This is a genomic window from Streptococcus sp. F0441, assembly GCF_000314775.2.
In the GTDB taxonomy this organism is placed as follows: Bacteria; Bacillota; Bacilli; order Lactobacillales; family Streptococcaceae; genus Streptococcus.
Window position 1 is genome coordinate 1,060,533 of sequence record NZ_KB373321.1, and the last position, 115,343, is coordinate 1,175,875.

Here is a 115,343-nt window from a genome sequence, read left to right on the forward strand (position 1 = left end):
GGGAAACCGCCAAAGGAGAAAACATGAAAAATTTAACTGTTCGTGACATGGCAGATATTGCTATTGTTGCTGCTATCTATGTGGTTTTGACCATTACTCCACCACTAAATGCTATTAGCTACGGTGCTTACCAGTTCCGTATTTCTGAGATGATGAATTTTCTAGCCTTTTACAACCCTAAATACATCATTGGTGTGACGATTGGCTGTATGATTGCAAATTTCTTTAGCTTTGGTCTGATAGATGTCTTTGTTGGAGGGGGATCTACCCTAGTCTTTTTAAGTTTAGGTGTCTGGCTCCTTAGCAAGTACAAAAAGGACTTTTTGTTTAATGGCTTGATTCGAAAAGATCATTTCTTCTTTTCAATCCTATTCTCTATTTCAATGATTACCATTGCAGCAGAACTTCATATCGTTGCTGAAGCTCCATTCTTCTTTACTTGGTTTACTACAGGGATTGGAGAGTTTGCTTCGCTTATCGTTGGTGCAATCCTAATCGGAAAACTGGGACAGCGAATCGACCTTACAAAATAAGAAGTTTATAAGCTAGATTCTTGCTAGATCTAGCTTTTTTCATTCTAGAAAATTAAAAGAGAGCGCTTGACAAGAGCATAGAACTATAGTATACTTTTTAGGTAAGCTGATTTAGCTCAGTTGGCAGAGCGCATCCATGGTAAGGATGAGGTCGCCGGTTCAATCCCGGCAATTAGCATTAGATAGACAGGAAAACTCTTGATATTCGAGAGTTTTTTATATTTACCTCGCGTAAGCCTTGACAAAGTCAGCAAAGCATCGTAGAATAAAACCTGCGATGAGTCGATAGGTAGTCTTCGGACTACTATTGAGCATAAGGAGGTCATAACGCAGGAGCGGACCTTGGTGAGTTGTGTGAACCAGCTCATCACATGAAGATGCCTCTTAGTCCCTAGTCAATGGCTAGGGATTTTTAATTTTCAGAAAATAGAACCCAAAAATACTTTTCAATTTTTAGAAAAAGTAGTATAATACTTCTATTATAGAAATTTTTAGAAAATTCCGAAAGAGGTTATTTATGGGATATACAGTTGCTGTAGTCGGCGCGACAGGTGCTGTCGGAGCTCAGATGATAAAAATGTTGGAAGAATCAACACTTCCAATCGATAAAATTCGTTATCTTGCTTCTGCACGTTCAGCAGGCAAAACTTTGAAATTTAAAAACCAAGATATTACGATTGAAGAAACAACTGAGACAGCTTTTGAGGGTGTTGATATTGCACTCTTCTCAGCAGGTGGTTCGACATCTGCCAAGTATGCACCATACGCAGTGAAAGCTGGAGCAGTAGTAGTTGATAATACATCTTACTTCCGTCAAAATCCAGATGTACCCTTGGTTGTGCCAGAAGTAAACGCTCATGCACTTGATGCTCACAACGGAATTATTGCCTGCCCTAACTGTTCAACGATCCAAATGATGGTGGCTCTTGAGCCTGTTCGTCAAAAATGGGGCTTGGATCGTATCATTGTTTCAACTTACCAAGCCGTTTCAGGTGCTGGTATGGGAGCGATTCTTGAGACACAACGTGAACTTCGTGAAGTCTTGAATGATGGTGTGAACCCACGTGATTTACATGCCGAAATCTTGCCTTCAGGTGGTGACAAGAAACATTATCCTATCGCCTTCAATGCTCTTCCACAAATCGATGTCTTCACTGACAATGATTACACTTACGAAGAGATGAAGATGACCAAGGAAACCAAGAAAATCATGGAAGATGATAGCATCGCAGTGTCTGCAACCTGTGTGCGTATTCCAGTCTTGTCAGCTCACTCTGAGTCTGTTTACATCGAAACAAAAGAAGTGGCTCCAATCGAAGAAGTGAAAGCAGCTATTGCAGCCTTCCCAGGTGCCGTTCTTGAAGATGATGTAGCGCACCAAATCTATCCTCAAGCCGTCAACGCAGTTGGTTCACGAGATACCTTTGTTGGTCGTATCCGTAAAGACTTGGATGCTGAAAAAGGAATTCACATGTGGGTTGTTTCAGACAACCTTCTTAAAGGTGCTGCTTGGAACTCTGTACAGATCGCAGAAACGCTTCACGAACGTGGATTGGTTCGTCCAACAGCTGAATTGAAATTTGAATTAAAATAGTCATATCGTTTAGGAGTTCAGATGAACTCCTTCTTTGAAATAGAGAGGTATTCTCATGTCTTATCAAGATTTAAAAGAGTGTAAAATCATTACAGCCTTTATTACCCCTTTCCATGAGGATGGTTCCATCAACTTTGATGCCATTCCAGCCTTGATTGAGCATCTGTTGGCGCATCATACAGACGGCATTCTTCTTGCAGGGACGACGGCCGAGAGTCCAACTTTGACTCATGATGAAGAGTTGGAACTCTTTGCAGCTGTACAAAAGATTGTCAATGGACGTGTTCCTTTGATTGCGGGTGTAGGTACCAATGATACACGTGACTCGATCGAATTTGTCAAAGAAGTCGCAGAATTTGGTGGCTTTGCAGCTGGGCTTGCGATTGTACCATACTACAATAAACCTTCTCAAGAAGGAATGTATCAGCACTTTAAGGCAATTGCAGATGCCTCGGATTTGCCGATTATCATTTATAACATTCCAGGGCGTGTAGTTGTCGAATTGACTCCAGAAACCATGCTTCGTTTGGCTGACCATCCAAATATCATTGGGGTCAAAGAATGTACTAGTCTGGCTAATATGGCTTACTTGATTGAACACAAGCCAGAAGAGTTCTTGGTCTATACTGGTGAGGATGGAGATGCTTTCCATGCCATGAACCTTGGTGCGGATGGGGTTATTTCTGTTGCATCTCATACAAATGGGGATGAAATGCACGAGATGTTGACTGCCATTGCGGAGAGTGATATGAAAAAAGCCGCAGCTATTCAGCGTAAATTCATTCCTAAGGTCAACGCCCTCTTCTCTTATCCAAGCCCTGCACCTGTTAAGGCAGTTTTGAACTACATGGGATTTGAAGCGGGTCCAACTCGTCTACCTCTAGTTCCAGCACCAGAAGAAGATGCCAAACGCATTATCAAGGTTGTTGTAGATGGCGACTACGAAGCAACTAAGGCAACCGTAACAGGAGTCTTAAGACCAGATTACTAATAAAGACAATAAAATCCATGACCGAACGATCATGGATTTTTCTTATTTTCCTAAACAGAATTGGCTAAAGAGTTGGGTAATGAGTTCATCTGGAGCAGCATCTCCAGTGATTTCTCCGAGAATTTCCCAAGTACGGGTCAAGTCAACTTGAAGCAAATCAACTGGCATCCCTAGTTCAAGACCTTCATTAACTGCTTGTAGGCTTTCAACTGCCTTCTCAATCAGAGAAATATGACGGGCGTTGGACAAGTAAGTAGCATCTTGCTCGACCAAACCAGCATTTTCAAAGAAGAGGTTGTTGATTCTCTCTTCAATCTTATCGATATTTTGGTTTTTAAGAACTGAAATACGGATAACATCTTCAGGGAGTTCCGAAGTTTCAATTGTTTCTGGTAGGTCAGTTTTATTGAGTAGAATAATGCGGTTGGTATCCTGACTGATTTCTAAGAGTTGTCTGTCTTGTGCTGTTAGTGGCTCACTAGCATTTAGCACTAGTAGTACCAAGTCAGCTTCCTTGAGGGCTTTTCTCGAACGCTCGACACCGATTTGTTCCACGATATCATCTGTATCCCGGATACCGGCTGTATCAATCAATTTGAGAGGAACACCATTGATATTGACGTATTCTTCGATGACATCTCGAGTAGTACCAGCAATGTCTGTAACGATAGCCTTGTCTTCACGTAGGAGATTGTTTAGGAGGCTCGATTTCCCAACGTTGGGGCGTCCGATGATGGCAGTTGAAATTCCCTCACGAAGGATTTTGCCACGTTGTGCTGTTCTAAGGAGATTGGTCAGCAGTTGCTCAAACTCCATAGTCTTCTCGCGGACGACTGCAGTAGTGGCTTCTTCAACATCATCATACTCAGGATAGTCAATATTGACCTCTACTTGGGCAAGCGTATTGAGGATTTCTTGGCGAGTATTATTGATAAGATCAGAAAGGGAACCGTCTAATTGCTTAACAGCAATGTTCATGGCCTTATCTGTCTTGGCACGGATGATGTCCATCACCGCCTCAGCCTGAGTCAAGTCCACACGACCGTTTAGAAAGGCGCGCTTGGTAAATTCGCCAGGTTCTGCCAACCGAGCTCCTTCACGGATAGCTAGCTGGAGAATTTCATTGGTCACCGCAATCCCACCGTGGGTGTTAATCTCGATAATGTCCTCACGAGTGAAGGTCTTTGGAGATTTCATGGCCCCAACCATAACCTCGTCCATAACCTTACCAGTTTGAGGGTCAACAATGTGACCGTAGTTAAGAGTGTGGCTGGCAACCTTGCTCAAGTCTTTTCCTTTGAATATTTTTTGCGCAATATCAAAACTGTCTGTTCCGCTCAGGCGGACAATACCAATGGCCCCTTCTCCAAGAGGAGTAGAAATAGCAGCGATGGTATCAAATTCACGTGTAATCATAATTTTTCCTTCAATTAATAGCCCTTTTCTTGGAAAATTTTCCAAGTCTCTTTTCAAATTGTAACAAATTTAAACTATTTCTTCAATGGATGCTACTTGGAGATTGAAAAAGCCTAAGCAATTCTGCTTAAGCTGGTTTATTTGATGCGCATTTCCCCTTGTGGGAAGTAAGTTCCTTCTGGCATGTCGTTGATGATGACATGGACAGCAGATTGAGGTGCTCCAGTGTTGCGAACAACAGCTTCCGTTACTTCCTTAGCCAGAGCTTTCTTTTGCTCGAGCGTGCGTCCTTCAAATAAATCGATGCGTACAAATGGCATAATAGCTTCCTCCACTAGTTTTTGATTTCTTCTATTTTACCACATTTTGCCGTTTAAAGCTTTAGAAAATTATGATATACTAGAATGTAGCAAAAATTTAGAAATGGACGTGAAGCAAGAAACATGGCACAGTTGTATTATCGTTATGGGACCATGAACTCTGGTAAGACGATTGAGATTCTCAAGGTGGCCTATAACTATGAGGAGCAAGGAAAGGGAGTTGTGATTATGACCTCTGCTCTGGATACGCGTGACGGTGTTGGCTATGTGTCGAGTCGAATCGGTATGAAGCGCCCAGCCATTGCGATTGAGGAAACGACGGATATCTTTGGTTATATCCGAGACTTACCTGAGAAACCATACTGTGTGCTAGTCGATGAGGCTCAGTTTCTCAAGCATCACCATGTTTACGACCTAGCTCGTGTTGTTGATGAGTTAGACATACCTGTCATGGCTTTTGGTTTGAAAAATGATTTTCGAAATGAGTTGTTCGAAGGTTCAAAATACCTCTTGCTCTTAGCAGACAAGATTGAAGAAATCAAGACCATCTGTCAGTACTGTAAGAAAAAGGCGACTATGGTGTTGCGTACGCACGATGGACTGCCCATTTATGATGGCGAACAAATTCAGATCGGTGGCAATGAAACCTATATCTCAGTCTGCCGTAAACATTATTTTGCCCCTGAAATCAATAAGGAGAATAAAGAAAAATGAACATCTATGATCAACTACAAGCTGTAGAGGACCGTTATGAAGAATTAGGAGAATTGCTCAGTGACCCAGATGTGGTCTCCGATACCAAACGTTTTATGGAGCTTTCAAAAGAAGAAGCTTCAACTCGTGATACCGTAACGGCCTATCGTGAGTACAAACAAGTCCTTCAAAACATCGTTGACGCCGAAGAGATGATTAAGGATTCAGGCGGAGATGCGGACTTGGAAGAAATGGCTAAGCAAGAACTCAAAGATGCCAAGGTTGAAAAAGAAGAGTATGAAGAAAAACTAAAAATCTTGCTCCTTCCAAAGGATCCAAACGATGACAAGAACATCATCCTTGAAATCCGTGGAGCTGCAGGTGGAGATGAGGCGGCACTTTTCGCTGGAGACCTTCTAACCATGTACCAAAAGTATGCGGAAGCCCAAGGCTGGCGCTTTGAAGTCATGGAAGCCTCTATCAATGGTGTCGGTGGATTCAAAGAAGTGGTTGCTATGGTTTCAGGTCAGTCTGTTTACTCTAAGCTTAAGTATGAGTCTGGTGCCCATCGTGTACAACGTGTCCCAGTGACAGAAAGTCAAGGTCGTGTTCATACTTCAACAGCGACAGTTCTTGTCATGCCGGAAGTGGAAGAAGTTGAATACGATATTGATCCAAAAGACCTTCGTGTTGACATTTACCACGCATCCGGTGCTGGTGGACAGAACGTCAATAAGGTTGCGACTGCCGTGCGTATCGTTCACTTGCCAACCAATATCAAGGTTGAGATGCAGGAAGAACGTACCCAGCAGAAGAACCGTGAGAAAGCCATGAAAATCATCCGTGCGCGTGTTGCTGACCATTTTGCTCAGATTGCTCAAGATGAACAAGACGCTGAACGTAAGTCTACTATCGGTACTGGTGACCGTTCAGAACGGATTCGTACTTATAATTTCCCGCAAAACCGTGTTACGGACCACCGTATTGGCTTGACCCTCCAAAAACTAGATACGATTTTATCTGGTAAATTGGATGAAGTTGTGGATGCCTTGGTGCTCTATGACCAAACACAAAAATTAGAAGAATTAAATAAATAATGAAATTAGCTCAATTATTTTCAGATTTTGAAGAAGAGTTGATAAGACAAGGAGAGGAAGCAGAAAGCCTCTCTTTTGTCTATCGTAGCTTAAAAAATCTCTCTTTTACAGACTTTGTCTTTGCCCTCCAGCAAGAGGTAACAGAGGAAGGAACACAATTTGTAGAAGAAATTTACCAGCAGTTAGCGTCCCATAAACCAGCTCAGTATATCATCGGACAGGCAGATTTCTTTGGAATGCAGTTAAAAGTGGATGAGCGAGTTTTGATTCCTCGGCCAGAGACAGAAGAGTTGGTGGATCTCATCCTCACAGAAAATCCTGAGGAAAGTCTTAAGATTCTAGATATCGGGACTGGAAGTGGTGCCATAGCCCTTGCATTAGCTAAAAACAGACCAGATTGGTCAGTGACAGCAGCAGATATTTCCCAAGCCGCCTTAGAGCTTGCATCAGAGAATGCTAAAAATCAAAATCTTAATATATTTTTTAAAAAATCTGATTGTTTTGCAGAAATTTCTGAAAAATATGATATAATTGTATCCAATCCACCCTATATCTCTCGTGAAGATGAGTCAGAGGTCGGTTTGAATGTTCTGCATTCAGAACCTCATCTAGCTCTCTTTGCAGATGAGGATGGCCTAGCTATTTACCGCAGAATTGCGGAAGATGCAAAAGACTATCTCACAGATGGTGGTAAGATTTACCTTGAAATTGGATACAAGCAAGGTCAAAGTGTTCCTGATCTTTTTAGGAAATATCTTCCTGAAAAACGAATTCGGACACTCAAGGACCAGTTTGGTCAAGATAGGATGGTTGCCGTAGATGATGGACAGGATTAGAAAAGAGTTGAAAAAGGGTGGGGCAGTTGTCTTACCTACCGAGACGGTTTATGGTCTCTTTGCTAAAGCTCTAGACGAAAAAGCAGTGGACGACGTTTACCAACTCAAACGTCGTCCCAGAGACAAGGCGCTTAACCTCAATGTTGCCTCTCTGGAAGATATCTTGCACTTTTCAAAGAATCAACCAACTTATCTACAAAAACTTGTAGAGACTTTTTTACCAGGTCCCTTGACCATTATCCTCGAAGCCAATGACCGAGTTCCCTATTGGGTCAATTCTGGTCTTTCAACGGTGGGATTTCGGATGCCGAGTCACCCCATTACGCTTGATTTGATTCGAGAGACAGGACCCTTGATTGGACCGTCTGCCAACATCTCAGGTCGGGCAAGTGGAGTAACCTTTCAGGAAATTCTGAAAGATTTTGACCAAGAGGTTTTGGGGCTGGAGGACGATGCTTTTCTAACAGGACAGGATTCAACTATTTTGGATTTGTCTGGAGAAAAGGTGAAAATCTTACGCCAAGGAGCCATTAAGCGAGAGGATATTCTTGCACAGTTGCCAGAGATTTCTTTTGAGGAGGAATGAGATGCTAAGAGATTTGCAAGAAACAGATGTGAAAACGATATGCGACATTAACCAAGAGGCTTTGGGTTATACTTTTAGTCCAGAGGACACGGCTAGTCAACTAGCTAGACTAACTCAGGATTCCCATCATTTCCTACTTGGCTATGAGGACGCAGCCAGCCATGTGTTGCTGGGATATGTTCACGCTGAGGTTTATGAATCCCTTTATTCTAAAGCAGGATTTAATATCTTAGCCTTAGCAGTATCACCTCAAGCTCAAGGGCATGGTATCGGTAAAAGCTTACTGCAAGGGTTGGATCAAGAAGCAAAAAGACGTGGATATGAGTTTATCCGCTTAAACTCTGCCGATCATCGTCTGGGTGCTCATGCATTTTATGAAAAAGTTGGTTATACTTGTGATAAAATGCAGAAACGGTTTATTCGCATCTTTTAGTTTATTTTCTTATTGTAAAACAAACTAAAGGACCTGTCACACTATAAAAGGAGAAGACCTATGATTTTTGACAAAGATGATTTTAAAGCCTACGATGCTGATCTATGGAATGCTATTGCCAAAGAAGAAGAACGCCAACAAAACAATATCGAATTGATTGCTTCCGAAAACGTAGTTTCTAAGGCTGTTATGGCAGCTCAAGGGTCTATCTTGACGAATAAATACGCTGAAGGTTACCCAGGACGCCGTTATTATGGTGGAACTGATGTGGTAGATGTGGTAGAGACTCTGGCTATTGAACGCGCGAAAGAAATTTTCGGTGCAAAATTTGCCAATGTCCAACCTCACTCAGGAAGCCAAGCCAACTGTGCTGCTTACATGGCCTTGATTGAGCCTGGTGATACGGTTATGGGGATGGACTTGGCAGCAGGTGGACACTTGACTCATGGAGCTCCTGTCAGCTTCTCTGGTCAAACCTACAACTTCGTTTCTTATAGTGTAGATCCTGAAACAGAACTCTTGGACTTTGATGCTATCTTGAAACAAGCCCAAGAAGTAAAACCAAAACTAATCGTAGCAGGTGCTTCAGCTTATTCTCAGATCATCGATTTCTCAAAATTCCGTGAAATCGCAGATGCTGTTGGGGCTAAACTCATGGTCGATATGGCCCATATCGCTGGTTTGGTTGCAGCTGGTCTACATCCAAGTCCAGTTCCATACGCTCATATCACAACAACAACGACCCACAAAACCCTTCGTGGCCCACGTGGTGGCTTGATCTTGACAAATGATGAAGATCTAGCTAAGAAAATCAACTCAGCTATTTTCCCTGGTATTCAGGGTGGTCCTTTGGAGCATGTTGTGGCGGCTAAGGCGGTTTCATTCAAAGAAGTTTTGGACCCAGCCTTCAAGGAATACGCTGCTAATGTCATCAAAAACAGTAAAGCTATGGTTGAAGTCTTCTTGCAAGATCCTGATTTCCGTATCATTTCTGGAGGGACTGAAAATCACCTTTTCCTAGTTGATGTAACCAAGGTTGTAGAAAACGGAAAAGTAGCTCAAAACTTGCTGGATGAAGTCAATATTACCTTAAATAAAAATTCAATTCCATACGAAACCTTGTCACCATTCAAGACAAGTGGGATTCGTATCGGATCTGCAGCCATTACTGCACGTGGATTTGGTGAAGAAGAAAGCCGCAAAGTGGCTGAACTCATCATTAAAACCCTTAATAATGCAGAAAATGAAGCTGTCTTAGAAGAAGTGAGAAGTGAAGTTAAAGCGTTGACAGATGCCTTCCCATTATACGAGGACTAATACTTTTATGGACATTTATATTAAGAAAGCTATTATCCATCAGTTCAGCCCGGATGATACCGAGCTGTTTCTAGCGGATAAATTTCTCAATATTACTCCAAAAATCGAAGAATACTTGCGCAAAAAAATCGAACGTGTGTATTCAGATGAAGCCAAGACTGGGATTTTCGAAGAAGAAAATCCCTTCTTCAATCACATTACTGACGATTTGTTGGAGACATCAGTAACACTGGCTAATCTCTGGAAAGAGGAGTTTAGCATTTCTGAAAATCTCAAGACCAATGACTTGATTTTTGTTCAATTTTCTAAAGAAGGCGTTGAACATTTTGCTTTCTTGCGAATTGCTCTACGTGAGACCTTGACCCACCTCGGTGGAGAAGTTGATAATCCAATCAAGCTGACTCAGAATAACCTGCCTGGATTTGGAACGGGAGCTGATGAGGCTTTGGTGGTCAATCTTCAGAGTCGCAAGTACCATCTGATTGAAAAACGAATCAAGTACAATGGGACTTTTTTGAACTATTTTTCAGAAAATCTTCTTGCTGTCGCTCCTAAGATTTCTCCCAAGAAATCCATCAAGGAATTGGAAAAAACAGCCCAGAGAATTGCAGAGTCCTTTAACACGGATGATTTTCAGTTTCAATCCAAGGTCAAATCAGCTATTTTCAACAATCTGGAAGAAAGCAATGAGTTGTCGCCTGAAAAATTGGCTAACGACCTTTTTGATAACAACCTGACAGCTCGTCTAAGTTTTATCGACCAAGTCAAGGAAGTTGTTCCAGAACCAGTCCAGTTTGATGAAATTGATGCCAGTCGTCAGCTCAAGAAATTTGAAAATCAAAAACTTTCCTTGTCAAACGGAATCGAACTCATCGTTCCCAATAACGTCTATCAAGATGCGGAGTCTGTTGAGTTTATTCAAAATGACAATGGAACCTATTCTATCTTAATCAAAAATATTGAGGATATTCAAAGTAAATAATGTTTAAATTTATACGAAGAATGCTAGTGCTAGCAGTCTTCCTTTTTGCTGGTTATAAAGTTTACCGAGTTCACCAAGACGTCAAGCAAGTCATGACTTATCAACCTATGGTTCGAGAAATCTTGAGTGAAAAAGATACTCCAGCCAATGAAGAGCTTGTGCTCGCCATGATTTATACCGAAACGAAGGGAAAAGAGCGGGACGTCATGCAGTCTAGTGAGTCTGCTAGTGGTACAACCAATACCATTGATGATAATGCCTCTAGTATTCGACAAGGAATTCAAACTCTTACAGATAACCTTTATCTTGCTCAAAACAAAGGAGTGGATGTCTGGACAGCCGTTCAAGCCTATAATTTTGGACCTGCCTATATCGATTTTATCGCTCAGAATGGTAAGGAAAATTCACTGGCATTAGCCAAGCGTTATTCCCGAGAAACGGTCGCTCCTATCCTTGGAAATACCACTGGGAAGACCTACACCTACATTAACCCAATTTCTATTTTTCATGGTGCAGAACTCTATGAAAATGGTGGAAACTATTACTATTCTAGACAGGTACAACTAAACCTTTATATCATCAAATGTTTCACTTTCTTTTCAACATCTGGCTAGACCAGGTGTTTTTTGCTATAAGTTTTCTTTAAGATTGTTTTATTACCCTAGAAAGGTAAAGGAGGGAATATCCCATGAGAAAGAAATTCTTTCTAACAAGTGCTGCAGTTTTGTGGGCCGCAACAGCTATGACGAGTGTCCACGCAGCAACAGATGTTCAAAAAGTAATCGATGAAACCTATGTGCAACCAGAATATGTCCTAGGTTCTTCTCTATCTGAAGACCAAAAAAACAAAACCCTTAGTAAACTTGGCTATGATGCATCAAAAGACACCAAAGATATCAAAACTATGACCCCTGATATCTATTCGAAAATTATGAATGTGGCTAATGATGCTAGTCTACAACTCTATTCTTCGGCCAAGATTCAAAAGCTGGGGGATAAATCACCTCTAGAGGTCAAGATTGAAACGCCTGAAAATATCACCAAGGTGACGCAGGATATGTACCGTAACGCAGCGGTGACGCTGGGAGTGGAGCATGCAAAAATCACAGTTGCAGCTCCCATTCCAGTTACAGGAGAGAGCGCCCTAGCAGGGATTTACTACTCGTTAGAGGCCAATGGTGCCAAAGTACCGCAAGCCAATAAAGACTTGGCTCAAGAGGAGCTAAAGGCCTTGTCCGATATCAACGCAGAGAACAAGGACAAGTCAGGATACGATGCCAATAAACTCAATGTCGCTTTGGCAGATATCAAGGCAGGAATCGCAAAGGCAAAAGAAGCCAAAGGAAATCTGACAGAAGAGGATGTCCGCAAAATTGTTGAAGACACCCTAAAAAACTACAAACTCGATCAGGTTATAACAGGAAATCAGGTCAACATCATCATCAATTTTGCCCTCAACCTCTCAAAGAGTGACATTTTGAACAATGCTGATTTCACTAAAACCCTAAATGATCTCAAGCAAAGCATTGTCTCCCAAGCTGGAGATAGCTTCAAAAATATCAACCTCAACTTTGATGCCAATAAAGCGCTAGAAGACGGGGGCAATTTTTTGAGCTCCCTTTGGCAAGCTATTGTCAACTTCTTCAAGAGTTTTGGTGCTTAGGTCATTTCATGATATAATAGATGGTAACAGAAATGTTGCCGTCTTTTTTTTGTTGGCTGATAGAAAGTGAATAATATGTTAAAGAAAAATGATATTGTAGAAGTTGAAATTGTTGATTTGACCCATGAAGGGGCTGGGGTTGCTAAGGTAGATGGTTTGGTTTTCTTTGTAGAAAATGCTCTACCAACTGAGAAAATCCTTATGCGTGTCCTTAAAGTCAATAAAAAGATCGGCTATGGAAAAGTTGAAGAATACCTTGTTCAGTCACCTCATCGTAATCAAGACCTTGACCTAGCTTACCTACGTTCAGGAATTGCTGACTTGGGGCATCTTGCCTATTCAGAGCAGCTTAAGTTCAAAACCAAGCAAGTCAAAGACAGTCTCTACAAGATTGCTGGCATTAGAGATGTAGAGGTTGCTGAAACACTTGGTATGGAGAATCCTGTTAAGTATCGAAATAAGGCCCAGGTGCCCGTTCGTCGAGTGAATGGTATCTTGGAAACTGGCTTTTTCCGTAAGAATTCGCACGACCTTATGCCCCTTGAAGATTTCTTCATCCAGGATCCTGTCATTGACCAAGTTGTGGTAGTTCTTCGAGATTTGCTTCGTCGTTTTGATTTAAAACCTTATGACGAAAAGGAGCAGTCTGGCCTGATTCGAAATCTTGTGGTGCGTCGTGGTCACTATTCAGGACAAATCATGGTTATCTTAGTGACTACACGTCCTAAAGTTTTCCGAGTGGAGCAGTTGATTGAACAACTTATCAAGCAGTTCCCAGAGATTGTGTCTGTCATGCAAAATATCAACGACCAGAATACCAATGCGATTTTCGGCAAGGAGTGGAAGACTCTTTATGGTCAAGATTATATTACGGATCAGATGTTGGGCAATAACTTCCAAATCGCTGGACCAGCTTTTTATCAAGTAAATACTGAAATGGCAGAGAAACTTTATCAAACAGCTATTGACTTTGCGGAGTTAAAAGCAGATGATGTGGTGATTGACGCCTACTCAGGAATTGGAACGATAGGTTTATCAGTCGCCAAGCATGTCAAAGAAGTCTACGGTGTTGAAGTGATTCCAGAAGCAGTAGAGAATAGCCAAAAGAATGCTGCATTGAATAATATCACCAATGCTCACTATGTTTGTGACACAGCTGAAAACGCCATGAAGAACTGGCTCAAGGAAGGTATCCAACCAACCGTTATCTTGGTTGATCCTCCACGCAAGGGATTGACCGAAAGTTTTATCAAAGCAAGTAGCCAAACTGGAGCTGACCGCATCGCTTATATTTCATGTAATGTGGCAACCATGGCGCGTGATATCAAACTCTACAAAGAGTTTGGATATGACTTGAAGAAAGTCCAGCCGGTGGATCTGTTTCCTCAAACGCACCACGTAGAGTGTGTAGCTTTGCTGGTAAAAGCCTAGAACATTTTGATAAATCGCAATAATGAAAAGCCTTGGTTTCAAGGCTTTTTGTATTGGCGTGGGGAAGTATCATAGTGAGAAAATTTTTGGAATGAATAGAAGTGATAGCTAGAAATTATCAGTTTCTATTTCCATTTACCCTGTAGGTACGTGTTTGTTTCCATTGACAAGGAGTTTATGGGAATAGAAACGTCCCCACCTTACATATCTCCAGAATGGGCGATTGAAATTGAGACAATTTAATAGAGATAAGCTCTTGTTATGTTTCTTTTAAGTCAATAAACTAACAATACTCAAAGTATGCTCAAAAATATGATATAATCTAGGACATAAGGCAATACTGTTTTAAAGTATTTTCTCTTAACCATGTCTCGTTAGACAAATCTGATTCGTCTGGTTTTCTAATAGATTTTAATGCTGACTTGGTTTTATAGCCATTATGCTCTCCATTATTTTAGTGTAGAACACTTTGGTTATTAGTTTTTTGTTACATTGTAAGCAAATCAATAGAGATAGAAAAAGGAATTATATGTTTAGTTATGAGGTTGTAGCAAGTTTTAACGACTTAGAAAACGCTATTTATACAACTATTTTAGAAAATGAAAATATATCCTCTATGACAATCAAGGAATTGGCCCAACTTGCACATGTATCAGTTGGAACCGTACAACGATTTTGCAAGCATCTAGGATTTGATGGATATAGCCATTTTAAGATTGCTTATAAAGAATATTTAAAAAATGAGCAAATTATTTTAAACAATCAAGACAATCATTCTTTGAAGCTATTCATTGATTATACTGAGCAAGATACTTTTTTGCAGCTGATTATGGAGGCTGTGGCAATCTTAAAGAACGTTGAACAGATTGTTTTTGTCGGAATTGGTTCCTCTGGAACTTTAGGTCGATATGGAGCGCGCTATTTTTCAAATATTGGCAAATTTAGTATGTGTATTGAAGATCCTTGGCAACCAGTGCTACAAAACAGTATGGAAAAAACTTGTGTCATTGCCTTATCCGAATCTGGTGAGACTTCTCAAACATTGAAAATTGTACAAAAATTAAAGGAAAAAGGTTGTCCAGTTATTGCCATCACAAATACATTGGAATCAACATTGTCAAGGCTATCTGATTGCTCCATAACCTATCATGTTCCTCAATTATTTTTAAATGGGTTTAATATTACGACGCAGGTACCTGTTATTCTCATTATTGAAATGTTAATGAAACAACTATATACTACAAAAGCATAAGGGTGTCTATGAATTTATTTGATTATCATAAAGTAAAAGGGCTAAATAATAGTGAATTAAGCGTGTATAATTTTATATTGCAACATAGAGATAAAGTTGCTACGATGACTATCAGAGAGCTATCGACATCTATAAATCTATCGACAACAACCATCATTCGTTTTGCGAAAAAGATGGGATTTGATAGCTACAATGATTTAAAATATGCCTTGTCAAGGTCGGAAGATAAGGAAAATAAACATCGTCACTACTTTCCTATTGATATTCCAGCAATACAATTTTTACAGACTAGTGTTCAAGATGAAGCTTTAAAAAAACAACTATCAGAGATAGCAGACTTGATCGTTCAAGCCAAACAAGTTATCTTTTTAGGGGTGGGTACTAGTCTAAGTTTGGCAGAATATGGCTCATATCTTTTTTCTGGAATCGGTATTTTTAGCTTTGCTATTACTAACCCATTTTATTCTCTGAAATTGCATCATTCTAATTTGGAGGATGTTTTGGTTATTGCTCTAAGTGTCAGCGGTGAGACAGAAGAAGTTCTAACTCTAGTACAGGGATTCAAAGAAAGAAATGCTAAGATTGTTAGTCTGACAAATACAGATATTTCCACTTTATCACAGCTATCGGATATAAATTTATCCTACTTTATGCCAGTTGCCTACGCAGATTCCTCGCTACGTTCCACTAATTTGACCACTCAGATTCCAGTTGTCTATTTTTTAGAATCCTTACGTTACCAAGTTTATTTAAAAAAATAGGAGTGAAAACTCTTGTTTTTTTTATGTAACAAATATTGTTCGACTGTACATTTATTTTCTATCTCAATATCTATTGTCAGCAGGTACAGTATGTTATAAAATAGACTTGTTCATAGCGCTAGTACAAAATACAGAAAGGATTGGTAAAATGGCAAAAATACCAGAAGGCTTTTTATGGGGTGGGGCAGTTGCTGCTCACCAAATTGAAGGAGGATATGATAAAGGTGGAAAAGGAATTTCGATAGCCGATGTGATGACGGTTGGAAGTGCTAGCCACTCTCGACAGATTACTGATGGCGTCTTACCTGACGAATATTATCCGAATCATGATGCAATAGATTTTTACAGAACCTATAAGGACGATATACAATTATTCGCTGAGATGGGATTTAAGTGTTTTCGAACTTCGATTGCCTGGACTCGTATCTTCCCAAATGGAGATGAAGAAGAACCTAACGAAGAAGGGTTGAAATTTTATGATGATTTATTTGATCAGCTTCTAGCTCATCAAATTGAACCGGTCATCACACTCAGTCACTTTGAAATGCCCTATCATCTAGTTACTAAGTATGGTGCTTGGCGTAATCGCAAGTTGATTGATTTCTTTGTTCGTTTTGCGAAAGTCGTCATGGAACGATATAAGGACAAAGTTAAGTATTGGATGACCTTTAACGAGATCAATAATCAAGGTGCAATTAATGTTCCTTGGTGCTCATGGACTAATTCTGGTGTCATTTATCATGAAGATGAAAATCCAGTTGAGGTACTACAGCAGGTTATCCATTATCAGTCAGTGGCTTCTGCAAAAGTTGTACAATTGGGTCGGAAAATCAATAAAAATTTCAAAATTGGTTGTATGCTGGCAATGGTACCATTTTACCCGAATACATGTGATACAAAAGATATACTTGCTAGCCAGAAGGCAATGGAGCATCGTTTATTTCACTATGGAGATCTTCATGTTTTTGGAGAGCGTCCTTACTATATCGAGGCCTTTTGTCGAAAAAATAATATCAAACTGGATATTTTACCAGAAGATCTAGAAACTCTAAAAGAAGGTTGTGTAGATTATATTGGCTTGAGTTACTATATGAGTGATACAGTGACTGCTACAGCATCTGAGGAAACAGAAGAACTTTTCAAAGATGTTTATACTAAGAAAAATCCCTATATTGAATCAAGCGATTGGGGTTGGCAGATTGACCCTGAGGGATTACGCTATAGCTTAAATCTTTTATACGATCGCTATCACTGTCCGCTTTTTATAGTTGAAAATGGATTCGGTGCTTATGATAAGGTAGAGCCTGATGGAATCCATGATTCTTACCGCATTGATTACCTCAAACAACACATTGAACAAATGATGTTAGCGATTGAAGAAGATGGCGTAAATGTCATTGGTTATACCCCTTGGGGCTGTATCGATATTGTTAGTGCTGGTACAGGTGAAATGGAGAAGCGTTATGGCTTTATCTATGTCGATAAGAATAATAATGGCGAAGGAACTTTGCAACGAATGAAGAAAGATTCCTTTACATGGTATCAAAATGTGATTACATCAAATGGAAACGAATTATAAGGAGTAATTAAAATGAATATTGGATTGTTTTGTGCAGCAGGTATGTCAACAAGTATTTTGGTTGAGCGTATGAAAGAAGCGGCTCAGAAAAAAGGGAAAGATGCAACAATTGCAGCTTATTCCATCAGTGAATTGGAACAAAGAGTTGGAGATATTGATGTGGCTCTATTAGGCCCACAGGTTGGTTTCCAACTTGAAAAAGCAAAAGAAATTTGTGCTTCTCACAATGTTCCTGTAGAAGTGATTGCAATGGCTGATTATGGTACTGCAAACGGTATGGCAGTTCTTAAACAAGCTTACATGATGAAAAAATAAGGAGAAGATGATGAAGGATAAACTGATTAAAAAGTTTGTTGATAGGATGATGGCCTTTGTCAATACCAAAGGTGTAACAGCGATAAAAGATGGTATTGTTTTCTCTATGCCATTGTTGATTGTTGGCTCCATCTTTCTTATCTTGGCCAATCTTCCAGTTCCAGCTCTAGCAACGATGTTAGAAACTAGTGGTATTACCCCTGTTCTCAATCAAGCAATTGGTGCAACCTTTAATATCAGTGCGATTGTAACAGTCATTGGTATTGCGTATACCTATGCTAAGCTAGAAAAACAGGAGCCGCTTGGGGCAGGTGTCATTGCCCTAGCAGTTTTCTTGCTAATCCAGCCCTCCGGTTTGATTTCTAAAAATGGGGATGTAGTTGGTAACATTATTCTGAAGGATTGGACTTCCGGGAAAGGGATGATTGGTGCCATTATCGTTGGTTTGATTGTAGGAGCAAGCTATTCTTGGTTTTTGAAGAAAAATATCAAAATCAAAATGCCAGATGGCGTACCAACTGGTGTAGCCAACGCATTTTCAGCCTTGATTCCTGCTACTGTTATCATCACAGCGGCAACGATCTTTGTCGGACTTGTTGAACAATTGTTTAAGGTCACAACGATTGAAGTGATTTATAATCTTATTCAAACACCAATGCAAGGCTTGACTGACTCATTGTTTGGTGCGGTGCTTATGTGTTTCCTTGTACCATTCTTATGGATGTTTGGGGTGCACGGCTCAACTGTAGTTGGTGGCATCATGAGTGGCTTGCTACAGGCGAATGCTTTGGAAAACCAAGCCATTTTGGATAAGGGCCTTGAATTAAATCTAGCCAATGGTGGTCATATTGTGACGATTCAATTTTTTGATCAATTTATCAATGTTACAGGTGCCGGGATTACGATTGGTTTGGTAGTTTACATGGTTGCATTTGCAAAATCAAAACAACTAAAAATTCTTGGACGTCTTGAAATGGTTCCAGCCATCTTTAATATCAATGAGCCGGTGCTCTTTGGTTTGCCGATTGTAATGAATCCAGTTTTAGCAACTCCCTTTATATTAACGCCTATTTTATCTTGTATCATCCAGTATTCAGCGATTTATTTTGGACTGACGCCTATGTATGGTGCCGTTCAAGTTCCGTGGACTTGTCCTCCAATTATTTCAGGATTTATCATCGGTGGTTGGAAAACAGCCTTGTTGCAAACACTTATTTTGGTTATGTCTTTCTTTGTTTATTATCCGTTTATTAAACAGATGGATAAACAAGCTTTACAAGCTGTAATACAAGAAACAAGCGATTTAGAAGACGAAGATTGGTAAGAGAGGTATTAAAATGGACGAAAAAGTACTCGAAGTGTGTTTTCAAATTATCACCTATGTAGGAACAGCAAAATCTATGTACATCAATGCTATTCAATTGGCTAAGCAGGGTGAATTCGAGCAGGCTAAAGATAGAATTAAACAAGGCGAAGAAGCATTTGTACAGGGACATAATGCTCACCACTCACTTTTGACAAAAGAAATGAATGGAGAATTAAGCCAAACAGGTCTACTTCTGATGCACGCTGAGGATCAGTTAATGAGTGCAGAAGGTTTTCGAACGATTGCTGAGGAATTTATAGCAATCTATAAACGCTTTGAGGAAGGTAAATAGAGCAAGTTATGAAAGTAAAAAATCAAGCAATGTTAATTACCTATTCAGACAGTCTTGGAAAAAAACTGAAAGACTTGAAGTAGGTCTTAATCTCAGCCAAGTCGCCTTTTTCCTTGATTTCCTAGAAAAGAAAGATGAGTCTGCCTATGCGGATTTGTTTATCCGCTACAAAAACTTTTGGCCAAACAGTGGGCAGACTCAGGAAGATGTAGACCTGATTTACAAACGGAAGCCACGTGCTCCCTATCGCATTGCCAAGTTTGCTGATGGTAGTGAGGAAAAAGTTTGGTGTACCTTTGATGAGCAACAGATCGACCTCGATGTGACAACAGAAACAACTCGTCGCTTTATTCAGGAAAATCTGGAACAGCTGGCGGACCACGGAGCTTCCATTATTCGCTTGGACGCCTTTGCCTACGCCAATAAGAAAATCGGCACCAACTGTTTCTTTGTTGAGCCAGATATTTGGGAAATGCTTCATTTTCCGCGTCAGCTATTGGCACCAAAAGGAGTGAAAATTCTTCCAGAAATTCATGAACATTACACCATTCAGCAAAAAATCGCTGAGCAAGACTACTATGTCTATGACTTTGCCCTTCCGATGCTGGTTATTCATGCTCTTTATTCAGGTAATGTCAACCGTCTTGTTCACTGGATGGAAATCTGCCCTCGCAAGCAATTTACAACCTTGGACACGCACGATAGTATCGGAGTGGTCGATGTCAAGGACTTGCTAACAGATGTTGAAACAGAGGCGACAAGAGAAGCCTTCTATACCCAAGGAGCAAATGTCAAAAAGATTTACAGCTCAGAGGCCTACAACAATTTGGATATTTACAAGATAAATTGTACCTACTATTCAACTTTAGGAAATGATGACCAAGCCTATCTCTTGGCATGTGTGCTTCAATGTTTTGCACCAGGTATTCCGCAGATTTACTACGTTGGCTTGTTGTCAGGAGAAAATGATATCGAATTGCTCGAATCAACCAAAGAAGGCCGCAACATCAACCGTCACTATTATGATTTGGAAGAAATTGAGCGAGAAGTTCAACGCCCAGTTGTGCAGTCCTTGTTCGATCTGCTCAAATTCCGTAATACCAGCGCAGCATTTGATGGAGAGTTTGCTGTTGACATGGAAGACGCTAATACTATTCGCATCAGCTGGACCAATACCGATGCCAATACAGTGGCAGAATTAAGAGCTAATCTGAAAGATAAATCATTTGAAATTACAGAGTAAATAGATAGTGAAAGAACATCGATTTATCTATAATAGAATACAAAAGAGTGGTGGAAACGTTTGATTTCCTCACTCTTTTTGCTAGCTAGTTAGTAACAAAATAGTACTTAAACGTAAACTATGAATTATATTCTGTTGTGACGATAATTGTTCGAGAATATTTGTAATAAAAAACAGGAACAGTCAATTAAACTGCTCCTATTTTTGTGATAGAATATAGGTAGTTATAATCGAGAGCAACTAAGAAGCAGTAAAAATATTATACATAGAATAATCAGGATTAGGAAGATAAAATGACAGAAATTGACAAAAAGAATTTAAAAAATTATCTTTGTTTTACATTTGGAATTACTTATATAGCTTGGGGGCTTCTTGCCATATTTACACAATCTTATATTTTGGGATTAGAGACATTTATAGGAAGAATATTACATATAGTTGGTGCACTTGGACCAGCTATTGCAAGTGGCTTTTATTTGAAAAGGAATAATATAAAATTTAAACATTTTGTATTTAGTAAGAAAGAAAATAGTAGAATTTATTTCATTATTCATTTGTTAGCAATTTTGATACTATTCTCTGTATCTTCCTTAGAATTAAACGGAGTATCCATTTATCTGATGCCACTATTCTTTATTCAATTAATTTTTTTTGGTGGCGGACATGAAGAGTTAGGATGGAGAGGTATACTACAACCTTTACTTGATAAAAAATATACTTATTGGCAATCTAATTTGATTGTAGGTTCAATCTGGGGAATTTGGCATCTGCCTTTATGGTTTATAGTTGAAGAAAGTCATCAAGGATTTCCTTTTATTTTATTTTTTATATATACATTATTTTTAAGTTTTGTTTTAGGGCTTCTTTACCGTCAAACGAAATCTGTGGGATACTGTATATTATTTCATGCGTTCGCAAATTTGTTAAATCTCTATTTTGTGTTAAAAATTAATCTTATTTTTATTATCATTTTTATTGGTTATTTGATTTATACTATATTGGCGAGTAATAGAATTAGTAAGGAAACAACATTCTAAAATTTAGATCAGGATATCCATTATTGAAAGTAACGTGTGGTCATTCTAGATAATCAATGTTAGAGACTTTTCTATTTGATGAGGCATCACTGCTTGTTCAAACTGATTTAACAAGTATTTATCTAGTGAAAGTTCTACAGTAAGGAGTTTAAACATGAAATTCCATGAATTTGGTGATAAGAATTTGCCTCCTATTTTACTGATACATGGTGGTGGCAGTTCTTGGTGGAATTATCTTCGTCAAGCACGAATCTTGTCAAAAGAATACCGTATTATTCTACCCAATTTGAATGGCCACGGCGAGGAATATCAACTTGATTATGTTTCTACTGAAGATTCTGCTTTGGAGATTCTAGACTATATCAAAGCAAACTGTGGTGGGAAATTGTTTGCAATCGGTGGTGTTTCACTTGGTGGTCAAATTGCCATGGAGCTTTTGTCTTTAGACAGTGAAATTGCTGAGAAGGCCATCATAGATGGAAGCCTCTGTATTCCTCAACCAAGGTTAGCTAAAATCAGCATCTTTCTAGTGTCTCTATTTGGTAAACTGATGTTCAATAAATTCTCTTGCAAACTTCAGTTAAGCATGATGAATAAACTCTATCCAAAACTGGCTTATCCAGAGGAAATAAAAGTTTATTATTTAGAGGATTTGCCAAGGACGCCTGTCAAAACATTGGTGACCATTTACAAAAGCTATATGGGATGTTACAAGCTGAAAAATATGATTTTTGCTAGCAAGGCTCAGGTTCTGTATATCTATGGTGAAAAAGAATTGAACTGTGTGAAAGAATCAGCGAAATTATTTCAGCAGCTACATCCGAATACGATTTTGTATGAAGCAAAGGGCTATAATCACGGCTATTTGTCAGCTTACCTGCCTCAAGAGTGGATTGATTTGGTGGCACCATTTTTAAAGAGTGAACCATTGGAAATGTGTAATGAATCTGATATGTCATAAGGAGGAATCTGATGCTAGGAGCAATTGTGGGAGATATTGTGGGTTCAGTTTATGAATGGAACAATATTAAAACGAAGGATTTTCCTTTATTTCGTGAGGATTGTTTTTTCACGGGTGATACGGTAAGTCCGAACCGCTGAGTGTGTGAGTTTGTTAGCGAAACGTAGCTAATCCTCAGAATAAAGAAACTAAAACTCCATTATTTAGAAATGAAAACCTAAACTGTTTTTAAGGAGGCATTATATTGATAGAGAGCAGACCTGAGTTTGATAAAATCGCATCGTTTGATGAGTTTAGCAAATACTATTGGTATCGGGATGAACTTTCACAGATATGCAAGTCATTAGGGCTTGAATATAGAGGTACAAAACAGGAACTCAATGATATTATTAAGCAGTACTTTAAGGGGAAATTGATTAAAAAATCAACAGTAAAAAGGAAAAAGAAACGAGTAGAAGTCGTTACCTTAGATACGCCCTTACTTGAATGTGGATTCTCCTTTAACGCATACTTTAGAGAATATTTCTCAACTTTAACAGATGTTTCGCCCTTTAAATTTACTGCTGATATGGCGACAGCTTGGAGAAAAGTCAAAAGAGAACATGATTTGAGTTTTACAATCCAAGATATGCTAAAAGTTTATTATGGAAATTCAGATTATGCCAAGTATGACCATTCGGTTTGTCAATGGAATCAATTTTTAAAGGATTTCTGTGCAGACGAAAATAGTCGCAACTACTCAAACAAATTAAAAGTTGCTTCTATTCTTTGGAAAGAAGTTAGAAATTCAAGTAATGAAAAAATTTATTCAAAAAATCTTTTGACTGAATATGCTGATAGAATAAACGAGTATAGGAAGTAGAAAAATCAGTCTAAACCAATAGTTTACAAGGAGAAATCTTATGCTAGGAGCAATAGTTGGAGACATTGTTGGTTCTGTTTACGAATGGGACAATATTAAAACGAAGGATTTTCCCTTGTTTAGGGATGACTGCTTTTTCACAGATGATACGGTGATGACCTGTGCTGTGGCAGAAGCAATCATGAACGGTGGACAGAAGGATGACTTTATTGATTCCATGAAGAAATATGGTAGGATGTATCCTGATGCTGGTTATGGTGCTAGGTTTGATGCATGGATTCATAGTAATGACCGCTCCCCTTATAATAGCTTTGGAAATGGATCTGCTATGCGTGTTTCTCCATGTGCTTGGGCCATGGATTGTAGTTTCTGTGCACGAACGGGAGCCTGGCCGTCCAGAAGAGCTCTCGCGCGACTTTCTGCAGAGGTGACTCATAATCATACAGAAGGTATCAAGGGCGCTATGGCGACGTCTGATGCTATCTTTATGTGTCGGTATTACTTCGGAGGCTACTGTGGCGACTAAGAGCAACCAATCAACGATAACCCTATAGAGTGTAAGAGACTCATAAAAGAGCATATAGAGCAGCAGTATGGGTATAACCTTTCTCACAATCACTAGATGAAATTCGACCTACGTACCGTTTCAATGAAACGTGTCAGGATACGGTTCCTCAGGCCATCGTTGCTTTTCTAGAAAGTACAGATTTTGAAGATGCGATTCGAAATGCGATTTCTCTTGGTGGGGACAGCGACACTCTTGCAGCAATCACAGGAAGTATCGCCGAGGCAGCTTATGGAATTCCTGAGTGGATTAAGGATAAGGCCTTAAGCTATCTAGATGAGCCTTTGAAAGAGGTGCTTAGACGATGGGAAGAAACGGTTGTAATAAAATAATAGATAAGCGTTATGCGAACCGATACTGAATGACGGAGGGTTATCGATGGTTATATTGGAATTGTACCAAGGTGATTATCAAAAGGATTTAGTCGCGTTTGATTCTTTAGAAGAGGGAAGAGCCTTTGTAGCGCAAATCCCGGGATATACTTTAGAAAACGAAGATGGGTTTGAAGCGGAGTATGTGAAACCCAAACAATTGCCGGATTATATGGAAATTGTCTTCAACGGCAACAATGTCCCTTTATCTAGGTTTTCGTTTAATTCTGAAGAAAACGTGGACATTATTTGGAAAGAGGTTTCGAATCTATCCTTTAAAAACGATAAAGTGGTCGAAGGAGCTACAAAAATCGATGCTTATGTCGTGAATAACGATGAAGTGAAAGCTTATGTCGAAGCACGAGAAGCAAACTTCCGCAAGGCAAAAGCATTCCTAGAAAACAAAGGGTATGAAGTTGACAGAAGCTTTTTCGGAAGTGAAGACGGCGAAGCGATTCTCTACGGAAAACGAGGCGCCGAAGATTGGCACTTCTTATGCCACTTAGACCCGCTTTTTGTAGAGATTGAAGATGTCGAAGAATATGTGAAAGAAGCGATGGAAGATATTCAATAGTCAACCAAAGTTTTTTGTGAGTGCATGCCACTGCTTTAGTAGACGGATTGAGCAGTAAAGAGAAACATCTAGCACTATCTAGCTTCTTAAGGAGAAATATCTATCATGAAAACGGAAATCGGGAAAACCTATCTTGTAAAAAAAGATATTTTTGGTTTAACAAAAGATGAACTTTGGACCTTAGTTGACAAGGGTTATCAGGCTTATTTTGGTGAACATAATTTCGTATTTGTCAATGATGATAAAGTGAAGGTATTTGCAGTTTTGAAAGATGGTTCAGAAGAAGATATGCAAATCTACCATCATCTGGATGACTATTTTGAAGAAGTTAATCGTGAAAATTTCTAAAGAATGTGAGAAGAAAGTTGTATCTGTGAGTTTTAAATTTTGCTTAGCCCCAATCTATCACTACCAAGTACAGGGAATTAATTTTGGGATAGACGTCCTTACAGTGGCTATTCCGATTATCAAAAAGATCTAGACTGAAACCAAGGTGAAAACCGTCTGGTTCAGTCTTTTTTTCTGTTAATGTAGTATAATAAAAGGTGTAGGGATTCAATTTTTTAATAGGATTATTCTAAGAACGAAAACATCTAGAAAGAGAAAAAATATGAAGCAATCACTTGAATTTTTAAGAGAAAGAATCACCGATAAGATGCCCTTAGAGGAAATAGTAGCAATCTTTGAAGACTTGTGTCGTCAGCCTATTGAGGATGAGATGATTTTATTTGAAACAGGGACATTTACAGCTATATCTGATAAGCCAATGTTTCAACTATCCTTAGTAAGACAAGCTTCAAATGAAGATGAAGAGTTTTATCAGGTTCACCTCGATATTTTCTATGAAGCATGTCAAGAGAATGAAATATTTCATGAATCGATCTGGGATGAAGATTTAGAGGAAAATATCTTTGATTACATTAGAGATTCAGAGGTGTTTGCCTATGCTAAAGAGCAGGAATACCAAGCGGTCAAAATTTATATGGACCAAACTTGAGATGGTTAGTTAAAGTAAGAAAATCTAATGACAGGAGAACAATAAATGAAAAAAATTATGGTAATCATCAATCCAACATCTGGAGGTGAAAAAGCCTTGGATTATAAGGTGAAACTGGAGAATAAAGCTAGAGACTATTTTGAAGATGTGGAAATTAAAATTACGGAGAAAGCACAAGACGCCACAAACTTTGCAGAAGAAGCTTCTCAGGAGCACTATGATGCTGTTCTTGTTTTTGGTGGAGATGGAACCGTCAATGAAGTAATTTCCGGTATCGCTGAAAAAGACTATATTCCTAAACTGGCGATTATCCCAGGGGGAACTGGAAATCTCATTACGAAACTATTAGAAATCTCTCAGGATATTGATAGTGCTATTAACGAGCTTGATTTCAGTTCTACAAACAAGATTGATATTGGAAAATCAAATGGAAATTATTTTGGTTATATCTTTAGTATTGGCTCTTTGCCAGAAGCTATCCACAACGTTGGGATAGAAGATAAAACAAAGTTTGGTATGCTCGCCTATGCGATTAATACCATGAAGTCTGTGGTTACAGATCAAGCATTTAACATTACAGTTGAGACTGATAATGGTAATTACATTGGCCCAGCCAGTCATGTTTTAGTTCTCCTCACAAATTATTTCGCTGACAAAAAAATCTTTAATGAAGACAAGGATGGTTATGCTAATATTTTGATTCTAAAAGATGCGTCAATTCTTACTAAATTGTCAGTTATCCCTGATTTATTAAAAGGAGATGTCGTCGTAAATGATAATATCGAGTATATGAAAGCCCGTCATATTAAAATTTCTTCAGATGTTGAGTTGGAAACGGATGTTGATGGTGACAAATCTGATGACCTACCAGTAGAAATCAAGGTGCTAGGTCAGCATATCGAGGTCTATTCTCAACCGAAAGAATAAAACTTTTGAAAAGAATAGTAGATAACAAAGGAGGAGATGATGAGGAAGATTTTAGCAATTAATTCTATTTCGTTTAAAAAAAGAATGATTGAATTACTATTTGATTATCTTTTCATTCTAGCTTATTTAGCACTTCTGTTTTTGGGTTCTATGCTTTTTTACACTATTTTTTTTAATGGTATTCCAGAGTTTACAGAAATTCAGTCGCAGTGTCTTGTATTTTTTACCTCTGTTTTGCCAATCATTCTACTTTTTACATTCTTAGATTATACAAAAAATGGGAGTTTCGGGAAGGCGAAAGCAGGACTTCAATTGGTTTACAAGAAAAAAACAGTGCAAGCTAGCTTGCTTAGAAACACCATTAAATTTTTTCCTTGGCAAATAGGTCATATGGGCACGATACATGGTTTCTATAGTGAGTTTGATTCCTTATCTATTATTCTCTCGTTTTTAGCTACTCTCCTCGCAGTTGCCCTACTTGTAATGATGGTTTTCAGGAAGGATAAGCGACATCTAGGTGACCTTATAGCACATACACAGGTACAGCTAAAAGGTGACTAAAATTAAAGATTTCATAGATATTTCACTTATTAGGGAGCGTGCTGTGTGCCAGCTTCCTTTTTAATGATTTAAAATCTACTTTATTCAGCAAAATGCTTGGACTTAAAATAAATTTGAACTATAATATAAGAGAAGCTAATCGACCTGAAAAATTTTAGTAAATAAGGAAATATTTTATGAAAGTATCTAAAAAAATCAGATTAATGAGCTGCTGTGGTTTAGCTTTCTTTACTTTAGCTGCCTGTGGTACAAACCAAAACCAATCTACGGAAAAACAGAATAGTTCAACTACTAAGGTGGTTAAGGAACCTATAGCAACCTCAATAGCAAGGAAAGTTCAGAAGAAGTTCGAAAAGCCTTGGCTGCACATTTGGATAAAGATAGAGTCGATGCATTTTTCAACCTTGTCAATGATTACAACGCGACTGTCGGTTCAGTAGGCTTAACTGGAGATTTTTCTACATTTACCAAAACAGACTATGATGTTGAAAAGATAAGCAATCTTTGGACGCCTAAAAAGGGTGATTTTGTCGGTACCAACTGTCGTATTAACAGTTATTGTTTATTAAAAAATTCTATCGAAATTCCTAAATTAGAGAAAGATGATTCTCTCTTGTTTGTCGATAATGATGCCATTGACAGAGGTAAGGTCTTTGATGCAGAAGACAAGGATGCTTTTGATATTTTATTCTCAAGAGTCAAGATCGAAGCAACGACAGATGTTAAGGTGCATGCTGCAAAGATGGAACAATTCCTTTCTCAATTCAAGTTTAATGAAAATGCTCGAATGCTGTCTGTTGTTGTTCATGATGACTTGGATGGTCAATCTCTCTTTATCGGTCATGTCGGCATACTTGTGCCAAGCGAGGACGGTTATCTCTTTGTCGAAAAGTTAACCTTTGAGGAGCCTTATCAAGCTATCAAATTTGCAACCAAGGAAGATTGCTACAAATATCTAGATACAAAATACGAAAACTATACAGGTGAAGATCTAGCGAAGTCCTTTATTATGGATAATGATAAGTGGGTTCAACTCTAAAAATAGTATTTTGGGGATGATTTGCCTAAAGAGTGGGATAAGAAGTTACCAACCGAATGATAGTTAAATTGATATGATTAGAGGACAGCAAGCATGGATGAATGTACATTAAGAGTTGTAAAAATTGATAAGGAAGCTATTTTTGAGTTTATCTACGAAACTTTTATATCGCAAGAGCAAGAACTACTGGATCTGTCGCCGGTGGATGTTATCAATGATTGTGCTATGGATTGGGAAAAGGGATAGTTTATCTTTGCAGCACATCTTCAGGAAAATAGTCTGGGAGAATTGAATCCTCTTCCCAAAGATATTGATATCCAAGAGTTGCTGAAAAAACTACCTGTTACAACAGATTCCGTTCTTGGGCAAGAGAGGATTTATAGAGATTTTTCATTCGACCAATTAAAAAATAGTATAATAGAAGTAAATAAAATACTCATAAGGAGACACAATGGATATTAAAGATTTTACAGAAAAAGAACAAGAGATGATTAAAAAGGGACTCACTTTCTCTAAGCTTAACGATAAGGAAACTGCCGATAAGATTATCGCATTAATTCCTCAAGATATGATTAAACGGATTCCATTTTTTGTTAGAAAACATGCCATTACACGTACTGTTAAGAGAATCTCGCTTGAGTATCCAGAGTTGTATGCTGTAGCTGAACAAGAAGGCCAACTTCCTGAAAAGGAAGCTCAAGAATTGCGACAAATTCTTACAGATATTTTCCAAGAGAAAATGAACAAGCATAAGATTAAATAAGTTTTGAGATTTATCAATAAGATGTTGATTGAGCATTAGGAGTTGAGTATGGCTATTGATGGCGTTAAAATCATTGACAGTGATCAAGGTTATGACATTTACAATGAGGTAGTTGGTCGCTATAGAGATGGTGAACATGTAGCAAATACCATCAAGGATATTCTCGATGCGGAAAAAGATTACTGTCAAACAGACTTTTTTACAGAAATTTATTGGACTGCTCTTGCCTACTCGTTGTGGAAGATTGGTCACCTGACAGACGATATCAGAGATAAAACCTTAGAGCTTATCAAAAAAGGGACTGATCCATTTTGGTTGGAAATAGATCCAAAGGCTTTGAAGCAAAGGCAAAAGGTCTTGGAAAAACTTACACTTCAGTTGCAAACTGAAAATCCTAGACCTCTAAAGGTTCCTAAAGCCAAAGCTAAACGCAAACCTTACTTTGAAGAAGGGGATATCCTTGCTGTTAAGTTCCAAGATGAGTATGGTCTTGTCTTTGTATCTATGGTTGATCAGAGTCCTAGAAAGCTTGAGTACCATCTGGCTTGCACGCGCCTCTTACAGACAAAAAAGCCTACAATCGCTGATTTTTTGACTAGTCATATCTCCTGTAAGATGGACAATACAAAGTTTGCTCTGGTTACAGATTGCTGGTTCAATCACAAAGATTTAGGGCAATTATTAGAAAATATTGAAAAAATTGGACAGGTGAAACTTAGACCTTTTAGTCTTTGGATGCTAGCACCAGCCCAAAATTTAGAAGATATTTATGAAGAAATCACTAGAGATATGGGCTCTTCTGGCCTTCGCATCGAAACCTATAAACTTGTCGATGATGTTTTTTCAGTTTAATGCTTATGTGATAAAGGGGAAAATGGTCAATCATTCCCACATACTGTGTTGAGCTCTAACACCATAACTATCTATGGAACCATCTGAATTGAACTTGGCTTCAATCCTGTATCTTTTCCAGAGGTCGTAATCTGCCGTTTGAATGGTTAGGATGTAGTTTGAGTCAGTCTCAGCGACATTGTAATCAGCAGGATTGACTTCAAAGATATCGATTAATTTTCTTGTTTGAAAATCTTGGAGCTTGAGATTTGCTAAACTGACATGATTGATAGAAATTCCCTGCAATTGATGGGCATCCTTAGGCGTTCTATAGTAGGTAATGACACAGTTTTTGAGTTGATCAGTATCTTTGCCAGTAGGAGTAAGGATCATAAAACCATAGGACTGATCTTCACGCTTGATTTCGAGAAGCTGGCCGTAGTAGAAATGGTCGTTTTTTGGATTGGTGATAGGACTATTTGCACCTTTATCTTCGAAGGTGAAACCTTGCTCTAAAAGCTCGGAAGCCTTGCTCTCCCCGATAATGACAGTGGTATCTTGAATGGTTACTGGAACAGGTTGAGCTGGAAGACCACTCATCATCATGCAAAACATAAAAACATAACTCGTTAAAAAGGCTGTCCCGACAAAAGCGTTGATTGATGCATAAGCATGACTGTTATGAAAGTTTTTTCTTATAGCTAGTACAATAAATTTACCAATACTTTTTAAAACCATACTAACAAGTACGATAAAAAATTGTTTTTTCAAACATTCATAAATTGCTTGCGGAAGGCTATTGCCATGATAGTAGAAGCCAGCCAATACCAGTAGATTTACGATTAAATAGATCAGCAAGAACCAATGAATCTCTTTAAGGGCATTAGCATCTGTGATTTCTTCATAGTCAACGTGAATTCTACCTTGAATGGCATGGCCGAGTTTATAGATCCATTTTGGGACATCTTTCCCTTGTCTGACCGCAACTACAAGTCTGATATAGAGATAGATAGTAAAGGACAAGGATAGAAAGAAAAGAGCATAAAAACCCAAAACAATACTAGTGAACATTACTATTTCCCCCTATTTAACATTCAATAAAACAATTTCTTAGCTCCATTATAGCATTTTCTAGGGAAATAGAGATAGAAAGATCCGTATAATACTAACTGATTCAAAGGAGCAAAATCATGGGAATGATTGCCAATTATCAATATTTACCAGACGATGAATTAGATCAAATAAAAGGTCTTTCCAATCAAGAAGATGACTTGTTAGATTTTGCAGAGGATTCCGCTGATAGTCATGATATCTTACTAGATATTGACAAAATGTGGGATGCCTTGGTCTTTGTCTTGACAGGATTTAGTAGTTCAGAATTTTTGGATGACAATCCCTTGAGAGAAGCGGTTTTAGGAGTGACTCCTTTAGAAAAAGTGTCTGAGTACATAGCCTATACTGAAAAAAATAAGATAGCCGAAATCATAGAAGCTCTAGAAAGTTTTGACATGCACAGAGCCTTGGAAGACTTTAGTATGGAAGCCTGCAAGAAAGCCGACTTGTATCCTGATATTTGGGATTATCTTGAGGAAGAGGAAGAAATCAAGGATGAAATTCGAATCAGTTTTGTAAATATGAAAGAGTTTTACAAAAAGATTCTGGAGCTCAATGGAAATGTCCTGGTCACTATTTGTTAGAAAGTTTATTAAACATTCCTAAAAGAATAAAACTGCTTGAGGTAATAAATGAACAAAGAAGATTTATTGGCATTATGGAAGGGAATAAGCTGGGAAAAACATGATTCGGGGATCTATTTTCTAGGGCGATATCTAAATAAAGACATAAATATTTATTTTACAGGTTACTGTGAACAGGATTTGGTCTTATTATCAGATGATTTGATGACTAGTTTATATAGAAACTTGGAACACCTTGATAAAAAAGCTCAAAAGGTTATCCATGATAATTGGCCTGATAAAGCAGTTACAGAACTGGAATTAAGGGAGTTAATCTTGGATAAAAGTAGTTCTTATGGCGAATTTGCTCTAGATTATGATGCCGGTGTCTCTCCATCTGGATCCCTTTATCTTTTAGTGAAATTCGACAAATATTTTCAAGTTGATAGAGAGCTTGTGTATGAAATTTACTAACTGTCTGACAATAAGAGGTTAAAATCAGGTGATGAAATGAAAGATTTATATAAAGCAATGTTAGGCTTAAATAGTATTGTCCTCGTCACCATTTGTTAATCAGAATTTATCCATGTAAGAAAAGGTAGTCAGATGAATCCATATTTACAAGAATATATCACCCGGACAAGGGAATACCATGCTAAAGATGGAAAGCCTTCAAGTGTTGCGGCACTCTATGATTTGGCTGATGAATTAGCTAAGTCTGATGATTTAGAAGCTAAAAAAGTCTTAGTTGACCTCTATGAACAATTGGGTCTCTACACTAGTGCCTATAGCTTATTTACCGAAATCTTAGATAAACCAGATCGAAAACAGAAAAAGAAACTGAGCCGTTTACAAGAAATGAATCAGAGTCATGGTGATCGTTATGCCCTTCCTCGTCCCCTAAGAAAAGAAGATAAAAAGCAGAGTCAGGAGTTATTACAGTCTTTGCCACATTTTCTCTATCATCCAGATCCCTTAGCTACAGGTTCATTTGTTGAAGGAGAAGCCAAGCTTTGTCCATCTTGTGGGAAAGAAAGCAATATTTATTATGACTTGATCCCTTATTGTATTGACAACATAGAGAACCTTTGTCCATTTTGTATTGCAAATGGTCAAGCAGCTAAAAAATTCGATGCAGAATTTATCCAAGATGCCGAGTGGCAGGGTGAATTGGATCCAGAAAAGAATCATCTGCTTTTTTGTCAGACCCCAGGCTACTCTAGTTGGCAGGGAGAATATTGGCTTTCTTGTTGCCAAGATTATTGTGCTTACTTGGGTACAGTTGGAACTCGAGAATTGAAGGCCATGGGAATCGCTGAGCAAGTCTTGGCAGACTATGAAGCGCGTGAAGAATATCAAGAGGTAGAAGACTACTTGGTCAAAGACGGGCCTATCTGTGGTTATTTGTTTAGATGTCTACATTGTCAAAAATACCATATCTGGGTTGATGCAGATTAAATCGAAAAGTGATTAGCTATGAAAATTAAAGAGAAGACTATGGAAGAACTAGAATTATTCGAAGCTGCCTCCAAAGATTTATTTGATACTATGCAGGGATTTAAAGACAATCTATCTGTTCAATTTCCCCTATTAGATAGTGATAACTGGCAGTATGATAAGGGATCCATAAAAGTTTGTAAGGCTGATGAGTCAGGATTCAAAAAAAGATGTAGAGTCGGAATCAGCTACAATTTGAAAGTCCCCCTATTAAACGAAGATGCCGAGCAAATCTGGCTACTGTTTAAAGACTGGTTCAATACTAGCAGATTGAGTCAAGTTGAAAGAAATCTTAATAATGAGGATTTGGGAAGATATGTCTTCTCAGCAATTTCCCCTCTAGGTGATCAGGTAGATTGTTCCATTTATTTGCCTAATGAGTGGAATATCCCTCAGATTAGCTTTTCAGGCTATCTAACAGCTCGTTATAGGGCTTGTGATCTTGATAAATAGAAAAAATAAGATGGTGGTTTTTAGAGATGAAAAAGATTAATTGGGACAAGATAAAGACTCGCTTAGATGCCTTGCTTGTCATTGATGAGTTTCTAACAGATCCGAGTGAGGATTGGCTCAGACTTGTGATTAAGACTGAGGAAGACTATGGACTCCGCTACCTTATTGACAATGGCTCTGGTGATTCTTTAGATGTGATTTTGACTGATAAAATGATCCTTATAAAAGGCTTTGATCATGAAAGCAGTTTAAGCCAGTTTGCTGCTGACGAGTGGAATCAAGATATCATCGATGGTTTTTATAATGGACTGGATGAAAAGTATGTCTCACTTTATTCAGAAGAACAAAAAGATGAAACAACCTTCTTTATCTGGTATGACGGTCACGCGCATCAACACACTTACCAAGATCAGGATGGCGGAGAATGGTTGCTCTCTTACCTTTTTGATAGCTTTGAGAGATTTCATGAGTTTGTGACTGTCTATTATGAAATTACCGTAGATAAAGATTTACTTAGGAAACTTTACATTGAAGGCTTTCTTTCAGACCTAGAATTAAAGCAATTAATCCAAGATGATTAAGAGGCTTATTATGAGAGTGAACTATAAAAATACCCCTGAAAAATATCAAACTCTGGCAGAAATAATTATCCCACCATTGCTTGATTTACTCAAAAGTTTAACCTTGTTAGAAGAGGAAATTTTTGAGCGTAACAGAGCACTGGATAAGGAAAAAGAAGGCCTTGGCATCCCAGCAAATCAACTTCATCCCAAGTGGAATGAACTTATGGATGACTATTTTCAGAGACAAATGCAACTTCTAACTGGACGAGTGACTCAAAAATACTTGGAAGGAGGAGTTCGAAATTCTTATGGCTCCCCAAGTGAATATAACTATGTTCAAACGAATGATTTTTCTGTAGATTTTATCATGACAAAAGCTGAAGAAGCAAGAGTCATTACCCATTATCAAGAAGCTTTAGAAATGAAGCATCAGTTTGTACTTAGATTGGTGGATGGAAATTGGCTACTTGATGAGAAATTTTACGGTTTTGAAGATGAGGAAACTTGGTATCTCGACTCACTTTGAGCAAGATAGCTTTGCTTCCCAACTGATATGAAAAAAAGGAGAAGTCCTATGAAATTTTTGAAAAATCTATTTTCTAGTAAGAAAGAAAAATCGGAGAAGAAAAGAAAACTGATCTTGTCCATGCCCCTCTTCAAAGGCAGGAAGGCCTATTCTTTAGACCAGGTCGTTCAGGAATTGAAATCTCACTGGGCGCTTGAAATTTCTGAAGTTTCTGGGGATGATTCTAGTGCAACATTTGTGATTGATGGTGCTCTTGTTGCGCTGGCTTTAATGGATTTGCCTATCCCAAGTCAAGAATTTGAAGAATTGTATGCCTATTCTTACCTCTGGCAGGATGTTGAGAAGGATACACAGGAGCACACACAACACGCCATTGTTTCTATCCTGTCTGACAATCTTTCGCCAGTAGAAACTTATTCCCTATTAACTAAAGTCAATGCCTCTATCTTAAAAACTAGTCAATCAGCTATTGGTATTTATCAGGGTTCTACCACCTTGCTCTTACCCAAAGATCTTTATCTAGACCTGACTGACCTTTTGAAAGAAGAAATGCTTCCCCTTCAACTCTGGATTTATATGGGAATTATCAACCAGGGAGATAAAACTAGTATTTACACTTATGGTTTGAAAGAGTTTGGAAGAACTGAGATTGAAATTATCGAGTCTCCTATGAATAGCGATGACTTATATTATTTCCTCCTGTCTATTCTTCAGTATGTTTTAGGCAGTGATGTCACCTTAAAGGACGGTGAAACCATTGGCTTTTCAGAAGATCAAAAAATCAAAATCACTGAGTCAAAAGCCGTCTATTTGGAAGGAAATTCCTTGAAATTAGATGTTTAAACCATGATTTATAATTGAGTGTCTTTCCTAGATTGGGGGTTTTATGAAGCGTGATATAAAAAAATATTATCTCTACCGATTTCTGGACCATAGATTTGAAAAACTCTCTTGTAAGAATCCAAGTCTCAAGGAAATAAAACCAGAGAAGAGAGAAAAAATCGTTCTAGAGGCTACTCGAACTAGTCAAAAGATTATTCTAGTCCTTGGAATTCTTTATGTTTTGCTATATTCTGCTATGTTCATTTACCTAAGGCTCAATGATTTTCAAAATCCCTTATTGACTTGGTTTACTGATTACATCGACTATTTAGGGGCACTGATAAACGGAGAATGGGGCAGTAGTTGGCGTCAAAAGAAAGCTAGTTTTTTGATGATTGCTCTAGTGGCTTTACCCATTGTGCTGATAGAAGGCGGCCCCTTCTTCTTGCTGGTTTTATTGATTGGGAATTGGGTACTAAAGAGTAAGATAAGATTTGAGAGAGAACATAAAGGAGTAGAGAGCCATGGGTAGAACAGTGATTATAGGTACTTTAATTGCTTTTGCAATCTTTAATCTGCTGCTAGGTCTGGGTTTCTATCTCTTTCTAAAAAAGAGGAAAGAGAATGGACAGTCATTGTACGAAACTCCTGTAAATCAACAAACTCGAACAGAAAAACTGGGTCTAGGCGAGATTTTGGTCTACCTGACACTGATTGCCATCGCAGGGATCTTTGCCTTTCAGACCTTAAATAGAGGCGGTGTTGGGAATTCTATTTTAGCCAAAATGATCCTCCTACCTGCTCTAATGGCCCTTTTCAATGCAAGAAAACGAACTGGGAAGTCTATGCTTGCCCTCCTTATAACTTTGATGGTCTTTCTAGTAGGAGTCACGTTTAATCTCACGATTGGTTTGCCACCTCAAGCACCGATTTTACAAATTAATGAAAGTAAAATCATTTTAGCTGAAACTAAATCCAGTGAGCTGATGGACGCTGGATTTGACCTCTATGTAAGACAGGGCGATGGTGGTAGCGATTATGAAGACCTCCTGACAAGTAACAGTTTCCAAAAGTATCCTGGAGATAAAACAGTTACCATCGAAAAAGGCTTCAGGCTTGATAGCAATGCTGTTCCTTACGCTCCCTATCTCCTAGCAAAAGATGGCATAGTACTGGGCAGTATTTCCTTTTACGGTGCTGAGGACCATGATGTGGCTATAGAAGATTCTAAGGTTATTCAGGTTCGATTTAACAAGGACAGTATTGAGGCAGCGAAAAAACATTCTATTACTTTCAAATTAAATGAACTTGACTTGACTACACGACTGGATGTTTCGCTTGTTCAAGAAACTTTCAAGAAGCATCTATGGTCAATTCCACCATCAAATACAAGTGATGTCACTCAACTATGGTATGGATTAAAGTGGTCCAGCAACAGTGATTCGCTATTTTGGAATGAGTACTATGGTCTCATCCGCCTAGATGAAAATTATATGATGACTGATTTTGAACTAGCTGTTCAAGTAGCACGAGATAAGTAGATAAGATTTTGAATAACTGACTATACTTACAATTCAACAAAGGAACTAATCGATTTAGTTCCTGTTTTTGTTTTTTGATTTCAATTTAAAACGATTCCTTTTTATCGTTAAATACCATTTTGCGAACAAAAAAAGAAATTGTTTAAAAAAGTTTCTCAAAATCCTTTACAAGCTCTTATAAACATGATATAGTTATAAGGCTTAGAAAATGAGATGATGTTTTCTAGCAAATATAAACCCGAGTAAAAAATGCCTACGGACAGGTAGGGTTGAATGCCGAAGCGTGGTTGAAAAGCCACATTATTGATAGGGTTAAAAGCCTACTTTTATAAGTTGATGTTAGGACACTTGTCCTAATTCATAAATTTTAGTGTGGTGAAAGCACACGTCATCTTGTGAAACGATCAATAAAGTACGTAATATTTGCTACTAGAGAGTTAGGAAACATCAGGAACAGACATACTCAACAGAAACCAAAATACAAACGTCAGAAGATTGCAGAGCAGGTGAAAACCTGCTCTTTTTTCATAAGTCAACCTTTAGTCGCCTTTATCTTCTTGAGGTGCTAAAATACGGTAAAGGAGTATGTCTTGAAGAAGTTAGATCAAAACCAAGCCCCTATTTATGAAGGTCTGATTAAGTTACGAAAGAAAAGGATTGTTCCCTTTGATGTACCAGGTCATAAACGCGGACGGGGAAATCCAGAACTTGTTGAATTGTTGGGAGAAAAATGTGTTGGCATTGATGTCAATTCTATGAAACCCTTGGATAATCTAGGCCATCCCATTTCGATTATTCGAGATGCAGAGGAGCTGGCTGCGGATGCTTTTGGAGCAGCGCATGCCTTTCTCATGATTGGTGGAACAACATCATCTGTTCAAACTATGATTCTTTCCACCTGCAAGGCTGGAGATAAGATTATTCTGCCGCGTAATGTTCACAAATCTGCTATCAATGCGCTGGTTCTATGTGGTGCCATTCCCATCTATATCGAGATGAGTGTAGATCCTAAAATTGGCATCGCTTTAGGTCTTGAAAATGACCGTGTTGCACAGGCCATCAAGGAACATCCGGATGCTAAAGCTATCCTAATCAACAATCCTACCTACTATGGTATTTGTTCAGACCTCAAGGGTTTAACGGAAATGGCTCATAAAGCTGGCATGCTGGTTTTAGTAGATGAAGCTCATGGAGCGCATTTGCATTTTACAGACAAATTGCCACTATCTGCTATGGACGCTGGCGCTGATATGGCGGCGGTCTCCATGCATAAGTCTGGTGGGAGTTTGACCCAGAGCTCCATTTTACTTATTGGAAATCAGATGAATCCTGAGTACGTTCGTCAGATCATCAACCTGACCCAGTCTACATCTGCCTCTTACTTGTTGATGGCAAGTCTTGATATTTCACGTCGTAATCTAGCTCTTCGTGGTAAAGAGTCTTTTGAGAAGGTTATTGAACTATCCGAGTATGCTCGTCGTGAAATCAATGCTATCGGTGGTTACTATGCCTACTCAAAAGAGTTAATAGACGGTGTGTCGGTCTGTGATTTTGACGTGACCAAGCTGTCAGTCTACACTCAGGATATTGGCTTAACAGGTATCGAAGTTTATGACCTCCTGCGAGACGAATATGATATTCAGATTGAGTTTGGGGATATTGGCAATATCTTGGCTTATATTTCCATCGGCGACCGTATCCAAGACATAGAGCGTCTGGTCGGTGCTTTGGCTGATATTAAGAGACTCTATTCAAGAGATGGAAAGGACTTGATTGCTGGAGAATATATCCAACCAGAGTTAGTGCTGTCTCCTCAGGAAGCCTTCTATTCAGAGAGAAGAAGTTTAACCTTGGATGAGTCTGTTGGACAGGTCTGTGGGGAATTTGTCATGTGCTATCCTCCAGGGATTCCAATCCTAGCACCAGGTGAACGTATTACACGAGAAATTGTGGATTATATCCTATTTGCCAAAGAACGTGGTTGCTCCCTCCAAGGGACGGAAGATCCAGAAGTCAATCACATCAACGTTATTGATAGAAAGGAGAACTAGATGGATTTATGGTTTTCTGAAGTTCATACTCCAGATGTGAAACTGTCCCTGAGAACAGCCAAGCAACTCTACGCTGGTAAGAGTGAATGGCAGGATATAGAGGTATTAGATACACCAGCTTTTGGAAAGATATTGATCTTAAATGGGCATGTCTTGTTTTCAGATGCAGATGATTTTGTTTACAATGAAATGACCGTCCACGTACCCATGGCTGTCCATCCTAATCCTAAGAAAGTTTTGGTTATCGGGGGTGGTGATGGCGGTGTTGCCCAAGTTTTGACACTGTATCCAGAATTGGAACAAATCGATATTGTAGAACCGGATGAGATGCTGGTTGAAGTCTGTCGTGAGTATTTCCCAGATTTTGCTGCAGGGCTAGATGATCCTCGTGTTACCATTTACTACCAAAATGGACTACGCTTTTTGCGAAACTGTGAAGATGACTACGATATTATCATCAACGATGCGACAGATCCATTTGGACATACGGAAGGGCTCTTTACCAAGGAATTTTACGGAAACAGTTTCAGGGCCTTGAAAGAGGACGGAATCATGATTTACCAGCATGGGAGTCCCTTCTTTGACGAGGATGAGTCAGCTTGCCGAAGCATGCACCGCAAGGTCAATCAAGCCTTTCCAATCAGCCGGGTCTATCAGGCGCATATCCCAACCAGTCCTGCTGGCTATTGGTTATTTGGATTTGCTTCGAAAAAATATCACCCTGTCAAAGATTTTGACAAGGAAGGCTGGAAAAAACGTCAGCTTTTCACAGAATACTACACTGCAAACTTACATGTGGGTGCCTTTATGTTGCCTAAGTATGTAGAAGACATTTTAGAAGAAGAGGAAGGAAAAAAATGAGTCGTTTATTAGTTATTGGATGTGGGGGCGTTGCCCAAGTTGCTATTTCAAAGATTTGCCAAGATAGCAAAACCTTTACAGAGATTATGATTGCTAGCCGTACCAAGTCAAAATGTGATGACTTGAAGGCTAAACTGGAAGGTAAAACAAGTACAAAGATTGAGACAGCTGCCCTTGACGCTGACAAGGTAGAAGAAGTCATTGCCTTGATTGAAAGCTACAAACCAGAAGCTGTTTTGAACGTAGCACTTCCTTATCAAGATTTAACCATCATGGATGCTTGCTTGGCAACAGGTGTCCACTATATCGATACCGCCAACTATGAGGCTGAGGACACAGAAGATCCAGAATGGCGCACCATTTATGAAAAACGTTGCAAGGAACTTGGTTTTACAGCCTACTTTGACTACTCATGGCAATGGGCTTATCAAGAAAAATTTAAAGAAGCAGGCTTGACAGCTCTTCTTGGCTCTGGTTTTGACCCAGGTGTGACCAGTGTCTTTTCAGCTTATGCTTTAAAACACTATTTTGATGAAATCCATTATATCGACATTTTAGACTGTAATGGTGGGGATCACGGTTATCCATTTGCAACAAACTTTAACCCAGAAATCAACCTCCGCGAGGTTTCTGCGCCAGGTTCTTACTGGGAAGATGGAAAATGGGTCGAAGTTGAAGCTATGTCTATCAAGCGTGAGTATGATTTCCCTCAGGTTGGTCAAAAAGACATGTATCTCCTTCACCATGAAGAAATTGAATCATTAGCCAAAAACATTCCAGGTGTTAAACGCATTCGTTTCTTTATGACCTTTGGGCAATCTTATCTAACGCACATGAAATGCTTGGAAAACGTTGGTCTCCTTCGTACGGATGCTATTAACTTTAACGGTCAAGAAATTGTGCCAATCCAATTTTTGAAAGCCTTGCTTCCAGATCCAGCCAGCCTTGGTCCACGAACAGTTGGTAAAACCAATATCGGTTGTATCTTTACAGGTGTCAAAGATGGCGTTGAAAAGACCATCTATATCTACAATGTTTGCGACCATCAGGAATGTTACGCAGAAGTTGGTTCACAGGCAATTTCATACACAACAGGTGTTCCTGCCATGATTGGGACCAAATTAGTGATGAATGGTACTTGGAAACAACCTGGGATTTACAACCTTGAAGAGTTGGATCCAGATCCATTCATGGAAGCTTTGAATGAGTACGGATTGCCTTGGGTTGTGGTAGAAAATCCACAAATGGTGGACTAATGAAGTTAGAACAAGTACCAACACCTTCTTATATCATTGACTTAGGAAAATTAGAAGAGAATTGTCGCATTCTTCAACAAGTTCAGGAAGAAGCCGGTTGCAAGGTTTTACTGGCCCAGAAGGCTTATTCACTCTACAAAACCTATCCCTTGATCAGCCAGTATCTGTCTGGTACGACGGCTAGTGGTCTCTATGAAGCTAAGCTCGCTAGAGAAGAATTTCCGAGGGAAGTCCATGTCTTTGCGCCAGCTTTCAAGGATACGGACTTGGAGGAATTGCTGGAGATAACGGACCATATCGTTTTTAACTCTGAGAGACAGTTGCGTAAACATGGTGCTCGTTGTCGAGCGGCTGGTATCAGTGTCGGTTTGCGCATCAATCCTCAATGTTCAACGCAGGGTGACCACGCGCTCTACGATCCTTGTGCACCTGGCTCCCGTTTTGGAGTTACCCTAGACAAGATACCGAGTGATTTGCTGGACTTGGTAGACGGCCTTCATTTTCATACCCTTTGTGAGCAAGGGGCAGATGATTTAGAGACAACTTTGAAAGCTGTAGAAGCGCAGTTTGGTCCTTATTTACATGAGGTCAAATGGCTCAATATGGGTGGCGGCCACCACATTACAAGAGAAGACTATGATATCGATTTGCTGATTTCTGAAATCAAGCGTATCCGAGAAACTTACGATCTTGAAGTCTATATCGAGCCTGGTGAAGCTATTGCGCTCAATGCGGGTTATCTAGCAACTGAAGTATTGGATATTGTAGAAAACGATATAGAGATCTTGGTTTTAGATGCCTCCGCGACCTGCCATATGCCAGATGTACTTGAAATGCCCTATCGTCCACCTTTGAGAAATGGATTTGAACCGCAGGAAAAAGCCCATACCTATAGACTTTCTTCCAATACCTGTCTGACGGGTGATGTGATTGGTGATTATAGTTTTGAAAATCCAGTCCAAATCGGTGATAGACTTTACTTTGAAGACATGGCAATCTACTCCTTTGTCAAAAATAATACCTTTAATGGTATTGGATTGCCAAGTCTCTATCTTATGGACGAGCAAGGTGACTGCAGCTTAGTCAAATCCTTTGGCTATCAAGATTTTAAAGGGAGATTATCATGATGGACAGTCCCAAAAAATTAGGCTATCGCATGCCAGCAGAATACGAGCCCCATCATGGCACCCTCATGATATGGCCAACTCGACCAGGTTCATGGCCCTTTCAAGGAAAGGCTGCCAAAAGAGCATTTAGCCAAATTATAAAAAACATAGCAGAAGGGGAAAGAGTCTATCTCTTGGTGGATCAGGCCCATCTATCTGAAGCCCAATCTTATCTTGGAGACAAGGTTGTTTATTTAGATATTCCGACAAATGATGCATGGGCGCGTGATACAGGTCCGACGATTCTTGCCAATGATACAAGAGAAAAGTTGGCAGTTGATTGGTCTTTCAATGCCTGGGGTGGTGCAGTCGATGGACTCTACCAAGATTATGAAGATGATGACCAAGTAGCCAGTCGCTTTGCTGAGGCCTTGGAAATGCCTGTTTACGAGGCTAAACCTTTTGTACTGGAAGGTGGAGCGATACACAGCGATGGTCAAGGAACCATTCTTGTAACTGAAAGTTGCTTGCTTAGTCCTGGTCGCAATCCTCATCTCAGTAAAGAGGAAATTGAAAACACCTTATTAGAGAGCCTGGGCGCTGAAAAAGTTATCTGGCTGCCTTACGGTATTTATCAAGATGAGACAAACGAGCACGTTGATAATGTAGTAGCCTTCGTTGGTCCTGCAGAGCTTGTTCTAGCTTGGACAGACGACAAAAGTGATCCTCAGTATGCCATGTCTGTAGCCGACCTTGAGATTTTAGAGAAGGAAACAGATGCAAAAGGTTGTCACTTCACCATTCATAAATTGCCAATCCCAGCGCTTCATCAAGTTGTAACCGAAGAGGATTTGTCAGGCTACATCTATGAAGAAGGGGAAGAAGAGCGTTATGCAGGTGAACGTCTTGCAGCTTCCTATGTCAATTTCTATATTGCAAACAAGTCTGTCTTAGTGCCACAATTTCAGGATGTAAACGACCAAGTGGCCTTGGATATCCTCAGCAAGTGTTTCCCAGACCGTGAAGTGGTAGGAATTCCAGCCAGAGACATTCTTTTAGGTGGTGGAAATATCCACTGTATCACCCAACAAATCCCAGAATAGGAGAAAAAGATGAGAAATGTTAGAGTTGCAGCGATCCAGATGCAATGTGCCAAGGAGGTGGCAACAAATATCCAAACAGCGGAACGTTTAGTTCGCCAAGCTGCAGACCAAGGCGCACAAATCATTCTCTTACCCGAGTTGTTTGAACGTCCCTATTTCTGTCAGGAACGCCAGTATGACTACTACCAGTATGCCCAGTCGGTGACAGAAAATACCGCCATTCAGCATTTTAAAGTGATTGCCAAGGAACTACAGGTTGTTCTACCGATTAGTTTCTATGAAAAAGATGGGAATGTCTTATATAATTCTATTGCTGTCATTGATGCAGATGGAGAGGTACTAGGCGTTTATCGGAAGACCCACATACCAGATGACCATTATTATCAAGAAAAGTTCTATTTCACGCCTGGTAACACTGGTTTCAAGGTCTGGGATACTCGCTACGCTAAGATTGGTATTGGCATCTGTTGGGATCAATGGTTCCCTGAAACAGCGCGCTGTCTTGCTCTGAATGGTGCTGAATTGCTCTTTTACCCAACCGCTATCGGTTCAGAGCCTATCTTAGATACAGACAGTTGTGATCACTGGCAACGTACTATGCAAGGGCACGCAGCAGCTAATATTGTCCCAGTCATTGCAGCCAATCGTTACGGTTTGGAAGAAGTCACTCCTAGTGAGGAAAATGGTGGACAGAGTTCCAGTCTTGACTTCTACGGTTCCTCCTTTATGACAGATGAAACAGGAGCTATTCTAGAGCGAGCTGAAAGGCAAGGTGAGGCTGTTCTGTTAGCAACTTATGACCTTGACAAGGGAGCAAGCGAACGCCTCAACTGGGGACTGTTTCGAGATAGAAGACCCGAAATGTACCAACGAATTACGGACTAGAAGGTAAATTTCATAATAAACTTTTGATATTCACGCCTGTCTTACAAAAATGTAAGATAGGCTTTTTAAATGTAAGATGGGTGTACGATTATATGTGGAAATGTATGCTATACTCTATGTAGATTAAAAAGAAAGAGGTTTATTATGAAAAAATGGAATGCGACGCAGTTGAAGTATCTGATGGTAGCAGTAATGGTTCTAGACCATATTCCGCATATTACCGGAATCGTTTCTCCTCTGTGGGAAGGTATTTTCCACGCCTTGACCCGTTGTGTGGGAGTTTGGTTTGCGTATATGGCTATGGAGGGATTCATCCATACTCGAAATCTTAAAGACTATCTTATCCGTCTCTGGAGTGGGGCGCTTATCATGTTTGCTGGAAATAGCCTCCTCAATACCCTATTTGCATCTAAAGGGGTAATGGTCAATAATAACATTTTCTTGACTTTGGCCATCGGTGTCACCATGCTTTGGATTGGTTTTCCCAGAAAAGAATTGGATAAAAAAGAGAAGTTGTGGCGACGAATTGGAGTTGCTGGTCTCTTGATTTTCGGTTGTCTTTTTACTGAGGGTGGCATCACCGTTCTACCATTTCTCTTGATTAGTTACTCTTGTCGGAATCGCAAGGGCTTGCGAAATCTCCTCTATGCCTTTCTGTGGGCCTTCTTGTTAGTGACTTCCATCCAAATTTACGACACTTGGCACCAAACACTGGAAATGATGCTTTTCAATTCTGACTGGCTCTTTATCACCGTATTTCCTTTTATGGCCTTGTATAATGGACAGCGAGGAAAAGAAACTAATTGGAGTAAATATTTCTTTTATATTTTCTACCCAGCTCATCTATGGATTATAGCCTTGATTGCCTATTTGGTTAAGTAGATTCAATATTCATTAGCTCCTTCTTGCTTAAAATGTGAGAGGAGCTTTTCTGTATCTGGAATTCCCAACAAAACATGTTATAATAGTTTTAGAAAGGACGAGGTTTATGGCGAGCATACTTGTAATTGAAGATAATAATGAAATCCAGGAAATTTTAAGAACCCTTCTTGCAGAGGAACATGAGGTGATTCAAGCATTTTCTGGTACAGAAGGTATAATGCAATTTGATAAAGGTGGCATTGATCTCGTTTTACTAGATATCATGCTCCCTGGGAAAAATGGCGACCAAGTCTTGCAAGCTATTCGACAAACTAGTCAGACTCCGGTCATCATGCTTACTGCTTTGGGTGATAAAAAGCTCATCAGCCAATATCTCTTAGATGGTGCCAATGATTATGTAGTAAAACCTTTTGATTTGGACGAAGTCTTTGCCAGAGTCACTGTGCAATTACGCCAAAGTGGTGAACATCAGTCAGAAAATCGAATAAATGATGAAAATTCGGTGCAAAACTTTAAAACTATCCAGTTCGATGTGGATAGTTTTGAAATAAGTAGCGCGACTGAAACCATTCGCCTCGCTAAGAAAGAGTGCCAGATTCTCCAAATGTTGCTCCGTCATCCTAAAAAAATCTTCACCAAGGAAGAACTCTATGAATTGATTTGGGAAGAAAGTTACCTGCCTGGAGACAATACGCTCAACACCCATCTAAGCAATCTCCGTAAAAAACTGCACCAACTGGATACGAATCACGAATACATTGAAACCATTTGGGGGGTTGGTGTTCGATTAAAAGGAGACAAATAATGAATTACATTTTGATATCAATATTACTCCTTACTAACATTATTTTGTCGATTTCTTTGATTCGCTATCATATAGCAATTAGAGATTTAAGCAGACAAATTGAAGAAAAGATTCGCTCTGGTAGCATGAAGAGGATCGGTGTAAATTTCTTTTCAAAGACCATTTTGCGTCTACATAACCAAATTGAGAATCTATTTCAAGAAGTGGAGCAAAATCAGCTAATCATGAAGCGTGAAAAACGCACCCTAGATATGGCAATCAGTAACATCGCTCATGATATTCGGACACCTTTGACAATCGCTTCAGGATATACTCAGCAACTAATAAAACACCCCGATAATAGTCAGGAAACTTTAAGCAAAATAGCCCATCATCAGGATTTGGTTTCCAAACGTTTGGAAGCTCTTCTTGAATATCGTCATTTGATGGAAGGAGCAGTCAAACCGAAACTGGAAGAGCTTGATTTATCAACTTTTATAACGAAAAAGACTTTAGCCTATTACGACGTTTTTCAATCTTCACGTATTGTTCTTGATTTTAACGTCGAACCAGGATTGAAAACGACGACTGATGAGGACTTGCTTGATCGAATTATACAAAACCTCCTTGGAAATGTTCTCAAGCACGGCAAGGAGAAGGCTCGACTTTCTTTGAAAAAGGAAGAAAAAGGACTTGTTTTGGAAATAGATAATCTAGTCAAAAAACCTATTAAGAATATAGACAATCTCAGTAATCGTTTTTATTCTGAAAATATGTCGGATACAGAAGAATCCTCTGGTTTAGGTCTTTATATTACTGAGGAATTAGTTCATCTTCTTGGAGCGGATATGAAGCTAGCCACTGATGGAGAATGGTTTTCAGTCTTTATTTATTTTTAACAGAAGAAACCTCCTCTATATTCTAGAGGAGGTCCTTTTTATAAGCTTTTCTTCTTGAAAATAATCAGTCCACTGAAAGAGAAGAAAAGTATGACCGTTACGCAAACCGTGATGGTATAGAGAATAGATTGACTATTACTAGTCATAGCATAGGCAAAATCTAGGATTAAATATCGTAGAATTTCAATGTCTGGGAAAAGAAGCATTGGCGTAGAAAGAATGATAGAACTAATCAGATAGCCGATAAATACAGCAAGATAAGAATGAGTCAGGTAGAGAATAAAGGAAACAATCGAAAGCCAAGCGAGAAGGCAGAGAAATTGAAGGGAAATGGTTATCAATAGATTGCCAATAAATCCATCAGGCATGGTCCCAAATCCATTTAAGATAGTTGCTGGAATAAAGGCAATAACAAGGCTGGCGATGAGTTGTAAGAGAGCAATACTTGCTAGAACAAAGGATTTAGCAAGGAAAAACTCTGTACGAGAAACGCCAACTGTCAAACTATTTTTATAGAGTTTGCCGATTAAATCAACTCCAAGAACGAGGCATGTCAGGACGATGCAGAGAAAAACGAGGTTTGAACCATTGCTAGACGCGTTGATAAGAGCTTGGACCCCGTCCCAACCTTTGGTCGGAAATTCTGTTTCAGGTGTAGTATTTACTGACATTAGATGTCCTGTAGCTCCTATTGTTGCGCCCATTAGCATGAGAGCAAAGAGAATGAACTCTGTAATCCAGAATCCTTTGGAGCGAAAGAGACGGTAAAAATCTGCTCGAATGGTATGTATCATGATTTTTCTCCTATTCTACCAATTGTGTGAAGTATTCTTCTAGGTTTTGACGGGCAAAGTATATCTCATCAATAGCAACATCAGCCAAAGTTAGTTGCTTAAGAATCTGTTTGACATCTTGTTCATTTCCAAAGATATGGATTTCATTTTCAGGGTTCACAACCTTAAACTGGAGCTGGATTTGTTCTTTCAATACCTGACAAGCTCTTTCTTTATCGCCTGTTCTAAGCACAATATAATCCTCACTCAGTGTTTCAAACTCAGCTTTACTGATTTCACGGATAATCTTACCTTGATCCAGAATACCAAAGCGATTAGCTAAGAGATAGAGTTCTGACAAGATATGGCTAGAGATGAGGATAGTTATGCCTTTTTCTTGATTGAGTCGCTGGATCATGAGGCGAAATTCTTTGATCCCAATTGGGTCTAGACCGTTAATGGGTTCATCAAGAATCAGGAAATCAGGTTTGGATAGAAGCGCAATGGCGATACCAAGTCTTTGTTTCATTCCTAGCGAGAAATCACGGAAGACTTTTTTACCTGTATCTGACAAACCTACATAATCCAGTGTTTCTTGAATGACTTTATCAGCATTTGGAATGTGACGTATCATACAATAATATTTCAGATTCTGGTATGCTGTTAAGTGATTATGGGCTACAGGTGATTCGATAACTGAACCTACTCGAGATAGAGCTTTGGTCCATTCATTTTGTTCTTGACTAGAAAAGAGGGAAATAGTTCCTTTATCCGCAAACAGTAGTTGTGTAATGATTTTGATAAGAGTAGTTTTACCTGCTCCGTTTTTTCCAATTAAACCATAAATATCTCCCTCTTTTATCGTTAGACTAAGATCTTGAAGAATAGCTTGTTTACCAAATTCTTTGGTCAGTCCATGAATTTCGAGTACTGTTTTCATGATTTTCTCCTTTTGATTTATTTTTCTAACTTTAGTATAAGCTATAGAAATCAAAGAAAGCTCAAGTATTTCTAAAGAGTTTCTAAAGTTTTCTGATTTTTAAAATGTCAAAAACCCAGTTAAGGATTTAACTGGGAATTTTCTCTATAAAATATATTTCTCAATCGCACGCGCAACGCCGTCTTCTTCGTTGCTAGCTGTAACGTCATTAGCAAGGGATTTGACATGGTCGCTGGCATTTCCCATAGCAATACCAAGCCCTGCAAACTGGAGCATTTCGATATCGTTATTAGCATCGCCCATGGCCATGATTTCTGAGGAATCAATCTTCAAAATCTCAGCTAGTCGTGAAAGAGCAGTAGCCTTGGTCGTTCCAAGGGGCATTGCTTCATAAATGACAGGCTGCGAACGAACTCCACTGAATCGTTGGCAGAGTTCCTTGGCAAAATGCTGCTCAAAATCGTCTGTTTGCTCTTCGTTGCCCAAAAACATACCTTGGAACATCCGATATTTGCCACTAGTGGCTTCCTCAAGGGAAATTTCAGTCAGGTCTGAAAAGACTAGCTTGGCATCATTTTGAACAATTTCATTTGGCTTACCACCGAGGACAAAATAATGTTCTTCATCAAAAAGAGTCAACTGGACGTCGCTTTTTTCAGCCAGGTCATAGAGGTATTCAATGTCAGCTGGACTGAGTTCTTGCCAGTCAACTAGACTCCAGTCACTAGTCTGGTGAGTTGAGCAACCGTTATTGACAATGACATACTCATTCTGGAGATCAAGACCCAGTTTTTTGTAATAAGGAAGAACACCGAAAAGCGGTCGACCCGTACAGAGAACCAATTTGACGCCTTTTTCAATAGCCTGGTGAATGGCAGTAATGTGGGCTTGTGGGATTTCCTTGGCTTCATTAAGGAGGGTTCCGTCCATATCCAAGGCTAGTAGTTTAATCATAAGACTTCCTTTTCTATGTGTTTTGCTTTTATTATAGCATATTTTGGTGATAAGGAGACAGAAACTTCTATTAAAACATGGTATAATATAGGGTAATGACAGAAAGTATAACGAGGCTGAGATGAAATTACTGTATTCTGATATTCGAACTTCTTTGACAGAAATCTTGACCAGAGAGGCGGAAGAGTTGGTTGTTGCTGGTAAGCGGGTTTTCTACATTGCTCCCAACTCTCTTTCTTTTGAAAAGGAACGTGCCGTGCTGGAATGCTTGTCCCAGCAGGCTTCTTTTGCGATTACCGTCACGCGCTTTGCTCAGATGGCTCGTTACCTGGTTTTAAATGACTTGCCTACAAAGACCAGTCTTGATGATATCGGTCTTGGGATGGCCTTTTATAAATGTCTTGCGGAACTGGACTCCAAAGAGTTACGAGTTTATGGTGCGATTAAACAGGACCCTCAATTTATCCAGCAGCTGATTGAACTTTATCACGAGATGACAACTGCTCAGATGAGCTTTTTGGACTTGGAAAGTTTGACCGATGAGGACAAGAGAGCAGATTTACTCTTGATTTTCGAGAAAGTAACAGCCTATCTCAATCAAAGTCAGTTGGCTCAGGGAAGTCAGTTGTCCCATTTGATTGAGGCTATTGAGAATAACAAGGTAAGTAGTGATTTCAGTCAACTTGCCTTGGTTATTGATGGATTTACCCGTTTTTCTGCTGAGGAAGAGCGTGTAGTGGATCTACTCCATCGCAAAGGTGCCGAGATTATTATTGGTGCTTATGCAAGCAAGAAGGCCTATACCAGTCCGTTCACTGAAGGCAATCTCTACCAAGCCAGTGTGGAATTCCTCCATCATTTGGGGGCAAAATACCAAACCCCTGCTCAAGACCGTTCTCAGACGCATGAGAAGATGGATAGCTTTGACAAGGCCTCTCGTTTGCTGGAGTCTTCTTATGACTTCTCAGAACTCACCATGGATATCAATGAGAAGGACAGGGAAAACCTGCAAATTTGGTCTTGCTTGACGCAAAAAGAGGAGTTGGAGTTGGTGGCTCGCAGCATCCGTCAAAAGTTACATGACAATCCAGACTTGAGTTACAAGCATTTTCGTATTCTCTTGGGAGATGTGGCTTCTTACCAGTTATCACTGAAAACCATTTTTGACCAGTACCAGATACCATTCTATCTTGGTAGAAGCGAATCCATGGCTCACCACCCTTTGACTCAGTTTGTGGAGTCTATTTTGCGTTTGAAACGCTACCGTTTTCGTCAGGAGGATTTGATTAATCTCCTCAGAACTGGTCTGTATACTGACCTTAGCCAAGCGGATATTGATGCTTTTGAGCAATATCTCCGCTATCTTGGCATCAATGGCTTGCCAGCTTTTCAGCAGACCTTCACAAAGTCCCACCATGGAAAATTTGATTTAGTTCATTTAAATACTCTTCGTTTGCGTATTTTGTCACCTCTTGAAACCTTATTTGCCAGTCGGAAGCAAAAGGCTGAAAATCTCTTACAAAAGTGGAATGCTTTTCTAAAAAATGCTGCTTTAAGCAAGCAGATGCAAGAATTGACAGCTACTATGGAAACTCTAGAACAGGAAAGACAAGCTGAAGTTTGGAAATCCTTTTGTCATGTTTTAGAACAATTTGCGACGGTTTTTGCTGGTTCACAAGTTAGTCTGGAGGATTTTCTATCCTTGCTCCATTCTGGAATGAGTTTGTCCCAGTATCGCACCATTCCAGCAACCGTGGACACCGTTCTGGTGCAGAGTTACGATTTGATTGCCCCTCTGACTGCTGACTTTGTCTATGCTATTGGGCTGACTCAGGATCATCTACCAAAAATCGCGCAATACACTAGCCTTTTGACAGACGAGGAAAGACAGACTTTAAATCAAGCTACTAAAGAGGGGGCACAATTGCTGATTGCAAGCAGTGAAAATCTCAAAAAAAATCGCTATACCATGCTTTCCTTGGTCAATGCTGCTCGTAAGCAGTTGATTTTGTCAGCTCCAAGTCTTCTCAATGAAAATGAGAGTAAGGAATCGGCCTATCTTGAGGAATTGGTGAGTTTTGGATTTAATCGGACAACGAAGAAGATTCATCAAAAAAGTCTGTCTAAGGATGATATGGGGTCTTATCACAGTCTTTTGTCTAGTTTGGTTGCCTACCATCAGCAGGTTGAATCTAGTGAAAATGAGCAAGATGTGACTTTTGTCAAGGTCTTGGCGCGTGTGATGGGGAAAAAACTTGATCAAAAAGGCCTTACAAATCCAGCCATCCCAACCAGTCCAAGCAGCAAGCAATTAGAAAAAGAGACCTTGCAGGCTCTCTATCCAGTTGACAAGGAGTTTTACCTGTCTACGTCTGGTTTGACGGAGTTTTACCGCAATGAATACAGTTATTTTCTCCGTTATGTCTTAGGTTTGCAGGAGGAATTGCGACTGCGTCCAGATGCCCGCAGTCATGGGAATTTCTTGCACCGTATTTTTGAACGAGCCTTGAAACTGCCTGATAAAAATCCATTCGACCAACGTTTGGAGCAAGCCATTAAGGAAACCAGTCAAGAACGGGAATTTGAGGCCATTTATCAAGAAAGTTTGGAAGCCCAGTTTACCAAGGAAGTTCTGTTTGATGTCGCGCGGACAACTGGTCATATCCTTCGGCATAATCCAGCTATCGAAACCATCCAAGAGGAGGCAACATTTGGCGGTAAGGACCAGGCCTTTATTCAATTGGATAATGGTCGCAGTGTCCATGTTCGAGGCAAGGTTGACCGTATCGACCGCCTGAAAGCTGATGGAGCGCTAGGAGTGGTGGACTATAAGTCTAGTTTGACCCAGTTCCAGCTTCCTCATTTCTTTAATGGGCTTAATTCCCAACTGCCTACCTATCTTGCTGCCCTAAAAAGTGAAGGGGAGCAGAACTTTTTCGGCGCTATGTACTTGGAAATGGCTGAACCTGTCCAATCTCTGCTAACCGTTAAAAGTTTGGCTGGAGCAGTAGCAGAAGCCAGCAAGTCTATGAAATACCAGGGACTCTTTTTAGAAAAAGAAAGCAGTCATTTGGGCGATTTTTACAACAAAAACAAGGCCAATCAGCTGACAGACGAGGAGTTCCAACTCTTACTAGACTATAATGCCCATCTTTACAAGAAGGCTGCTGAAAAGATTCTAGAAGGCCAGTTCGCCATCAATCCCTATACCGAAAATGGCAGAAGTATTGCCCCGTATGTTCAGCAACACCAAGCCATCACTGGATTTGAAGCTAATTACCACTTGGGACAAGCCCGTTTTCTAGAAAAGTTAGAAGCAGCTGATGGCAAGCGTTTGGTCGGAGAAAAACTCAAGCAAGCTTGGTTTGAAAAAATGAGAGAGGAGTTGAACCGATGAAGCCCATTTCCTTTTTAACTGAGGAAGAAATTCAAAAATTGCAAGAAGCAGAAGCGAGTTCAAGCAAGGAACAGAAAAGAACTGCCGAGCAAATCCAAGCTATTTATACTGCTGGGCAAAATATCCTAGTCTCAGCGTCTGCTGGTTCAGGGAAAACCTTTGTCATGGCCGAACGCATTCTGGACCAATTAGCGCGTGGTGTGGAAATTCGTCAACTCTTTATCTCGACCTTTACCGTTAAGGCTGCTACAGAACTCAAAGAACGCTTGGAGAAAAAAATTAGCCAACAAATCCAAGAAACCAACGATGTCGATCTCAAACAACACTTGGGACGCCAGTTGGCAGATCTGCCAAACGCTGCTATCGGAACCATGGACTCTTTCACACAAAAATTCCTTGGCAAACATGGCTATCTGATTGATATCGCACCAAACTTCCGTATTCTGCAAAATGAAAGTGAACAGCTACTCTTAAAGAACGAAGTTTTTCATCAGGTTTTTGAAGAGCATTACCAAGGTGAGAATAAAGAGAAATTTAGCCGTTTGGTGAAGAACTTTGCTGGACGTGGCAAGGATGAACGAGGTCTGCGCCAGCAAGTCTACAAAATCTATGATTTTCTTCAATCCACCAGCAGTCCCCAAAAATGGCTGAACGGGTCTTTTCTCAAAGGGTTTGAAAAAGCTGACTTTGCAAATGAAAAAGACAAACTAACTGAGCAAATCAAACAGGCGCTCTGGGATTTGGAAAGTTTCCTCCGTTATCATCTGGATAATGATGCAAAGGAGTTTCCAAAAGCTACCTATTTAGAAGCTGTTCAACAGGTTCTGGATGAAATTAGCTCCTTAAATCAAGAGTCCGATAGTCAGGCTTATCATACAGTGTTTGCGCGTATTATCGCCATCTCTAAGGAGAAAAATGGTCGGGCTCTGGCTAACTCCAGTCGTAAGGCCGATTTAAAACCACTGGCTGATACCTATAACGAAGAGAGAAAGGCCCAGTTTGCTAAACTAGGAAAACTAGCAGACCAGATAACGATTCTCGACTACCAAGAACGTTATCATAAAGACACATGGGATTTAGCTAAAACTTTCCAAAACTTCATGAGTGATTTTGTGGAGGCTTATCGTGAACGTAAACGTGAGGAAAATGCCTTTGAATTCGCTGATATCAGCCATTACACCATTGAGATTTTAGAGAATTTCCCACAAGTTCGCGAGACTTATCAAGAGAGATTTCATGAAGTCATGGTCGATGAGTATCAGGATACCAACCACATTCAAGAACGGATGCTGGAATTGCTGTCGAATGGTCACAATCGCTTTATGGTGGGAGATATCAAGCAGTCCATCTACCGTTTCCGTCAGGCAGACCCGCAGATTTTCAATGAGAAATTCCAACGCTATGCGCAAAATCCTCAAGAAGGCAAGTTGATTCTCCTCAAGGAAAATTTCCGTAGTAGTTCAGAAGTGCTATCGGCAACTAACGATGTTTTTGGACGCCTTATGGACCAAGAGGTTGGAGAGATCAACTATGACAGCATGCACCAGCTTGTTTTTGCCAATACCAAACTGACTCCTAATCCAGACAACAAGGCAGAATTTCTCCTCTACGATAAGGACGATAGTGGGCAAGAAGAGGAAGAGAGTCAGGCAGACACGAAACTCACTGGGGAAATGCGCCTGGTCAACAAGGAAATCCTGAAGCTTCATCAGGAAAAAGGTGTTGCCTTTAAGGAAATTGCCCTTTTGACCTCTAGCCGCAGTCGAAATGACCAGATTCTACTTGCCCTGTCTGAGTATGGGATTCCTGTTAAAACAGACGGCGAGCAAAACAACTATCTCCAATCCCTAGAAGTACAAGTCATGCTAGATACTCTTCGTGTCATCCACAATCCTCTGCAAGACTATGCCTTGGTTGCCCTTATGAAGTCCCCCATGTTTGATTTTGATGAGGACGAGTTGGCACGCTTGTCCCTTCAGAAAGCAGAGGACAAAATCCAAGAAAATCTCTATGAGAAACTGGTCAATGCTCAAAAACAAGCAGCTAGCCAGAAAAATTTGATCCACACAGAACTAGCTGAAAAACTAAATCAATTCATGGATATCTTGGATTCTTGGCGCTTATATGCCAAAACCCACTCTCTCTATGACTTGATTTGGAAGATTTACAACGACCGTTTTTACTATGACTATGTGGGGGCTTTGCCAAATGGTCCTGCTAGACAGGCCAATCTCTATGCCCTAGCGCTACGTGCTGACCAGTTTGAAAAGAGCAATTTCAAAGGCTTGTCTCGTTTTATACGTATGATTGACCAAGTCCTAGAAGCCCAGCATGATCTTGCAAGCGTAGCTGTCGCCCCGCCAAAAGATGCTGTGGAACTCATGACTATTCACAAGAGCAAAGGGCTGGAGTTTCCTTATGTCTTTATCCTCAACATGGATCAGGACTTCAACAAGCAAGACTCAATGTCAGACGTCATTCTCAGCCGTCAAAATGGGCTTGGTGTCAAATACATTGCCAAGGTGAAAACAGGAGCAGTGGAAGCACACTATCCTAAAACCATCAAACTCTCCATTCCTAGCCTAACTTATACACAGAATGAAGAAGAGCTGCAACTGGCTAGCTATTCAGAGCAGATGCGCCTGCTGTATGTTGCCATGACACGGGCTGAGAGAAAGCTTTATCTTGTCGGTAAGGGTTCTCGTGAAAAGCTGGAAGCAAAGGAATACACAGCAGCAAATAACGGAAAATTAGATAGCAATACCAGACTGCAAGCCAAGAATTTTCAAGATTGGATCTGGGCGATTAGTAAAGTATTTGCCAAGGAAAATCTCAACTTTAGCTATCGTTTTGTTGGTGAAGACCAGTTGACTAGAGAAGCTATCGGAGAATTGGAAAACAAGAGTCCTCTACAAGATAGCTCTCAAGCAGACAACCGCCAGTCTGAAACCATCAAAGAGGCTTTGGAAATGCTGAAAGAGGTGGAAGTTTATAATACTCTTCACCGCGCAGCTATTGAACTACCAAGTGTTCAAACCCCAAGCCAAATCAAGAAATTCTACGAACCGGTTATGGATATGGAAGGTGTCGAGATTGCAGGTCAAAGCCAGTCAGTAGAAAAGAAAATCAGCTTTGATTTACCAGATTTTTCAACTAAAGAAAAGGTAACAGGAGCCGAGATTGGTAGTGCCACTCACGAACTCATGCAGAGAATTGACCTTAGTCAGCAACTGACACTTGCTAGCCTGAAAGATACTCTCAAACAAGTTCAAACTAGTCCAGCTGTTAGAGACAAGATCAATCTTTCTAAAATTCTTGCTTTCTTTGAAACACCACTTGGTCAAGAAATTCTTGCTAACACAGAGCACCTCTATCGGGAACAGCCTTTCTCCATGCTCAAACGTGACCAAAAGAGTCAGGAAGACTTTGTTGTTCGTGGAATCTTGGACGGCTATCTACTTTATGAGGACAAAATTATTCTTTTCGACTATAAGACAGACCGTTACGATGCACCAAGTCAACTCATAGACCGCTATCGTGGTCAGTTAGCCCTATATGGCGAGGCTTTATCTCGAGCCTATTTGATTGAAAACATAGAAAAATACTTGATTTTGCTCGGCAAAGACGAGGTTCAAGTTGTAAAAGTATAATCTAGAAAGGAGACCTCATGCCACTTCCAGTTAGAAAATCCCTGCATGATGCAGTGTTACAGGCTTCAAAAGCTGATACTTGGGATCAAGCTACCAAGGAATGGAATGAAGTTTCCTTGATTTTTAATGGTATTGGGCGCAGTAATTGTATCTGCGGAAATACTATTAAATACGCTTACGAACTCTTTAACAATGTCACAGGACAACGTCTCTTTCCTATCGGCAGTGACTGTGTTCGGCATTTTCATCGTATTAGCCTCGACCAGAAACTAGAAGAGGAAGAAAAACTTCTCAGAAAGCTTGAAAATCTGACTGGAAAAGTCAAGAAAAAGGAAAAAATCAAGGTTAATAAAAGCGACTTTGACGAACGACTTCTAAAATGGTTTTGGGAGAAAGGTGTTTTCAAAGCCAATCGTGGCAATCAATTCTCGCCTGAGAAAGATTATCGGCTCTTCCTAGAAGTCTTTCAAGGAGGAAGTTGGACCAAGGCAGAGCCAAAGAAGAAGGCCCGTATGGAAGAAGTGCTGGAAAAGTGTATCAAACCTTTTCTACTTGGTAAGTCCGATGACCAACTCTACCTTGTCAAATTAGGCAAGGAGAAAATAGATTACGAGCAGCATTTACGGATTCAGGCAGAGAAAGAACGTAAGAAAAGAGATAAAATTGCCAAGCAATACGCAGATAATCTCATCCTTGCCATGGGTCCCGCTGAACGCGCCTATCAAGATTACTTTGGTTTTACAGAAACCCTAACTCAAGAAGAACGAAAATGGGAGAAAATCCTTTTTGGTAAAAATAGAGAAGAACGGGCCATCAAGGCAAAGCAAAACCAGAAAGAGCTGGAAAAGGACCAGCGTATTGCAAATCAAGATCCGATTGAACGAAAGCAGAAGCAGACTTGGCTTCTTAATTCCTATTTTCGGGATTTGCCTGATGAAAAAGCTAGATTTTCTCGACTCTTACTAGAGTATCGAAAAAATGGTGAAGTACCCTTTTCAGATGATTACTTATCTGAGCATCTCATCGACTTTTTCTACAAGATGAAAGCCTTTGAGTTTGAGATTGCACCAGAACAAGTCCGCGATTTTCTAAAAGAATGCCTTCAGGCAGAACATCTATCATCAGCACAGGAAAGCTGGATTAGAGGGATTTTGACAAATTGCCTTCACCCGTTTCTAGCTAGATTGCTCATATAGAAAAAATCCTACCTTGTCTATGCAAGGTAGGATTTATGTATCTCCAAAGATGTACTGGTACAGTTGGACGACTTTCTGAAAACATTGTGTGTCCATTCTAGTTATTTTTTGAGCATTACGCACCCGAAAATCAAAAGTGTACAGTTGAAATGGATTGACAGCGCCATCTACCTTATCCGACGAGACGGGAACGAGCAAGCCTTTTTCTGCCAACCGTTGTTGGCCGTGAGTGATAGGACAGACAGCCACAAAACCAGTTTGCAAGGCATATTCTCTCCTAGAAACGACCAAGGCAGGTCGCCGTTTCTGGATTTCTCGACCGACTGAAGGATCAAAGTCCAGCCAAATGATATCCTGCTTTTCAGGAATATAGTCAGATTTCGCTATCAAGTGACCTTACCTCTTCAAAATCATTTGTCATTCTCAAATCAGTAATCCCATCAAAAGGATCTTTTAGTTTTGGAGCTAAGACAATGACTCCATCTATCCCCTTGTAGACGACCATTTCTTGTCCTTCTGTCATACCCAAATTTTTAGGAATCGTCACAGTGAGAGAATTCCCCACCTTCCGAGTCTTTACTGTATTCATCGCTCTACCTCCACGAATTTGTATACACTAAGTATATACTCGTCAGTAAAAAAAGTCAAGTCAATCGTTGCTGGCATCAAGGATATTTCGCACGATTACTATTTATCATTTGTTGTGGTCAAAGCCTGTGCAAAAGTTCCTAATTTATGATAGAATAGATGGTAAGAGAGAAAACGTTTTTACTACGTTTTTTTAGTCGGAAAGGGAAATTTATGGCTACAATTCAATGGTTCCCGGGCCACATGTCTAAGGCTCGGCGACAAGTTCAGGAGAATCTAAAATTTGTTGATTTTGTGACGATTTTGGTGGATGCTCGGCTACCTTTATCTAGTCAAAATCCTATGTTAAACAAGATTGTGGGTGATAAACCAAAACTCTTGATTTTAAATAAAGCGGACTTAGCAGATCCAGCAATGACCAAAGAATGGCGTCAGTATTTTGAATCACAGGGAATCCAAACTCTGGCTATCAACTCCAAAGAGCAAGTGACTGTAAAAGTTGTGACTGATGCTGCTAAAAAGCTCATGGCTGATAAGATTGCACGCCAGAAAGAACGCGGTATCAAAATCGAAACCTTGCGTACCATGATTATCGGAATTCCAAATGCCGGTAAGTCAACTCTCATGAACCGTTTGGCTGGGAAAAAGATTGCGCTTGTCGGCAATAAACCAGGTGTTACCAAGGGGCAACAGTGGCTCAAAACCAACAAAGACCTTGAAATCCTAGACACACCAGGGATTCTCTGGCCTAAGTTCGAAGACGAAACCGTAGCTTTGAAACTAGCCCTAACAGGAGCAATTAAAGACCAGTTGCTTCCTATGGATGAAGTGACCATTTTTGGTCTCAATTATTTCAAAAAACATTATCCAGAAAAGCTAGCTGAACGCTTCAAACAAATGAAGATAGAAGAAGAAGCACCTGTTATTATTATGGATATGACACGTGCCCTTGGTTTCCGAGACGACTACGACCGCTTTTATAGCCTCTTCGTGAAGGAAGTCCGTGATGGAAAACTCGGTAACTATACCTTAGATGCATTGGACGACATCGATGACGACGATTAAAGAAATCAAAGAACTTCTTGCTGCTGCCAAAGAATTAGACAATCCTCTTTTTCTAGAATTCGAAAAAGATACTCGTTCTGGAGTTCAAAAGGAAATCAGCAAGCGTAAAAAAGCCATTCAGGCAGAACTGGATGAAAACCTTCGTTTGGAATCCATGCTTTCCTATGAAAAAGAGCTTTATAAACAAGGATTGACCCTAATAGCAGGTGTTGACGAGGTCGGTCGTGGTCCTCTGGCTGGGCCTGTAGTCGCTGCAGCCGTTATTTTACCAAAAAATTGTAAGATTATAGGTCTCAACGACAGCAAAAAGATCCCAAAAAAGAAACATCTGGAAATTTATCAAGCCGTTCAAGACCAAGCTTTGGCAATCGGTATTGGTATCATGGATAATCACATCATTGACCAAGTCAATATCTATGAAGCGACCAAACTGGCCATGAAGGAAGCAATCTCCCAGCTCAGTCCCCAACCCGAGCACCTCTTGATAGATGCCATGAAACTGGAGTTGCCGATTTCTCAAACAGCAATCATCAAAGGAGATGCAAACTCTCTCTCTATTGCAGCTGCATCTATAGTGGCCAAGGTGACACGAGATGAATTGATGAAGGACTATGATGATCAATATCCTGGATATGATTTTACAGCTAATGCAGGATACGGGACAGCTAAACATCTAGAAGGGCTGGAAAAACTAGGTGTCACCCCAATTCACCGAACCAGTTTTGAACCAGTCAAAACACTAGTTTTAACTAAGAAAGACAAGTAAGAGGAAATGATTATGGAGGAACAGTCAGAAACACTCAGTTCCAAGAAAGAATTTGCCTTTGCCTCAAGCACCATATTATCCCAAGTTGGTCGTGGAATCATTGTTGGTCTTGTCGTCGGGCTAATCGTCGGATCCTTTCGTTTCTTAATCGAAAAGGGATTCCACCTGATACAAGGACTCTATCAAGATCAAGCGCACCTAGTCCGCAATCTTTTTATCATTGGTCTATTTTATCTAATTGTTAGCTGGCTCAGTGCGAAATTGACTCGATCGGAAAAAGATATCAAAGGTTCAGGAATTCCTCAAGTCGAAGCCGAATTAAAAGGACTCATGACTCTTAACTGGTGGAGTGTCCTCTGGAAAAAGTATATTCTAGGGATTCTTGCTATTGCCAGTGGCCTTATGCTAGGTAGAGAAGGGCCAAGTATTCAACTTGGAGCAGTTGGTGGTAAAGGCATTGCCAAGTGGCTCAAATCTAGCCCAGTAGAGGAACGTTCCTTGATTGCCAGTGGTGCTGCAGCAGGATTAGCAGCTGCCTTTAATGCACCAATCGCAGGTCTTCTCTTTGTTATAGAAGAAGTTTACCACCATTTTTCACGCTTTTTTTGGGTCTCAACTTTAGCAGCTAGTCTCGTAGCAAACTTTATTTCTCTGCTCATATTTGGCCTAACCCCCGTACTGGATATGCCAGATAACATCCCTCTCATGACCCTAGACCAGTATTGGATATACCTCCTTATGGGAGTTTTTCTCGGGCTTTCTGGCTTTCTCTATGAGAAGGCTGTACTCAATGTTGGTCGAGTTTATGATTGGGTTGGCCAAACAATCCATTTAGATAGAGCTTATTATCCAATCCTAGCCTTTATCCTTATCATACCAGTCGGGATTTTCTTGCCACAAATTCTCGGTGGTGGAAATCAGGTCGTTCTTTCCTTGACTGAGCAAAATTTTAGTTTCCAAATTCTATTAGCTTACTTTTTGATTCGCTTTGTTTGGAGCATGATTAGTTATGGAAGTGGTCTCCCAGGAGGAATTTTCCTTCCCATTCTGGCTCTCGGTTCCTTACTTGGTGCCCTGGTTGGTGTTATTTGTGTCAATCTTGGACTTGTCAGTCAGCAACAATTCCCTATATTTGTCATTTTAGGAATGAGTGGCTACTTTGGAGCAATTTCCAAGGCTCCCTTAACTGCTATGATACTCGTAACCGAGATGGTTGGAGATATTCGCAACCTCATGCCACTTGGCTTAGTGACTTTAGTCGCCTACATCATCATGGATCTGCTCAAGGGTGCTCCGGTCTATGAGGCCATGCTAGAAAAAATGCTACCAGAAGAAGCAACAGACGAAGGAGAAGTAACACTAATTGAAATTCCTGTTTCAGATAAAATAGCAGGAAAACAGGTTCACGAGCTCAACTTGCCACATAACGTACTCATCACCACCCAAGTCCATAATGGTAAGAGCCAAACAGTTCACGGCTCAACTAGAATGTATCTGGGTGATATGATTCACCTAGTGATTCCAAAAAGTGAAATTGGAAAAGTCAAAGATTTGTTGTTGTAGTATTTTGCATAACATAAATTATGTAAAATACTTTCTTAATGTATTTAGAAAACCGATTCTCAGTAATGAGATCGGTTATTTCTTACTGATAAGGTATTTCACATACAAGTAATTGAATTTTCTTAAAAATAAGATAATAATTAAGTTAGAAATGATAAAGCATAAAAGCTAGAAAGGAGTTTACTGTATTTAATCTATACAGAATGTATTTTGTATCCCATAGCTCCCTATATAGCTCTTGAGATGTGTAGAATGAACAGAAGTTTCGTTACTGATAATCTCTTTTTTATTTTCCTTATTCTGCTGACTATTTCATTCTGGTTTAGTATTTGGAAGCTAGAAAAAGTACTAGATAATGATTCACAATAGAAACTCCAAAGATTTAGATCCGTATTACACAGGTCTAAGTCTTTTTTATTACTTCTAAAACTAAAAGTTTATGTACAATTGACTAAACTAGAGCTAAACCATTGATACAACTGAATTAGAAGCAGAAAGTACATTCTTTAAGGAGTGTACTTTATTTTTATTTTGTACATTATTTTGAAGTGTTATTTTGTATATTTTCTAGTTCATAACATCATCTGATTTAAGGAATTGATTTGTACATTTTTACTCTAATAGGTGCAGAAGAAGTAGTGGTTCAATTGTACATTTTTTGCTGCTCATTTAAGGTCTTATTGATAGTAAGATATAGATTTTTACTCGTGGTGCTAGTTAATCTCAAAGTATCTCAGATTATAAGTCAGTACAATTTGCTCCATTCTCAACTACAATCTTGTTAAGCCTCTAGCTAGTGTTTGTTCGACATCAAAAAAAGCACAAATGATTATGTTGTTTAGCTCTTGCCATATTTTGACGTAAAGGCGTCCAAAGATGGTAACCTTTCTGTTTCAACTGTTCTCTGAGTTCATAGCTAAGATAAGCTAAATCAGCTAAAACATATGGTTGAGAACAATTTTCTAGTAAGTCATCAACTGCCCTAATATCATGTACTGAGGCAGGCGTTACAACATAATTCAGAATATAGCCTGATAGGGGTGACCAGCATATGTACTTTGAATCCATAGAACCAAAGGTGCTTAGAGGAATTGTAACCAATGTCGGCTAGTTCATTAAAAACATGTGCTCTATGGTTACGGACTGGTTGACAAAGTGATAAGGGGAAACTATCTATGATGACAATGTTATTGGGAGAAATTTGAGTATTTATGGCTTGCCGAATAATTTGGACTAACCAAATCAACTGCCTTGACCGTCGATTAAACCGACTTCTTTCAAGGAGACACCCACAAGGATTCTTGTTTAGAAGCACCGAATCAATCAAGAAGGATCACCCAGAGGTTCCAGCATTTGAAGAATATGACGAGCTACTTGAAGCAATCAAAAAATCCCTATAAAGGGATTTTTTATACCTATAATACCTTGTGCAAAATAGTCGTATATATCAAAATCAGAGTCACGTTACCTACTATTAGACCAAAAGTCGCAAGCAAGGTCTTTGCTGTACCCGGCTTAAAATCTGCACTAATCAAATATGGCCAAAAGCATACCATTGGGAGAATGGCTATTAACACGCATACATAGGTAGGAAAGCTTGTCCAAAGAAAGCGTGTCGTCTCTAACCAGTGACCCCATGAAGGTATCACTATTTTGCTTATAGTGAAAAGTATGCATATAAGGTGGACCACTAGAAGATAAATAGCATACTTTGTCTTACTTAGTACTTTTTTCTTTTTCATTTTGCCTAATTATCCCTGCAAATTCTTCTATCGCTCTGCTGCAATATTAGAACTAAAATTAAAATTAACTATATCATTATTCGAATCAAGGTCTAAATTCATAAAATAATGATTCCAAAAGAATTCATTGTTACCTGCTCCCCACTGCACGCCATAATGACCCAAATATTCATCTCTTGGCTCGCTTGGAGTCAGCCATATTTTTTTCCCAAATACTTTCGTGAACTCGTTTTCGTCAAGCTTCTTTAGCAAATCTATACCATCTATATTATATGAAATTTCATATTTTTTGGCAACAGCTGTGCACTCAGAATCGAAGCAAACCTGCGTAACTACACAGTCCTTCAGCTCCGTACTCTTCCTCTTATCTCCGTAAACACCTATACATCCGAGAACTACATTCTTCTTTACAAGAAGATAGGTAGATCGCGAAACTGCTGAGTCATATGACTTAAAGCCGTTTGGTACGCTAACCCCAGCTCCTTGGTATTTAGTATAGCTTCCCGTTGTCAAAAGCTCGTTATAATTAGGATAATCATGTCTACCATTTGACACATAAATTTCAAACCCCTTGTCTATCAAATCCGAAATCTTAGTCTCTGTAAGATGAATTTCAGTTCCGTCAATTTTAAGTGGAGGTGCGTTATTAGGTAGACCTATAATTATATATACAAACATCAAAAACACGAATATCATAAGCACTGCAACGATACCCATCCAAGATTTCCCGGTTCTCCTTCGTGCATTGAAAAGCGACATTATAGAAGGCGTGATTATAGCAGCACCAATTGGCGCCGCCCCATGACGGAACATGCTCATGACCTTAAAGGCAATTACAGCGCTAATTAGTATTAAAATTATGTGCACTGCATACTCTCCTACGCTTAGCTTACTCGTCCTAGTCTGATTATTTGCTGGGGCATCGTACACTGGAACACCGTTCTCAAAGGTGTTCTTCATTCTAAAACGCAGCCAAAACAATATTCCAATAAACACAAATGCCAAGAACACTAGCATTCCGATAAAAACAAATTTTTCCATCTGTAACCTTTTCTCTGACCTAATTATCGTCCATCAAAATTCATATCTAGTCTACCACATTTTGAAATTGTTTTACAATATTTACATACTTGTGCACGAATCAAAAATGTATACAAGCTTTTCAGAGTATTTATTCTTTACACCTCTTTTCCGCTATGTTAAAATTGTATTAATTTTAATACTTGTTTTATTCTAAACGTGCGCATCATTTTAGCGCAAAAAACAAATTTAATTCCGTTGTTTCTGTAGTTAACTTTTTTTTGATATCATACCTACTACTAAGAAGAAGATAAATGCGAATATTGTTACTTTTAACGGTGAATTCCCATATGTTGCTAGAGGAGAAGGTGAAAATGGAATCAGAGGATATATTGATTTTGATGAAAAATTTTTAAATCCCTCCAATACTATTTCTTTCGGTCAAGATACTGTAACTATGTATTATCAACCAAATGCCTACTTTACAGGAGATAAGATTCAAATATTTAAGTTAAATAAAAAATATGGGAAATTAACAGAAAATATTGCTTTGTATTTAATTAGTTCGATGAAAAAAGCTTTTACAAATTTTTCTTGGGGTCAATCTTCTTTTGCTCTTGATGTTATTTCAAATATTGATATTGAACTTCCAGTGACAAAAAGTGGTACTATTGATTTTGAATACATGGAAAAATATATTCAAGTAATAAAGAAACAGCTTATTGAGGACGTTGTTGAATATAAAAATGAATACATCAGCAAGAGCAAATCAACTGTTTTTAAATAAGGTTATATGGTATCTTTTTGGTAGCTAAACAGACAAAAGGAACATTTTTTCTCAAAAAATACAAGAAGAGAATGTTGATTTATCAGCATTCTTTTTTATTTCAGATACTTTATCGGAATTACATACAGATAGAAATCTTTTTAAGCAATTTATTCCAACTCTTGTAAAAAGTAATATGATTGATAGCTTATCCGACATCTTAGTAAGATGGCAGTGTTTTAAGTGTCATGGTCAATATGACTGTTGTGTTGTTAAAAGGCATCTTGAAGGATGCCCTTATTGTGATGATAAGTTGATGTTAAAAGGGTATAATACTTTACAAGAAACTCATCCTTATTTAGAGAAATTTTGGGATAAAAGTAATGATAAATCTATTTCTGAATACTGGTATAAGCCTTCTGAATGTATAAATTGGAAATGCCCTTGTTGCCATGTCAGTTTTTATTGCAGTCCTATTGAAATGATTTCAAGAACCGACTTAGAGAATAGTAATTTTGAAACATGTCCTAACAACTGTGATTGGGATACACTTGTTTTTAACAATGATATACTCTACAATTTCCATAATTACAGGAAGAATGGAGCGATAAAAATGGATTGCCTGTTCATTTAGCATTGAGTCACATTGAAACAAAAAAATATTGGTGGAATTGCTCCGTTTGTAGAGGTGAATACTTGTGTTCAATTCCAATTAGAAGAGAAGTGCCTAATACTTGTCCATATTGCAATAACGAACAAGCATTAAAAGGCTATAATACAATTCCAGATATTTATCCTGAATTATGTGATTATTGGAGTAGCAAGAACTTAGTAAAAACTGATGAGGTGACGAGATCGGTTGAAGCTGAGAATAAAATATTTACTTGGATTTGTGATTGTTGCAATTTAGAATTTCAGGAAAGATTAGGGATTGTTTTAGAGGCATTTACAAAAAATAATTCTAGTAAACTTAACTCTATATGTCCTTACTGCAATAAAAAACTCCCTAAACCAAATGAAACAGTAAACTATGTTAAGCCCTACTTAATCAATGAATGGGCGAAAGAACTTAACGGAGATATTGATACTTTCTTCTATTATTCAAATGTATTAGTTGATTGGATTTGTCGATAATGTCACAGGAATTTTAAAGCGAAAATTTCTGAACGCTACGAAAACGACCAATATGTTGTCTATTGTTCTTTTAAAAAGACTGCAAAGGGTTATAACGATCTAGAAACAACACATCCTTGGTTAATTAAAGAATGGTCTACATTAAATAAACAAGAAATGTCTTCAGTAAGGGCTAATTCAACATATACCGCATGGTGGAAATGTCCTGTATGTACTGGAGAATATCAGCAAGTCATTAAAGAAAAATTTTACAGAGATAATTCTTGTCCATATTGTAGAAATCAAAAAGTTTTAAAAGGGTTTAATGACTTAGCAACAACACAACAAAGTCTAATGAATGAGTGGGATTATGTAAATAACCTCCTAATAGCAAATCCAACTGAAATCACAGAGTTGAGTAATATGTCTGTATGGTGGATATGTCAAGAAAATCCAGATCATCGTTATAAAATTCAAGTTAAAGAAAGAATGACGTACAGAAAGCGAAATAAAAAGGCATATTCAATTTGCAAAGGATACAGAAGAAAGCAAGAACATTTTGTACAGTTTAAAAAAGATATAAAAAAATAAGAACACTTTAAATAATATAAAGTGTTCTTATTCTGTCAAAATTGTACATTTGAAAAATTTTTAGTTTTCACTTAAATAAAGTACATTTTAGAGTAGATGAAAAGCTTTTAAAATTTTCAGTATTCACTTAAATAAAGTACATTTTTGAACAATTTTTGCCTGAAAAAAATTTTTTGGTTATATTTTTTATTCTTTTTTATTACTTCTAAAAAACTCTACAGCATCTTTCCGAAAAACTATAATTTTCTTGAAAAATAAATTAGTCTATGCTATACTACTAGTAGACTTAATTATGGAGAAAATACATGAAACGTGAGATTTTACTAGAACGAATCGACAAACTAAAACAAATCATGCCCTGGTATGTTCTGGAATACTACCAATCTAAGCTTGCTGTTCCTTATAGTTTTGCAACCTTGTACGAATACCTCAAGGAATACGATCGATTTTTCAGCTGGGTTTTAGAGTCTGGGATTTCAAATGCTGATAAAATGGCTGATATTCCTTTATCGATCTTGGAAAACATGTCAAAGAAAGATATGGAATCCTTTATCCTTTATCTACGAGAACGACCTTTGCTGAATGCTAATACAACCAAACAAGGTGTCTCTCAGACAACTATCAATCGAACCTTATCAGCACTTTCCAGTCTTTACAAGTATCTAACTGAGGAAGTTGAAAATGATCAGGGCGAACCCTATTTCTATCGCAATGTAATGAAGAAAGTTTCAACCAAGAAAAAGAAAGAAACACTTGCTGCTAGAGCTGAAAACATCAAGCAAAAACTTTTTTTAGGTGATGAAACAGAGGGGTTTCTAACTTATATCGATCAAGAGTATCCTCAACAACTCTCAAATCGCGCTCTCTCATCATTCAATAAAAATAAAGAACGTGATTTAGCCATTATTGCCCTTCTCTTGGCCTCAGGTGTCCGCTTATCTGAAGCTGTTAATCTGGATCTAAGAGACCTCAATCTCAAGATGATGGTGATCGATGTCACTCGAAAAGGGGGTAAACGTGACTCAGTTAATGTCGCTACCTTTGCTAAGCCTTATCTAGAAAATTATCTCGCCATTCGGAATCAACGCTATAAGACGGAAAAGACAGATACAGCGCTCTTTCTGACACTCTACCGAGGTGTTCCCAATCGTATCGATGCTTCCAGTGTTGAAAAAATGGTCGCAAAGTACTCTGAGGACTTCAAAGTTCGTGTAACACCCCATAAACTCCGCCATACCCTAGCAACTAGGCTCTATGATGCAACTAAATCTCAAGTTTTGGTCAGCCATCAGCTAGGTCACGCCAGCACACAAGTCACTGACCTTTATACCCATATCATCAATGATGAACAAAAGAATGCTCTAGATAAGCTTTGATTTACATAATTAAAATTATGACACAAATAGAAAATACTCTACGATTTTTAATCATAGAGTATTTTTACTTAGATAGTGTTTAACCGAATCACTTCATCAGCTTTTTCCCAAATCGCTGGGTTATGCGTTGCAAGAATCATCAAGCGATCTGGTTTTTTCAATGATAAAAGTAAGTTCATAATTTCTTGTGAAGTTTCTGGATCGAGCGCTGCAGTCAGTTCATCTGCTAAAATCAAAGGAGGATCCTTGAGGATGACTTTAGCCAAGGCGACACGTTGCGCTTCTCCGCCTGATAGTTCATAGATTTTTTGATCGAGAGTGAGATAATCCAATCCCACCTTTTCTAAGACCTCTTCTTCTCGCTGCTTCTTCTCTTGTTTCGTCAATTTTTGACCAATCAATCCAAGTTCTAAATTGGCCGCTACGGTCTCGTTTTCAAGAAGACCAAAGTTTTGAAAGAGATAGCCTAATTCATTTTTAAAAAAGTGATGAGATTTTATTTGCTTAAGTTCTTGCCCTCGATAGCTGATGCTTCCCTTTTCATAAGGTTCCAGCTTAGCCAGAATATTGAGTAAGGTTGTTTTGCCACAACCACTATTTCCGATTAGGGCATAGACCTTACCTGCTACAAATTGCAGATTGATATCCTGAAAGACAGTCCGTTCTCCAAATGATTTTGCCAGATGTTCTATTTTAATCATATTAGGCTCCTTTCAGAATAATGGGCAAGAAATGCTCCTCTTTATGCGAGCGATAAAGGAGAATCAGCCATGCATTAATCGTAAATAATAAAAGCGTGACGAGAGCGATCCACCATTCCTGTGTGAGAAAGAAAATCAGGACACTACCTAATAATAGCATGGCAATCTCTGATACAAGCATACTTTTGTGAATTTTCAAAAAGTCCATACCCGCAATCTTCTTCAGAAAGATCGGTCTTCTAAACTCTTCAAAATAGAGGAAATTCATGGTGTTAAAGAGTAGAATGGAGGTCGCCATTCCGAATACACCTCCAGCAATGGTCATGAGGTTCTCTAATTGAATGGATTGCATCATCTGCTGATAGACAGCTGCTGCATAGTCGTATTGACTCACGTTTTTTTCAAGCCCATTCTCAGCTACTAGCTTCTTGCTTTTTTCAAGTCCATCAAAATACAGATAAGAATTGAGATGAGAGAAATAAGGATTGTCATAGCCACCAAAACTTTTAGGTCGAACAACAACTAAAATCGGATCGGTCAAGAATTGCTGATAGCTCATCGGTGTATTATTATAGATAAATCGTTTTTGGTTGTTAGGAAGATAGGTCACCCGTGCTTTCATAGGCAACTGACTCTTTCCTTGTTCATCACTAGGAGTCAGATAATCTTCATAGCGTTTTTTCAACTCCTCTTCTTGACCTTTCAACTTTTCAGGGAGCAAGAGTCCAAATTCTCCAGCTTGTAAGTGATTCAAGCGCTCTTTTTCCTCAGGAGAAACTGAGATCCTTTGGATATCAAGGTAATTTGGAGTGACATACAGGGTATTGGCAAGAGGATCGTAATCTGTGATCGAAAGATCTCTTCCTGTTCTAGGATCGTTCATGAATCCTTTTGAATCAAAAGATGCGAGCTGATGTTGGACCAAGAGACCACCTTTTTCGATGCCAGACTCGATTAGCTTAGACCATTTGGCTCTTATTTCAATTTGCATCTCTTTATTTGTATTCTGTGAAAAATCCTCCCGATTTACACCAATTTGAACCCAATTCGTCTCTTTAGACCAAGCCACTTTCCCCTCTTGATAAGTCTGCCAGATAGAGCCATAGATGCTGACACGATGAATTGAGAGACCAATGACAGTGATTGCAAGAAATTGACATGTAAAGAGAAAAAACAAGACTCTTTTTAATGGAATCTTCCCCTTTAAAAGGCTGACCAAGTGTACTGTCTGAATACTGAATGCAAAGAAAAAGGATAGGAAAGCAGATAAAATAAATAAAAGTGTATTGTAAATAATACTACCTGAAATGATGAGGGAATAGGCAAAAGGGGTCAATTGTAAATAATAAATCAGAATAGCTCCTAGGACACTGCCGCCAATACATCCTAAAAACAATTCTTTAGCATCTTCCATGAGAGAATGTCCAAAGAGTTGGTATCGTCTTATTCCAGAAATGTAACGAATCCCTGCACTTCTCATTTCAAGTGTTTTTTGAATAATGGTCAATGCACCAAAACTGATGATAAAAATAACCAAGGCTAGAGATTGGGCACCAGAACCAAAAAATGCGATAAAATTTTGCAGGGGATTAGGGTTATTCATGAAACTTTTTGAAAAACCAAGATCGTGGAGTTTTTGATCCAATTTTTCAAGGGTTAAATTCCCAGATAGTATATAGTAATTGGTAAGCAAACTTTCCTTTGCAGCGAATTCTTTCTCTTCTTTTTTGATGCCATTAGGAAGTGCCCCTTCTCCGTAGATATCATACGAAAACTTAACTTGCCCTTTAGAATCCGTTTTTTCAATCTGGCGAGCGATTAGACTATTGCTTTCCCTTGCTAACTGATCTAAGTTGGACGAAAGCTCCTCATTGGTGACAGTTCTTTCTTGCTTAATAACTCCTACCACAGGGAGACTTCGGTAGATAACCGTATTTGGAGAAATAAAGGCAATCCAAAGAAGAAAGATTAGAATAAAAAGGTTCGAAAAAAGTATAAATAAACGTTTCATAACATCACACCTTCCTAGATGGACTTTGGAGATAAATACTCCAAGCTTTTCAAGTACTTTGTAAGACATTTATACAAATTCATTTCAAAAAACATAAACTACTTAGATTATGTTTTTTGCTGAACCCTTAGTTAGATCCTCAAGTCACACACTCATTTACTAACAATTCTTCACATCTGTATTATATCACTTTTTTAAAAAAATACAAATTATTATATATAAGATGACTCAAAAAGAAGCTGGTCATACAACCAGCTCCTTTTCCTTTTACCCCACTACCGCTTCAGCGATTTCTTCACGGCTAATACCAGCAAAGTAGCGTGTAATATCAATAGTTTCTAGAGCTTTAAGGACATCTTCGCGTTCATATTTCACGCCACGAAGGACATCTTCTACAGCTACAACGTCTTCGATACCAAAGAAGTCACCATAAATCTTGATGTCTTGAATTTTTGATTCAATGACGTTGGCAAAAATTTCAACCTTACCGCTAGTGAATTTTGTTCCACGACGAATGTTAAACTCAGGTGATTTACCATAGTTCCAGTCCCATGTACCAAACTTGGTATCCTTGATGCGATTGATTTCAGCCAATTCTTCCTCAGAAAAAACGTATTCGGTCATCTCTGGGTACTCTTTTTTCATGTATTCCAAAAGCAAATCACGGAATTCTTCAACTGTGATCTTTTCTGGTAATTCATTGACAATATTGGTTACACGGGCACGGACGGATTTCACACCTTTTGATTCAAATTTGTCCTTTGAAACCTTAAGTGCGTTAGCAAGGACTGACAAATCAACGTCAAAGAGCAAGCAACCGTGGTGCATGATACGACCGTTGATATAGGCTTGGGCATTGCCACAGAATTTCTTGCCATCAATCTCAAGGTCATTACGGCCTGTAAACTCAGCTTTAACCCCAAGTTGAGCCAAGGTATTAATAACTGGAGTTGAGAAGCTCTTGAAGTCAAAAGCCTTGTTTTCATCTTCTTTTGAAATGATTGTGTAGTTGAGATTGTTTAAATCGTGGTAAACAGCTCCACCGCCACTGATACGGCGGACCACCTCAATACCATTTTCTCGAACATAATCACGGTTGATTTCTTCGATAGTATTCTGGTGACGCCCGACAATGATAGATGGTTTGTTAATCCAAAGTAGGAAGATTTGATCCTCATCCAAAAGATGTTTAAAGGCATATTCTTCCAAGGCGATATTAAAGGCAGTGTCGTTTGAATGATTGATAATGTATTTCATGATATCCCTTTATACGATAGAGACTGGAAAATACCTTTCCAGTCTATTCTATCTTCGATTTATTTTTTCTTAGGTGAATGGATGGCCATTCCTAGAACATCTGCAAATGCTTCGTACATAACTTCAGAGTATGTTGGGTGTCCGTGGATAGTCTTCAGCATTTCTTCGACAGTAATTTCCATTTCAATAATGCTTGACGCTTCGTTGATCAATTCTGCAGCTGCAGGACCGATGATATGAACTCCAAGGATTTCTCCGTATTTCTTATCTGCAATGACTTTAACGAATCCTTGAGCCGCATCAGAAGCAATAGCACGACCGTTAGCTGCAAAGTTGAATTTACCGATAGCAACATCGTATTTCTCACGAGCTTGCTCTTCTGTTAAACCTACTGCTGCTACTTCAGGAAGAGTGTAAATGGCTGCAGGAGTTAAGTTAAGTTTCGCTACGACGTGGTTTCCTTTAAGTGCATTTTCAGCTGCTACTTCACCCATACGGAAGGCTGCGTGGGCTAACATCTTGGTACCATTGATGTCACCTGGAGCATAGATACCCGGAACAGAAGTTTCCATGTATTCGTTGACCTTGATGCGACCACGATCCAATTCAAACTCAACATCGCCAATACCTTCAAGATCTGGAACACGACCGATTGAAAGAAGAGCTTTGCTTGCGATGATATCGTCTTTTCCTTCAACTTTGATACGAAGTTGACCATCTTCCTCGATGATTTCTTGCAGTTTTGTACCTGTTAAGATGGTCATTCCTTTACGCTCAAGGATCAAGCGAAGGTTCTTAGACACCTCAGCATCCATAGCTGGAACGATACGGTCCATCATTTCGATAACAGTCACTTTTGAACCAAATGTCATGAAGGCTTGACCAAGTTCGATACCGACAACACCACCACCGATGATAACAAGGCTTTCTGGAACTTCGTTCATTTCAAGAATGTCGTCACTTGTCATCACGAGTGATGATTCCATACCAGGAACGTTGATCTTGCTGACTTTTGAACCACCAGCAAGGATGATTTTCTTGGTTTCAAGCAATTCTGAACCATTAACCAAGACATTCTTGTCTTTAGTGATGGTTCCAATTCCTTTATGAACAGTAACTCCGTAGCTACGAAGAAGACCTGCAACTCCGCCAACCAAAGTATTGACAACCTTAGACTTGGTTTCAAGGAGTTTGTCCATATCTACAGTGAAGTTTGGATTTTCGATGACGATACCACGGTTTGCTGCATGACCGATGTTTTCGATGATTTCAGCGTTGTGAAGGTATGTCTTAGTTGGGATACAGCCACGGTTCAAGCACGTTCCACCGAGTTCAGATTTCTCAACAAGGGCAACCTTCCCACCGAGTTGGGCTGCTTTAATCGCCGCAACATAACCAGCAGGACCTCCACCAATCACAACGATATCAAAGACATCATCACTCTTACCATCGTCGTTTGAGGCACTTGCTGCAGGTGCAGGTTTTGATTCTGGCGCAGCTGCTCCAGCAGTTGGGATGTTTTCCCCTTCTTCGCCAAGATAACCGATAACTTCAGTTACTGGAACAGTTTCCCCATCTCCTTTAAGGATGGCAATCAAGTATCCATCTTCTTCAGCTTCCAATTCCATGCTGACTTTGTCAGTCATGATTTCCAAAAGGATTTCTCCTTCTTTTACAAATTCACCGACTTTTTTATTCCATTGGACAATTTGTCCTTCGGTCATATCCACGCCGGCTTTTGGCATAATTACTTCTAAGGCCATGTCTTACTTCCTTTATCTAAATCTCTAAAATAATAATAGCTGACTTAAACCAACATTGAGATTGGATTCTCAATCAAGGCTTTCAAGTCTTTCATAAACTTAGCACCAGCCATACCATCTACGACACGGTGGTCAATGGTTAATCCTAGACTCATGATTGGTCGGATAACAATCTCACCATTGACAACAACTGGTTTCTCGATTGTCGAACTGACACCCAGAATAGCTGAGTTGGGTTGGTTGATGATTGGACCAAAGGACTGAACACCAAACATTCCCAAGTTACTGATAGTAAATGTTGAATTTTGAAGTTCACTAGGAGCCAATTTACCATCCAAGGTACGACCAATAACGTCTTTAAATGCCACAACCAGCTCTGACAGACTTAGTTTCTCAGCATTGTAAACAACAGGTGTCATCAATCCATTATCCATCCCAACCGCCATAGCAAGGTTGACATAGTTATGAGTGATAATGGTCTTACCATCTTCAGTCAATGAAGCGTTGATGTAAGGGTGTTTCATCAATGTCTTAACAACAGCTAGTGAAAGAAGGTCTGTAACCGTTACTTTCTTACCAGTTGCTTCCATAATCGGATCAAGAACCTTCTTACGAAGAGCTAGCATTTCAGACATATCGACATCGTAGTTGAGTGTGAAAGTTGGCGCAGTTAGGTAAGATTCAACCATACGTTGGGCGATAACCTTACGCATTGGTGTCATTGGAATACGCTCAATCTCACCATAAGGAGTGATATTGTCTGGAACTTCTTCCACTTTTTCGATTTGAGCAGGAGATTTGATGGTGTCGTTTTCGATATTTTCAGGAAGGAAGGCCAAAACGTCCTTCTTCATGATCTTACCACGATGACCAGTTCCTTGGATTTCCTGCCAAGCAATGTTATGTTCGAGGGCAATTCGTTTTGCAAGTGGCGAAATGCGAACCACGTTTGTGTCTTTATAAGTTTCCACGTCTTCTTTGTGGACACGACCGTTTGCACCTGAGCCAGAAACGTCGTAGAGGTTGATCCCTAGATCATCCGCTAACTTTCTAGCCGCAGGAGTCGCTCTTAGCTTGTCATCAGCCATGACCTCTCCAATTCTAATTATGATACTAAGGGCGTAAAAAGCGACTGAAAAATAGGAAATCTACGCAGACTTTGATGAAGTCAAGGAGATTTATCTTTTTTCCGAGCTTTTAGCCCGTGCTCTAATCTAAGATAGTAAGGACGAAGAGGGCAATGAAAAAATAGGAGATTGACGATGTGTTCGATGAACACAAGGAAATCTATCTTTTTTTCGCAGACCTCCGTCCGAATTCAATTAAATGATACTAAGGGTGTTTAAAAGCGACCGAAAAATAGGAAATCAAGGAGATTTATCATTTTCCGAGCTTTTAGCCCGTGTTCAACTCTACAAGTAACTTGGACACGGAACGTGTCTCAAGTTACTACGGTTGCCGCTATCAGGCGACCAACCTAGTAGACTTACTAAGTTTTTTGACGAATATTATCGATTCGCCAAAAAACTGTCACAACTTTACAAATAAGTTAGATACAAAACATATCTTAAGTTACTAAAGTTAAAAATCTCTAAAATATTACATAATTTAATTTATGCAAGATTATTCTTTGTTATAAGTTTTTCGGATGGCATCTTTGATGCTTTCAACTGTTGGAATCATTGCATTCTCTAGGTTTTGTGCGTAAGGCATTGGCACATCTTCTCCGGCGCAACGGCGGATTGGTGCATCTAGATAGTCAAATGCTTCTGATTCTGAAATAATTGCTGAAATCTCGCCGATATAGCCACTTGTTTTGTGGGCATCGTTGACCAGAACGACCTTTCCAGTCTTCTTAACTGAGTTAATGATGATATCCTTATCAAGCGGTACAAGGGTACGTGGGTCCACAATTTCAACCGAAATTCCTTCTTCTGCCAATTCTTCAGCTGCTTGAACCACACGGCGAAGCATTTTACCGTAAGTAACAACTGTTACATCCGTTCCTTCGCGTTTAATTTCGCCAACTCCAAGTGGGATTGTGTAGTCTGGATCAACTGGCACTTCCCCTTTTTGGTTAAATTCTGACTTGTACTCAAGAATGATAACAGGGTTATTATCACGGATAGAAGATTTTAGCAGTCCTTTCATGTCAGCAGGTGTACCTGGTGCTACAACCTTAAGTCCAGGAATGTGAGTGAACCAAGACTCTAAAGATTGTGAGTGCTGGGCCGCAGAACCAACTCCGTTACCAGCTGCACATCGAACTGTCATTGGAACCTGACCTTTACCACCAAACATATAACGTGTTTTAGCAGCTTGGTTGACGATATTGTCCATAGCAATGACTGAGAAATCCATAAAGGTCATATCAACGATTGGGCGAAGTCCTGTCATAGCTGCTCCTGCTGCTGCTCCCGAGATGGCAGCTTCAGAAATAGGACAGTCACGGACACGTTCTGGACCAAATTCTTCAAGCATTCCGACAGAAGTTCCGAAGTCTCCTCCGAAGACACCGACGTCTTCTCCCATCAAGAATACATTTTCATCGCGACGCATTTCCTCAGACATAGCAAGGATAATGGTGTCACGGAACGACATTGTTTTTGTTTCCATTTTATCTCTTTCTCCTTAGTCTGCGTAAATATCTTCAAATGCTGATTCTAGTGGTGGGAATGGGCTTTCTTCCGCAAATTTAACAGAAGCTTCTACTGCTTCCTTGACTTGCGCTTGAATTTCTTCCAATTCTTCTGCACTTGCAATATTGTTTTCAATGAGGTATTTGCGAAGATTTTCGATTGGGTCTTTTTGTTTCCACAATTCCACTTCTTCACGAGTACGATATTTACCAGGGTCAGATGATGAGTGACCAAGCCAGCGATAAGTGATACTTTCGATCAAAACTGGTCCATTGCCACCACGAACATGGTCTACGGCTTTCTTAAATCCTTCATAGACATTGATGACATTGTTTCCATCTTCGATAAACATTCCAGGGATTCCATAAGCAGCACTACGTTGATGGATATGCTCCACATTCGTCATTTTCTTGATATCCGCAGAGATACCGTAACCGTTGTTAATGCAATAGAAAATGACTGGCAGGTTCCAGATAGAAGCCATGTTTACTGCTTCGTGAAAGACACCTTCGTTGGTCGCACCATCTCCAAAGAAGCAAACAACGATTTTACCGGTATTTTTCATTTGCTGACTGAGGGCTGCGCCAACAGCGATTCCCATACCACCACCTACGATACCATTGGCACCAAGGTTACCAGCATCCAGGTCAGCGATGTGCATAGAACCACCTTTACCTTTACAAGTTCCAGTGTATTTGCCAAGGATTTCAGCCATCATTCCATTGAGGTCAATTCCTTTGGCAATAGCTTGTCCGTGACCACGGTGGTTTGAGGTAATTAGATCATCTGGATTGAGAGCCAACATAGCACCCACGTTAGCTGCCTCTTCTCCAACAGAAAAGTGCGTCATTCCTGGCACTTTCCCTTTCTTTACTAATTGCGCAATTTTTAAGTCCATACGACGGATTTCTTCCATCTTACGGAACATCTCTAGCAAAAGATTTATATCTAAAGTTGACATCTTCTTGCCTTTCTAACTTTGTACTTACTTTACTATTTTACCGTTTTTAGAAAACACTGTCAAAGTATATGACCGTTAAAATTTCACAAGGTAAAAAAATAAATCCCCGTTTTAACAGGGATTTTCTTTAGTTAGAGTATTTTTTCACAAACTTGTTTTTCGGGATGTTTTCCAAAAATTAGCCCAATCTTTTCATTATGGATTTCAAACGCCATTGATACAAACAGCCAGAAACAATCAAGCTGGCAATTAACCCAATCCAGTAGGCATATGCTCCTAAGTCAGTTGCCTGATCTAGTAGATATCCTAGAGGTATCGCTACTCCCCAATACCCGATTAAGCCAAGATAGAAAGGAACGATAGTGTCCTTATAGCCTCTTAGAATCCCCTGGAGCGGTGCCGCAAAGGTATCTGCTAACTGGAAGAAGAGACTGTAAGTCAGAAATACAGCAGTTGTTTCAATGAACTGAGAGTCATTCCCATATAGACTTGCTACACGATCTCTAAAAATGTAGAGAAAGGACAGGGTAAGACCAGCAAAAATAAGGGCTGTTATTCTCCCCAGACGAGCATAGGTTTTTGCATCCTCAAAACGTTTAGCCCCCACCTCGTAAGACACAACAATTGCCATAGCAGAGGAAATACTCATGGGAAAAGCGTACATGAGACTCGAAAAATTCATAGCTGACTGGTGACTGGCGATGATGAGCGATGAAAACTTAGCCATGATTAGTCCCACCACGGAGAAAATAGCCACTTCCGCAAATACGGTTCCTCCGATTGGTAGACCTAATCGAACACCTTCCTTGATTTTATCTATATTGAGTGGAATAGGTTTTTCAAGATGTAACGCTTTTAATCTTTCCTGTTTGAACAAAACAAGCAGGGAAATTCCCAATAAAACCCAATAGGCTAGAGAAGTTCCTAGACCTGCTCCTGCACCACCAAGCTCTGGAAAACCAAGAGCTCCATATATCAAAAGATAGTTAAAACCACTATTTAGCGGAAGTAACAAAAGCATGAGGTACATAGATAGCTTGGTCAAACCAAGAGAATCCAACAAAGACCGAATGACACTAAAAAGCAACAAGGGAATAATGCCGATAGACAAATACCAAAGATAGGAAACTGCAACTGCCGCTACTTGAGCTTCTAGTCCGATATGATTTAAGACAAGAGGTGCCAAGAAAAGTACCAGTCCCAGTAAGACCACAGATAGACCCAAGGACAAATAGATGAACTGGTAAAAATCTGACGCAACTTCTTCCTTTTTGCCCCGTCCCAGATGATGGCCTATGATGGGAACCATGGCCGAAACAATCCCTGTTAAAAAAGTGAAGAAAGGATTCCATAGACTCGTTGCGGTTGACACCCCCGCCAAGTCCATGGTATTGTACTGCCCAGTCATGGTTGTATCGACAAAGGAGGCAGAATAATTGGCAAACTGATAAATCAGGATAGGAAAAAATATCTTAAGAAATAAGACAAACTTATCTTTAAATTGATGGGTTGGGTACATATACGCTCTCTATTCTTATAGTTTATAGAGCAGAGTCCCATCTAGTTTTGATAGACGATTTGTCCCTTACAGATAGTATATTTGACCTGCCCTTTTAAAGTTTCCCCGATAAATGGAGAATTGGCTGATTTTGAAGCGAAGTTTGGACCAACAGTACGATCAGCCTTGTCATCAAAGACAGTGATGTCCGCTGGACCATTTTCAGCCAAGTAGCCTGCTTCAAAGTTGTACAATTTAGCTGGATTGACAGTCATTTTTTCTAGTAATTCCATCAAGCTTAGTTCACCAGCTTCCACCAAATAAGTCAAACCAAGAGAAAGAGAGGTTTCCAAACCAGTCATACCAGATGGCGCTTTGGTGATATCTTCTACATTTTTCTCATCTGCATGGTGAGGCGCGTGGTCCGTTGCGATAACTGTGATGACACCTGACTTGAGACCTTCGATAACGGCACGGCGGTCTGACTCCAAACGAAGCGGAGGATTCATTTTAGCATTGCTACCTTGAGTTAAAAGAAGAGTTTCTGTCTTAGAAAAATGTTGTGGTGCCACTTCTGCTGTGACTTGGGCCCCCAAACCTTGAGCAAACTCTACTACTTTGACACTTTCTTCCTTAGATAAATGCTGGATGTGAACATGGGCCTTAGTTGCATAGGCAATCATGACATCACGCGCAATCATGGCGTATTCTGCCACCCCTGTCGCACCACAGATCTTGAAGTGATCTTTAGCGATGTTTTCATTAAAGCCAAGAATACCGTTCAATCCGGGATCTTCCTCGTGTAGACAAACAAAGGTGCCAAGTTTTTTAGCAGTTTCCAAGACTTCTTTGAGAACCTTGCTGCTTTCGAGTGGAATACCATCATCTGAGAAACCAACCGCACCAGCTTCTAAGAGTGCCTTAAAGTCAGTCAAGTCTTGGCCATTAAAGTTCTTAGTAATGGTCGCAACTGTCTTGATATTAATCTTTTCCTTGGCAGCAGACTGGAGAACTTCTTGCAAAGTCTCTACGTCTGAGATGGTTGGATTGGTATTAGCCATCATGACAACCGTTGTAAAACCACCTGCAGCAGCCGCTAGTGCCCCAGTATGGATGTCCTCCTTGTGGGTCTGACCAGGTTCACGGAAATGAACATGAATATCAACTAGTCCAGGCGCAACTACAAGACCAGTAGCATCAATTAGCTCTGCTCCTTCTTCCTTGATTTCAGGGGCAATTTTGACAATTTTCCCATCTTGGACCAAAACATCACACACTTGATCCAAACCAGACTTGGGATCCATTACACGACCATTTTTGATTAATAACATCTGCTTTCTCCTTTATTCATAAAAATCAACTTGGGTATCCAACAATTTATCCCCATCATAAACAAACTTAGCTGAAAAGAAGGGTTTGTCCTCTAAAAGCCACTCAACAAAGGTGTGGTCACCCTCCCAAGTTGGCTTGCTCAAAACTTCATCATAGGGAACCCATTCTAATGTTCCCTCGTTGCATTCAATCAACTCACCTTCAAACTCTGTCACCTTAAAAACATAGGTGTACCAGTCTAAATCTGGCGTGAATTCTGGAAAAGTGATGACACCTTTTAGAACTGGCTTGGCTTTGAGGCCGGTCTCTTCGAGGATTTCACGCGCAGCGCATTCTTGAGGTGTCTCCCCTCGCTCTAGCTTACCACCCACACCAATCCATTTGCCTTCATGGACATCATTCGGCTTCTTATTGCGATGCAGCATGAGCAGTTCTTTTCCGTTATCAATGTAGCAAATCGTCGCTAACTGAGGCATATTCTCTCCTTATCTAAGCCAATCGATTGGCACTTGTTCTGTCTCTTTTAAAAATGCATTAGCCTTGGAAAAAGGCTTGGAACCCCAAAATCCTCTGAAAACAGATAAAGGACTGGGATGAGCTGATTCGATAATCAAATGGTGAGGATTAGTAATCAAGGCCTTCTTCTTACGTGCATAAGCGCCCCAGAGTACAAAGACTACAGGTCTGTCTAGATTATTGACAACCTGAATCACAGCATCTGTAAAAGGCTCCCATATCTGCCCAGAATGACCATTGGCTTGACCAGCAGGAACCGTCAAGCAAGCATTGAGAAGTAAGACTCCTTGCTCAGCCCAAGCCGTTAAATCATGGGATTTCTTAACCCCGATATCATCTGACAATTCTTTCAAGATATTTTGCAAGGACGGTGGCGCTGGAATAGCATCGGGTACAGAAAAACTCAAGCCCTGAGCTTGACCTGGCCCGTGATAGGGGTCTTGCCCTAGAATCACCACCTTAACTTCTTCAAGCGGTGTAGTCAATAGAGCCTGAAAAATCTTTTCCTTAGGTGGATAAACAGTTCCCTGAGCATAGACCTGATCCATAAACTGATTGATTTTCCCGAAATAACCCTCAGGTAATTGCTCCTTAATCAAAGCATGCCAAGATGAGTGTTGCATCGCCAACTCCTTCGTTTTTACTGCCTCTATTATAGCAAAAAGTGGCTATCTAAACCACTTTTTACAGTTTATCCAAACAATCCAGCAAGTCTTGGTAAGAATGAACTTCATAGGTTGGCTGGGTTTGTGTGTGATTTTCGAGGTGATGAGGGTTGTACCAGATAGTATCGATACCAGCATTATTGCCACCTTGGATGTCAGCTGTCAGGGAATCTCCAATCATCAGCGTCTTTTCTTTGCTAAATTCTGCAATCTGCTGACCGATTTTTTCATAGAATAGTGCATCAGGCTTTTGTGTTTGCAGTTGCTCGGAGATAAAGACTTGGTTGAAATAGGGAGCCAGACCTGATTGAGCCAAACGTCCTGTCTGAATGGCAGTAATCCCATTTGTCGCAGCGTATAGCTCATAATCTCTCTCGATGAGGCTGTCCAAGAGTTCATGAGCACCCGAAAGAGTTTGCCCCTGTTGGGCTAAGTAAAATTGATAACGCTGGGCAAGTAACATACCATCTTTTTCCTGTCCGAAATAGGCAAATAAACGAGAAAAGCGCGTGTTGACCAGCTCTTGTTTACTAATTTTCTTTTGCTCCAAGTCCTTCCAGAGAGCATTGTTCATGGGAACGTAATAGTCTTTGTAGGCTTGAATATCCGCAACTCCTTCTTCTTTTAGAAGTTGCGTCAGAGCCACATCCTCAGCAGTATCGAAATCAAGCAAGGTATGGTCAAGGTCGAAAAGTAAAAATTTGTAGGGCAATTTAATGGTTTTCCTTTCTGAGTGAGAAAAAGTTGCTAATATTTATTTGGGAAATATTCTTTTCCCAACTGCCATAAGTACTGATCAATTTCTTTAAGATTAAATTCTTCTAATCCATAGTATTCTCTAAAAGCAATAATTATATTTTTAAATTTTTGATAATCTTTTGGGTCTGCATTCTTAAAGTTGAAAAATTTATCTGTTTTTCTAAAATATTTTAATACCTTTTCTACATAGCTATCATAAATAGGGTATTCGTTAGGGTTATGATGAGAACAGTATTTGGTAGAAAAAGAATAAAACTTTCTAGTGACTCCATTAATAGTAACATTTTGAATTTCATTGACTAAAGTTACATCACCTTGTTTCAACCTCTCATCAATTCTAAGACTCAGTATATGCTCTGCAACTGGATAAACTGAAAAAATATTTGTGCTATAAAAATCATTTAATGTAGCAACCTTTAATAAGATATCAGAAATTTCTTCGTTACTTGGTAATAGCTCAAAAAACAATTTATCTAAAGCATCTTCTTGCAACTGATAATTTTTAAGATTTTTCCACGATTTTAAGTATTTTTCAACTTCAATGGCTGACGGTTTAGAAATAACAATTTCTGGTTTCTCTTTTCTGTTGTAGTTTCTTTGCATATCTATCACACTTCAAGTAGTTATTCAAAAGATTTGATAGATTAATTATAGCATATTACAAAAACGAATGGGTAACCTCTTTATTACCCCCTACCTCAATTCCTTGGCTATTCTGCTCTTTTCGAGTTTTCTCTTGGTAATTCGTTTCCATAAAACAAGTGGATTCAGACTATAGGATAATCGTAGGAGGTAATAATTGATCCATTCGATTAGGGCAAAAAGCTGTATTAGTGTGGCTAAGATGCCCACGTGGACACTCTGCATATTCCAGACTATAAAAGGAAAGCCTGAAATAAGTAAAACAAGGTCTAGTATTCTGAAACCAACATATAGTTTGGGAACACTTCTACTTCCGAACTGGGGTTTCGAGAGTCTTCTAATCAAAATCGCCCAATAGATTGACCCTTGAAGCAAAATAAATGTTAGTAAAGACAAAGGATAGAGAATGGTTACTAGACTATTCCAATCAGCAAGCCGATTTTTCAAAAGGAAAAAACAAAACCAAAAGGTTAGGACGGCTGTGATCTCTCCCAAACAAAGGGACACCAACTCTTTTCTAACTTTCTCTTTTTGTATGTTCATCATCTCCTCCATCTATCATCCTATATCAGAAAAAAACCATTCGAAGCATTTTCTAGTCAACATTTCTCAGAATCAAGGCATTCTAAGCATCGAACAGTTCAATTCCTTTAATATCAAAGCAATTCTAAGTTTAGAATTACATTAAAATAAATGTTTTAGGGCTATTCTAAGTCTATGACGGCCTTAAATTTTAATTTTTGAAGGATTCTAAAGCTAGAATTGTTCAAAAATCACGAGAATGAAGCTATTCGAAGCTTAGAAGAACCTTTTCTAAATCTCATTAGCACTTCAACTAGTTGCTCTTGCAATTTTTTTGATGAGCTTTGAGTTTTTTCATAGCCCAGTCATAGTGACTTGAGGTGCTACTGATAAAGTAGGAACCTAAACTTGTCCCTCCCGTCCACTTATAGACACCTTTTGTAAACAATTCGTCATTGCTGAAGCCTTCCATCAACTTTAACACCTCTTTATGCGATTGATTGAGGAGTTTGGTCGCTTTTTCTAAGGACGTTCTCTGGCGCTTCTTCCAAAAAGCGACATTCATTTCCCCATAAGTTTTCCAATTATAAGGTTCAGGGAGAAAAGGTCTTTCATGACCCTTTTAATTGGAATGTACCCAGGTCAAAAGTAACTGATGCCATTCATAGAGATGGATTAGAATATCTCTTAGATTTTTATCTCTTTTCCAATGAGCTTCTTTTTTCTTTTGGTCTAGGCATAGTTTATCGTGTAATCTTTGTACAAGAGTTAAAGGTGTAAATTTCTACAACTTATCCTTTAATTTCTCAACAAAGAGATAAGCTGCTGGGCAGGTCAAGGTGTTCTTAATCGTCAGATGGTTGATTTGATGAATCTTCTTACGATCTGTATGGGGAAATTCTCGGCAGGCCTTTGGACGAACATCGTAGACTGAGCAGAGATTGTCTCCTCCTAGAAAGGGGCAAGGCATAGATTTAAAAACCTTATCCCCATCTTCATCTACCTCAAGGAATTCAGCTTCAAAAGCTGGTAATTTCATCTTAAAATACTTGGCGATTCGTGTAATATCCGCTTCTTTAAAGTCAGGCCCCAATGTTTTGCAACAGTTAGCGCAGGCAGTACAATCAATCTCCGCAAAAACTTCTTCGTGAATCTGTTGGGCTATCTTATCTAAATTTTTAGGAGGTTTTTTCTTGAGATTGGCTAACACTTTACGATGTTCCTTCTGCTTTTGCAAGGCTAACTGGTGGTAATACTCGATATCAATTTCTTTAGACATAGTTTCTTTCTAATACAAGTGTTTTTGTCTATTATACCATAAGTTATTTTTCATTTTTGAGTATTGCACACAAAAAGCCCTTCGGATAAAATCCGAGGGGCTTCAAACGTTGTTAGATCAACGATTATTTTTTCAAGTTGTAGAATGATTTCAATCCACGGTATTCAGCTACTTCACCAAGTTGGTCTTCGATACGAAGCAATTGGTTGTACTTAGCGATACGGTCTGTACGTGAAAGTGAACCAGTCTTGATTTGTCCTGCGTTAGTTGCAACTGCGATGTCAGCGATTGTTGAATCTTCAGTTTCACCTGAACGGTGTGATACAACTGCAGTGTAACCAGCTTCTTTCGCCATTTCGATAGCGTCGAATGTCTCTGTAAGAGTACCGATTTGGTTAACTTTGATAAGGATTGAGTTAGCAGCGCCTTCTGCAATACCTTTTTCAAGGTAAGAAGTGTTTGTTACGAAGAAGTCGTCACCAACCAATTGAACTTTACCACCAAGACGTTCAGTAAGAGCTTTCCAACCGTCCCAGTCGTTTTCATCCATACCATCTTCGATAGTGATGATTGGGTATTTGTTTACCAATTCTTCAAGGTAGTCGATTTGTTCTGCAGCAGTACGTACAGCAGCGCCTTCACCTTCAAATTTAGTGTAGTCGTAAACTTTACGTTCTTCATCATAGAATTCTGATGATGCACAGTCAAATCCGATAAAGACATCTTTACCTGGAACATAACCAGCAGCTTCGATAGCAGCAAGGATAGTTTCAACACCGTCTTCAGTTCCTTCGAAACGAGGAGCGAATCCACCTTCGTCACCTACGGCAGTTTCCAAACCACGTGATTTAAGGATTTTCTTAAGAGCGTGGAAGATTTCAGCACCCCAACGAAGAGCTTCTTTGAATGTTGGCGCACCAGCAGGTACAATCATGAATTCTTGGAAAGCAATTGGAGCGTCTGAGTGAGAACCACCGTTGATGATGTTCATCATTGGAGTTGGAAGAACTTTAGTGTTGAATCCACCAAGGTAGCTGTAAAGTGGGATTTCAAGGTAGTCAGCAGCAGCACGAGCTACAGCGATAGACACACCAAGGATTGCGTTCGCACCCAATTTACCTTTGTTAGGAGTACCGTCAAGAGCGATCATAGCACGGTCGATAGCTTGTTGATCACGTACATCGTAGCCGATGATAGCTTCAGCGATGATGTTGTTTACGTTGTCAACAGCTTTTTGTGTACCAAGACCACCGTAACGAGATTTGTCACCGTCGCGAAGTTCAACTGCTTCGTGTTCACCAGTAGAAGCTCCTGATGGAACCATACCACGTCCGAAAGCACCTGATTCAGTATAAACTTCTACTTCAAGTGTTGGGTTACCGCGTGAGTCTAGGACTTCGCGAGCGTAAACATCAGTAATAATTGACATTTTTTACTCTCCTTTGAGTTAAATTTTTTACACCTCTATGATACCTTAAAAATAAGCGTTTTTCAAGAAAAAACGTTATCTTTGTGCAAATTTTCCTTAACTTTATAAAGTAATCGCTTTCTTTTGTCTGTTTTCATGCGATTTTTGTGATATACTGTTTTTATGACAGATTTATCAAAACAACTACTTGAAAAGGCTCATGGTGGGCCAAAATTAAACCCGGATGAGCAACGTCGTTTTCTCGGCACTTTCGAGGAAAGAGTTCTTGGCTACGCGGATATCAATACTGCCAATAGTCCTGAATTAGAACATGGATTTTTCTCTATTTTAGAAAGTTTTCAAGAAAAGGTAGAGATACTTTTTGTGAAAATCTCACCAAATATTGAGTTTGACAAACAGGTCTTTTACTTAAGACAAGCAAAGGAAAGTAATTGCCAGGCGACTATTGTTTCAGACGATCATATCACCTCTCCTTTTGGACTTGTCCTTCACACGAACGAACCTGTTCAAGTAGAAGAAAAAGACCTTAGACTTGCTTTTTCAAGCCTCTGGGAAGAGAAAAAGACAGAAACTCCTAAAAAATCAATCTGGAAAAAATGGTTAGGCTAATCCCTCCTCATATTTAATAAATGACCGATATTAGTAGCTGTATGCTCCAAATAGAGACTTGCATTTTTCAAACTATCTTTCAAAAGTTCACTTTTCTCTAAAATTGAAAAGGCTGCTTGTATATTTTCGAATGGTAGAGGAGGCAAATCCTCAGCAAGACTTCCGCAAATAGCGATAACAGGAACTCCGTTAGGGGTTCTTTTTGCTACACCGATAGGAGCTTTCCCAGCAAAGCTTTGACTGTCTAGCCTACCTTCTCCAACGATAACTAAATCAGCATCTTCAACTTTCTTGTCAAAGTCAATCAAGTCCAAACAAGTGTCAATCCCAGATACGATACTAGCCTCAGCAAAGGCGCAGAGACCAGCAGCAATACCCCCACCAGCTCCTGCTCCTTTAAGAGACAGGGTTGAAGGTGAGAATTTTTCATAGAACTCCTGTATAGCCAGATCTACCGTCTCAAATAAAGCAGGATCCAAGCCCTTTTGTTTTCCAAATGTATAGGTTGCCCCTTGATGACCACATAGAGGGCTCACGACATCCGCTAAAATGCGGATTTTCACATCTTCAGGAATTCTATATAACTCGCTGTCTGAAACTGACTCGAACTCAAGCAAAGTCTGACCGCAAGCTGGTAATTCCTTTCCCTTCTTATCATAAAAACAATAACCCAGACCAGCAGCAATGCCTATCCCACCGTCATTACTAGCCGTACCGCCAACGCCGACATAGATATCTTTCATTCCTTGATCAATGAGATGGCGAATCAATTCTCCGATACCGCGAGTTTGGATGTGGAGAGGGTTTCGTTTCTCCTGCGGAATCTTTCCAAGACCAACCAAGTCAGCAACTTCGAAGAGCGCTATTTGATCTTTTTGAAAGTAGCGCATTGATTCTTTTAGCCCAAAAGGCCCCGTCACCTCTTGCCATTTTTCTTCGAGTTCAAGAGAATGGCGAATAGCATCTACAGTTCCTTCCCCACCATCACCAACAGGACAGAGCAGACATTCTACATCCGATATTGACTGTTCAAAGCCTTTTTTTATAGCTTGAGCGACCTCTTCTGCTGTCAAACTTTCTTTAAAAGAATCAGGTGCGATTACAATTTTCATAGTTCCCTCTCATTCTAAGAAATCAATCAAAGGAAGAACTTCCAAAAAATCCCTCGTATCTACATGACAAGCTATCTCTGCTTTTACGACCTCTTTGGCACAAAAGGCTATACCGTGGCCTGCTGTCTTTAACATCAAGAGGTCATTGGCACCATCACCGATAGCAATCGTTCTTTCTTTGGGTAGTTCTAATTCCTTTCTCCATTTCTCAAGAGTAGCATTTTTTACTTGACCTGTCACAATTTCACCAACTAATTTTCCTGTTAAAAAACCGTCTTTGACTTCCAACTGGTTAGCAGAGAAATAGGAGATACCAAGGGATTTTGCTAATCTCTCAACGATTGGTGTAAAGCCACCAGACACTAAACCGACGAGGATGCCATTCTTTTGGAGAATGGAGATAAATTCCCGAGCATTCTTGGAAAGATGAATGGATTTGAAAACTGTATCAAAGACCGAAATCGGAAGCCCTTTTAACAAAGCCACTCTTGCTCTTAAACTTGTTTTAAAATCCAGTTCACCTCGCATTGCCTGGCTTGTAATTTGCGAAATTTCGGCTTCGCAACCTGCTTCTCTTCCTAAAAAATCAATCACTTCCTCTGCTATCAGGGTGCCATCAACATCCATGACACAGAGCCCCATTACTTGAGTCATCACTTCTCCTCTTTTCTAAACAGCCCAAAAATCGTATGAAAGAATCATACGATTTTATCTATTAGTTGACTAAACTATGGTACAAGTCCAGGTAAGATTTGCAGGCTGTATCCCATGAGAAATCGCATTCCATAGCTTGTTTTTGTAGATTTTTCCAAACGTCCGGCTGGTACTTATAAACATCCAAGGCTGTTTGGAAACTCCAGTTAAGCCAGTAAGGTGTTAAATTGTCAAAGCTAAATCCAGTACCAGTTCCTTCGATAGGATTGAAGGATTGAACCGTATCACGCAAGCCACCCACTTCATGAACCAATGGTAGAGTTCCATAGCGCATAGCCATCATTTGTGACAAGCCACATGGTTCAAAACGACTTGGCATGAGGAAGAGGTCACAAGCTGCATAAATTTCTTGAGCGAGCTTGACGTCAAAAGTGATATTTGCTGATAGTTTGTCAGGATAGACTTGCGCAAACCAGGAGAAGGAATGTTCAAAAGCCGGGTCACCTGTTCCTAAAAGGACTATTTGAACGTCCTCTTGTAAGAAACGATGCAAGCTCTCTACAACAACATCAAAGCCTTTTTGACGGGTCAAACGAGAGACAATCCCAACTAGAGGAACATCTGCTCGGACAGGTAACCCAACTCTCTCTTGCAATTTTGCTTTATTTTGTGCTTTTCCAGACAAATCTTCCTTATTAAAATGATAATCTAAAAGTGGGTCTGTTTGAGGATTATAAAGATCTGCGTCAATACCATTGACAATACCTGAAACCTTACCTGACTCCATCCGAAGAATCTGGTCCAAACCGCAGCCGAACTGACTGGTCATAATCTCGTGCGCATAGCTAGGGGAAACGGTTGAGACACGATCCGCGTAGAGAATACCTGCTTTCATCCAGTTGAGGCAATCATTCCAGCGAAGGGTGCCATCAGCATAGCGTTCAAACCCAACACCGAACAAATCCCACAACATTCCTTCAGAAAATTGACCTTGAAATTCCAAATTATGAATAGTTAAAACTGTTCTGATTCCTTGATATGCTTGAATCCAATGATACTTTTCTTTCAACAAGAAGGGAATCATGGCTGTGTGGTAATCATGAACATGGAGAAGATCAGGAATAAAGCCGATGCGTTCCATGGCTTCAAGAGCAGCCAGTTGGAAAAAGGCAAAGCGTTCACCATCGTCAAAATCACCGTACACATGGCCACGGAAGAAATAATATTGATTATCAATGAAGTAGAAGGTAACCCCATTCAAGACCGTTTTCTTAATACCACAGTACTGTCTACGCCATCCTACACTAACTTCAAAGTGGAGAACATCCTCTATCTGGTCACCAAACTTAGCTTCTACCATATCATAGTAAGGCAAGAAAACTGCAACTTCGTGCCCTGCTTTTACAAGTGATTTGGGAAGGGCGCCAATGACATCGCCCAAACCACCTGTTTTTGAAAAGGGTGCTCCTTCTGCCGCTACAAATAAAATTTTCATGAATAAATGTCCTCTGTTACTGTTTCACCCTTCTTAACTACAACTGGATGTTCTGCTGTTCCTCGAATGACAACACCGTCCGCAACTTCAACTCCTTTGTCTAGGATGGCATATTCAACTTGGGCACCCTGACCAATCACAACACGAGGGAATAAAATGCTGTCTTTCACCACACTATCTTTGTGAACATAAATGTTACGAGATAGGACTGACTGAACTACTTCACCCTCAATGATACTACCAGAAGCAAACTGAGAAGTACTTACTTTTGAAGTATTCGCATAGTAGGTTGGTTCTTCATTCTTAACCTTGGTATAAATCTTTTGGTTAGGTGAGAAGAGAGAGTAGAATTTTTGAGACTCCAACATATCAATATTGGCTTGATAATAGGATTGAACGGAGTGAATATTGGCTAGATAGCCCGTGTATTCGTAAGCAAAAGCACCTTCTTTTACAGCTAAATCGCGGAGTACATAGCGTAATTTTTCTGGATATTCTTTTTGAACTTCTTCTTCAAGTCGTTCAATCAACCACGGAGTATCAACGACGAATATATCTGTAGACATGTTGAAAAGTTCATCTGTTGATTTGGCATCAAAAAGTTTATGAGAAAGAACATGGTCTGTTTCATCCACTTCCAAGATGGCATTAACATCTGAAATATCCTTTTTAGGTAATTTCTTATAAACAACTGTAATCGGACGACCGGCAGTAGTATGTAAATGGAATACTTGATTGAGGTCAATATTCACCACGATATCACAGTTAAGTGCAACCGTCTGATTTGATCCTGAACGTTTCAAATAAGTGAGAAGCTGTTGGTAATATTCTTTCCCAACTGTGCTACTTTCAACACTCGTATTATAAATACCTAGATAGTAGTGGCTGAGAAGGGTAGATAAGCCCCACTCACGTCCTGAACGAATGTGGTCAAAGACTGAACTGATATTGTCTTGTTGGAAAATTCCAAAGACACTACGAACACCAGCATTTGCAAGGCTAGAAAGAGGGAAATCAATTAAACGATATTTTGCTCCAAATGGCAAGCTAGCCACCGGACGGTGTTCTGTTAACGTTGACATATCATGAAAACCAACTGTGTTTCCTAAAATGGCTGAATATTTATCAATCTTCATCTGATGCTACCCCCACTACTTCATTGTATCCTACTACTTGTACTTCGTCTGTTCCATCAATTTCGACACCTTCAGAAATAACAGCACCCTCACCAATAATGGCACGTTTAATTTTTGCACCTTTTCCGATAATGGCACCACTCATGATTACAGAGTCTACTACTTCAGCACCCTCACGTACTTGCGCTTCTGTTGAGAGAATGGAATGCTTAACAGTTCCATCCACGAGACAGCCATCCACAACTAAAGAATCTTCTACATGAGCGTGTTTTCCAATAAAGTTTGGTGGTGAAATCAAGTTCCGTGAGTAGATTTTCCACTGACGATCACGACTATCCAAAGCGTTGTTTGGATCAATGTATTCCATATTGGCTTCCCATAGAGATTCAATCGTACCAACGTCTTTCCAGTAGCCTTTGAATTCATAAGCATAGACACTTTCTCCAGACTCAAGGTAATTTGGAATAACGTTTTTACCAAAGTCTGACATATCTACCTTGTTCTTTTCAGCGGCTACTAGCATGTTGCGTAGACGTTTCCAGTCAAAAATATAGATTCCCATAGAAGCTTTAGTAGACTTAGGTTCTGCTGGTTTTTCTTCGAATTCGACGATACGATTGTTTGCGTCAGTATTCATGATACCAAAACGGCTAGCTTCCTTTAGAGGTACGTCTAGAACAGCTACAGTCAGACTGGCATTGTTATCCTTGTGAGATTGGAGCATGTCATCATAGTCCATCTTGTAGATGTGGTCACCAGAAAGGATCAAAACATATTCTGGATTGATACTGTCGATGTAGTCAATGTTTTGGTAGATAGCGTGGCTAGTTCCTTCAAACCAACGATTTCCCTCGCTTGCAGAGTAGGGTTGAAGGATGGAAACACCTGTGTTAATACCATCTAGTCCCCAGCTAGAACCATTTCCGATATGACTATTTAGAGCAAGAGGTTGATATTGTGTGATAACTCCAACATTGTGGATTCCAGAGTTGGCACAGTTAGAAAGAGCAAAGTCAATGATACGGTAGCGCCCACCAAATTGCACAGCCGGCTTAGCAATACTTTGAGTGAGTTTTCCGAGACGAGTTCCTTGCCCACCCGCAAGGATCAAAGCTAGCATTTCATTCTTCATTTTCTACTCCTTTTTGAGTTGTATTTGTGACAGTTTTAGCAGATTTCAAGCGACGTTTGATCTTCCAGATACTTGCACCCATTGCTGGCAAAGTGAAAGTCAACGTCTGTTTGTAATCCTTCCATAACCCTTCTTGAGTTTGAACAGTTTGATTATGTTCTTCCCAGACACCACCCCATTGCTCTAATTCAGTATTCCATATTTCTTCATAGATCCCTGCAACAGGAAGCCCGATTGTAAAGTCTTTACGCTCAACTGGTGCCATATTAAAGACACAGACTAACATTTCGTCCTTCTTGCCCTTACGAATAAAGGAAAGAACACTCTGATCTCTATTATCAGCATCGATAATCTCAATACCATCATAACTAGTATCAATTTCCCAAAGACAACGATGCTCTTTATAGAATTGATTTAGTTGAGAAGTGAAATGCTTCATCTTGGCATTCATCGGATCTTCTAGATTGGACCATTCCAACTGCTCTTCAGACTTCCATTCTAGGAATTGCCCGTACTCACTACCCATGAACAAGAGTTTCTTACCTGGATGACAAATTTGATAGGTGTAGAGATTACGCAGACCAGCGAACTGATTGTAGCGATCTCCCCACATCTTATGCATCATACTCTTCTTGCCATGAACCACTTCATCATGTGAGAAAGGTAGGAGATAGTTTTCATTGAAAACATACATAAAGCTGAAGGTCACAAGATTAAAATCATACTTGCGATAAATCGGATCTTCCTCGTAGAAACGGAGGATATCATTCATCCAGCCCATATTCCATTTATAGTCAAATCCAAGGCCGCCCATTTCTTTCATACCAGTAATCTTTGTTGCTGATGAACTTTCTTCTGCAATCATCATGATATCTGGATGAGCTAACTTAATCACTGTGTTTAAACGTTGAAGGAAATAATAACCTTCATAGTTAAGGTTTCCACCGTCTTTGTTTGGAGTCCAAGGAGCATTATCATAATCTAGGTAAAGCATATTGCTCACAGCATCGACCCGAATACCATCTAAGTGGTAAAAATCAATCCAAAATTTAATACTTGAAATCAAGAAAGACTGGACCTCATTTTTCCCGAGGTCAAAATTCAGCGCACCCCAACCGTAGTTATGAGCCTTGTTGTGATCTTGGTATTCAAAAGTTGGTGTGCCGTCATAATATGCTAATGCATCATCATTAATAGTGAAATGACCTGGAACCCAGTCTACGATAACACCGATATTATTTATATGACACTCTTCAACGAAATCTTGGAATTCCTCAGGTCTACCATAGGAATGTTCAAAAGCAAAGTAACCCATAAGCTGATAGCCCCAGCTCAAGCCAAGTGGGTGAGCCATTAAAGGCATGAACTCAATATGTGTATAGTTCATCTCAACTAAGTATGGAATCAACTCGTCTTTCAGTTGCGAAAAAGTATAGGGACTACCGTCTGGATTTCTCTTCCAAGATCCTGCATGGGCCTCGTATATATTAACTGGTCGATCGAAAAATCCCAAACGTTTGCGACGTGCTAGCCAAAGACCATCTTTCCATTTCTTTTCACGGATATTGGTCAGAACTGCTCCTGTACCCGGTCTAGCTTCAAAATAAACTGCCAACGGATCAATCTTCATAATCTGGTGACCATTTGCACGCGTGATATGATATTTATAAATCTGACCTTCCTGAGCCTGACTAGTAAAGACTTCCCAAACACCTGCTTCATTACGAACCATAGGAATTTGATTCTCGACCCAATTAGTAAAATCCCCAACTAGATGAACTGCTTGTGCATTTGGTGCCCAAACCCTAAAAGTATAGCCAATTTCTCCGTTTTTCTCCTCTCTATGTGCTCCTAAATAATGCTGGAGGTGAAAGTTTTCACCTGTAGTAAAGGTTCTTAATGCTTCTTGGTTATTCATTCGATCCCCTCTCTTTTGTAAGCGTTTTCTATAATTCTATTATACACTCTTTTAAGATAACTTTCAAGTAATTTACGAAGAAAATAATATTTTTTTATGAAAGTCTTCAAAAAATTACCGAGCATTTTAAAAAAGATATCCCGAAAATAGAATACGAAACAATTTCCATATATTTTTTTATTATAATACCAGAATATTCGTTTTTTAACAATTTTAAACTGTATTTTTTTGAAAAAAATAAAATCAGGAAATCGATTCCCTGATTTTATATATTATTTCACATCAAATACAATGGATTTAACATTTGTCATCGCTTCGATACTATATTTAATTCCTTGCACTCCTGCTCCAGAACCTTTTACACCAAGGAATGGGAAATTATCTGGTCCACGTTGTGTTTTATTATTAATATGAACGGTTCCCACTTCAAGTTTTTCAGCAATTTCAAACGCCTTCTTAAAGTCATTTGTAAAGACTGAGGATTGAAGACCGAACTCTGATTCATTGGCAATTGCTACTGCTTCATTCGCATCTGCAACACGGATAATTGGTAGAACAGGTCCAAACGGTTCTTCCCATGCCACTTTCATATCTTTTGTAACTTGGTCAAAAAGCACTGGCCAGAGAAGATTGCCTTCACGCTTGATTGGTGTAAGAGCCTTAGCACCTTTTTCTTGTGCATCTTGAATCAATCCCCAGATGAAATCAGCTGAAGCGTTATCAATAACAGGTGTGATATCAGAATTGTCAAATGGATCACCGACTGTTAGCTTAGCGACTTTAGCCTGGAGCAATTCGGCTAACTTGTCTGCTACGCTTTCTACAACTAAGACACGTTTGATAGCGGTACAGCGCTGACCAGAGTAGCTAAATGCACCACCTACGATTTGATTAGCTGCATTTTCCAAATCTGCATCTTCTAAAACGATTGCTGCATCTTTCCCGCCAAGCTCCAGCATAACTGGGCGAATACCAGCTAAACGACCGATACGCTCACCAATCGGTGTTGAACCTGTAAAGTTAATGAAGTTCACTTCCTTGTGTTCGATGATGTAGTCTCCGATCTCAGAACCACGTCCAGTGATGGTGTTAAAGACACCTGCTGGAATTCCGGCTTCGTCAAATGCTTTAGCTAGCAAGAGACCAGAAATAGATCCTTGCGTTGGTGGTTTAAACATAACAACATTCCCTGCAATCAAAGCCGGAGCAATCTTGGATCCAGAAAGGTTGACTGGGTAGTTAAATGGCGCAATAGCTAAGACAACTCCAACTGGCTCACGACGGACAACGGCTAGTTTGTTTTTACTTGCAGCTTCAAAACCGCCACCTTCCATCGCTTGTCCAGTAATACGGATACCTTCCTCAGCAGCAAAACGGATCAAATCTGCTGTACGTACTACTTCTCCAATGGCTGCTTTAATCCCTTTTGCAACCTCTTTGGCAAGAATTGTACCAATTTTTTCTTTATCACGTTCTAAAATATCTGCTGTCTTATGTAAATAGGCTGCACGCTCAACGGGTGCTAAATCACGCCACGCAGGGAGAGCTGCACGCGCAGCTTTCATAGCCTCATCTACTTCAGCCTGACTCATAGCTGGTACCGTGCCTAGTTTTTCTTGATTGATAGGAGAATAGATCGTAATCTCGTTCTCTGATAATTTCCATTTTCCATTCACTAAATTCTGATAATTTGTCAAATTCTCTTCCTCCCGAAAATGATTAAAACTTATTTTATCAAATTTTCAGAAAATTACAACCCTTTTTGCGAAAATATTGATATTTTTTTCACAAACTTGATTCTTCAAATTATTTGAATTTTATTCCTATTAGATATTGGTTTTTCAATAAAAATCAAAAAAGGTCTAGTTAATCTAAACCTTTTTAGAACATTAATTTACGAGAGTACCTTTAAGACCACGACACTGGTATCATCAATCACATTTGATTCTTTAGAACGACTATTAGATACAAGCATTTCAAGATTTCCTGCATTCTCAAAGTAGAAGGAAGTTCCCTTCGCATTAAAGACTACCAATAAGTGCTCTGGTCCACCGTGAATTTCGTAAACAATCCACCCACTATTTTCAGCAGCTGTATGGACGAAGACATGGCGATAGACTTCTTCGTATGTAGGATAAGAGAAGGCACTGGTCTGTGTTTTCAGGCGAATAATCTGACGGATAAAGTCAATGCTCTCTTGTCTCTCATTGATTAAATCCCAGTTGACTTGGTTGACACTATCTGGAGCATTGTAACTATTCATGGCACGTTCTCTATCTGCCGCAGTCAGCTCGCCATTTTCTCCAGTAGCAAGGAGTTTAGTGCGGCCAAATTCTTGCCCCAACTCTATAAAGGACATCCCTTGCATAAGAATGCTCATCGCTGTTGCTGTCTCAACTTGGCGCATAATCTTATCTAAACTGTGATCTGGATGAAGGGTCACCAACAAATCATGCAAGTTGTAATTATCATGGGCTTCCACATAGTTAAGGACTTGGTTTGGACTAAGATAGGAACCCAATTCCCGACTACCAAGAATAGCCTTAGCTACAATTGATTCTGTAGCTGCACCACTAACAAATCCTGCCTTGACTGCACCATAAACTTCTCCTCCTTTAACCGCATCTCGCTGATCATCATTGAAGAATCCAATATTTGGCATCTGATAGGCGTTGTCCTTCTTGGCCTTATCATAAGGTGCAAGACCTGTCCCCATATCCCAACCTTCTCCATAGGTGAGAATACGTGGATCAACTTCATCAAGTGCCCAACGAATTGCCTGCATGGTTTTAACATCGTGAATTCCCATCAAGTCGAAACGAAAACCGTCAATATTGTATTCTTTCACCCAATAAAGGAGTGAGTCAATCATATACTTGCGGTACATTTCGTGTTCGCTTGCGGTTTCATTTCCAACACCTGTACCGTTTTGGAAGGTTCCATCTGGATTCATACGATAGTAATAATCAGGAACAGTTGTTTGGAAAGGTGCATCAACTGTTGAGAAGGTATGGTTATAAACGACATCCATAATGACACCGATTCCTGCATCATGATAAGCCTGAATCATGGCTTTGAGATCTCGAATAACCTGCCCAGGATCATCTGGATTACTAGAGAAACTTGTTTCTGGTACATTGTAGTTTTGAGGGTCATAACCCCAGTTATAGGTTACATTTCCATCCTCATCATATTCTTTATGGCGATCAGAGATTGGTTGAAGCTGAACATAATTACAACCGAGCGCTTTGATATAGTCAAAGGCAGTTGTTTGACCATACTGGTTAACCGTTCCAGTCTGGGCAGCCCCAAGGAAGGTCCCTCGAAGGTTTTCTGGAACTCCAGATGTCGGTGATTTTGTAAAATCACGAATATGCATTTCACAGATAACTGCTTTACATGGATTTTCCAAACGCCAAGGAGCGTCTGTCCCATGTTTAACTTCGAATCCTTCTACCTGTCTATCTTGCTGAGAGAGAATGACGGAACGTTTCCCGTCAGGACTTGTAGCAGTTGTATAAGGGTCTCGTGTCAAAGTCTGGTGGTGTGGAAACTCAATCTGATACTGGTAAGCTTTACCTGCAAGATTTTCATCCAAGTCTACACTCCAAAGACCAATGGTATTGTACTTATGACTATATGAATAGCTATTCCCACGCTCTAGATTATAGGTTTTCCAAATCGGAGCGTCGTTACTTGTATTTTCATAGACAACCACCTGTACAGCTGTAGCTGTAGGAGCCCAGAGTTTAAAGCTTGTCTGGTAGTCAGAGATACTATAACCCAACTCTCCTTGGTATCCCCAATGATGATCAAAACTTTCACTGTGAAAGGCTTTATCAAAAGCAAACGGGTTTTGATCTTTATAGTAAGGACTTGCAATGGCTGGATTTTCAGAATAATAGACTGTCTCATCACCATCCAAAATCCAAACCTCAGTCAACAGTGGATAATGGTTAAACCGTAGGAGATAGTCTTTTGCCTTTCCATCTATTTCGACAGAAAAGGTCAGAGTATCGAGCCTTTCTGCACTTGTAACTGTAAAGGAGAATTTTGCTCCAAAATAGTCATTTTCATAATACAAATTTTCTTTAATATCCGCCTGTTTTCTACTGAATGAACAAGTGGCATAATCCCCATTCTTTCGGTGAAAATGGATGACTAATGGGTATCTATACATTTCTTTTCCTAATTCCTAATTTCAATTTTTTATGTGGTGCTGAAGAATTTAGCGGGAATTTCAGCACAATAGAGAATAGCATTAATAGATATAAAAACACATCAGGAGAGATAGTTTCAGACTATCTAAGATCTAGTTATCAACTATTCTTTACAAACTTTCTAGCCAAGCTTCATCTCGAACTTCAATACCAAGTTCTTGTGCTTTTTGGAGCTTGCTTCCTGCATCTGCTCCTGCTACGACAAGATTCGTTTTCTTAGATACACTGCCTGTAACTTTGGCACCAAGACTTTCGAGTTTACTTTTGGCTTCTGAGCGCGTGAGACGTTCCAATTTTCCAGTTAATACAACTGTCAAACCTGACAAGGCCGCATCTGCTACTACTGTCTGTCCCTTGTAGTCCAGATTGACTCCAGCTTCTTTCAACTCGTCTAAGAGAATCTTCGATCCTTCTGTAGCAAAATAAGTCTGAAGGCTTTGAGCAATCACACTACCCAAGCTCTCGATACTTGCTACTTCCTCTGGGTCTGCTTGGGCTAGATTTTCAATAGAGTGGAAATGTTGGAGCAAGAGCTGACTAGCCTTACTTCCGACATGGCGAATTCCCAGACCAAACAAGAGCTTTTCAGCAGAGTTTTCCTTGGATGCTTGAATGGCCCGATACAGTTTAGAAGCAGACTTTTCCTTGACACCTTCTAAAAGGAGGAAATCTTCTTCTTTCAAACGGTAGATATCCGCCACATCCTTGACTAAATTGGCAGCAAAAAGCTTTTCGACGATAGATGGACCAAGTCCTGTAATATTCATGGCATCTCGAGAGGCAAAGTGAATCAAACCTTCCATGATTTGGGCAGGGCAGCGAGGATTGATACAACGTAGAGCAACCTCATCTTCAAAATGAAGCAAGTGACTGTCACAACTTGGACAATTAGTTGGAATATCTAGTTTTTCTTCAGAAACACGCTTAGACTCTACCACACGCAAAACAGCAGGAATGATGTCCCCCGCCTTATAAACGATAACCGTATCATCTTTGCGGATATCCTTTTCAGCAATATAATCTACATTGTGCAGTGTTGCACGGCTAACAGTTGTCCCAGCAAGCTGAACAGGTGTTAGATTTGCAGTCGGAGTCACAACACCAGTACGGCCTACTGTCCAGTCAACTGAAAGGAGCTGGGCTTCTTTTTCCTCAGCAGGAAATTTATAGGCAACTGCCCACTTGGGCGCTTTAACGGTAAAACCGAGCTCTTCTTGACCTGCTAAGTCATTTACCTTGATCACTACTCCATCAATGTCATAAGGTAAATTATCCCGTTCTTGTCCAACTTCTTGGATGAAATTCCATATCTCATCCATGCTTTCAGCCAGAATTCGCTTAGAATTAACCACAAATCCGAGCTGTTCAAGATGCTTCAAGACCTTTTCTTGGCTATCACGAGTAGAAGGGCTTACTTCTTGATAGAGGAAAGTCGCAAGATTACGCTTGGCCACTACTGCGGTATCCAACTGACGGAGGGTTCCTGCAGCTGCGTTACGAGGATTAGCAAATTCAGGCTCTCCATTTTCTTGGCGAGCTTGGTTGACTTGATCAAATGAAGTGCGTGGCATGTAACACTCTCCACGGACAGTGATATCAAGTTCTTCTGGCAAGGTCAAAGGAATGTCCTTGACGCGCTTGAGATTTTCGGTGATATTTTCACCAACAGAACCATCCCCACGTGTGGCACCAACAACCAAAATCCCCTTTTCATACGTAAGCGATATAGACAAACCATCGATTTTCAATTCACAGATATAGGTCGGTTGGGGTAATTCCTTTCGAACACGCGCATCAAAAGCTTCTAACTCTTCACGTGAAAAAGCATCCTGCAAACTATAAAGAGGATACTGATGACTGTATTTTTCAAAACCGTCTAAAACCTTACCACCAACACGATGGGTCGGACTGTCCGCTAAAACTTGATCTGGATAGGCAGCTTCCAACTCGACTAACTCTCGGTAGAGGCGATCATACTCGCTATCTGAAACCGAGGGGTTATCACTTGTATAGTACTCGGTTGCATAGCGATTGAGTAAGGCAACTAACTCATTCATTCTTTCATTCATAATATTATTTTACCACAAATGAAGCCCTCCTCACAATAGAGAAGGGCTGAAAAATGGTTCGTAGTGAAATATTTTCTAAAAAAATAGAAATTAGGACTCTTTTTCAAAATGACTTCGTACATAAATAAGGGATAGACAAGACAGGATAACAACTCCACTTCCGATTATCAGGAAAGAAGAGAGATGTACGCTTGGCAGCACCGTCATAAAGCCTTTTGCAATCGGCATAAATAGAATGGCTAAAGTAAAAATTGTACTTAATACTCTCCCCAAGTATTCCCCCTCAACCTTGGTTTGCACCTGAGTAAAAAAGTGAATATTAAAAATCGTCATAAACAGTTCACAAACTAAATTCCCAGAAAAGGTAAGAAAAGTTGGCAGTGGTAACCCCATCATAAAAACTCCAACTCCAGTCAACGCCAATAGAATCAAAAGATTATAAACACTTGCCTTTATTTTACTAGCTAGAAGAGCTCCGATAATCGAACCAATAGCGCCCATAGTCAAAATAGTTGCATAAGCTCCTTCTACCCCGTAAAGTCGTTCTGAAAAAGGGAGGAGAAATTCAAAAGCTGCAAAAAAGAAATTAACACTCGAAGCTACTAACAAAAGGAAAAAGATCTCTTGCTGGCGCCAGATATAGTCAAGTCCTTCTTTCATATCAGAAAAAATATTTTTCCAGCAGAAAGTCCTTTTCACTTGTTCCTGAGTCTCTTTTTTGGGAAGTAAAGCTACTAAGGTAAATGCAATGAAAAAACTAATGGCATCTAAAACGAGCGTCATATGGAGACTGGCGAATTGTAAAACGATGAAAGACAGTACAGGGGAGCTAACGCCTACAACCTGCAAAACGAGCTCTAAGCGAGCATTGTAGGTCACAATCTCGCCTTTCTCTACAACCTCAGTTATAATGGCTTTATTGGCTGTACGAGAAAATGCAAAGGCAACCGCCTGAACAATATTTGCGAAGATCAGAGCAGCAATCATCAAGCTATCATTTCTGATGAAAGAAATAGCTAAACAGAGAAGGCCACAAATCAAGTCTGTCGTCATCAAAATTTTGCGACGCGAAAAGCGATCTGAAATCACTCCGCCAAAGGGATTGACTAGAATCGATGTAACCAACTCAGAAATTTGATAAATCCCAACAGCAGTCTGTCCTATCGTCCCCATTGATGCCAACCAAACACTATTTCCATAGTCATAGAGCATATTCCCTATCTTATTAATAGCCCCACGACTAATCAACTGGATTGCATGTCGGTTCATATAAAAAGCTCCTCTCAAATTTTGAAACTATTGTATCAAAACTGAAAGGAGTCTCTTTATTTTTCCCTTATTTGGGAAATTTAAGCATTTACAAATCTTTCATAATGTTCCTGATAGTAAGCCACTTGCTCTGGAAGTCCAAGTACTTCAAAAATATGCATGGCTTCCTGCATCTGACAACAACCCTCTTCTTTCAGGTCTCTCTGGTAGAGAGCAAAACCTTTGAGATAATGGAAGATATTACGCTCATAAAGCTTGATACCATTTCCAATCAACTTCTCCACATAGCCCTCAAAATAGTCCGCATCCGTAAAGGAACGGTTTTCCAAACAATGCTGATAACAGTTAAGAGCCAAAATCAAAACAAGTTTTCGATGGCGACCAATTTCTTTGTAGTAGTCTTCTCGCTCCATGACTTCTCTGCCAATCCGAGCCACATAGTCCACATTGTAGAAAGTATAGAGATTACCAAAAAGAATCAACTCATACATGGTCCACTCTTCTGTTTGAAAAAGATAATCCGCCACCTTATCCAAATCACTCTGTTCCACACTGTAACTAGTATCTCTTTGGCAAATCAGGCCTTGTAGCAGAATCCAATTCAGCTCAAAATAGAGGGGATTGGTCGAACTCTTCGCTTTCTTGAGCTGTTCCTTTTGAAGCTTTTGAAAACCTGCAATATCATTTGAGTAGTAAAGCGGAATAATCTGTGCCATCAAGGCAACATGTTCATGATTTTGAAATTCCCTAGCCTTGTCCATGAAGTTTTCAATAGTCACATGAATATTATCCAAAATCTCAAAGAAACGAGAAACTGCTAAGTCAGACTCCCCAAGCTCGAAGCGAGATAACTGAGAGGTTGAACATGATTCACCTGCCGCCTCTTTCAAGGAGTATTTTCCACTAGTTCGAAATTCACGAAATACCTTTCCAAGATGTTCCATTTCTTACACCTGCTCCGATAATTCTTCCCACTCAAGCATAGCCTCTTCCTGACGATCAGTGATTTTGTCCAGTTCAGCCTGCAATTCCATGAGTTTACCTGCATCGTTGGTTTCCAGCATTTGTTCAGAAATGGCTTGACTTTGGGTCTCTAGCCCTTCAATTTCAGCTTCCAAACTCTCGATTTGTCGCATGAGTTTGCGAACTTCTTTTTGACTTTCTTTCTGGGCCTGGTAGTCATTGACTGAGCTCGGTTCTTTTGCTTGATTGCTAGTTGAAGCTTCCTCAGTTTGAATCATTTCTACTTCTGCTTTCTTATCAACATAGTAGTCGTAATCTCCTAGATAGAGGGTTGAGCCATTCTCAGACAATTCCAAAACATGAGTGGCTACTCGGTTGATGAAATAACGGTCATGGCTGACGAAAAGAAGGGTTCCATCAAAATCAATCAGAGCATTTTCCAAGACTTCCTTGCTATCAATATCCAAGTGGTTGGTTGGCTCATCCAGAATCAAGAAGTTATTGTTTTCCATTGAAAGTTTGGCAAGCAACAGACGAGCTCGTTCACCACCTGACAGCATGCCTACTGATTTCTTAACATCATCTCCTGAGAAAAGGAAGGCACCTAGGCGGTTGCGGATTTCAACTTCAGGTGTCAGTTTAAAATCATTCCAGAGTTCATCGAGTACAGTATTACTTGGTGTTAGCTTACTTTGAGTCTGATCATAGTAACCAACCTCAACATTGGCACCAAAACGCTTCTCTCCCTTGATAAAAGGAATCTGGTCCACAATAGACTTGATAAAGGTTGACTTCCCAATGCCATTTGGTCCGACAATCGCGACAGCATTCATCTTACGAAGGTCTAGGTTGATAGGTTCTGACAATATTTCCCCATCATAGCCAATAGCAGCATTTTCAACAGTCAGGACAACATTGCCCGATGTTTTTTCCGACTGGAAGGTCATGTTGGCTGATTTCTTACTAGTTTCAGGTTTGTCCAAACGCTCCATTTTTTCCAATTGTTTCCGACGAGATTGGGCACGTTTGGTCGTTGAAGCTCGGACTAGATTGCGATTGACAAAGTCTTCTAGAGCCGCGATTTCCTTCTGTTGCTTTTCATAGTTTTTTGCCTTAGTAGCTAGCTTTTGCTCCTTTAACTCAACAAAGCGAGAGTAATTACCTACATAACGATCTAAGGAATGCTTAGTCAAATCGAGTGTAACCGTCGCAACCTTGTCCAAAAAGTAACGGTCGTGACTGACAATAATGAGGGCACCGCTATAGTTTACCAAGTAATTTTCTAACCAGGCAATCGTTTCAATATCCAAGTGGTTGGTAGGCTCGTCCAAGACCAAGAGATTGGGCTTTTCAAGGAGCATTTTAGCCAGTGCAAGACGGGTATTTTGACCACCTGAAAGCTCAGCAATTTTCATCTGCCACATAGACTCGTCAAACTTGAAACCATTCAAGATAGCGCGGATATCAGCTTCGTAGGTAAAGCCACCAGCCTGACGGAAATTCTCTGATAAACGATCATAATCCGCCATCAGTTTATCCAAATCTTCACCAGACTTTTCACCCATCTCCAACTCCATCTGACGAAGTTGTGTCTCTGTCCGACGCAAGTCATCAAAGACGTGAAGCATTTCATCGTAGATGGTATTTTCAGACTCAAAACGGCTATCTTGGGCTAGGTAAGACAGAGAGATATCTTTTTTCTTATTAATTTCTCCACTAGTTGGCTCCTCTTCTCCAACCAAAATCTTTAAAAGAGTAGACTTACCTGCACCATTTTTCCCAACAAGAGCAATTCGGTCTCGTTCATCAACTTGCAGGTTGATATTATCAAAAAGAACCTCTCCTGCAAAAGAACGTTCAATTTTATTAGCTTGTAAAATAATCATACATCTATTTTACTATCTTTTTCTCTTTTGCACAATTGCAATGAAAAAAGTTCGAGTCATAAACCCGAACTATTCATCTTCTTTTTCATTAGAAAGCGTATAGGGCTGTTCTTCTACAATGAAATAAAAGTAAATTTCCTACATTTTAAGTTATGCTAACGTTTTACTAAATTGATAAATCGTGATATAATGAAAGCGATTAAAAGAATATACAAAAAAGGAGATGCTCTATGACTTACCAAGAAAATTATCAAAAATGGGTCGATTTTGCCGACCTTCCCGACTATCTTCGTCAAGATTTAGAAAACATGGACGAAAAAACAAAAGAAGATGCTTTCTACACCAATCTTGAATTTGGTACTGCTGGTATGCGTGGCTTGATCGGTGCAGGTACAAACCGCATCAACATCTATGTTGTTCGTCAAGCAACTGAAGGTTTGGCTCGTTTGATTGAGTCAAAAGGTGGAAATGAAAAAGATCGTGGTGTGGCAATTGCCTACGATAGTCGTCACTTCTCACCTGAGTTTGCCTTTGAATCTGCGGCAGTTCTTGCAAAACATGGTATCAAATCTTACGTATTTGAAAGCCTTCGTCCAACTCCAGAACTCTCATTTGCAGTTCGTCACCTCAACTGTTTTGCAGGTATCATGATTACTGCCAGCCATAACCCTGCTCCATTTAACGGTTACAAGGTTTATGGTGAAGACGGTGGGCAAATGCCTCCACATGACGCGGACGCTTTGACTACTTACATCCGTGCTATCGAAAACCCATTCGCTATCGAAGTTGCTGATGTAGAAGCTGAAAAAGCTTCTGGCTTGATTGAAGTTATCGGCGAAGCTGTTGATGCAGAATACCTCAAAGAAGTCAAAGACGTAAACATCAACCCAACCTTGATTGAAGAGTTTGGTAAAGACATGAAGATTGTCTACACACCACTTCATGGTACTGGTGAAATGTTGGCTCGCCGTGCTCTTGCACAAGCAGGATTTGACTCAGTTCAAGTCGTTGAAGCTCAAGCAACTCCAGACCCAGACTTCTCAACTGTTAAATCTCCAAACCCAGAAAACCAAGCAGCCTTTGCACTTGCTGAAGAACTCGGCCGTCAAGTTGGTGCTGATGTTCTTGTGGCGACTGACCCAGACGCTGACCGTGTTGGTGTTGAAGTTCTTCAAAAAGATGGTAGCTACCTCAACCTTTCAGGTAACCAAATCGGTGCTATCATGGCTAAATACATCTTGGAAGCTCATAAGAGTGCTGGAACTCTTCCTGAAAATGCTGCTCTCTGCAAATCCATCGTATCAACTGACTTGGTAACGAAGATTGCTGAAAGCTACGGCGCAACCATGTTCAACGTTTTGACTGGTTTCAAATTCATCGCAGAGAAAATCCAAGAATTTGAAGAAAAACACAATCACACTTACATGATGGGATTTGAAGAAAGCTTCGGTTACTTGATTAAACCATTCGTACGTGATAAAGACGCTATCCAAGCCGTTCTTGTCGTTGCTGAACTTGCTGCCTACTATCGTTCACGTGGTTTGACACTTGCTGATGGTATCGAAGAAATCTACAAAGAATACGGCTACTACGCTGAAAAGACCATCTCTGTTACCCTTTCTGGTGTCGATGGTGCAGAACAAATCAAAGCGATTATGGCTAAGTTCCGTAACAATGCTCCAAAAGAATGGAACACAACAGCTATCACTGTCGTAGAAGACTTCAAGGCTCAAACTGCTACTGCTGCTGATGGTACTGTGACAACTTTGACTACTCCTCCAAGTGATGTGTTGAAATATACACTTGCTGACGGTTCATGGATTGCAGTTCGCCCTTCAGGTACAGAACCAAAAATCAAGTTCTACATTGCCGTTGTGGGTGAAAGCAACGAAGATTCACAAGCTAAGATTGCTAACATCGAAGCGGAAATCAATGCGTTTGTGAAATAACACTCTATAAAGATGAGATAAACTAGTCTCATCTTTTTTTCGTATCAAATCTAAGCAATTTTAGGAACTTTGTGGCATACTAGTTTTATCAAAAAAAGAGAGGTATTCTTATGAATCAGTTTTTAGAAAATATTAAAGATCTTGAAGTCACAACTGTTGCCCGTGCTCAAGAAGCACTTGATAATAAAGAAACTGCAACCTTCTTCATCGGTCGTAAAACTTGCCCTTACTGCCGTAAATTTGCTGGTACATTGGCAGGTGTCGTATCTGAAACCAAAGCCCACATCTACTTCATCAACAGTGAAGAACCAAGCCAACTCAATGAATTGCAAGAATTCCGCTCACGTTATGGAATCCCAACCGTACCAGGCTTTGTCCACATCTCTGATGGACAAATCAATGTCTGTTGTGACTCTTCCATGTCCGCACAAGAAATCAAGGAATTTGCTGGATTGTAAAAAATATAAAAAAGAAGGCACTCGCCTTCTTTTTTATATATCTGTCAATGGTGTTGCAGTATCTGGGGAAGTGTCGTAAACTTTAAAGTCTACTCCTACTCCCAGATCAGCTTGTGCTAGCTGGTTAACCATGGTCATATGAGCCAGCTCCTTGATATTGTTCTCTTTGGACAAATGCCCGAGGTAGATTTTCTTGGTTCGATTTCCCATTGCACGAATCATGGCCTCAGCACCATCCTCGTTAGAGAGGTGACCGAGATCCGATAGAATTCTCTGTTTGAGACGCCAAGCGTAAGATCCTGCTCGCAAGATTTCTACGTCGTGGTTGGACTCGATGAGATAACCGTCTGCATTTTCGACAATTCCTGCCATACGGTCACTGACGTAACCTGTATCGGTCAGCATGACAAAGCTCTTGTCGTCTTTCATAAAGCGGTAAAACTGGGGTGCTACCGCATCATGGCTAACCCCAAAACTCTCAATATCAATATCGCCAAAGGTTTTGGTTTTACCCATTTCAAAAATATGCTTCTGCGATGAATCCACCTTACCGAGGTACTTGCTATTTTCCATAGCCTGCCAAGTCTTTTCATTGGCGTAAAGATCCATGCCATATTTGCGAGCTAAGACACCGACTCCATGGATATGATCTGAATGTTCATGCGTAATCAAAATCGCATCCAAATCTTCTGGCTTACGATTGATTTCGCTCAAAAGACTGGTGATTTTCTTACCAGACAAGCCTGCATCCACTAAGATTTTCTTTTTTGGAGTTTCCAGATAAAAGGAATTTCCACTGGAACCTGATGCTAAAATACTGTATTTAAAGCCTTTTTCACTCATTCTAGTCTTCTATTTCGTCCTCCCATATTTCTTCTTTTACGGCATCCTTATCATAAGGGAGCACTATGGTAAAGGTTGAGCCCTTACCGTATTCGCTTTTTGCCCAAATAAAACCATTGTGTTGTTTGATGATTTCTTTCGCGATAGCCAGACCCAAACCAGTCCCACCTTGAGCACGACTTCTTGCGCGATCCACACGGTAAAAGCGGTCAAAAATCCTAGGCAAATCTTGTTTTGGAATCCCAAGACCCTGGTCAGAAATTGATAAAATCATCTGGTCATCCGTGGTTTTCATGCTAACCGTAATCTTCCCACCATCTGGTGAATACTTGATGGCATTGTTAAGAATATTATCAATCACCTGGGTCATCTTATCCGTATCAATCTCAATCCAAACTGAAGTTATTGGATAATCTCTCACTAGCTCATATTTTTTCTCTTCATCCTGATTTCTCATCTTATCAAAACGGTTGAGGATGAAGGTGATAAAGGCTGTAAAGTTAATCAACTCTATATCCAGTTTAGTAGTCGCATTATCAATACGAGAGAGATGTAAGAGATCTGTCACCATCCGCATCATACGGTTGGTTTCATCGAGTGAAACCTTGATAAAATCAGGGGCAACAGGATCATAAAGAGCTCCCTCGTCCAAGGCTTCAAGATAAGATTTTACACTGGTCAAAGGAGTCCGCAACTCGTGACTCACGTTCGAAACAAAGAGTCTTCGCTCACGCTCTTCCTTCTCCTGCTCGGTCGTATCATGTAAAACGGCAACCAAACCAGAGATGAAACCTGACTCACGGCGAACCAGAGCAAAACGTACACGAAGGCTTAGGTATTCCCCATTTACATCCTGGGAGTCAATCGTTAACTCAGGAATCTGTGTAATCAGGTCACGCAGCTCATACTCATCTTCTATCTTTAGTAATTCGAGGATGCTTTTATTCAGAACATCTTCTTTCTGCACACCGAGCTGTTTCTTGGCCATATCGTTGATCATGGTAATCTGGCCACGGCGATTGGTCGCAAGAACGCCATCTGTCATGTAAGAAAGAATACTGTTCAATCGTTTACTCTCTTGTTCCAGATTTTCTTGGGTCAAACGAATAACTTCTGACAAATCGTTCAGATTATTGGTGATATTGGTGATTTCTGTACTTCCTTGCAAGTCCAAAACTTGAGAATAATCACCTGCAATCAAGTCCTTAACCTTTTGATTTATCTCCTTCAGACGGATATTATCCCGACGATTTTCAAGTAACAGCAAGGTCACCACCAGGATAAAGCCAAGTAAAATCAGGATAAAGATAAAATCGCTGGTCAGAATAGTTTGTCTAATATCTTCAATCATTATTTCTCATATAGTATCCTACACCACGACGTGTGAGAATGTACTCTGGACGACTTGGAGTATCTTCTATTTTCTCACGCAAGCGTCTAATGGTCACGTCCACTGTACGAACATCACCAAAATAGTCATAACCCCATACAGTCTCAAGCAAGTGTTCACGTGTAATCACTTGTCCAATATGAGATGACAAGTGATACAAGAGTTCAAACTCACGGTGGGTTAAATCTAACTCCTCACCATATTTCTTAGCCACGTAAGCATCTGGAACGATTTCCAAATCACCAATTTGTAAAGACTGCGTCTTCTTCTCATCGGACTCTTGGCTATCCACAGAAACCAGGTCTGTACGACGAAGGAGAGCCTTAACACGTGCTTGCAACTCACGGTTTGAGAAAGGTTTTGTAACATAATCGTCTGCACCTAACTCTAAACCTATAACCTTGTCAAACTCACTATCCTTAGCTGAGAGCATAATAATCGGAACACTACTAGTCTTACGAATAGCTTTAGCAACTTCTAAACCATCAATTTCCGGAAGCATCAAGTCTAGAATAATAATATCTGGTTGCTCTGCTTCAAATAGCTCAATTGCTTCACGACCATTAAATGCGGTTACAACTTCGTAACCTTCCTTGGTCATATTAAACTTAATAATATCCGAGATTGGTTTCTCATCATCTACAATTAATATTTTTTTCATTTTATCACCTTTTCTCTATCTATTATAACAAAAAAATACAAAGAAGGCACAAATGGCTACTGTAAGCCTTCATTTTCGAGAGTTGTTTTCATAAGCCTGCCAAATTTTTTGTTGAGGTTTAGCAAGTGGATAATCAGAAAACTCCTGAGGAGAAACCCAACGAACTTCTCTGTCAGAAAACTGTTTCGAATCTGTCACTTGACCTGCTAGGATTTGAATATGCCATTTCCGATGACTAAATACATGCTTGACCTGGTCAAATACTTGCTGGGACCAATTCACTTCTAAATCATAATCCTGCTCAAAACTTTCCTGGGGTGTTGGACCGAAAGTAACACTTTTTTCAGCGATCTGAGCAAACAGATTCAGCTGTTCCTCTTCCTGTGAAAACTCCTCTACTTCTATCAAGGGGAAATGCCAAAAACCGGCTAGCAGTTTCTCACTTTCATTTTTCTCAAGAAGATATTGACCACGGTCATTGCACACAACCAAAGCCTTGAGATATATTGGGAGAGGCTTTTTCTTGGGTTCTTTGATTGGATATCGATCCATGGTTCCATTCTGATAGGCTGCGCTAAATTCCTTAACAGGACTTTCTTCTGGTCGAGGGTTAACCGGAGACTCTATATCAGAGCCCAAGTCCATCAGAGCTTGGTTAAAGTCACCTGGTCGTTTCGGGTCAATCAAGATTTCCATAATAGCTTGGAAAATCTTGCGATTGCTGGGAACTCCGATATCATAATTTACCTCAAACAAGCGCGCTAAAACTCGCATGACATTGCCATCAACTGCTGGCTCGGGTAAATTAAAAGCGATACTGGAAATTGCTCCCGCAGTATAGGGGCCAATCCCTTTCAGGCCAGAAATTCCTTCATGGGTGTTTGGAAATTGACCACCAAAGTCAGATATAATCTGCTGAGCTGCAGCCTGCATATTGCGTACTCGAGAATAATAGCCCAAACCCTCCCAAGCCTTCAGCAGACGCTCTTCAGGGGCATTTGCCAGACTTTCAACAGTTGGAAACCAGTCCAAGAATCGTTCATAATAGGGAATAACTGTATCCACCCTGGTCTGCTGGAGCATGATTTCAGATACCCAGATGTGATAAGGATTTTTACTTCTCCGCCAAGGTAAATCTCTTTTTTTTTCATCATACCAGTTGAGGAGTTTCTCACGAAAAGAAATGATCTTCTCCTCCGGCCACATGACGATACCGTATTTTTTCAAATCTAACATATATCTAGTATAACATAGAAGCTTCTAGCTGTCCTTTTCTCAGTACTAAAAAGCCTCTTTCCATGGGAAAGAGGACTAAATCTTATTGATGAACTGCTTGAGCTGCTGTGATAAGGGTCAACTTGTAAACATCATCTGCATTACATCCACGAGAAAGGTCGTTAACAGGTTTGTTCAAACCTTGCAGAACTGGACCTACAGCCGCAAAACCACCGAGACGTTCTGCAATCTTGTAGCCAATATTTCCTGCTTCGATACCAGGGAAGATAAAGACAGTTGCTTGCCCAGCAACGTTACTTCCTGGAGCTTTCAATGCTGCAGTTTCAGGGTGGAAGGCTGCATCAAATTGCAACTCACCATCAATCTCAAGGTCTGGACGCAAATCATGAGCGATTTTAGTCGCTTCAACAACCTTATCAACGCTTGCACCAAAGCCTGAACCTTTAGTAGAATAGCTTAGCATGGCAATTTTAGGCTCGATACCAAACATCTTAGCTGTGATTGCTGAATTGATCGCAATTTCAGCCAAGGCTTCTGCATCTGGATTGATATTAATGGCACAGTCTCCAAATAGATAACGTTCTGTACCACGTACCATAAGGAAGGCACCTGAAGTACGAGTAACATTTGGGCGTGTTTTGATAATTTGAAGGGCTGGGCGAACTGTTGAGGCAGTTGAGTGAATCGCACCAGATACCATACCGTCAACCAAGCCCAAGTAGACTAGCATCACACCAAAGTAGTTGACATCTTCAACCAAAACTTTGCGCGCTTCTTCTTCAGTCATTTTGCCTTTACGACGCTCTACTAAAGCAGCAACCATTTCTTCAAATTGAGGATAGTGTTGAGGATCGATCACTTCATAACCATCCACAATCCCTTCGATTTCAAGATAAATTTTGATTTTTTCTGGGTTTCCAAGCAAAACAGGAATTACTTCTGTTTCTTTTACCAAGCGTTTTGTTGCTTGAAGAATACGTGGCTCTTCCCCTTCAGGGAGAACGATACGAGCATTTTTGCCAACCAGGTTGGCTTTAAGATTTTCAAAAACTTCCATGAGTTTTCTCCTTTAAGAAAATAAATTATACTCCAAATAGTTTTTAAAGAGTATTAGTTGATAACTGAGTAATTAGATTGCTAAAATCATCCGGCAAGGGGCTTTCTAATTGCAAATCTTGCTCTAGAAAAGGATGATAAAAAGATAAATAATGACAATGCAGAGCCTGACGTTGAATCCCATCGTCTAAGCTTCCTCCATAGAGATCGTCTCCCAACAAAGGAAAACCAATATGAGAAAAATGCACTCGGATCTGATGAGTTCGTCCAGTATGCAGTTGAATATCGACCAAGTGAATATTTTCGTAAGAAGCTACAACTTTATATGATGTATGGGCGTATTTCCCACCCTTGGCAACTCGTCTTGTGATAATGGAGTCCACATCACGCGCAATCGGGGCAATAATCTCCCCTTCAGGCTCCAAAACACCAGCTCCTTTAACCAAAGCAAAGTAGCGTTTCTCTATAGACTTTCGCTGCAGTTGCTTGTCTAAACGTGCATGAGCGTAGCCGTGCTTGGCAAAAAGCATCAAACCAGATGTATCTCTATCAAGCCTAGTCACGATGTGAACTTGCTGGTTTTCATAGTTTTGCTTGACATAGTAGCCCTTGATAAAATTGGCAATGGTATTGGAGTGATTGACACTGGGGATGGAAGCCACTCCATAAGGCTTATTCAAAACCAGAAAATGGTCATCCTCATAGAGAATATCCAGTGGACGCTCAATTGCTTCCAACGTTTCAAAGCCTTCCTCTGCTGGAATGTCAATAGTCACCCTGTCTCCAATATCTAAGAGATAAGTCGCATTTTGAGGTTGGCCATTGACCAGAATAGCCCCACCTCGAAACTTAATCTTAGCCAAAAGTCCCTTAGAAACCTCATGTTTCTTGAGGAAGGTCTTGACTTTAACATGCTCATCTGCGGTAAATTCGAACCTCATTCATCCACCTCGCCGATGAAGGCATCTTTGACACGATTCCAGAAACTAGTGTGACTTGGAGTCGCTACGAAGTGAATCTTGTGATGGTCGATTTGATACTCAATCCGTTTGATATTACGGAAGGAATAGACGCTGTTATCGACTGATATCGTATGGTAATCATTGCGTGTCGGCAAAAGTTCAATCTTATCTTTTTTGGGAATAATGATTGATGAACCCAAAGTGCGATAGACTCGGTTGTTAAGACTCGCTATCTCCGTCAACTGCAAGGCTTCAATGGTAGGATGCAAGACAGCTCCACCCAAGGACTTGTTGTAGGCAGTACTTCCCGTCGGCGTTGAAACAGTCACTCCATCTCCACGAAATCTCTCGAACGGAACATGGTTAATGATGATATCCGCAACCATGGTGCGGTCTGATCGACGGATGCTCGCTTCATTTAAAGCACGGAAGATTTTCACATCTCCATTTTCAAGCGTTACCTTAACATTCAAGACCGGATAAGAAACTTTGGCACCAGTATCTAGCAGAAGATTAGTCACCAACTGATCCAACTCAAAATCACGATAATCTGTGTAAAATCCCAAATGCCCTGTATGAACACCTACAAATCGAACCTTGTCTAACTGATTCTCATACTTGTGAAAGGCAGACAAAAGCATTCCATCGCCACCAATCGAAATGACGATGTCGGGATTGGTATCGTTCAGTATAAAATGTTGTTTCTTGAGTTTTTCCCTCAGCTCATGCAAAACCTTCTGACTTTGTGGCTTTCTATTTGCTATGAGGTCAACTCGTTTACCTGTATTCTTCATCTGTATCGTCACTATTTCCTACACCATCGTTTAGTTTTCTGCTCAATGGATCAAAGAGAGCCTGCGCTTCCTGGATATCATCACGAATCTTACCCATTTCTTCATCCAGTTGATAGGCTATTTTCGCTGTGATTTCTAGCCTTTTCCTGATTTCTTCTGGAAAATCGCCCTGATATTTATAATTGAGCGAGTGTTCAATCGTAGCCCAGAAATTCATGGCTAAAGTCCGTATTTGAATCTCCGCCAAAATCGTCTTCGCTCCGTTGATCGTATCAACCGTGTACTCGACAACCACGTGATAAGAACGATAACCTGAAGCCTTACGATGAGTAATATAATCTCGTTCCTGAACGACTCTCATATCTTGGCGTTTACGTAGAATCTCAACTACTTCTTTAACGTCATCAACAAACTGAACCATGACACGTAAACCAGCAATATCTTGCAGATCATGTTCTAGATTTGCATAAGTAATTCCTCGACGAGCCATCTTTTCTTTGATACTTTCAATCGGTTTGACACGACCCGTTACAAACTCAATCGGAGAATGCTTGTTTTGCTTACGATACTGTTTGCGAATTCCCCGAAGTTTGATCTTCAACTCACCTACAGCCTGAATGTAAGGATCTAAAAATTCTTCCCATTCTATGGTCATACTTTCTCCCTTGTAATGTTTGATTGCTCTGTCGAAAATCTTTGATTTTTTCAGTACATTCGTATACAATAAATACATTGTCCATTATACCATAAATCGCTTTCAAAGATATAGAAAAGGTTGAAAAAATGAAACATTTAGAAATAGAATTGAAAACACTTCTGAAAAAAGAGGAATATGATTATCTAAAAAAACAGTTTTCCCATATCCAACCCGTCCTTCAGAAAAACTACTACATTGACACACCTGATTTTCAATTGCGTGAAAAGAAGGTTGCCATGCGCATTCGCACTTTTGCAGATTGGGCGG

The 115,343-nt window shown here is 39.7% G+C and carries 109 protein-coding genes, 1 tRNA gene, 5 pseudogenes and 1 riboswitch (2 of these 116 cut by a window edge); of the genes and pseudogenes, 68 read left to right on the top strand and 47 right to left on the bottom strand.

Annotation, left to right across the window (positions count from 1 at the left end; all coding sequences use genetic code 11):
* Positions 1-26: riboswitch (PreQ1 riboswitch) on the top strand (it extends 71 nt beyond the left edge of the window).
* From HMPREF9188_RS05095 to dapA, 4 genes are all read left to right on the top strand, one after another.
* Positions 24-533: a QueT transporter family protein gene (locus HMPREF9188_RS05095; protein ID WP_000793849.1), complete on the top strand. Its 510-nt coding sequence runs from the start codon at positions 24-26 to the stop codon at positions 531-533. Its footprint overlaps the riboswitch before it by 3 nt.
* A 105-nt stretch (positions 534-638) precedes the next feature.
* Positions 639-711, top strand: a tRNA-Thr gene (locus tag HMPREF9188_RS05100).
* Positions 712-1,050: 339 nt separating this feature from the next.
* Entirely contained in the window at positions 1,051-2,127 is a 1,077-nt protein-coding gene (locus HMPREF9188_RS05105; protein ID WP_009730114.1) for an aspartate-semialdehyde dehydrogenase, read from the top strand.
* 55 nt (positions 2,128-2,182) lie between these two features.
* Positions 2,183-3,118, top strand: a complete 936-nt coding sequence (gene dapA / locus HMPREF9188_RS05110) for a 4-hydroxy-tetrahydrodipicolinate synthase (protein WP_000121610.1) — start codon at positions 2,183-2,185, stop codon at positions 3,116-3,118.
* Between the two features lie 42 nt (positions 3,119-3,160).
* On the opposite strand, the gene mnmE is transcribed toward dapA, so the two are convergent.
* Both mnmE and HMPREF9188_RS05120 read right to left on the bottom strand, forming a co-directional pair.
* A complete protein-coding gene (mnmE, locus tag HMPREF9188_RS05115; protein WP_009730115.1) occupies positions 3,161-4,534 on the bottom strand; it encodes a tRNA uridine-5-carboxymethylaminomethyl(34) synthesis GTPase MnmE in 1,374 nt (457 codons plus the stop codon).
* A gap of 137 nt (positions 4,535-4,671) precedes the next feature.
* Positions 4,672-4,854, bottom strand: coding sequence for a 4-oxalocrotonate tautomerase (locus tag HMPREF9188_RS05120; protein WP_009730116.1), 183 nt, complete (start codon positions 4,852-4,854; stop codon positions 4,672-4,674).
* Between the two features lie 123 nt (positions 4,855-4,977).
* Here HMPREF9188_RS05120 and HMPREF9188_RS05125 point away from each other — a divergent pair, with 123 nt between their 5' ends.
* From HMPREF9188_RS05125 to HMPREF9188_RS05270, 31 genes and pseudogenes are all read left to right on the top strand, one after another.
* On the top strand, positions 4,978-5,568 hold the full coding sequence (locus tag HMPREF9188_RS05125) for a thymidine kinase (protein WP_009730117.1): 591 nt from the start codon (positions 4,978-4,980) through the stop codon (positions 5,566-5,568).
* Positions 5,565-6,644: a peptide chain release factor 1 gene (prfA, locus tag HMPREF9188_RS05130; RefSeq protein WP_009730118.1), complete on the top strand. Its 1,080-nt coding sequence runs from the start codon at positions 5,565-5,567 to the stop codon at positions 6,642-6,644. The genes HMPREF9188_RS05125 and prfA overlap by 4 nt, the downstream gene beginning before the upstream one ends.
* A complete protein-coding gene (gene prmC / locus HMPREF9188_RS05135; protein WP_009730119.1) occupies positions 6,644-7,480 on the top strand; it encodes a peptide chain release factor N(5)-glutamine methyltransferase in 837 nt (278 codons plus the stop codon). The genes prfA and prmC overlap by 1 nt, the downstream gene beginning before the upstream one ends.
* Entirely contained in the window at positions 7,464-8,066 is a 603-nt protein-coding gene (locus tag HMPREF9188_RS05140; RefSeq protein ID WP_009730120.1) for an L-threonylcarbamoyladenylate synthase, read from the top strand. The genes prmC and HMPREF9188_RS05140 overlap by 17 nt, the downstream gene beginning before the upstream one ends.
* Position 8,067: 1 nt before the next feature.
* Positions 8,068-8,499, top strand: coding sequence for a GNAT family N-acetyltransferase (locus HMPREF9188_RS05145; protein WP_009730121.1), 432 nt, complete (start codon positions 8,068-8,070; stop codon positions 8,497-8,499).
* Between the two features lie 60 nt (positions 8,500-8,559).
* Complete coding sequence (gene glyA / locus HMPREF9188_RS05150; RefSeq protein WP_000575499.1) at positions 8,560-9,816, top strand: serine hydroxymethyltransferase; 1,257 nt, start codon at positions 8,560-8,562, stop codon at positions 9,814-9,816.
* Positions 9,817-9,823: 7 nt separating this feature from the next.
* Positions 9,824-10,798 carry a nucleoid-associated protein gene (locus HMPREF9188_RS05155; protein ID WP_009730122.1) on the top strand — a complete coding sequence of 325 codons (975 nt, stop codon included), beginning with the start codon at positions 9,824-9,826 and terminating at the stop codon, positions 10,796-10,798.
* A complete protein-coding gene (locus HMPREF9188_RS05160; RefSeq protein ID WP_009730123.1) occupies positions 10,798-11,412 on the top strand; it encodes a lysozyme family protein in 615 nt (204 codons plus the stop codon). Before HMPREF9188_RS05155 ends, HMPREF9188_RS05160 begins: the two co-directional genes overlap by 1 nt.
* Before the next feature lie 74 nt (positions 11,413-11,486).
* Positions 11,487-12,461, top strand: coding sequence for a DUF1002 domain-containing protein (locus HMPREF9188_RS05165; protein WP_009730124.1), 975 nt, complete (start codon positions 11,487-11,489; stop codon positions 12,459-12,461).
* Positions 12,462-12,536: 75 nt separating this feature from the next.
* Entirely contained in the window at positions 12,537-13,892 is a 1,356-nt protein-coding gene (rlmD, locus tag HMPREF9188_RS05170) for a 23S rRNA (uracil(1939)-C(5))-methyltransferase RlmD (protein ID WP_009730125.1), read from the top strand.
* Between the two features lie 529 nt (positions 13,893-14,421).
* Positions 14,422-15,144 (top strand): MurR/RpiR family transcriptional regulator, encoded by a 723-nt coding sequence (locus tag HMPREF9188_RS05175; protein WP_000493320.1) that lies wholly within the window; start codon positions 14,422-14,424, stop codon positions 15,142-15,144.
* Positions 15,145-15,152: 8 nt separating this feature from the next.
* Entirely contained in the window at positions 15,153-15,905 is a 753-nt protein-coding gene (locus tag HMPREF9188_RS05180) for a MurR/RpiR family transcriptional regulator (RefSeq protein WP_009730126.1), read from the top strand.
* A gap of 148 nt (positions 15,906-16,053) precedes the next feature.
* On the top strand, positions 16,054-17,484 hold the full coding sequence (locus tag HMPREF9188_RS05185; protein ID WP_001062960.1) for a 6-phospho-beta-glucosidase: 1,431 nt from the start codon (positions 16,054-16,056) through the stop codon (positions 17,482-17,484).
* A gap of 12 nt (positions 17,485-17,496) precedes the next feature.
* Positions 17,497-17,799, top strand: coding sequence for a PTS sugar transporter subunit IIB (locus HMPREF9188_RS05190; protein WP_001020606.1), 303 nt, complete (start codon positions 17,497-17,499; stop codon positions 17,797-17,799).
* Between the two features lie 10 nt (positions 17,800-17,809).
* Positions 17,810-19,123 (top strand): PTS sugar transporter subunit IIC, encoded by a 1,314-nt coding sequence (locus HMPREF9188_RS05195; protein WP_000653348.1) that lies wholly within the window; start codon positions 17,810-17,812, stop codon positions 19,121-19,123.
* A gap of 13 nt (positions 19,124-19,136) precedes the next feature.
* Positions 19,137-19,457, top strand: a complete 321-nt coding sequence (locus HMPREF9188_RS05200) for a PTS lactose/cellobiose transporter subunit IIA (RefSeq protein ID WP_000343791.1) — start codon at positions 19,137-19,139, stop codon at positions 19,455-19,457.
* On the top strand, positions 19,441-20,700 hold the full coding sequence (gene gtfA / locus HMPREF9188_RS05205) for a sucrose phosphorylase (protein WP_009730127.1): 1,260 nt from the start codon (positions 19,441-19,443) through the stop codon (positions 20,698-20,700). The genes HMPREF9188_RS05200 and gtfA overlap by 17 nt, the downstream gene beginning before the upstream one ends.
* 293 nt (positions 20,701-20,993) lie before the next feature.
* Positions 20,994-21,737, top strand: a complete 744-nt coding sequence (locus tag HMPREF9188_RS05210) for a CPBP family intramembrane glutamic endopeptidase (RefSeq protein ID WP_009730128.1) — start codon at positions 20,994-20,996, stop codon at positions 21,735-21,737.
* A gap of 154 nt (positions 21,738-21,891) precedes the next feature.
* The gene (locus tag HMPREF9188_RS05215) at positions 21,892-22,698 is read left to right on the top strand and encodes an alpha/beta fold hydrolase (protein ID WP_000668463.1); all 807 of its coding nucleotides are present in this window, start codon (positions 21,892-21,894) and stop codon (positions 22,696-22,698) included.
* Positions 22,699-22,709: 11 nt separating this feature from the next.
* Positions 22,710-22,838 carry a hypothetical protein gene (locus HMPREF9188_RS10205; RefSeq protein ID WP_000900072.1) on the top strand — a complete coding sequence of 43 codons (129 nt, stop codon included), beginning with the start codon at positions 22,710-22,712 and terminating at the stop codon, positions 22,836-22,838.
* Between the two features lie 104 nt (positions 22,839-22,942).
* Positions 22,943-23,560, top strand: a complete 618-nt coding sequence (locus HMPREF9188_RS05220) for an SAP domain-containing protein (protein WP_009730129.1) — start codon at positions 22,943-22,945, stop codon at positions 23,558-23,560.
* A gap of 40 nt (positions 23,561-23,600) precedes the next feature.
* Positions 23,601-24,457, top strand: a pseudogene (locus HMPREF9188_RS05225) (ADP-ribosylglycohydrolase family protein).
* A 46-nt stretch (positions 24,458-24,503) separates the two neighbouring features.
* Entirely contained in the window at positions 24,504-25,070 is a 567-nt protein-coding gene (locus tag HMPREF9188_RS05230; RefSeq protein WP_000234982.1) for a hypothetical protein, read from the top strand.
* Between the two features lie 105 nt (positions 25,071-25,175).
* Positions 25,176-25,418, top strand: a complete 243-nt coding sequence (locus tag HMPREF9188_RS05235) for a hypothetical protein (RefSeq protein ID WP_009730131.1) — start codon at positions 25,176-25,178, stop codon at positions 25,416-25,418.
* Between the two features lie 262 nt (positions 25,419-25,680).
* On the top strand, positions 25,681-26,067 hold the full coding sequence (locus tag HMPREF9188_RS05240; RefSeq protein WP_000814114.1) for a hypothetical protein: 387 nt from the start codon (positions 25,681-25,683) through the stop codon (positions 26,065-26,067).
* A gap of 45 nt (positions 26,068-26,112) precedes the next feature.
* Positions 26,113-26,994 (top strand): diacylglycerol/lipid kinase family protein, encoded by an 882-nt coding sequence (locus HMPREF9188_RS05245; protein WP_009730132.1) that lies wholly within the window; start codon positions 26,113-26,115, stop codon positions 26,992-26,994.
* 39 nt (positions 26,995-27,033) lie between these two features.
* Positions 27,034-27,555 carry an RDD family protein gene (locus HMPREF9188_RS05250; protein WP_009730133.1) on the top strand — a complete coding sequence of 174 codons (522 nt, stop codon included), beginning with the start codon at positions 27,034-27,036 and terminating at the stop codon, positions 27,553-27,555.
* Between the two features lie 176 nt (positions 27,556-27,731).
* A pseudogene (locus HMPREF9188_RS05255) lies at positions 27,732-28,594 on the top strand (DUF4300 family protein).
* A gap of 93 nt (positions 28,595-28,687) precedes the next feature.
* Entirely contained in the window at positions 28,688-28,840 is a 153-nt protein-coding gene (locus HMPREF9188_RS10595) for a hypothetical protein (protein ID WP_009730135.1), read from the top strand.
* Positions 28,841-29,045: 205 nt separating this feature from the next.
* A complete protein-coding gene (locus HMPREF9188_RS05265; protein ID WP_000351658.1) occupies positions 29,046-29,357 on the top strand; it encodes a hypothetical protein in 312 nt (103 codons plus the stop codon).
* Positions 29,358-29,405: 48 nt separating this feature from the next.
* Entirely contained in the window at positions 29,406-30,209 is an 804-nt protein-coding gene (locus tag HMPREF9188_RS05270; protein WP_009730136.1) for a hypothetical protein, read from the top strand.
* 30 nt (positions 30,210-30,239) lie between these two features.
* On the opposite strand, the gene HMPREF9188_RS05275 is transcribed toward HMPREF9188_RS05270, so the two are convergent.
* Positions 30,240-31,259 (bottom strand): hypothetical protein, encoded by a 1,020-nt coding sequence (locus HMPREF9188_RS05275; RefSeq protein WP_009730137.1) that lies wholly within the window; start codon positions 31,257-31,259, stop codon positions 30,240-30,242.
* Positions 31,260-31,378: 119 nt separating this feature from the next.
* On the opposite strand from HMPREF9188_RS05275, the gene HMPREF9188_RS05280 reads away from it, so the two are divergent.
* The 18 genes from HMPREF9188_RS05280 to HMPREF9188_RS05365 all read left to right on the top strand — a co-directional run bounded on the left by HMPREF9188_RS05280 (position 31,379) and on the right by HMPREF9188_RS05365 (position 47,093).
* Positions 31,379-31,885, top strand: a complete 507-nt coding sequence (locus HMPREF9188_RS05280; RefSeq protein WP_009730138.1) for a YfbM family protein — start codon at positions 31,379-31,381, stop codon at positions 31,883-31,885.
* Positions 31,886-31,933: 48 nt separating this feature from the next.
* On the top strand, positions 31,934-32,338 hold the full coding sequence (locus tag HMPREF9188_RS05285) for a hypothetical protein (RefSeq protein ID WP_009730139.1): 405 nt from the start codon (positions 31,934-31,936) through the stop codon (positions 32,336-32,338).
* A gap of 132 nt (positions 32,339-32,470) precedes the next feature.
* A complete protein-coding gene (locus HMPREF9188_RS05290; RefSeq protein WP_009730140.1) occupies positions 32,471-33,322 on the top strand; it encodes a CbrC family protein in 852 nt (283 codons plus the stop codon).
* Positions 33,323-33,340: 18 nt separating this feature from the next.
* Positions 33,341-33,814, top strand: coding sequence for a hypothetical protein (locus tag HMPREF9188_RS05295; protein WP_000692854.1), 474 nt, complete (start codon positions 33,341-33,343; stop codon positions 33,812-33,814).
* A gap of 26 nt (positions 33,815-33,840) precedes the next feature.
* The gene (locus tag HMPREF9188_RS05300; RefSeq protein WP_000723611.1) at positions 33,841-34,395 is read left to right on the top strand and encodes a hypothetical protein; all 555 of its coding nucleotides are present in this window, start codon (positions 33,841-33,843) and stop codon (positions 34,393-34,395) included.
* Positions 34,396-34,405: 10 nt separating this feature from the next.
* Complete coding sequence (locus HMPREF9188_RS05305) at positions 34,406-34,903, top strand: hypothetical protein (RefSeq protein ID WP_001265711.1); 498 nt, start codon at positions 34,406-34,408, stop codon at positions 34,901-34,903.
* 48 nt (positions 34,904-34,951) lie between these two features.
* Positions 34,952-35,746: a DUF4261 domain-containing protein gene (locus HMPREF9188_RS05310; protein ID WP_009730142.1), complete on the top strand. Its 795-nt coding sequence runs from the start codon at positions 34,952-34,954 to the stop codon at positions 35,744-35,746.
* Between the two features lie 43 nt (positions 35,747-35,789).
* Positions 35,790-36,257 (top strand): hypothetical protein, encoded by a 468-nt coding sequence (locus HMPREF9188_RS05315; protein ID WP_000817463.1) that lies wholly within the window; start codon positions 35,790-35,792, stop codon positions 36,255-36,257.
* A complete protein-coding gene (locus HMPREF9188_RS05320; protein ID WP_000533840.1) occupies positions 36,250-37,266 on the top strand; it encodes a hypothetical protein in 1,017 nt (338 codons plus the stop codon). Before HMPREF9188_RS05315 ends, HMPREF9188_RS05320 begins: the two co-directional genes overlap by 8 nt.
* 590 nt (positions 37,267-37,856) lie before the next feature.
* Positions 37,857-39,317: an aminotransferase class I/II-fold pyridoxal phosphate-dependent enzyme gene (locus tag HMPREF9188_RS05325; RefSeq protein ID WP_009730143.1), complete on the top strand. Its 1,461-nt coding sequence runs from the start codon at positions 37,857-37,859 to the stop codon at positions 39,315-39,317.
* The gene (gene speE, locus HMPREF9188_RS05330; protein WP_009730144.1) at positions 39,318-40,178 is read left to right on the top strand and encodes a polyamine aminopropyltransferase; all 861 of its coding nucleotides are present in this window, start codon (positions 39,318-39,320) and stop codon (positions 40,176-40,178) included.
* Complete coding sequence (locus HMPREF9188_RS05335; RefSeq protein ID WP_009730145.1) at positions 40,175-41,434, top strand: saccharopine dehydrogenase family protein; 1,260 nt, start codon at positions 40,175-40,177, stop codon at positions 41,432-41,434. Before speE ends, HMPREF9188_RS05335 begins: the two co-directional genes overlap by 4 nt.
* Positions 41,434-42,561, top strand: coding sequence for a carboxynorspermidine decarboxylase (gene nspC, locus HMPREF9188_RS05340; protein WP_009730146.1), 1,128 nt, complete (start codon positions 41,434-41,436; stop codon positions 42,559-42,561). Before HMPREF9188_RS05335 ends, nspC begins: the two co-directional genes overlap by 1 nt.
* Entirely contained in the window at positions 42,558-43,643 is a 1,086-nt protein-coding gene (gene aguA / locus HMPREF9188_RS05345) for an agmatine deiminase (protein ID WP_033588908.1), read from the top strand. Before nspC ends, aguA begins: the two co-directional genes overlap by 4 nt.
* Positions 43,644-43,652: 9 nt before the next feature.
* Positions 43,653-44,528 carry an N-carbamoylputrescine amidase gene (gene aguB, locus HMPREF9188_RS05350; protein WP_009730148.1) on the top strand — a complete coding sequence of 292 codons (876 nt, stop codon included), beginning with the start codon at positions 43,653-43,655 and terminating at the stop codon, positions 44,526-44,528.
* A gap of 144 nt (positions 44,529-44,672) precedes the next feature.
* Complete coding sequence (locus tag HMPREF9188_RS05355) at positions 44,673-45,410, top strand: TraX family protein (RefSeq protein WP_009730149.1); 738 nt, start codon at positions 44,673-44,675, stop codon at positions 45,408-45,410.
* A gap of 106 nt (positions 45,411-45,516) precedes the next feature.
* The gene (locus HMPREF9188_RS05360; protein ID WP_009730150.1) at positions 45,517-46,215 is read left to right on the top strand and encodes a response regulator transcription factor; all 699 of its coding nucleotides are present in this window, start codon (positions 45,517-45,519) and stop codon (positions 46,213-46,215) included.
* Positions 46,215-47,093, top strand: a complete 879-nt coding sequence (locus HMPREF9188_RS05365; RefSeq protein WP_009730151.1) for a sensor histidine kinase — start codon at positions 46,215-46,217, stop codon at positions 47,091-47,093. The genes HMPREF9188_RS05360 and HMPREF9188_RS05365 overlap by 1 nt, the downstream gene beginning before the upstream one ends.
* Positions 47,094-47,131: 38 nt before the next feature.
* Here the strand turns inward: HMPREF9188_RS05365 and HMPREF9188_RS05370 are convergent, their stop codons facing one another.
* From HMPREF9188_RS05370 to HMPREF9188_RS05380, 3 genes are all read right to left on the bottom strand, one after another.
* Positions 47,132-47,887, bottom strand: coding sequence for an ABC transporter permease (locus tag HMPREF9188_RS05370; protein ID WP_000581981.1), 756 nt, complete (start codon positions 47,885-47,887; stop codon positions 47,132-47,134).
* Positions 47,888-47,897: 10 nt separating this feature from the next.
* A complete protein-coding gene (locus HMPREF9188_RS05375) occupies positions 47,898-48,806 on the bottom strand; it encodes an ABC transporter ATP-binding protein (protein WP_009730152.1) in 909 nt (302 codons plus the stop codon).
* Between the two features lie 144 nt (positions 48,807-48,950).
* Complete coding sequence (locus HMPREF9188_RS05380; protein WP_009730153.1) at positions 48,951-49,760, bottom strand: Cof-type HAD-IIB family hydrolase; 810 nt, start codon at positions 49,758-49,760, stop codon at positions 48,951-48,953.
* A gap of 121 nt (positions 49,761-49,881) precedes the next feature.
* Here HMPREF9188_RS05380 and rexB point away from each other — a divergent pair, with 121 nt between their 5' ends.
* The 3 genes from rexB to HMPREF9188_RS05395 are packed head-to-tail and all read left to right on the top strand — an operon-like array spanning position 49,882 to position 58,003.
* Positions 49,882-53,157, top strand: coding sequence for an ATP-dependent nuclease subunit B (gene rexB, locus HMPREF9188_RS05385; RefSeq protein WP_009730154.1), 3,276 nt, complete (start codon positions 49,882-49,884; stop codon positions 53,155-53,157).
* Positions 53,154-56,807, top strand: a complete 3,654-nt coding sequence (addA, locus tag HMPREF9188_RS05390; RefSeq protein WP_009730155.1) for a helicase-exonuclease AddAB subunit AddA — start codon at positions 53,154-53,156, stop codon at positions 56,805-56,807. The genes rexB and addA overlap by 4 nt, the downstream gene beginning before the upstream one ends.
* A gap of 17 nt (positions 56,808-56,824) precedes the next feature.
* Positions 56,825-58,003, top strand: a complete 1,179-nt coding sequence (locus HMPREF9188_RS05395) for a hypothetical protein (protein ID WP_001130896.1) — start codon at positions 56,825-56,827, stop codon at positions 58,001-58,003.
* Between the two features lie 33 nt (positions 58,004-58,036).
* Here the strand turns inward: HMPREF9188_RS05395 and HMPREF9188_RS05400 are convergent, their stop codons facing one another.
* On the bottom strand, positions 58,037-58,393 hold the full coding sequence (locus HMPREF9188_RS05400) for a type II toxin-antitoxin system PemK/MazF family toxin (protein ID WP_009730156.1): 357 nt from the start codon (positions 58,391-58,393) through the stop codon (positions 58,037-58,039).
* On the bottom strand, positions 58,377-58,592 hold the full coding sequence (mazE, locus tag HMPREF9188_RS05405) for a type II toxin-antitoxin system PemI/MazE family antitoxin (RefSeq protein ID WP_001098941.1): 216 nt from the start codon (positions 58,590-58,592) through the stop codon (positions 58,377-58,379). Before mazE ends, HMPREF9188_RS05400 begins: the two co-directional genes overlap by 17 nt.
* Positions 58,593-58,804: 212 nt before the next feature.
* Between mazE and ylqF the strand changes: the two genes are divergently transcribed.
* The 3 genes from ylqF to HMPREF9188_RS05420 are packed head-to-tail and all read left to right on the top strand — an operon-like array spanning position 58,805 to position 61,985.
* Complete coding sequence (ylqF, locus tag HMPREF9188_RS05410; RefSeq protein ID WP_009730157.1) at positions 58,805-59,656, top strand: ribosome biogenesis GTPase YlqF; 852 nt, start codon at positions 58,805-58,807, stop codon at positions 59,654-59,656.
* The gene (locus tag HMPREF9188_RS05415; protein WP_009730158.1) at positions 59,643-60,422 is read left to right on the top strand and encodes a ribonuclease HII; all 780 of its coding nucleotides are present in this window, start codon (positions 59,643-59,645) and stop codon (positions 60,420-60,422) included. The genes ylqF and HMPREF9188_RS05415 overlap by 14 nt, the downstream gene beginning before the upstream one ends.
* Positions 60,423-60,434: 12 nt before the next feature.
* The gene (locus tag HMPREF9188_RS05420) at positions 60,435-61,985 is read left to right on the top strand and encodes a ClC family H(+)/Cl(-) exchange transporter (protein WP_009730159.1); all 1,551 of its coding nucleotides are present in this window, start codon (positions 60,435-60,437) and stop codon (positions 61,983-61,985) included.
* A 770-nt stretch (positions 61,986-62,755) separates the two neighbouring features.
* On the opposite strand, the pseudogene HMPREF9188_RS10210 reads toward HMPREF9188_RS05420, so the two are convergent.
* Positions 62,756-63,282: pseudogene (locus tag HMPREF9188_RS10210) on the bottom strand (IS982 family transposase); the annotation flags it as partial.
* A 472-nt stretch (positions 63,283-63,754) separates the two neighbouring features.
* Entirely contained in the window at positions 63,755-64,768 is a 1,014-nt protein-coding gene (locus HMPREF9188_RS05430; RefSeq protein WP_009730160.1) for a hypothetical protein, read from the bottom strand.
* A 301-nt stretch (positions 64,769-65,069) separates the two neighbouring features.
* Here HMPREF9188_RS05430 and HMPREF9188_RS05435 point away from each other — a divergent pair, with 301 nt between their 5' ends.
* The 5 genes and pseudogenes from HMPREF9188_RS05435 (at position 65,070) to xerS (ending at position 68,593) form a co-directional block, all read left to right on the top strand.
* Positions 65,070-65,534 carry a restriction endonuclease subunit S gene (locus HMPREF9188_RS05435; RefSeq protein WP_231069213.1) on the top strand — a complete coding sequence of 155 codons (465 nt, stop codon included), beginning with the start codon at positions 65,070-65,072 and terminating at the stop codon, positions 65,532-65,534.
* A 615-nt stretch (positions 65,535-66,149) separates the two neighbouring features.
* A pseudogene (locus HMPREF9188_RS10600) lies at positions 66,150-66,206 on the top strand (hypothetical protein); the annotation flags it as partial.
* A 3-nt stretch (positions 66,207-66,209) separates the two neighbouring features.
* The gene (locus tag HMPREF9188_RS10605) at positions 66,210-66,647 is read left to right on the top strand and encodes a hypothetical protein (protein ID WP_083888889.1); all 438 of its coding nucleotides are present in this window, start codon (positions 66,210-66,212) and stop codon (positions 66,645-66,647) included.
* A gap of 156 nt (positions 66,648-66,803) precedes the next feature.
* The gene (locus HMPREF9188_RS10610; RefSeq protein ID WP_009730163.1) at positions 66,804-67,217 is read left to right on the top strand and encodes a zinc-ribbon domain-containing protein; all 414 of its coding nucleotides are present in this window, start codon (positions 66,804-66,806) and stop codon (positions 67,215-67,217) included.
* A gap of 305 nt (positions 67,218-67,522) precedes the next feature.
* Positions 67,523-68,593 (top strand): tyrosine recombinase XerS, encoded by a 1,071-nt coding sequence (xerS, locus tag HMPREF9188_RS05450; protein WP_009730164.1) that lies wholly within the window; start codon positions 67,523-67,525, stop codon positions 68,591-68,593.
* Between the two features lie 68 nt (positions 68,594-68,661).
* On the opposite strand, the gene HMPREF9188_RS05455 is transcribed toward xerS, so the two are convergent.
* The 17 genes and pseudogenes from HMPREF9188_RS05455 to eno form a co-directional block, all read right to left on the bottom strand.
* Positions 68,662-69,294 carry an ABC transporter ATP-binding protein gene (locus HMPREF9188_RS05455; protein ID WP_009730165.1) on the bottom strand — a complete coding sequence of 211 codons (633 nt, stop codon included), beginning with the start codon at positions 69,292-69,294 and terminating at the stop codon, positions 68,662-68,664.
* A 1-nt stretch (position 69,295) separates the two neighbouring features.
* Positions 69,296-71,305, bottom strand: a complete 2,010-nt coding sequence (locus HMPREF9188_RS05460; protein WP_009730166.1) for a DUF1430 domain-containing protein — start codon at positions 71,303-71,305, stop codon at positions 69,296-69,298.
* Positions 71,306-71,572: 267 nt separating this feature from the next.
* The gene (locus tag HMPREF9188_RS05465) at positions 71,573-72,562 is read right to left on the bottom strand and encodes a lipoate--protein ligase (protein ID WP_009730167.1); all 990 of its coding nucleotides are present in this window, start codon (positions 72,560-72,562) and stop codon (positions 71,573-71,575) included.
* Positions 72,563-72,621: 59 nt separating this feature from the next.
* Positions 72,622-74,325, bottom strand: coding sequence for a dihydrolipoyl dehydrogenase (gene lpdA, locus HMPREF9188_RS05470; protein WP_009730168.1), 1,704 nt, complete (start codon positions 74,323-74,325; stop codon positions 72,622-72,624).
* A 44-nt stretch (positions 74,326-74,369) separates the two neighbouring features.
* A complete protein-coding gene (locus HMPREF9188_RS05475; RefSeq protein ID WP_009730169.1) occupies positions 74,370-75,413 on the bottom strand; it encodes a dihydrolipoamide acetyltransferase in 1,044 nt (347 codons plus the stop codon).
* 535 nt (positions 75,414-75,948) lie between these two features.
* Positions 75,949-76,941: an alpha-ketoacid dehydrogenase subunit beta gene (locus HMPREF9188_RS05480; RefSeq protein ID WP_000448714.1), complete on the bottom strand. Its 993-nt coding sequence runs from the start codon at positions 76,939-76,941 to the stop codon at positions 75,949-75,951.
* A gap of 15 nt (positions 76,942-76,956) precedes the next feature.
* Positions 76,957-77,925, bottom strand: a complete 969-nt coding sequence (locus HMPREF9188_RS05485; protein ID WP_000105343.1) for a thiamine pyrophosphate-dependent dehydrogenase E1 component subunit alpha — start codon at positions 77,923-77,925, stop codon at positions 76,957-76,959.
* A gap of 178 nt (positions 77,926-78,103) precedes the next feature.
* Positions 78,104-79,444, bottom strand: a complete 1,341-nt coding sequence (locus tag HMPREF9188_RS05490) for an MATE family efflux transporter (RefSeq protein ID WP_009730170.1) — start codon at positions 79,442-79,444, stop codon at positions 78,104-78,106.
* A 41-nt stretch (positions 79,445-79,485) separates the two neighbouring features.
* Positions 79,486-80,754: a dihydroorotase gene (locus tag HMPREF9188_RS05495; protein WP_009730171.1), complete on the bottom strand. Its 1,269-nt coding sequence runs from the start codon at positions 80,752-80,754 to the stop codon at positions 79,486-79,488.
* A gap of 12 nt (positions 80,755-80,766) precedes the next feature.
* Positions 80,767-81,231, bottom strand: a complete 465-nt coding sequence (locus HMPREF9188_RS05500; RefSeq protein ID WP_009730172.1) for an NUDIX hydrolase — start codon at positions 81,229-81,231, stop codon at positions 80,767-80,769.
* Between the two features lie 9 nt (positions 81,232-81,240).
* Positions 81,241-81,894, bottom strand: a complete 654-nt coding sequence (locus tag HMPREF9188_RS05505; protein WP_009730173.1) for a uracil-DNA glycosylase — start codon at positions 81,892-81,894, stop codon at positions 81,241-81,243.
* Between the two features lie 61 nt (positions 81,895-81,955).
* Positions 81,956-82,648, bottom strand: a complete 693-nt coding sequence (locus tag HMPREF9188_RS05510; protein ID WP_009730174.1) for a YjjG family noncanonical pyrimidine nucleotidase — start codon at positions 82,646-82,648, stop codon at positions 81,956-81,958.
* 35 nt (positions 82,649-82,683) lie between these two features.
* Positions 82,684-83,298, bottom strand: a complete 615-nt coding sequence (locus tag HMPREF9188_RS05515; RefSeq protein ID WP_009730175.1) for a hypothetical protein — start codon at positions 83,296-83,298, stop codon at positions 82,684-82,686.
* Between the two features lie 90 nt (positions 83,299-83,388).
* Positions 83,389-83,892 (bottom strand): hypothetical protein, encoded by a 504-nt coding sequence (locus HMPREF9188_RS10615; RefSeq protein WP_033588912.1) that lies wholly within the window; start codon positions 83,890-83,892, stop codon positions 83,389-83,391.
* A gap of 280 nt (positions 83,893-84,172) precedes the next feature.
* A pseudogene (locus HMPREF9188_RS05525) lies at positions 84,173-84,592 on the bottom strand (ClbS/DfsB family four-helix bundle protein); the annotation flags it as partial.
* Positions 84,593-84,643: 51 nt separating this feature from the next.
* Entirely contained in the window at positions 84,644-85,138 is a 495-nt protein-coding gene (locus tag HMPREF9188_RS05530; RefSeq protein WP_009730177.1) for a YkgJ family cysteine cluster protein, read from the bottom strand.
* Positions 85,139-85,262: 124 nt separating this feature from the next.
* Positions 85,263-86,567: a surface-displayed alpha-enolase gene (eno, locus tag HMPREF9188_RS05535; protein WP_000022823.1), complete on the bottom strand. Its 1,305-nt coding sequence runs from the start codon at positions 86,565-86,567 to the stop codon at positions 85,263-85,265.
* Positions 86,568-86,729: 162 nt separating this feature from the next.
* On the opposite strand from eno, the gene HMPREF9188_RS05540 reads away from it, so the two are divergent.
* The gene (locus tag HMPREF9188_RS05540) at positions 86,730-87,176 is read left to right on the top strand and encodes a DUF1694 domain-containing protein (RefSeq protein WP_009730178.1); all 447 of its coding nucleotides are present in this window, start codon (positions 86,730-86,732) and stop codon (positions 87,174-87,176) included.
* Here HMPREF9188_RS05540 and HMPREF9188_RS05545 read toward each other — a convergent pair.
* From HMPREF9188_RS05545 to HMPREF9188_RS05600, 12 genes are all read right to left on the bottom strand, one after another.
* Complete coding sequence (locus HMPREF9188_RS05545; RefSeq protein ID WP_009730179.1) at positions 87,173-88,288, bottom strand: glycerate kinase; 1,116 nt, start codon at positions 88,286-88,288, stop codon at positions 87,173-87,175. The genes HMPREF9188_RS05540 and HMPREF9188_RS05545 overlap by 4 nt on opposite strands.
* Positions 88,289-88,297: 9 nt before the next feature.
* Positions 88,298-88,942 (bottom strand): phosphoserine phosphatase SerB, encoded by a 645-nt coding sequence (gene serB, locus HMPREF9188_RS05550; RefSeq protein ID WP_009730180.1) that lies wholly within the window; start codon positions 88,940-88,942, stop codon positions 88,298-88,300.
* Between the two features lie 61 nt (positions 88,943-89,003).
* Complete coding sequence (glgA, locus tag HMPREF9188_RS05555) at positions 89,004-90,437, bottom strand: glycogen synthase GlgA (RefSeq protein ID WP_009730181.1); 1,434 nt, start codon at positions 90,435-90,437, stop codon at positions 89,004-89,006.
* Positions 90,434-91,573, bottom strand: coding sequence for a glucose-1-phosphate adenylyltransferase subunit GlgD (gene glgD / locus HMPREF9188_RS05560; protein ID WP_000687044.1), 1,140 nt, complete (start codon positions 91,571-91,573; stop codon positions 90,434-90,436). The genes glgA and glgD overlap by 4 nt, the downstream gene beginning before the upstream one ends.
* On the bottom strand, positions 91,563-92,705 hold the full coding sequence (locus HMPREF9188_RS05565; protein WP_009730182.1) for a glucose-1-phosphate adenylyltransferase: 1,143 nt from the start codon (positions 92,703-92,705) through the stop codon (positions 91,563-91,565). Before HMPREF9188_RS05565 ends, glgD begins: the two co-directional genes overlap by 11 nt.
* On the bottom strand, positions 92,695-94,623 hold the full coding sequence (glgB, locus tag HMPREF9188_RS05570) for a 1,4-alpha-glucan branching protein GlgB (protein WP_009730183.1): 1,929 nt from the start codon (positions 94,621-94,623) through the stop codon (positions 92,695-92,697). The genes HMPREF9188_RS05565 and glgB overlap by 11 nt, the downstream gene beginning before the upstream one ends.
* Positions 94,624-94,895: 272 nt before the next feature.
* On the bottom strand, positions 94,896-96,320 hold the full coding sequence (locus tag HMPREF9188_RS05575; protein WP_009730184.1) for an NADP-dependent glyceraldehyde-3-phosphate dehydrogenase: 1,425 nt from the start codon (positions 96,318-96,320) through the stop codon (positions 94,896-94,898).
* A gap of 197 nt (positions 96,321-96,517) precedes the next feature.
* A complete protein-coding gene (gene pulA, locus HMPREF9188_RS05580; RefSeq protein ID WP_009730185.1) occupies positions 96,518-98,803 on the bottom strand; it encodes a type I pullulanase in 2,286 nt (761 codons plus the stop codon).
* Between the two features lie 150 nt (positions 98,804-98,953).
* Positions 98,954-100,912 (bottom strand): NAD-dependent DNA ligase LigA, encoded by a 1,959-nt coding sequence (ligA, locus tag HMPREF9188_RS05585; RefSeq protein WP_033588914.1) that lies wholly within the window; start codon positions 100,910-100,912, stop codon positions 98,954-98,956.
* 90 nt (positions 100,913-101,002) lie between these two features.
* Positions 101,003-102,181 carry an MFS transporter gene (locus HMPREF9188_RS05590; protein WP_009730187.1) on the bottom strand — a complete coding sequence of 393 codons (1,179 nt, stop codon included), beginning with the start codon at positions 102,179-102,181 and terminating at the stop codon, positions 101,003-101,005.
* An 80-nt stretch (positions 102,182-102,261) separates the two neighbouring features.
* Positions 102,262-103,125 (bottom strand): Rgg family transcriptional regulator, encoded by an 864-nt coding sequence (locus HMPREF9188_RS05595; protein WP_009730188.1) that lies wholly within the window; start codon positions 103,123-103,125, stop codon positions 102,262-102,264.
* A gap of 3 nt (positions 103,126-103,128) precedes the next feature.
* Positions 103,129-105,030, bottom strand: coding sequence for an ABC-F family ATP-binding cassette domain-containing protein (locus tag HMPREF9188_RS05600; RefSeq protein ID WP_009730189.1), 1,902 nt, complete (start codon positions 105,028-105,030; stop codon positions 103,129-103,131).
* Between the two features lie 230 nt (positions 105,031-105,260).
* On the opposite strand from HMPREF9188_RS05600, the gene HMPREF9188_RS05605 reads away from it, so the two are divergent.
* Both HMPREF9188_RS05605 and HMPREF9188_RS05610 read left to right on the top strand, forming a co-directional pair.
* Positions 105,261-106,979 carry a phospho-sugar mutase gene (locus HMPREF9188_RS05605; protein ID WP_009730190.1) on the top strand — a complete coding sequence of 573 codons (1,719 nt, stop codon included), beginning with the start codon at positions 105,261-105,263 and terminating at the stop codon, positions 106,977-106,979.
* Between the two features lie 110 nt (positions 106,980-107,089).
* Complete coding sequence (locus tag HMPREF9188_RS05610) at positions 107,090-107,437, top strand: thiol reductase thioredoxin (RefSeq protein ID WP_009730191.1); 348 nt, start codon at positions 107,090-107,092, stop codon at positions 107,435-107,437.
* A gap of 33 nt (positions 107,438-107,470) precedes the next feature.
* On the opposite strand, the gene HMPREF9188_RS05615 is transcribed toward HMPREF9188_RS05610, so the two are convergent.
* The 8 genes from HMPREF9188_RS05615 to HMPREF9188_RS05650 form a co-directional block, all read right to left on the bottom strand.
* Positions 107,471-108,280, bottom strand: a complete 810-nt coding sequence (locus HMPREF9188_RS05615) for an MBL fold metallo-hydrolase (RefSeq protein ID WP_001290612.1) — start codon at positions 108,278-108,280, stop codon at positions 107,471-107,473.
* A 1-nt stretch (position 108,281) separates the two neighbouring features.
* Positions 108,282-109,631 carry a cell wall metabolism sensor histidine kinase VicK gene (gene vicK / locus HMPREF9188_RS05620; RefSeq protein ID WP_000568719.1) on the bottom strand — a complete coding sequence of 450 codons (1,350 nt, stop codon included), beginning with the start codon at positions 109,629-109,631 and terminating at the stop codon, positions 108,282-108,284.
* Positions 109,624-110,331 carry a response regulator YycF gene (gene yycF, locus HMPREF9188_RS05625; RefSeq protein WP_009730192.1) on the bottom strand — a complete coding sequence of 236 codons (708 nt, stop codon included), beginning with the start codon at positions 110,329-110,331 and terminating at the stop codon, positions 109,624-109,626. The genes vicK and yycF overlap by 8 nt, the downstream gene beginning before the upstream one ends.
* Before the next feature lie 69 nt (positions 110,332-110,400).
* A complete protein-coding gene (mutY, locus tag HMPREF9188_RS05630; RefSeq protein WP_009730193.1) occupies positions 110,401-111,567 on the bottom strand; it encodes an A/G-specific adenine glycosylase in 1,167 nt (388 codons plus the stop codon).
* 82 nt (positions 111,568-111,649) lie between these two features.
* Positions 111,650-112,624: a phosphate acetyltransferase gene (gene pta / locus HMPREF9188_RS05635; protein ID WP_009730194.1), complete on the bottom strand. Its 975-nt coding sequence runs from the start codon at positions 112,622-112,624 to the stop codon at positions 111,650-111,652.
* Positions 112,625-112,667: 43 nt separating this feature from the next.
* A complete protein-coding gene (locus HMPREF9188_RS05640) occupies positions 112,668-113,564 on the bottom strand; it encodes an RluA family pseudouridine synthase (RefSeq protein ID WP_009730195.1) in 897 nt (298 codons plus the stop codon).
* Positions 113,561-114,379 (bottom strand): NAD kinase, encoded by an 819-nt coding sequence (locus HMPREF9188_RS05645; RefSeq protein ID WP_009730196.1) that lies wholly within the window; start codon positions 114,377-114,379, stop codon positions 113,561-113,563. The genes HMPREF9188_RS05640 and HMPREF9188_RS05645 overlap by 4 nt, the downstream gene beginning before the upstream one ends.
* Positions 114,363-115,034, bottom strand: coding sequence for a GTP pyrophosphokinase (locus HMPREF9188_RS05650; protein WP_009730197.1), 672 nt, complete (start codon positions 115,032-115,034; stop codon positions 114,363-114,365). The genes HMPREF9188_RS05645 and HMPREF9188_RS05650 overlap by 17 nt, the downstream gene beginning before the upstream one ends.
* A gap of 128 nt (positions 115,035-115,162) precedes the next feature.
* On the opposite strand from HMPREF9188_RS05650, the gene HMPREF9188_RS05655 reads away from it, so the two are divergent.
* Positions 115,163-115,343 carry the beginning of a CYTH domain-containing protein gene (locus HMPREF9188_RS05655; protein WP_009730198.1) on the top strand. Its footprint extends 389 nt past the window's final position, so the window shows 181 of its 570 coding nt (coding positions 1-181); its start codon is at positions 115,163-115,165; its stop codon lies beyond the right edge, outside the window.

Coding starts and splice junctions, on each gene's coding strand:
- mutY (WP_009730193.1), bottom strand. CDS start 111,567: ATGTTAGATTTGAAAAAATACGGTATCGTCATGTGGCCGGAGGAGAAG.
- addA (WP_009730155.1), top strand. CDS start 53,154: ATGAAGCCCATTTCCTTTTTAACTGAGGAAGAAATTCAAAAATTGCAA.
- HMPREF9188_RS05475 (WP_009730169.1), bottom strand. CDS start 75,413: ATGGCTGATGACAAGCTAAGAGCGACTCCTGCGGCTAGAAAGTTAGCG.
- HMPREF9188_RS05140 (WP_009730120.1), top strand. CDS start 7,464: ATGATGGACAGGATTAGAAAAGAGTTGAAAAAGGGTGGGGCAGTTGTC.
- glyA (WP_000575499.1), top strand. CDS start 8,560: ATGATTTTTGACAAAGATGATTTTAAAGCCTACGATGCTGATCTATGG.
- HMPREF9188_RS05455 (WP_009730165.1), bottom strand. CDS start 69,294: ATGATTAAAATAGAACATCTGGCAAAATCATTTGGAGAACGGACTGTC.
- HMPREF9188_RS05190 (WP_001020606.1), top strand. CDS start 17,497: ATGAATATTGGATTGTTTTGTGCAGCAGGTATGTCAACAAGTATTTTG.
- HMPREF9188_RS05300 (WP_000723611.1), top strand. CDS start 33,841: ATGAAAAAGATTAATTGGGACAAGATAAAGACTCGCTTAGATGCCTTG.
- HMPREF9188_RS05165 (WP_009730124.1), top strand. CDS start 11,487: ATGAGAAAGAAATTCTTTCTAACAAGTGCTGCAGTTTTGTGGGCCGCA.
- HMPREF9188_RS05320 (WP_000533840.1), top strand. CDS start 36,250: ATGGGTAGAACAGTGATTATAGGTACTTTAATTGCTTTTGCAATCTTT.
- HMPREF9188_RS05275 (WP_009730137.1), bottom strand. CDS start 31,259: ATGTTCACTAGTATTGTTTTGGGTTTTTATGCTCTTTTCTTTCTATCC.
- HMPREF9188_RS05335 (WP_009730145.1), top strand. CDS start 40,175: ATGAGTCGTTTATTAGTTATTGGATGTGGGGGCGTTGCCCAAGTTGCT.
- HMPREF9188_RS05615 (WP_001290612.1), bottom strand. CDS start 108,280: ATGAGTGAAAAAGGCTTTAAATACAGTATTTTAGCATCAGGTTCCAGT.
- nspC (WP_009730146.1), top strand. CDS start 41,434: ATGAAGTTAGAACAAGTACCAACACCTTCTTATATCATTGACTTAGGA.
- HMPREF9188_RS05605 (WP_009730190.1), top strand. CDS start 105,261: ATGACTTACCAAGAAAATTATCAAAAATGGGTCGATTTTGCCGACCTT.
- HMPREF9188_RS05175 (WP_000493320.1), top strand. CDS start 14,422: ATGTTTAGTTATGAGGTTGTAGCAAGTTTTAACGACTTAGAAAACGCT.
- HMPREF9188_RS05485 (WP_000105343.1), bottom strand. CDS start 77,925: ATGTCAACTTTAGATATAAATCTTTTGCTAGAGATGTTCCGTAAGATG.
- rlmD (WP_009730125.1), top strand. CDS start 12,537: ATGTTAAAGAAAAATGATATTGTAGAAGTTGAAATTGTTGATTTGACC.
- ligA (WP_033588914.1), bottom strand. CDS start 100,912: ATGAATGAAAGAATGAATGAGTTAGTTGCCTTACTCAATCGCTATGCA.
- glgB (WP_009730183.1), bottom strand. CDS start 94,623: ATGAATAACCAAGAAGCATTAAGAACCTTTACTACAGGTGAAAACTTT.
- HMPREF9188_RS05505 (WP_009730173.1), bottom strand. CDS start 81,894: ATGCAACACTCATCTTGGCATGCTTTGATTAAGGAGCAATTACCTGAG.
- HMPREF9188_RS05250 (WP_009730133.1), top strand. CDS start 27,034: ATGAGGAAGATTTTAGCAATTAATTCTATTTCGTTTAAAAAAAGAATG.
- HMPREF9188_RS05495 (WP_009730171.1), bottom strand. CDS start 80,754: ATGTTATTAATCAAAAATGGTCGTGTAATGGATCCCAAGTCTGGTTTG.
- HMPREF9188_RS05545 (WP_009730179.1), bottom strand. CDS start 88,288: ATGAAAATTGTAATCGCACCTGATTCTTTTAAAGAAAGTTTGACAGCA.
- HMPREF9188_RS05280 (WP_009730138.1), top strand. CDS start 31,379: ATGGGAATGATTGCCAATTATCAATATTTACCAGACGATGAATTAGAT.
- pulA (WP_009730185.1), bottom strand. CDS start 98,803: ATGTATAGATACCCATTAGTCATCCATTTTCACCGAAAGAATGGGGAT.
- HMPREF9188_RS10595 (WP_009730135.1), top strand. CDS start 28,688: ATGGATGAATGTACATTAAGAGTTGTAAAAATTGATAAGGAAGCTATT.
- mazE (WP_001098941.1), bottom strand. CDS start 58,592: ATGAATACAGTAAAGACTCGGAAGGTGGGGAATTCTCTCACTGTGACG.
- HMPREF9188_RS05210 (WP_009730128.1), top strand. CDS start 20,994: ATGACAGAAATTGACAAAAAGAATTTAAAAAATTATCTTTGTTTTACA.
- HMPREF9188_RS10615 (WP_033588912.1), bottom strand. CDS start 83,892: ATGGAGGAGATGATGAACATACAAAAAGAGAAAGTTAGAAAAGAGTTG.
- glgD (WP_000687044.1), bottom strand. CDS start 91,573: ATGAAGATTGATAAATATTCAGCCATTTTAGGAAACACAGTTGGTTTT.
- HMPREF9188_RS05305 (WP_001265711.1), top strand. CDS start 34,406: ATGAGAGTGAACTATAAAAATACCCCTGAAAAATATCAAACTCTGGCA.
- mnmE (WP_009730115.1), bottom strand. CDS start 4,534: ATGATTACACGTGAATTTGATACCATCGCTGCTATTTCTACTCCTCTT.
- HMPREF9188_RS05285 (WP_009730139.1), top strand. CDS start 31,934: ATGAACAAAGAAGATTTATTGGCATTATGGAAGGGAATAAGCTGGGAA.
- HMPREF9188_RS05415 (WP_009730158.1), top strand. CDS start 59,643: ATGACGACGATTAAAGAAATCAAAGAACTTCTTGCTGCTGCCAAAGAA.
- yycF (WP_009730192.1), bottom strand. CDS start 110,331: ATGAAAAAAATATTAATTGTAGATGATGAGAAACCAATCTCGGATATT.
- aguB (WP_009730148.1), top strand. CDS start 43,653: ATGAGAAATGTTAGAGTTGCAGCGATCCAGATGCAATGTGCCAAGGAG.
- HMPREF9188_RS05235 (WP_009730131.1), top strand. CDS start 25,176: ATGAAAACGGAAATCGGGAAAACCTATCTTGTAAAAAAAGATATTTTT.
- HMPREF9188_RS05310 (WP_009730142.1), top strand. CDS start 34,952: ATGAAATTTTTGAAAAATCTATTTTCTAGTAAGAAAGAAAAATCGGAG.
- HMPREF9188_RS05295 (WP_000692854.1), top strand. CDS start 33,341: ATGAAAATTAAAGAGAAGACTATGGAAGAACTAGAATTATTCGAAGCT.
- HMPREF9188_RS05195 (WP_000653348.1), top strand. CDS start 17,810: ATGAAGGATAAACTGATTAAAAAGTTTGTTGATAGGATGATGGCCTTT.
- HMPREF9188_RS10205 (WP_000900072.1), top strand. CDS start 22,710: ATGCTAGGAGCAATTGTGGGAGATATTGTGGGTTCAGTTTATGAATGG.
- HMPREF9188_RS05530 (WP_009730177.1), bottom strand. CDS start 85,138: ATGTCTAAAGAAATTGATATCGAGTATTACCACCAGTTAGCCTTGCAA.
- HMPREF9188_RS05095 (WP_000793849.1), top strand. CDS start 24: ATGAAAAATTTAACTGTTCGTGACATGGCAGATATTGCTATTGTTGCT.
- HMPREF9188_RS05460 (WP_009730166.1), bottom strand. CDS start 71,305: ATGAAACGTTTATTTATACTTTTTTCGAACCTTTTTATTCTAATCTTT.
- HMPREF9188_RS05650 (WP_009730197.1), bottom strand. CDS start 115,034: ATGACCATAGAATGGGAAGAATTTTTAGATCCTTACATTCAGGCTGTA.
- lpdA (WP_009730168.1), bottom strand. CDS start 74,325: ATGGCCTTAGAAGTAATTATGCCAAAAGCCGGCGTGGATATGACCGAA.
- HMPREF9188_RS05600 (WP_009730189.1), bottom strand. CDS start 105,030: ATGATTATTTTACAAGCTAATAAAATTGAACGTTCTTTTGCAGGAGAG.
- HMPREF9188_RS05155 (WP_009730122.1), top strand. CDS start 9,824: ATGGACATTTATATTAAGAAAGCTATTATCCATCAGTTCAGCCCGGAT.
- HMPREF9188_RS05540 (WP_009730178.1), top strand. CDS start 86,730: ATGACAGATTTATCAAAACAACTACTTGAAAAGGCTCATGGTGGGCCA.
- HMPREF9188_RS05215 (WP_000668463.1), top strand. CDS start 21,892: ATGAAATTCCATGAATTTGGTGATAAGAATTTGCCTCCTATTTTACTG.
- HMPREF9188_RS05145 (WP_009730121.1), top strand. CDS start 8,068: ATGCTAAGAGATTTGCAAGAAACAGATGTGAAAACGATATGCGACATT.
- HMPREF9188_RS05265 (WP_000351658.1), top strand. CDS start 29,046: ATGGATATTAAAGATTTTACAGAAAAAGAACAAGAGATGATTAAAAAG.
- HMPREF9188_RS05420 (WP_009730159.1), top strand. CDS start 60,435: ATGGAGGAACAGTCAGAAACACTCAGTTCCAAGAAAGAATTTGCCTTT.
- aguA (WP_033588908.1), top strand. CDS start 42,558: ATGATGGACAGTCCCAAAAAATTAGGCTATCGCATGCCAGCAGAATAC.
- HMPREF9188_RS05370 (WP_000581981.1), bottom strand. CDS start 47,887: ATGATACATACCATTCGAGCAGATTTTTACCGTCTCTTTCGCTCCAAA.
- HMPREF9188_RS05160 (WP_009730123.1), top strand. CDS start 10,798: ATGTTTAAATTTATACGAAGAATGCTAGTGCTAGCAGTCTTCCTTTTT.
- xerS (WP_009730164.1), top strand. CDS start 67,523: ATGAAACGTGAGATTTTACTAGAACGAATCGACAAACTAAAACAAATC.
- HMPREF9188_RS05565 (WP_009730182.1), bottom strand. CDS start 92,705: ATGAAGAATGAAATGCTAGCTTTGATCCTTGCGGGTGGGCAAGGAACT.
- HMPREF9188_RS05360 (WP_009730150.1), top strand. CDS start 45,517: ATGGCGAGCATACTTGTAATTGAAGATAATAATGAAATCCAGGAAATT.
- HMPREF9188_RS05230 (WP_000234982.1), top strand. CDS start 24,504: ATGGTTATATTGGAATTGTACCAAGGTGATTATCAAAAGGATTTAGTC.
- HMPREF9188_RS05375 (WP_009730152.1), bottom strand. CDS start 48,806: ATGAAAACAGTACTCGAAATTCATGGACTGACCAAAGAATTTGGTAAA.
- HMPREF9188_RS05125 (WP_009730117.1), top strand. CDS start 4,978: ATGGCACAGTTGTATTATCGTTATGGGACCATGAACTCTGGTAAGACG.
- HMPREF9188_RS05180 (WP_009730126.1), top strand. CDS start 15,153: ATGAATTTATTTGATTATCATAAAGTAAAAGGGCTAAATAATAGTGAA.
- HMPREF9188_RS05185 (WP_001062960.1), top strand. CDS start 16,054: ATGGCAAAAATACCAGAAGGCTTTTTATGGGGTGGGGCAGTTGCTGCT.
- HMPREF9188_RS05490 (WP_009730170.1), bottom strand. CDS start 79,444: ATGTACCCAACCCATCAATTTAAAGATAAGTTTGTCTTATTTCTTAAG.
- HMPREF9188_RS05365 (WP_009730151.1), top strand. CDS start 46,215: ATGAATTACATTTTGATATCAATATTACTCCTTACTAACATTATTTTG.
- HMPREF9188_RS10610 (WP_009730163.1), top strand. CDS start 66,804: ATGTCTTCAGTAAGGGCTAATTCAACATATACCGCATGGTGGAAATGT.
- HMPREF9188_RS05610 (WP_009730191.1), top strand. CDS start 107,090: ATGAATCAGTTTTTAGAAAATATTAAAGATCTTGAAGTCACAACTGTT.
- HMPREF9188_RS05355 (WP_009730149.1), top strand. CDS start 44,673: ATGAAAAAATGGAATGCGACGCAGTTGAAGTATCTGATGGTAGCAGTA.
- HMPREF9188_RS05240 (WP_000814114.1), top strand. CDS start 25,681: ATGAAGCAATCACTTGAATTTTTAAGAGAAAGAATCACCGATAAGATG.
- HMPREF9188_RS05465 (WP_009730167.1), bottom strand. CDS start 72,562: ATGAAATACATTATCAATCATTCAAACGACACTGCCTTTAATATCGCC.
- ylqF (WP_009730157.1), top strand. CDS start 58,805: ATGGCTACAATTCAATGGTTCCCGGGCCACATGTCTAAGGCTCGGCGA.
- vicK (WP_000568719.1), bottom strand. CDS start 109,631: ATGATTGAAGATATTAGACAAACTATTCTGACCAGCGATTTTATCTTT.
- prfA (WP_009730118.1), top strand. CDS start 5,565: ATGAACATCTATGATCAACTACAAGCTGTAGAGGACCGTTATGAAGAA.
- HMPREF9188_RS05590 (WP_009730187.1), bottom strand. CDS start 102,181: ATGAACCGACATGCAATCCAGTTGATTAGTCGTGGGGCTATTAATAAG.
- HMPREF9188_RS05380 (WP_009730153.1), bottom strand. CDS start 49,760: ATGATTAAACTACTAGCCTTGGATATGGACGGAACCCTCCTTAATGAA.
- HMPREF9188_RS05430 (WP_009730160.1), bottom strand. CDS start 64,768: ATGGAAAAATTTGTTTTTATCGGAATGCTAGTGTTCTTGGCATTTGTG.
- pta (WP_009730194.1), bottom strand. CDS start 112,624: ATGGAAGTTTTTGAAAATCTTAAAGCCAACCTGGTTGGCAAAAATGCT.
- HMPREF9188_RS05395 (WP_001130896.1), top strand. CDS start 56,825: ATGCCACTTCCAGTTAGAAAATCCCTGCATGATGCAGTGTTACAGGCT.
- eno (WP_000022823.1), bottom strand. CDS start 86,567: ATGTCAATTATTACTGATGTTTACGCTCGCGAAGTCCTAGACTCACGC.
- HMPREF9188_RS05105 (WP_009730114.1), top strand. CDS start 1,051: ATGGGATATACAGTTGCTGTAGTCGGCGCGACAGGTGCTGTCGGAGCT.
- HMPREF9188_RS05270 (WP_009730136.1), top strand. CDS start 29,406: ATGGCTATTGATGGCGTTAAAATCATTGACAGTGATCAAGGTTATGAC.
- HMPREF9188_RS05515 (WP_009730175.1), bottom strand. CDS start 83,298: ATGCAAAGAAACTACAACAGAAAAGAGAAACCAGAAATTGTTATTTCT.
- rexB (WP_009730154.1), top strand. CDS start 49,882: ATGAAATTACTGTATTCTGATATTCGAACTTCTTTGACAGAAATCTTG.
- dapA (WP_000121610.1), top strand. CDS start 2,183: ATGTCTTATCAAGATTTAAAAGAGTGTAAAATCATTACAGCCTTTATT.
- prmC (WP_009730119.1), top strand. CDS start 6,644: ATGAAATTAGCTCAATTATTTTCAGATTTTGAAGAAGAGTTGATAAGA.
- HMPREF9188_RS05640 (WP_009730195.1), bottom strand. CDS start 113,564: ATGAGGTTCGAATTTACCGCAGATGAGCATGTTAAAGTCAAGACCTTC.
- serB (WP_009730180.1), bottom strand. CDS start 88,942: ATGACTCAAGTAATGGGGCTCTGTGTCATGGATGTTGATGGCACCCTG.
- HMPREF9188_RS05595 (WP_009730188.1), bottom strand. CDS start 103,125: ATGGAACATCTTGGAAAGGTATTTCGTGAATTTCGAACTAGTGGAAAA.
- speE (WP_009730144.1), top strand. CDS start 39,318: ATGGATTTATGGTTTTCTGAAGTTCATACTCCAGATGTGAAACTGTCC.
- HMPREF9188_RS05315 (WP_000817463.1), top strand. CDS start 35,790: ATGAAGCGTGATATAAAAAAATATTATCTCTACCGATTTCTGGACCAT.
- HMPREF9188_RS05645 (WP_009730196.1), bottom strand. CDS start 114,379: ATGAAGAATACAGGTAAACGAGTTGACCTCATAGCAAATAGAAAGCCA.
- HMPREF9188_RS05480 (WP_000448714.1), bottom strand. CDS start 76,941: ATGGAAACAAAAACAATGTCGTTCCGTGACACCATTATCCTTGCTATG.
- HMPREF9188_RS05290 (WP_009730140.1), top strand. CDS start 32,471: ATGAATCCATATTTACAAGAATATATCACCCGGACAAGGGAATACCAT.
- glgA (WP_009730181.1), bottom strand. CDS start 90,437: ATGAAAATTTTATTTGTAGCGGCAGAAGGAGCACCCTTTTCAAAAACA.
- HMPREF9188_RS05500 (WP_009730172.1), bottom strand. CDS start 81,231: ATGCCTCAGTTAGCGACGATTTGCTACATTGATAACGGAAAAGAACTG.
- HMPREF9188_RS05245 (WP_009730132.1), top strand. CDS start 26,113: ATGAAAAAAATTATGGTAATCATCAATCCAACATCTGGAGGTGAAAAA.
- HMPREF9188_RS05120 (WP_009730116.1), bottom strand. CDS start 4,854: ATGCCATTTGTACGCATCGATTTATTTGAAGGACGCACGCTCGAGCAA.
- HMPREF9188_RS05200 (WP_000343791.1), top strand. CDS start 19,137: ATGGACGAAAAAGTACTCGAAGTGTGTTTTCAAATTATCACCTATGTA.